Source organism: Undibacterium sp. Ji50W (assembly GCF_049340445.1).
Classification (GTDB): Bacteria; Pseudomonadota; Gammaproteobacteria; order Burkholderiales; family Burkholderiaceae_D; genus Undibacterium.
This window is the reverse complement of record NZ_JBMPOX010000001.1, coordinates 1,095,757-1,211,099: the sequence shown is the minus strand read 5'-3', so window position 1 is coordinate 1,211,099 and position 115,343 is coordinate 1,095,757. Positions and strand designations below refer to the sequence as shown.

At 51.3% G+C, this 115,343-nt stretch carries 111 protein-coding genes and 1 tRNA gene (2 of these 112 only partly in view); 62 read left to right on the top strand and 50 right to left on the bottom strand.

Annotation, left to right across the window (positions count from 1 at the left end; all coding sequences use genetic code 11):
* From hscA to ACO0K9_RS05170, 9 genes are all read right to left on the bottom strand, one after another.
* A protein-coding gene (gene hscA / locus ACO0K9_RS05210) for a Fe-S protein assembly chaperone HscA (protein ID WP_422982434.1) crosses the window boundary here: on the bottom strand, positions 1-478 show its beginning. The gene continues 1,388 nt to the left of window position 1, outside the view; only the first 478 of its 1,866 coding nucleotides appear in the window; the start codon lies at positions 476-478; its stop codon lies off the left edge, out of view.
* 73 nt (positions 479-551) lie between these two features.
* Positions 552-1,055 (bottom strand): Fe-S protein assembly co-chaperone HscB, encoded by a 504-nt coding sequence (gene hscB / locus ACO0K9_RS05205; RefSeq protein ID WP_422982432.1) that lies wholly within the window; start codon positions 1,053-1,055, stop codon positions 552-554.
* A gap of 12 nt (positions 1,056-1,067) precedes the next feature.
* Positions 1,068-1,391 carry an iron-sulfur cluster assembly protein IscA gene (gene iscA / locus ACO0K9_RS05200; protein WP_186945385.1) on the bottom strand — a complete coding sequence of 108 codons (324 nt, stop codon included), beginning with the start codon at positions 1,389-1,391 and terminating at the stop codon, positions 1,068-1,070.
* A gap of 74 nt (positions 1,392-1,465) precedes the next feature.
* Positions 1,466-1,861: a Fe-S cluster assembly scaffold IscU gene (iscU, locus tag ACO0K9_RS05195; protein ID WP_422982430.1), complete on the bottom strand. Its 396-nt coding sequence runs from the start codon at positions 1,859-1,861 to the stop codon at positions 1,466-1,468.
* A gap of 60 nt (positions 1,862-1,921) precedes the next feature.
* Positions 1,922-3,175 (bottom strand): IscS subfamily cysteine desulfurase, encoded by a 1,254-nt coding sequence (locus ACO0K9_RS05190; RefSeq protein WP_422982428.1) that lies wholly within the window; start codon positions 3,173-3,175, stop codon positions 1,922-1,924.
* A gap of 16 nt (positions 3,176-3,191) precedes the next feature.
* Complete coding sequence (iscR, locus tag ACO0K9_RS05185) at positions 3,192-3,674, bottom strand: Fe-S cluster assembly transcriptional regulator IscR (protein WP_422982426.1); 483 nt, start codon at positions 3,672-3,674, stop codon at positions 3,192-3,194.
* 258 nt (positions 3,675-3,932) lie between these two features.
* Positions 3,933-4,229, bottom strand: coding sequence for a helix-hairpin-helix domain-containing protein (locus tag ACO0K9_RS05180; RefSeq protein WP_422982424.1), 297 nt, complete (start codon positions 4,227-4,229; stop codon positions 3,933-3,935).
* Between the two features lie 124 nt (positions 4,230-4,353).
* Positions 4,354-5,865 carry an aldehyde dehydrogenase family protein gene (locus tag ACO0K9_RS05175; protein ID WP_422982422.1) on the bottom strand — a complete coding sequence of 504 codons (1,512 nt, stop codon included), beginning with the start codon at positions 5,863-5,865 and terminating at the stop codon, positions 4,354-4,356.
* Between the two features lie 158 nt (positions 5,866-6,023).
* Positions 6,024-7,124, bottom strand: a complete 1,101-nt coding sequence (locus tag ACO0K9_RS05170; RefSeq protein ID WP_422982420.1) for a saccharopine dehydrogenase C-terminal domain-containing protein — start codon at positions 7,122-7,124, stop codon at positions 6,024-6,026.
* Positions 7,125-7,306: 182 nt separating this feature from the next.
* Between ACO0K9_RS05170 and ACO0K9_RS05165 the strand changes: the two genes are divergently transcribed.
* On the top strand, positions 7,307-7,753 hold the full coding sequence (locus tag ACO0K9_RS05165) for an Lrp/AsnC family transcriptional regulator (protein WP_422982418.1): 447 nt from the start codon (positions 7,307-7,309) through the stop codon (positions 7,751-7,753).
* A gap of 107 nt (positions 7,754-7,860) precedes the next feature.
* On the opposite strand, the gene ACO0K9_RS05160 is transcribed toward ACO0K9_RS05165, so the two are convergent.
* Both ACO0K9_RS05160 and ACO0K9_RS05155 read right to left on the bottom strand, forming a co-directional pair.
* Positions 7,861-8,205, bottom strand: a complete 345-nt coding sequence (locus tag ACO0K9_RS05160; protein WP_422982416.1) for a hypothetical protein — start codon at positions 8,203-8,205, stop codon at positions 7,861-7,863.
* 78 nt (positions 8,206-8,283) lie between these two features.
* Positions 8,284-8,598: a hypothetical protein gene (locus tag ACO0K9_RS05155; RefSeq protein WP_422982414.1), complete on the bottom strand. Its 315-nt coding sequence runs from the start codon at positions 8,596-8,598 to the stop codon at positions 8,284-8,286.
* A gap of 277 nt (positions 8,599-8,875) precedes the next feature.
* On the opposite strand from ACO0K9_RS05155, the gene ACO0K9_RS05150 reads away from it, so the two are divergent.
* Entirely contained in the window at positions 8,876-10,984 is a 2,109-nt protein-coding gene (locus ACO0K9_RS05150; protein WP_422982412.1) for a hypothetical protein, read from the top strand.
* An 84-nt stretch (positions 10,985-11,068) separates the two neighbouring features.
* On the opposite strand, the gene ACO0K9_RS05145 is transcribed toward ACO0K9_RS05150, so the two are convergent.
* The 3 genes from ACO0K9_RS05145 to kbl all read right to left on the bottom strand — a co-directional run bounded on the left by ACO0K9_RS05145 (position 11,069) and on the right by kbl (position 14,796).
* Positions 11,069-12,451: an L-serine ammonia-lyase gene (locus ACO0K9_RS05145; RefSeq protein WP_422982410.1), complete on the bottom strand. Its 1,383-nt coding sequence runs from the start codon at positions 12,449-12,451 to the stop codon at positions 11,069-11,071.
* Between the two features lie 159 nt (positions 12,452-12,610).
* On the bottom strand, positions 12,611-13,582 hold the full coding sequence (locus tag ACO0K9_RS05140; protein WP_422982408.1) for an NAD-dependent epimerase/dehydratase family protein: 972 nt from the start codon (positions 13,580-13,582) through the stop codon (positions 12,611-12,613).
* 8 nt (positions 13,583-13,590) lie between these two features.
* Entirely contained in the window at positions 13,591-14,796 is a 1,206-nt protein-coding gene (kbl, locus tag ACO0K9_RS05135) for a glycine C-acetyltransferase (protein WP_422982406.1), read from the bottom strand.
* 170 nt (positions 14,797-14,966) lie between these two features.
* Here kbl and ACO0K9_RS05130 point away from each other — a divergent pair, with 170 nt between their 5' ends.
* From ACO0K9_RS05130 to thrC, 5 genes are all read left to right on the top strand, one after another.
* Positions 14,967-15,539: a helix-turn-helix domain-containing protein gene (locus ACO0K9_RS05130; RefSeq protein WP_422982404.1), complete on the top strand. Its 573-nt coding sequence runs from the start codon at positions 14,967-14,969 to the stop codon at positions 15,537-15,539.
* Between the two features lie 206 nt (positions 15,540-15,745).
* A complete protein-coding gene (locus ACO0K9_RS05125; protein ID WP_422982402.1) occupies positions 15,746-18,082 on the top strand; it encodes an FdhF/YdeP family oxidoreductase in 2,337 nt (778 codons plus the stop codon).
* A complete protein-coding gene (locus tag ACO0K9_RS05120) occupies positions 18,075-18,416 on the top strand; it encodes a hypothetical protein (RefSeq protein WP_422982400.1) in 342 nt (113 codons plus the stop codon). The genes ACO0K9_RS05125 and ACO0K9_RS05120 overlap by 8 nt, the downstream gene beginning before the upstream one ends.
* Complete coding sequence (gene fdhD / locus ACO0K9_RS05115) at positions 18,398-19,252, top strand: formate dehydrogenase accessory sulfurtransferase FdhD (RefSeq protein ID WP_422982398.1); 855 nt, start codon at positions 18,398-18,400, stop codon at positions 19,250-19,252. The genes ACO0K9_RS05120 and fdhD overlap by 19 nt, the downstream gene beginning before the upstream one ends.
* A gap of 109 nt (positions 19,253-19,361) precedes the next feature.
* Positions 19,362-20,822: a threonine synthase gene (gene thrC, locus ACO0K9_RS05110; RefSeq protein WP_422982396.1), complete on the top strand. Its 1,461-nt coding sequence runs from the start codon at positions 19,362-19,364 to the stop codon at positions 20,820-20,822.
* Positions 20,823-20,911: 89 nt separating this feature from the next.
* Here thrC and ACO0K9_RS05105 read toward each other — a convergent pair whose 3' ends face one another.
* The 5 genes from ACO0K9_RS05105 to ACO0K9_RS05085 all read right to left on the bottom strand — a co-directional run bounded on the left by ACO0K9_RS05105 (position 20,912) and on the right by ACO0K9_RS05085 (position 24,330).
* Positions 20,912-21,415 (bottom strand): DUF6265 family protein, encoded by a 504-nt coding sequence (locus tag ACO0K9_RS05105; protein WP_422982394.1) that lies wholly within the window; start codon positions 21,413-21,415, stop codon positions 20,912-20,914.
* A gap of 26 nt (positions 21,416-21,441) precedes the next feature.
* Positions 21,442-21,990, bottom strand: a complete 549-nt coding sequence (locus ACO0K9_RS05100) for a glutaredoxin family protein (RefSeq protein WP_422982392.1) — start codon at positions 21,988-21,990, stop codon at positions 21,442-21,444.
* Between the two features lie 157 nt (positions 21,991-22,147).
* Complete coding sequence (locus tag ACO0K9_RS05095; RefSeq protein ID WP_422982390.1) at positions 22,148-23,104, bottom strand: GlxA family transcriptional regulator; 957 nt, start codon at positions 23,102-23,104, stop codon at positions 22,148-22,150.
* A gap of 27 nt (positions 23,105-23,131) precedes the next feature.
* Positions 23,132-24,043 carry an EamA family transporter gene (locus tag ACO0K9_RS05090; protein WP_422982388.1) on the bottom strand — a complete coding sequence of 304 codons (912 nt, stop codon included), beginning with the start codon at positions 24,041-24,043 and terminating at the stop codon, positions 23,132-23,134.
* 59 nt (positions 24,044-24,102) lie between these two features.
* Complete coding sequence (locus tag ACO0K9_RS05085) at positions 24,103-24,330, bottom strand: DUF1272 domain-containing protein (protein WP_422982386.1); 228 nt, start codon at positions 24,328-24,330, stop codon at positions 24,103-24,105.
* A 159-nt stretch (positions 24,331-24,489) separates the two neighbouring features.
* On the opposite strand from ACO0K9_RS05085, the gene ACO0K9_RS05080 reads away from it, so the two are divergent.
* The 3 genes from ACO0K9_RS05080 to ACO0K9_RS05070 all read left to right on the top strand — a co-directional run bounded on the left by ACO0K9_RS05080 (position 24,490) and on the right by ACO0K9_RS05070 (position 26,609).
* Entirely contained in the window at positions 24,490-25,167 is a 678-nt protein-coding gene (locus ACO0K9_RS05080; protein WP_422982384.1) for a ribonuclease HI family protein, read from the top strand.
* Positions 25,168-25,242: 75 nt separating this feature from the next.
* Complete coding sequence (locus tag ACO0K9_RS05075) at positions 25,243-25,656, top strand: VOC family protein (protein WP_422982382.1); 414 nt, start codon at positions 25,243-25,245, stop codon at positions 25,654-25,656.
* Positions 25,653-26,609: a 2-hydroxyacid dehydrogenase gene (locus tag ACO0K9_RS05070; protein ID WP_422982380.1), complete on the top strand. Its 957-nt coding sequence runs from the start codon at positions 25,653-25,655 to the stop codon at positions 26,607-26,609. The genes ACO0K9_RS05075 and ACO0K9_RS05070 overlap by 4 nt, the downstream gene beginning before the upstream one ends.
* Positions 26,610-26,703: 94 nt before the next feature.
* On the opposite strand, the gene ACO0K9_RS05065 is transcribed toward ACO0K9_RS05070, so the two are convergent.
* The 3 genes from ACO0K9_RS05065 to ACO0K9_RS05055 all read right to left on the bottom strand — a co-directional run bounded on the left by ACO0K9_RS05065 (position 26,704) and on the right by ACO0K9_RS05055 (position 29,645).
* Complete coding sequence (locus ACO0K9_RS05065) at positions 26,704-28,104, bottom strand: hypothetical protein (RefSeq protein WP_422982378.1); 1,401 nt, start codon at positions 28,102-28,104, stop codon at positions 26,704-26,706.
* Positions 28,105-28,381: 277 nt separating this feature from the next.
* The gene (locus tag ACO0K9_RS05060) at positions 28,382-29,065 is read right to left on the bottom strand and encodes a hypothetical protein (RefSeq protein ID WP_422982376.1); all 684 of its coding nucleotides are present in this window, start codon (positions 29,063-29,065) and stop codon (positions 28,382-28,384) included.
* Positions 29,066-29,183: 118 nt separating this feature from the next.
* Positions 29,184-29,645, bottom strand: coding sequence for a cupin domain-containing protein (locus ACO0K9_RS05055; protein WP_422982374.1), 462 nt, complete (start codon positions 29,643-29,645; stop codon positions 29,184-29,186).
* Positions 29,646-29,824: 179 nt separating this feature from the next.
* On the opposite strand from ACO0K9_RS05055, the gene ACO0K9_RS05050 reads away from it, so the two are divergent.
* A complete protein-coding gene (locus tag ACO0K9_RS05050) occupies positions 29,825-30,526 on the top strand; it encodes a hypothetical protein (RefSeq protein WP_422982372.1) in 702 nt (233 codons plus the stop codon).
* A gap of 91 nt (positions 30,527-30,617) precedes the next feature.
* Here the strand turns inward: ACO0K9_RS05050 and ACO0K9_RS05045 are convergent, their stop codons facing one another.
* Entirely contained in the window at positions 30,618-30,863 is a 246-nt protein-coding gene (locus ACO0K9_RS05045) for a hypothetical protein (protein WP_422982370.1), read from the bottom strand.
* A 377-nt stretch (positions 30,864-31,240) separates the two neighbouring features.
* On the opposite strand from ACO0K9_RS05045, the gene ACO0K9_RS05040 reads away from it, so the two are divergent.
* Both ACO0K9_RS05040 and ACO0K9_RS05035 read left to right on the top strand, forming a co-directional pair.
* Positions 31,241-33,199 carry a TonB-dependent receptor plug domain-containing protein gene (locus ACO0K9_RS05040; protein ID WP_422982368.1) on the top strand — a complete coding sequence of 653 codons (1,959 nt, stop codon included), beginning with the start codon at positions 31,241-31,243 and terminating at the stop codon, positions 33,197-33,199.
* Complete coding sequence (locus ACO0K9_RS05035) at positions 33,187-33,792, top strand: YfiR family protein (protein ID WP_422982366.1); 606 nt, start codon at positions 33,187-33,189, stop codon at positions 33,790-33,792. Before ACO0K9_RS05040 ends, ACO0K9_RS05035 begins: the two co-directional genes overlap by 13 nt.
* Positions 33,793-33,813: 21 nt before the next feature.
* Here ACO0K9_RS05035 and ACO0K9_RS05030 read toward each other — a convergent pair whose 3' ends face one another.
* The 3 genes from ACO0K9_RS05030 to ACO0K9_RS05020 all read right to left on the bottom strand — a co-directional run bounded on the left by ACO0K9_RS05030 (position 33,814) and on the right by ACO0K9_RS05020 (position 40,140).
* Positions 33,814-36,459, bottom strand: coding sequence for an EAL domain-containing protein (locus ACO0K9_RS05030; protein WP_422982364.1), 2,646 nt, complete (start codon positions 36,457-36,459; stop codon positions 33,814-33,816).
* A 3-nt stretch (positions 36,460-36,462) separates the two neighbouring features.
* Positions 36,463-39,519 carry a response regulator gene (locus ACO0K9_RS05025; protein WP_422982362.1) on the bottom strand — a complete coding sequence of 1,019 codons (3,057 nt, stop codon included), beginning with the start codon at positions 39,517-39,519 and terminating at the stop codon, positions 36,463-36,465.
* A 544-nt stretch (positions 39,520-40,063) separates the two neighbouring features.
* Positions 40,064-40,140 (bottom strand) — tRNA-Pro (locus tag ACO0K9_RS05020).
* 212 nt (positions 40,141-40,352) lie between these two features.
* On the opposite strand from ACO0K9_RS05020, the gene ACO0K9_RS05015 reads away from it, so the two are divergent.
* From ACO0K9_RS05015 to ACO0K9_RS05000, 4 genes are read left to right on the top strand one after another with little or no spacing between them, the layout of a single operon-like run.
* Positions 40,353-41,477: a M14 family metallopeptidase gene (locus ACO0K9_RS05015; protein WP_422982360.1), complete on the top strand. Its 1,125-nt coding sequence runs from the start codon at positions 40,353-40,355 to the stop codon at positions 41,475-41,477.
* Between the two features lie 27 nt (positions 41,478-41,504).
* The gene (locus ACO0K9_RS05010; protein WP_422982358.1) at positions 41,505-41,981 is read left to right on the top strand and encodes a CYTH domain-containing protein; all 477 of its coding nucleotides are present in this window, start codon (positions 41,505-41,507) and stop codon (positions 41,979-41,981) included.
* Entirely contained in the window at positions 41,974-42,243 is a 270-nt protein-coding gene (locus ACO0K9_RS05005) for a MoaD/ThiS family protein (protein WP_422982356.1), read from the top strand. Before ACO0K9_RS05010 ends, ACO0K9_RS05005 begins: the two co-directional genes overlap by 8 nt.
* A gap of 2 nt (positions 42,244-42,245) precedes the next feature.
* Positions 42,246-43,328 carry an exo-alpha-sialidase gene (locus tag ACO0K9_RS05000; protein ID WP_422982354.1) on the top strand — a complete coding sequence of 361 codons (1,083 nt, stop codon included), beginning with the start codon at positions 42,246-42,248 and terminating at the stop codon, positions 43,326-43,328.
* A 34-nt stretch (positions 43,329-43,362) separates the two neighbouring features.
* Here ACO0K9_RS05000 and ACO0K9_RS04995 read toward each other — a convergent pair whose 3' ends face one another.
* The 9 genes from ACO0K9_RS04995 to ACO0K9_RS04955 all read right to left on the bottom strand — a co-directional run bounded on the left by ACO0K9_RS04995 (position 43,363) and on the right by ACO0K9_RS04955 (position 52,092).
* Positions 43,363-43,746, bottom strand: coding sequence for a nuclear transport factor 2 family protein (locus ACO0K9_RS04995; RefSeq protein WP_422982352.1), 384 nt, complete (start codon positions 43,744-43,746; stop codon positions 43,363-43,365).
* A gap of 43 nt (positions 43,747-43,789) precedes the next feature.
* Positions 43,790-44,242, bottom strand: a complete 453-nt coding sequence (locus tag ACO0K9_RS04990; RefSeq protein ID WP_422982350.1) for a MaoC family dehydratase — start codon at positions 44,240-44,242, stop codon at positions 43,790-43,792.
* Positions 44,243-44,294: 52 nt separating this feature from the next.
* Complete coding sequence (locus tag ACO0K9_RS04985) at positions 44,295-44,756, bottom strand: MaoC family dehydratase (protein WP_422982348.1); 462 nt, start codon at positions 44,754-44,756, stop codon at positions 44,295-44,297.
* Between the two features lie 65 nt (positions 44,757-44,821).
* Entirely contained in the window at positions 44,822-45,961 is a 1,140-nt protein-coding gene (locus ACO0K9_RS04980) for an acyl-CoA dehydrogenase family protein (protein WP_422982346.1), read from the bottom strand.
* 10 nt (positions 45,962-45,971) lie between these two features.
* Positions 45,972-47,162 (bottom strand): acyl-CoA dehydrogenase family protein, encoded by a 1,191-nt coding sequence (locus ACO0K9_RS04975; RefSeq protein WP_422982344.1) that lies wholly within the window; start codon positions 47,160-47,162, stop codon positions 45,972-45,974.
* A gap of 271 nt (positions 47,163-47,433) precedes the next feature.
* Entirely contained in the window at positions 47,434-49,287 is a 1,854-nt protein-coding gene (locus tag ACO0K9_RS04970; RefSeq protein ID WP_422982342.1) for a DUF3857 domain-containing transglutaminase family protein, read from the bottom strand.
* Positions 49,288-49,403: 116 nt separating this feature from the next.
* Entirely contained in the window at positions 49,404-49,916 is a 513-nt protein-coding gene (locus ACO0K9_RS04965; protein ID WP_422982340.1) for a GNAT family N-acetyltransferase, read from the bottom strand.
* 28 nt (positions 49,917-49,944) lie between these two features.
* Entirely contained in the window at positions 49,945-51,171 is a 1,227-nt protein-coding gene (locus ACO0K9_RS04960) for a DUF2863 family protein (protein WP_422982338.1), read from the bottom strand.
* Between the two features lie 228 nt (positions 51,172-51,399).
* Positions 51,400-52,092 carry a glutathione binding-like protein gene (locus ACO0K9_RS04955; protein ID WP_422982336.1) on the bottom strand — a complete coding sequence of 231 codons (693 nt, stop codon included), beginning with the start codon at positions 52,090-52,092 and terminating at the stop codon, positions 51,400-51,402.
* A 206-nt stretch (positions 52,093-52,298) separates the two neighbouring features.
* On the opposite strand from ACO0K9_RS04955, the gene ACO0K9_RS04950 reads away from it, so the two are divergent.
* The 4 genes from ACO0K9_RS04950 (at position 52,299) to ACO0K9_RS04935 (ending at position 55,834) form a co-directional block, all read left to right on the top strand.
* A complete protein-coding gene (locus ACO0K9_RS04950; RefSeq protein WP_422982334.1) occupies positions 52,299-53,174 on the top strand; it encodes a DMT family transporter in 876 nt (291 codons plus the stop codon).
* A gap of 155 nt (positions 53,175-53,329) precedes the next feature.
* Positions 53,330-53,710, top strand: a complete 381-nt coding sequence (locus ACO0K9_RS04945) for a BlaI/MecI/CopY family transcriptional regulator (RefSeq protein WP_422982332.1) — start codon at positions 53,330-53,332, stop codon at positions 53,708-53,710.
* Between the two features lie 146 nt (positions 53,711-53,856).
* Complete coding sequence (locus tag ACO0K9_RS04940; RefSeq protein ID WP_422982330.1) at positions 53,857-55,035, top strand: M56 family metallopeptidase; 1,179 nt, start codon at positions 53,857-53,859, stop codon at positions 55,033-55,035.
* Positions 55,036-55,111: 76 nt separating this feature from the next.
* The gene (locus ACO0K9_RS04935; RefSeq protein ID WP_422982328.1) at positions 55,112-55,834 is read left to right on the top strand and encodes an SIMPL domain-containing protein; all 723 of its coding nucleotides are present in this window, start codon (positions 55,112-55,114) and stop codon (positions 55,832-55,834) included.
* 75 nt (positions 55,835-55,909) lie between these two features.
* Here ACO0K9_RS04935 and ACO0K9_RS04930 read toward each other — a convergent pair whose 3' ends face one another.
* From ACO0K9_RS04930 to mfd, 4 genes are all read right to left on the bottom strand, one after another.
* On the bottom strand, positions 55,910-57,169 hold the full coding sequence (locus tag ACO0K9_RS04930) for an acyl-CoA dehydrogenase family protein (protein WP_422982326.1): 1,260 nt from the start codon (positions 57,167-57,169) through the stop codon (positions 55,910-55,912).
* Between the two features lie 178 nt (positions 57,170-57,347).
* On the bottom strand, positions 57,348-58,421 hold the full coding sequence (locus ACO0K9_RS04925; protein WP_422982324.1) for a phosphotransferase: 1,074 nt from the start codon (positions 58,419-58,421) through the stop codon (positions 57,348-57,350).
* 409 nt (positions 58,422-58,830) lie between these two features.
* Positions 58,831-59,679 (bottom strand): phosphoserine phosphatase SerB, encoded by an 849-nt coding sequence (gene serB, locus ACO0K9_RS04920; protein WP_422982322.1) that lies wholly within the window; start codon positions 59,677-59,679, stop codon positions 58,831-58,833.
* A gap of 24 nt (positions 59,680-59,703) precedes the next feature.
* Positions 59,704-63,135, bottom strand: coding sequence for a transcription-repair coupling factor (gene mfd / locus ACO0K9_RS04915; RefSeq protein WP_422982320.1), 3,432 nt, complete (start codon positions 63,133-63,135; stop codon positions 59,704-59,706).
* A 128-nt stretch (positions 63,136-63,263) separates the two neighbouring features.
* Between mfd and ispD the strand changes: the two genes are divergently transcribed.
* The 13 genes from ispD (at position 63,264) to ACO0K9_RS04850 (ending at position 72,556) form a co-directional block, all read left to right on the top strand.
* On the top strand, positions 63,264-64,001 hold the full coding sequence (gene ispD, locus ACO0K9_RS04910; RefSeq protein WP_422982318.1) for a 2-C-methyl-D-erythritol 4-phosphate cytidylyltransferase: 738 nt from the start codon (positions 63,264-63,266) through the stop codon (positions 63,999-64,001).
* Entirely contained in the window at positions 63,991-64,494 is a 504-nt protein-coding gene (ispF, locus tag ACO0K9_RS04905; RefSeq protein WP_422982316.1) for a 2-C-methyl-D-erythritol 2,4-cyclodiphosphate synthase, read from the top strand. The genes ispD and ispF overlap by 11 nt, the downstream gene beginning before the upstream one ends.
* 39 nt (positions 64,495-64,533) lie before the next feature.
* Complete coding sequence (locus ACO0K9_RS04900; RefSeq protein WP_422982314.1) at positions 64,534-64,803, top strand: DUF4404 family protein; 270 nt, start codon at positions 64,534-64,536, stop codon at positions 64,801-64,803.
* A gap of 201 nt (positions 64,804-65,004) precedes the next feature.
* The gene (locus ACO0K9_RS04895) at positions 65,005-65,607 is read left to right on the top strand and encodes a GbsR/MarR family transcriptional regulator (RefSeq protein WP_422982312.1); all 603 of its coding nucleotides are present in this window, start codon (positions 65,005-65,007) and stop codon (positions 65,605-65,607) included.
* Entirely contained in the window at positions 65,607-65,939 is a 333-nt protein-coding gene (gene cydP / locus ACO0K9_RS04890; protein ID WP_422982310.1) for a cytochrome oxidase putative small subunit CydP, read from the top strand. The genes ACO0K9_RS04895 and cydP overlap by 1 nt, the downstream gene beginning before the upstream one ends.
* Positions 65,926-67,512 carry a cytochrome ubiquinol oxidase subunit I gene (locus ACO0K9_RS04885; protein ID WP_422982308.1) on the top strand — a complete coding sequence of 529 codons (1,587 nt, stop codon included), beginning with the start codon at positions 65,926-65,928 and terminating at the stop codon, positions 67,510-67,512. The genes cydP and ACO0K9_RS04885 overlap by 14 nt, the downstream gene beginning before the upstream one ends.
* Before the next feature lie 9 nt (positions 67,513-67,521).
* Positions 67,522-68,661: a cytochrome d ubiquinol oxidase subunit II gene (gene cydB, locus ACO0K9_RS04880; protein ID WP_422982306.1), complete on the top strand. Its 1,140-nt coding sequence runs from the start codon at positions 67,522-67,524 to the stop codon at positions 68,659-68,661.
* A gap of 18 nt (positions 68,662-68,679) precedes the next feature.
* Positions 68,680-68,859 (top strand): cytochrome bd-I oxidase subunit CydX, encoded by a 180-nt coding sequence (gene cydX, locus ACO0K9_RS04875; RefSeq protein ID WP_422982536.1) that lies wholly within the window; start codon positions 68,680-68,682, stop codon positions 68,857-68,859.
* Between the two features lie 131 nt (positions 68,860-68,990).
* Positions 68,991-69,470, top strand: coding sequence for an FKBP-type peptidyl-prolyl cis-trans isomerase (locus tag ACO0K9_RS04870; RefSeq protein WP_422982304.1), 480 nt, complete (start codon positions 68,991-68,993; stop codon positions 69,468-69,470).
* A gap of 123 nt (positions 69,471-69,593) precedes the next feature.
* Positions 69,594-69,872, top strand: coding sequence for a DnaJ domain-containing protein (locus tag ACO0K9_RS04865; protein WP_422982302.1), 279 nt, complete (start codon positions 69,594-69,596; stop codon positions 69,870-69,872).
* Positions 69,869-70,468, top strand: a complete 600-nt coding sequence (locus ACO0K9_RS04860) for a hypothetical protein (RefSeq protein ID WP_422982300.1) — start codon at positions 69,869-69,871, stop codon at positions 70,466-70,468. The genes ACO0K9_RS04865 and ACO0K9_RS04860 overlap by 4 nt, the downstream gene beginning before the upstream one ends.
* Positions 70,469-70,477: 9 nt before the next feature.
* Entirely contained in the window at positions 70,478-71,242 is a 765-nt protein-coding gene (locus tag ACO0K9_RS04855; protein WP_422982298.1) for a hypothetical protein, read from the top strand.
* A 90-nt stretch (positions 71,243-71,332) separates the two neighbouring features.
* Positions 71,333-72,556, top strand: a complete 1,224-nt coding sequence (locus ACO0K9_RS04850; protein WP_422982296.1) for a hypothetical protein — start codon at positions 71,333-71,335, stop codon at positions 72,554-72,556.
* Positions 72,557-72,602: 46 nt separating this feature from the next.
* Here ACO0K9_RS04850 and ACO0K9_RS04845 read toward each other — a convergent pair whose 3' ends face one another.
* From ACO0K9_RS04845 to ACO0K9_RS04835, 3 genes are all read right to left on the bottom strand, one after another.
* Positions 72,603-73,763, bottom strand: coding sequence for an iron-containing alcohol dehydrogenase (locus ACO0K9_RS04845; protein WP_422982294.1), 1,161 nt, complete (start codon positions 73,761-73,763; stop codon positions 72,603-72,605).
* 64 nt (positions 73,764-73,827) lie between these two features.
* Positions 73,828-74,580: an SAM-dependent methyltransferase gene (locus ACO0K9_RS04840; protein WP_422982292.1), complete on the bottom strand. Its 753-nt coding sequence runs from the start codon at positions 74,578-74,580 to the stop codon at positions 73,828-73,830.
* 28 nt (positions 74,581-74,608) lie between these two features.
* On the bottom strand, positions 74,609-75,220 hold the full coding sequence (locus ACO0K9_RS04835) for a Maf family nucleotide pyrophosphatase (protein WP_422982290.1): 612 nt from the start codon (positions 75,218-75,220) through the stop codon (positions 74,609-74,611).
* A gap of 126 nt (positions 75,221-75,346) precedes the next feature.
* On the opposite strand from ACO0K9_RS04835, the gene ACO0K9_RS04830 reads away from it, so the two are divergent.
* The 16 genes from ACO0K9_RS04830 (at position 75,347) to ACO0K9_RS04755 (ending at position 88,275) form a co-directional block, all read left to right on the top strand.
* Entirely contained in the window at positions 75,347-75,871 is a 525-nt protein-coding gene (locus ACO0K9_RS04830; protein ID WP_422982288.1) for a YceD family protein, read from the top strand.
* A 125-nt stretch (positions 75,872-75,996) separates the two neighbouring features.
* Positions 75,997-76,179 carry a 50S ribosomal protein L32 gene (gene rpmF / locus ACO0K9_RS04825; protein WP_008449924.1) on the top strand — a complete coding sequence of 61 codons (183 nt, stop codon included), beginning with the start codon at positions 75,997-75,999 and terminating at the stop codon, positions 76,177-76,179.
* Between the two features lie 239 nt (positions 76,180-76,418).
* A complete protein-coding gene (gene plsX, locus ACO0K9_RS04820) occupies positions 76,419-77,501 on the top strand; it encodes a phosphate acyltransferase PlsX (RefSeq protein WP_422982285.1) in 1,083 nt (360 codons plus the stop codon).
* Positions 77,498-78,484, top strand: coding sequence for a beta-ketoacyl-ACP synthase III (locus ACO0K9_RS04815; RefSeq protein WP_422982283.1), 987 nt, complete (start codon positions 77,498-77,500; stop codon positions 78,482-78,484). Before plsX ends, ACO0K9_RS04815 begins: the two co-directional genes overlap by 4 nt.
* Before the next feature lie 81 nt (positions 78,485-78,565).
* Entirely contained in the window at positions 78,566-79,507 is a 942-nt protein-coding gene (gene fabD / locus ACO0K9_RS04810) for an ACP S-malonyltransferase (protein WP_422982281.1), read from the top strand.
* Positions 79,504-80,256, top strand: coding sequence for a 3-oxoacyl-ACP reductase FabG (gene fabG, locus ACO0K9_RS04805; RefSeq protein ID WP_422982279.1), 753 nt, complete (start codon positions 79,504-79,506; stop codon positions 80,254-80,256). Before fabD ends, fabG begins: the two co-directional genes overlap by 4 nt.
* A gap of 151 nt (positions 80,257-80,407) precedes the next feature.
* A complete protein-coding gene (gene acpP / locus ACO0K9_RS04800; RefSeq protein WP_110253556.1) occupies positions 80,408-80,647 on the top strand; it encodes an acyl carrier protein in 240 nt (79 codons plus the stop codon).
* Between the two features lie 32 nt (positions 80,648-80,679).
* The gene (gene fabF, locus ACO0K9_RS04795; RefSeq protein WP_422982277.1) at positions 80,680-81,921 is read left to right on the top strand and encodes a beta-ketoacyl-ACP synthase II; all 1,242 of its coding nucleotides are present in this window, start codon (positions 80,680-80,682) and stop codon (positions 81,919-81,921) included.
* A 66-nt stretch (positions 81,922-81,987) separates the two neighbouring features.
* The gene (locus ACO0K9_RS04790) at positions 81,988-82,443 is read left to right on the top strand and encodes a protein YgfX (protein ID WP_422982275.1); all 456 of its coding nucleotides are present in this window, start codon (positions 81,988-81,990) and stop codon (positions 82,441-82,443) included.
* Between the two features lie 131 nt (positions 82,444-82,574).
* Positions 82,575-83,177 (top strand): RNA polymerase sigma factor RpoE, encoded by a 603-nt coding sequence (rpoE, locus tag ACO0K9_RS04785; protein WP_422982273.1) that lies wholly within the window; start codon positions 82,575-82,577, stop codon positions 83,175-83,177.
* A 66-nt stretch (positions 83,178-83,243) separates the two neighbouring features.
* A complete protein-coding gene (locus ACO0K9_RS04780; protein ID WP_422982271.1) occupies positions 83,244-83,930 on the top strand; it encodes a sigma-E factor negative regulatory protein in 687 nt (228 codons plus the stop codon).
* 32 nt (positions 83,931-83,962) lie between these two features.
* Positions 83,963-84,952, top strand: a complete 990-nt coding sequence (locus ACO0K9_RS04775) for a MucB/RseB C-terminal domain-containing protein (RefSeq protein ID WP_422982269.1) — start codon at positions 83,963-83,965, stop codon at positions 84,950-84,952.
* Positions 84,953-84,964: 12 nt separating this feature from the next.
* Complete coding sequence (locus ACO0K9_RS04770) at positions 84,965-86,464, top strand: DegQ family serine endoprotease (protein WP_422982267.1); 1,500 nt, start codon at positions 84,965-84,967, stop codon at positions 86,462-86,464.
* A 155-nt stretch (positions 86,465-86,619) separates the two neighbouring features.
* Complete coding sequence (locus ACO0K9_RS04765) at positions 86,620-86,871, top strand: glutaredoxin family protein (RefSeq protein WP_422982265.1); 252 nt, start codon at positions 86,620-86,622, stop codon at positions 86,869-86,871.
* A complete protein-coding gene (rnhB, locus tag ACO0K9_RS04760; protein WP_422982263.1) occupies positions 86,864-87,469 on the top strand; it encodes a ribonuclease HII in 606 nt (201 codons plus the stop codon). The genes ACO0K9_RS04765 and rnhB overlap by 8 nt, the downstream gene beginning before the upstream one ends.
* 11 nt (positions 87,470-87,480) lie before the next feature.
* Positions 87,481-88,275, top strand: a complete 795-nt coding sequence (locus ACO0K9_RS04755; protein WP_422982261.1) for a TrmH family RNA methyltransferase — start codon at positions 87,481-87,483, stop codon at positions 88,273-88,275.
* A gap of 18 nt (positions 88,276-88,293) precedes the next feature.
* Here the strand turns inward: ACO0K9_RS04755 and ppsR are convergent, their stop codons facing one another.
* On the bottom strand, positions 88,294-89,142 hold the full coding sequence (ppsR, locus tag ACO0K9_RS04750) for a posphoenolpyruvate synthetase regulatory kinase/phosphorylase PpsR (protein ID WP_422982259.1): 849 nt from the start codon (positions 89,140-89,142) through the stop codon (positions 88,294-88,296).
* 470 nt (positions 89,143-89,612) lie between these two features.
* Here ppsR and ppsA point away from each other — a divergent pair, with 470 nt between their 5' ends.
* From ppsA to ACO0K9_RS04730, 4 genes are all read left to right on the top strand, one after another.
* Complete coding sequence (gene ppsA / locus ACO0K9_RS04745; protein ID WP_422982257.1) at positions 89,613-92,030, top strand: phosphoenolpyruvate synthase; 2,418 nt, start codon at positions 89,613-89,615, stop codon at positions 92,028-92,030.
* Between the two features lie 330 nt (positions 92,031-92,360).
* Positions 92,361-92,795 (top strand): NfeD family protein, encoded by a 435-nt coding sequence (locus tag ACO0K9_RS04740; RefSeq protein WP_422982255.1) that lies wholly within the window; start codon positions 92,361-92,363, stop codon positions 92,793-92,795.
* Positions 92,796-92,871: 76 nt separating this feature from the next.
* Positions 92,872-93,822, top strand: a complete 951-nt coding sequence (locus ACO0K9_RS04735; RefSeq protein ID WP_422982253.1) for an SPFH domain-containing protein — start codon at positions 92,872-92,874, stop codon at positions 93,820-93,822.
* A gap of 138 nt (positions 93,823-93,960) precedes the next feature.
* Complete coding sequence (locus tag ACO0K9_RS04730; protein WP_422982251.1) at positions 93,961-95,904, top strand: SPFH domain-containing protein; 1,944 nt, start codon at positions 93,961-93,963, stop codon at positions 95,902-95,904.
* 116 nt (positions 95,905-96,020) lie between these two features.
* On the opposite strand, the gene ACO0K9_RS04725 is transcribed toward ACO0K9_RS04730, so the two are convergent.
* Genes ACO0K9_RS04725 through ACO0K9_RS04715 form a run of 3 tightly spaced genes read right to left on the bottom strand, consistent with a single transcriptional unit; the run spans position 96,021 to position 99,941 of the window.
* Positions 96,021-96,914, bottom strand: a complete 894-nt coding sequence (locus tag ACO0K9_RS04725; protein WP_422982249.1) for a putative DNA-binding domain-containing protein — start codon at positions 96,912-96,914, stop codon at positions 96,021-96,023.
* Positions 96,915-96,922: 8 nt separating this feature from the next.
* A complete protein-coding gene (locus tag ACO0K9_RS04720; protein ID WP_422982247.1) occupies positions 96,923-97,879 on the bottom strand; it encodes a DUF692 domain-containing protein in 957 nt (318 codons plus the stop codon).
* Between the two features lie 7 nt (positions 97,880-97,886).
* Positions 97,887-99,941: a ferritin-like domain-containing protein gene (locus ACO0K9_RS04715; RefSeq protein ID WP_422982245.1), complete on the bottom strand. Its 2,055-nt coding sequence runs from the start codon at positions 99,939-99,941 to the stop codon at positions 97,887-97,889.
* Positions 99,942-100,286: 345 nt separating this feature from the next.
* Between ACO0K9_RS04715 and ACO0K9_RS04710 the strand changes: the two genes are divergently transcribed.
* From ACO0K9_RS04710 to ACO0K9_RS04700, 3 genes are all read left to right on the top strand, one after another.
* Positions 100,287-100,979, top strand: coding sequence for a DNA alkylation repair protein (locus ACO0K9_RS04710; protein WP_422982243.1), 693 nt, complete (start codon positions 100,287-100,289; stop codon positions 100,977-100,979).
* A gap of 113 nt (positions 100,980-101,092) precedes the next feature.
* The gene (locus ACO0K9_RS04705; protein ID WP_422982241.1) at positions 101,093-103,771 is read left to right on the top strand and encodes a polysaccharide deacetylase family protein; all 2,679 of its coding nucleotides are present in this window, start codon (positions 101,093-101,095) and stop codon (positions 103,769-103,771) included.
* Positions 103,772-103,823: 52 nt separating this feature from the next.
* Positions 103,824-104,303 (top strand): DUF1870 family protein, encoded by a 480-nt coding sequence (locus ACO0K9_RS04700; protein ID WP_422982239.1) that lies wholly within the window; start codon positions 103,824-103,826, stop codon positions 104,301-104,303.
* A gap of 38 nt (positions 104,304-104,341) precedes the next feature.
* Here ACO0K9_RS04700 and ACO0K9_RS04695 read toward each other — a convergent pair whose 3' ends face one another.
* Positions 104,342-105,457: an NADH:flavin oxidoreductase/NADH oxidase gene (locus ACO0K9_RS04695; protein ID WP_422982237.1), complete on the bottom strand. Its 1,116-nt coding sequence runs from the start codon at positions 105,455-105,457 to the stop codon at positions 104,342-104,344.
* Between the two features lie 116 nt (positions 105,458-105,573).
* Complete coding sequence (locus ACO0K9_RS04690) at positions 105,574-105,801, bottom strand: DUF6500 family protein (protein WP_186945294.1); 228 nt, start codon at positions 105,799-105,801, stop codon at positions 105,574-105,576.
* Positions 105,802-106,048: 247 nt separating this feature from the next.
* Between ACO0K9_RS04690 and ACO0K9_RS04685 the strand changes: the two genes are divergently transcribed.
* The 5 genes from ACO0K9_RS04685 (at position 106,049) to ACO0K9_RS04665 (ending at position 112,564) form a co-directional block, all read left to right on the top strand.
* Positions 106,049-106,621 carry an RNA polymerase sigma factor gene (locus ACO0K9_RS04685; RefSeq protein ID WP_422982235.1) on the top strand — a complete coding sequence of 191 codons (573 nt, stop codon included), beginning with the start codon at positions 106,049-106,051 and terminating at the stop codon, positions 106,619-106,621.
* The gene (locus ACO0K9_RS04680) at positions 106,618-107,592 is read left to right on the top strand and encodes a FecR family protein (RefSeq protein ID WP_422982233.1); all 975 of its coding nucleotides are present in this window, start codon (positions 106,618-106,620) and stop codon (positions 107,590-107,592) included. Before ACO0K9_RS04685 ends, ACO0K9_RS04680 begins: the two co-directional genes overlap by 4 nt.
* Positions 107,593-107,790: 198 nt before the next feature.
* Positions 107,791-110,241: a TonB-dependent receptor domain-containing protein gene (locus tag ACO0K9_RS04675; protein WP_422982231.1), complete on the top strand. Its 2,451-nt coding sequence runs from the start codon at positions 107,791-107,793 to the stop codon at positions 110,239-110,241.
* Positions 110,242-110,256: 15 nt separating this feature from the next.
* Entirely contained in the window at positions 110,257-111,567 is a 1,311-nt protein-coding gene (locus ACO0K9_RS04670; RefSeq protein ID WP_422982228.1) for an MBL fold metallo-hydrolase, read from the top strand.
* A gap of 190 nt (positions 111,568-111,757) precedes the next feature.
* Positions 111,758-112,564 (top strand): zinc-dependent peptidase, encoded by an 807-nt coding sequence (locus tag ACO0K9_RS04665; RefSeq protein WP_422982226.1) that lies wholly within the window; start codon positions 111,758-111,760, stop codon positions 112,562-112,564.
* Between the two features lie 64 nt (positions 112,565-112,628).
* On the opposite strand, the gene ACO0K9_RS04660 is transcribed toward ACO0K9_RS04665, so the two are convergent.
* Both ACO0K9_RS04660 and prmB read right to left on the bottom strand, forming a co-directional pair.
* Positions 112,629-114,614 carry an ATP-binding cassette domain-containing protein gene (locus ACO0K9_RS04660; RefSeq protein ID WP_422982224.1) on the bottom strand — a complete coding sequence of 662 codons (1,986 nt, stop codon included), beginning with the start codon at positions 114,612-114,614 and terminating at the stop codon, positions 112,629-112,631.
* A gap of 112 nt (positions 114,615-114,726) precedes the next feature.
* Positions 114,727-115,343, bottom strand: the 3' portion of a protein-coding gene (prmB, locus tag ACO0K9_RS04655; protein WP_422982222.1) for a 50S ribosomal protein L3 N(5)-glutamine methyltransferase. Its footprint extends 286 nt past the window's final position; 617 of the gene's 903 nt are visible here — the last part of the coding sequence; its start codon lies beyond the right edge, outside the window; its stop codon occupies positions 114,727-114,729.

The following is a 115,343-nucleotide window of genomic DNA, read 5'->3' as shown; positions in this document are numbered from 1 at the left end:
CGAAATAGGCTGGAACGGTAATGACGGCACCCACCAGATCATCACCCAAAGCATCTTCTGCGGTTTGCCGCAGAGTGGCCAGGATTTGTGCCGATACTTCTACCGGACTCTTGATGCCAGCCACGGTTTTTAGCTTCACCATGCCAGGTTCATCATGAAAATCATACGGCAGATTTTCAGCATAGGCGATGTCTTTCAAGCCACGCCCCATGAAGCGTTTGACTGAGGCGATGGTATTCCTGGGGTCATTGGTTTGCTCGGCCAGGGCCTTGAAACCGATATGCGCATGACCATTCGGCAGATAACGTACTACTGACGGCAGCAGAGGGCGGCCTTCTTCGTCATTCAATACTTCAGGTATGCTATTGCGTACGGTTGCAACCAGAGAATTGGTCGTGCCCAAATCTATGCCTACTGCCAGCCTGTGCTGGTGTGGGGCGGTGGACATGCCAGGTTCTGAAATCTGCAGTAATGCCATGATGAAATAAGGGATGGCGATGCATCCAAAAAGGGCAAACCAATGCGGGATGGATTTGCCGGGTTATTCGAAATTACTCGTCGAGAGCAGCGATATCGGCAATAAATTTTTCCAGAAACATGCAGGCGCGGATTTGTTGTGCGGCTTCTTGAAACTGACGCTGGTCCAGCGCATTGCCAACGGTTTGCAATTGCGTTCTTAGTGCACTGTTCAATTCACGTTCCAGGCGCAACAGGGCGGACTGATTATTCTCGCGTCGTGCATCATCAAAGGCTTCGCGCCATTCCATCTGCTGCATCAGGAAGGCACCAGGCATGGACGTATTGGATTCTGTCTGCAAATCCACGCCCTGTAATTCGCATAGATAGCGTGCACGTTTCAGCGGTTTTTTCAGTATCTGGTAAGCCTCATTGGCACGCGTTGCCCATTGCATGGCGACACGTTTTTCAGCTTCACCGGCCTGTACGAACTTGTCCGGATGCACCTGGCTCTGCACTTCACGGTAAGCTGCATCCAGTTGTCCCTGATCAAGCGCAAACCGCTGCGGCAACTGAAACAGCTCAAAATGATTCTGCATCTGCACCGGCCCTTAAATTCTGAAGCTTTCGCCACAACCGCATTCGTCCTTGACGTTGGGGTTGTAGAATTTAAAGCCTTCGTTCAAGCCTTCGCGGGCAAAGTCGAGTTCTGTGCCGTCGATATACGGCAGGCTTTTTGGATCAACAAAAACCTTGACGCCGTGCGATTCAAAAATTTGATCATCGTTGCCAATTTCATCCACATATTCCAGTTTGTACGCCATGCCTGAGCAACCGGTGGTACGTACACCAAAGCGCAGACCTATGCCTTTGCCGCGGCGTTCCATATAACGGGTGACGTGTTTTGCCGCTTTTTCTGTGAGTGTGATAGCCATGTTGATTCCAGTTCTCGCTGCCGATATTGCTTTTGTTATGCTTGTTAGGATGCTGCTTGCAATGCTGGTTAAGCTCAGGCGTTCTGTGCTGCACCGTGCTTGTTTTTGTAATCCAGCACCGCAGCCTTGATTGCATCTTCTGCCAGGATGGAGCAGTGAATCTTGACCGGTGGCAGTGCCAGTTCTTCAGCAATTGCCGTGTTCTTGATTTCCAGTGCCTGATCCAGCGTCTTGCCCTTGACCCATTCAGTCACCAGGGAAGAAGAGGCGATGGCAGAGCCGCAGCCATAGGTCTTGAATTTGGCATCCTGGATGACGCCATCAGCGCCGACCTTGATTTGCAGTTTCATGACGTCGCCGCAGGCAGGTGCGCCAACCATGCCGGTACCTACCGTGTCATCACCTTTTTCAAAGGCGCCGACATTGCGTGGATTTTCGTAGTGATCCAAAACTTTTTCAGAGTAAGCCATTTTGATGCTCCTTAATTTTCCTAAATGCGTTTTCTTAAATACGTTTTTTCAAACGTAAAATTAATGTGCTGCCCACTGGATGGTGGAGATATCAATGCCGTCTTTATACATATCCCACAGAGGCGACAATTCGCGCAGCTTGGCGACCTTGGTCTTGAGCAGGTCGATGGTAAAGTCGATGTCTTCTTCCGTCGTGAAACGGCCGATGGTAAAACGGATAGAGCTGTGCGCCAGTTCGTCGCTGCGGCCCAGTGCACGCAGGACATACGAGGGTTCCAGACTGGCAGAGGTACAGGCAGAGCCGGACGATACGGCAATATCCTTGATTGCCATGATCAGGGATTCACCTTCAACATAATTGAAGCTGACGTTCAGGTTGTGTGGCACACGATGTTCCATGTCACCATTAACATAGGTTTCTTCAATTTCTTTCAAGCCATTCGCCAGACGGTCGCGCATGGCACGTACATGGGCCAGTTCGCTATCCATTTCTTCCTTGGCGATACGGAAGGCTTCGCCCATGCCGGCAATCTGGTGCGGTGCCAGTGTACCTGAACGGAAGCCACGCTCATGGCCGCCACCGTGCATCTGGGCTTCCAGGCGTACCCGTGGTTTGCGACGGATGTACAGCGCGCCTATGCCTTTTGGACCATAGGTTTTATGGGCAGAGAAAGACACCAGATCAACCTTGGTGTTTTCCAGGTCGATATGGACCTTGCCGGTGGCCTGGGCGGCATCGGAATGGAACACGATGCCTTTTTCGCGGCACAGCTCGCCAATTTCAGCGATAGGCTGGATCACGCCGATTTCATTGTTGACCCACATCACCGATACCAGGATGGTGTCAGGGCGTATAGCTGCTTTCAGTTGCTCTACCGTGATCAGGCCATCATCGCCCGGTTGCAGATAGGTAGCTTCAAAGCCCTGGCGTTCCAGTTCACGCACGGTATCAAGTACAGCTTTATGCTCGGTTTTAACCGTGATGATGTGCTTGCCCTTGGATTTGTAAAAATTGGCTGCACCTTTGAGCGCCAGGTTATTGCTTTCTGTTGCGCCAGAAGTCCAGACGATTTCACGCGGATCTGCATTGACCAGATCGGCCACTTGCGCACGCGCATCTTCCACTGCTTTTTCAGCTTCCCAGCCATACATGTGGCTGCGGGAGGCGGGGTTGCCATACTGCGCACGCAGGAAAGGGATCATCTTGTCGGCCACACGTGGGTCGACTGGCGTCGTCGCCGAATAATCCATGTAGATAGGGAAATGCGGTGACTTCAGTGTGTCCAGCAGGCTTTTTTCCAAAGGGGCGTTCATTAAAAACTCCAAATATTCAAGAGGCAATGTGGCTGGCATGCGAGTGATGCATGACGACAACATGGTTTTCCGAGGCTTTCTGTCTTTGCTGATTGACCAGATCCTGGAGTGAAACGGAATCCAGGTAATCGACCATTTTGGCGTTCAGCGTCGCCCATAAGTCATGCGTCATGCAATGCAGGCCGTTTTCGCGGTCGCTGCCATGGCAATTGCCCTTGCCGCCGCACTGGGTGGCATCCAGAGGCTCGTCCACCGCGATGATGATGTCGGCAACAGTCACATTTTGTGCCTTGCGGGCAAGATTGTAACCGCCGCCAGGCCCGCGCACGGATTCAACGATCTCATGGCGACGCAATTTGCCAAACAATTGCTCAAGATAAGACAGGGAAATGTCCTGGCGCTGGCTGATGCCGGCCAGGGTCACAGGTCCCTTATCCTGGCGCAGGGCCAGGTCTATCATTGCAGTGACGGCGAAACGTCCTTTGGTGGTCAGGCGCATAAATTACTCCGGGGTACTCCATGCAAGAAAAAGTTGAATGCCCTGAGTTGTTGAGCATTTTAGTCAAGTATAGCAAACTTGAGTAATTTTGTCAGGAATAGGCCAAGAACGTGTTTGCGATCTGTAGCGAGCGAGCGTCAGCGGGGTGAAGAGCAGCGCAAAAAGCGGAATGTACTTAAGTACATGAGCATTTTGAGCAGCACATGAGCCCCGCGTGGACTCCGATCGCGCCCGCGCAGTAAGAGCGCAAACACGTTCTTACTGCGAGGAGGGGGATGCGAGGTAAGCTTTGCGCTCTGCGGTGTAATGCCACCAGGCCAGCGGTGGCTCACCATCCATGAATTTTACTATGGAAATGAAAACGTCGTAGACACAGGGGTCATGCCTGACTTTGGTGGCGGTACAAAGCGCATCATACATCTGGTAGGGATCACGCCCCTTTAACTGCTGTGGATCAGTGATGCCCAGCAGGTGCAAGTCAGCAACAGTTGCCTTGCCGACATTCGGCAATTGCTCCAATTGCATGATATCTTCACAAGTAAGTGCTTTTTTCATAAGTCTTTTTGCCGATCCGGCTGCGCAAGTTCCTGAATATGAAATTGTAAGGCGAATTCTTGATGCCATAAAGTCAAAGACCGCCAAACGGCGGTCTTTTTAAGCTGAATAAATTTGATCTGGATCAAATATCAAAGCTGATGCCCTGTGCCAGCGGCAGGGAATTGCTGTAATTGAAAGTGTTGGTGGTGCGGCGCATATAGGCTTTCCATGCGTCGGAACCGGATTCGCGACCGCCACCAGTTTCTTTTTCGCCCCCAAAAGCACCGCCGATTTCTGCGCCTGAAGGGCCGATGTTGACATTGGCGATGCCGCAGTCACTGCCGGCAGCCGATACAAAGGTCTCGGCTTCACGCATGTCTGTAGTGAATATCGAAGATGACAGACCTTGCGGCACTTCATTATTCAGGCGGATGGCTTGCTGCAAATCGCTGTAACGCACGATGTACATGATGGGTGCAAAAGTTTCATGGTGCATGGATGCGGTCTGGCCTGGCATTTCTACCAGGGCAGGGCTGACGTAATAGCCGTTTTCATTACCTGCAACGATAGTGCGTTCGCCACCAAACACCTTGCCTTGTTCAGACTTGGCAATCGCCAATGCACTTTGCATGGCATCGAAGGATGCAACATCAATCAACGGGCCGACCAGGGTGGTTTTGTCCAGCGGATTACCTACTGGCAGGCCAGCGTAGATTTTCTTCAGGCGTGGTACCAGCGTGTCATAGATACTGTCATGCACGAACAGGCGACGCAGGGTGGTGCAGCGTTGGCCAGCAGTGCCGACGGCAGAGAAAGTAATGGCACGAACAGCCATTTCCAGGTCTGCACTAGGGGCGACTATCATGGCATTATTGCCGCCCAGTTCCAATATGGTACGGGTCAGGCGTTTGGCGCAGGTTTCGGCAACCTGGCGGCCCATGCGGGTGCTGCCGGTGGCGCTGACCAGGGCCACGCGCTTGTCTTCCACCATCTGGGCGCCGGTATCGCGTGCGCCGATGATCAATTCAGCCAATCCGGCTGGGGCATCACTGCCAAACCGGGCAACGGCCTTCATGAACAGGGCATGGGTAGCGATCGCCGTCAGCGGGGTTTTTTCAGATGGTTTCCAGGTCACGCTATTGCCGCAGACAAAGGCCAGCGCTGCATTCCACGCCCACACTGCGACGGGGAAGTTGAAGGCAGAAATCACACCTACCACGCCGATAGGATGCCATTGTTCCATCATGCGATGGCCGGGGCGTTCGGAAGCGATGGTCAGGCCATATAACTGGCGAGACAGACCAACGGCGAAATCACAGATATCGATCATTTCCTGTACTTCACCCAGGCCTTCTTGCAAAATTTTGCCGGCTTCCAGTGTCACCAACTGGCCCAGCGCCTGTTTATGGGTGCGCAGTTCTTCGCCAAACAGACGTACCAGCTCGCCACGACGGGGGGCAGGGATATTACGCCACTGCAAAAATGCAGCATGGGCGCGGTCTATGCGCTGCTTGACTTCTGCTGCCGTGTCGGTGCGCAGTCCAGCGAGAACCTGACCATCGATGGGGGAAATACTGTGGATGTCGCTTCCCTGGTAATCACTCAACTGGATGTCGAGTTCGGTCAGTATGGTGTGCAGAGTAGTGTTATTCATCTTGTATGCCTCGATACTTTGCCAGGCGCATCAGGTTTGCTTGTGGAAAGCCCGATGTCCTTAATTGATATTGGATAGGCTTGACGCCAGAACCGACATTGTAGCGCCGGTGCTAGCCTTATGCCTTGATCTCTTGCATTGATAGCTGATTGTGATGCTTATGCTGACCCTGCCGCGTAATATTGACCAAAGCGATTGCCCAAAAACTCGGACAAATCTGTCTGTTCCTGACGCACCAGACCATGCTGCGGCAATTTGCCAGTGACTACCAGATCGACCATGGTGCAGATGCCAGAAGCGGTGGTCAGTTGTATCGCGGACAGTAACTGGCCATTGACTTGCTGGGCATAGATTTTCTTGGCATAGGATTCCTGCTCCAGGCGGCCATCACGCATGCCGACGACGCTGACGAAGACCAGTACTACGTCCTGTTTGGTCATGGGGATGGCGGTTTCCAGGACTTCTTTCAAAATCGGGCGGCGTTCCAGTTTGCCCAGTTGCAAGTCGCGTATCAATACTTTGACAATGTCGCGATGGCCGGGATAGCGCACGGTCTTGTAATTCAGGTTTTGTACCTTGCCTTCCAGGCTTTCGCACAAGGTGCCCAGGCCGCCAGAGGTGTTGAAGGCTTCATAATCAATGCCGTCCAGCGAGAAATGCTCGATTTCTTCGAGGGCTGCGGTTTCACGCAATTCGCCATCTACGATGGCTTCACATGGATTGCAATACTCATTGATCAGGCCGTCGGTACTCCAGGTTAGATTGTATTTGAGTGCATTGTTGGGGAAGGTGGGCAGGGCACCGACGCGCATGCTGACATCGCGCAGGGTTTCAAAACGTTTGGCGACATCATTGGCGACGATGGAGATAAAGCCTGGTGCCAGGCCGCATTGCGGGACAAAGGCGCAGTCTGCCCCTTCTGCCAGTTGCTTGACGATGCGTGTGCTTTCCACGTCTTCAGTCAGGTCAAAATAATGGGAGTTGGCTTCACGTGCGGCACCGGCGATGATGGGCGTCAAGAAGTAAGGACAGGCCGACATGGTTACCTTGTGCCCGCGAATCAGTTCGGTGACGGCGGCTTTGTCGCCCAGATCGGCCTGGACGATGCGGGTATTTGGGAAGCCTGCCTGTTCCACGTATTTCAGGCGTTCAGGGTCACGGTCGGCGACCGTGATTTGATAGTCGCTGGTATGGGACAACAGATTGAGAATTGCATCACCAATCTTGCCTGCGCCCAAAAGTATCAATTTCGTTGCCATGTCTGCCTCCAAAGCCTGATGTAAAAGTGTTGTTAATGTATTATTTGATTATTTTGTAATTATTTTTGAAACAGTTCACATTGAAGTCTAGGCCTTAGTTTTGTCAGATAATAGCGACTAAATTATCGTCAATATGCATGGTCATACGATAATATGTAGTGCATATAAAGCGAAATGACGAAATGAAACCTGATCTTGATGACATCGATCATAAAATCCTGGCTTTGCTGATGGACAATGCACGGCTACCGGTGACCAGTATCGCCAAGGCGGTTGGTATTGCCCGTACCACCGTCATCGCCAGGATTGCCGCACTGGAAAAGCGGGATGTGATAGCCGGTTATGGCTTGAAGCTCAACCACAAGCTGGCGCAACCTGCTGTCAGGGCCTATGTGGGCCTGTCAGTAGAGGCACGTTATGCACCGGCATTAATCAGGCATCTGCAGCAATTGCCAGAAACAGAAACCTTGTGCGCTGTCAGTGGGGCCATCGACTATATGCTGACCTTGCGTTGCCCGAGTACCGAAATCCTGGACAAGTTGCTGGATCAGATTGGCGCGCTTGACGGCGTCAGGCAAACCTCAACCTCGATTATTTTGAGCAAGCGTATAGACAGAGGAGCTTTGTAGCGCAAGAAGAGTGCACTGAAAACACAAATGCCGCATACAGGAATGCGGCATTTTATAGAGAGAATCATGCAGGCAGATGCATGGGCACCTGCGCGTAAAGATAGAGATCAGGTACTGCTGGCTGACTTTGCCTGTGCTTTTTTATCTTCGGCAACAGTTTTCTTGGGTTGTGGCGCAGGAGCAGGTTGCACATTGTCAGAAAAATGCATATTGGTCTGTTGCAGTATCTGCAGATGCACTGAAGCTCGGTCCACACCGCTTCTGTCCAGTTGCACCGGTGCCTGCGGCGTGACGACGCTTGGTGCTTCCTGCATGATTTCTGGGCTTGCAGACTTGTCTTGCGGATCGTATTGGCTTGGCACGGAAGCCATGGACATCAGTTCCTGGCTATAAGCAAGGCCACCCAGCAGGGCAGAAGTAAGCACGCAGAAGACGATGGATTTTTTTAACATGATTGCCTGCTAGAAAATAAGTGCTGCGACAAACCGGAGTAATTGCTTAAATAAAATATAATTATTTCATTATAGATATTAAACAAGCAATTGCGGTTTTTTATGCGTGCGCATCTTTGCTTGCTGAATTTGTCTGTCTTGCTGATCAAAGGCAAGTTTCTCGTCATTGCTCAGGCGTTTCGCCGCGATGAAGACGGTATGCACTTTGTTTCCAGCTTGTTCGAGATCAAAAGCGATTTTTTGTTGTTCAGTCAGTCTTGGCGCTGAGATTGTAACTGTTGCAACATGATTGCTTGCATTCAGTTTATTAATATATTTTGCTACTGGCACTATGGTAGCAGCAAATACAGCAATGGTTAACACAGTTAAATTGGTTTTCTTGACGATATTCATGCTATTTCTCCTTTTGACCTTCAGTGATCTTGCTATGCTTGCACTGTAATGGCCGGTGATGACGGCTTCCAGTCGTTTGCGACGAAATGCAGAAAGTCTGGGATGAAATTCAAGAAATGAAACATGAACGGTATGGCCGTCTTTGCAAGAAAAGATATTTTTTGCAATGCAAGGCACAGTAATTGGCCCACCACTATTCAAATTTGGAGCCGCTATGGCAGCAATGGCAGCAATGGCAGGAATGGCAGGAATGGCAGGAATGGCAGGAATGGCAGGAATGGTTGTAAAGCGAAAGACAAGACGACCTGCAATTTTATGGGGCTTGCTGGCGGCATTGCCATTGCTGGCACAGGCCCAGCTACAAGCCTGGGGTGACTATCCAGCTTTGCCCCGGCCACTTGCTGCCGCCAGGGGCCTAAGTAATGCAAATAATACAAATAATGCAAGCGAAAACGCTGATGCCTTGGGTTTTCTTGAATCCTTGAGCGATGCGCAGGTGCGGGCATGGATGAAGCGGCAAACCGATTTTAGCCAAACGCTGATCTCCCGCATCAACGGCAGGGATGCCTTGCTGGCCAGGCTCAGAAACCTGCAGGCGCAAGACTACAGCGCAGGCAATTTGACAGAAGTGCGTGGCAGGCAGTTTTTTGTCAAACCTGCGGGCGACGACAGGCCTGGTCTGTTCATGCGTAATGCCAGTACGGCTGGCGAAAAAATACTCATGCTGGCTGAAGCCGGGCGGAGCATCAGTTTTTTCAGCCCTTCACCCGACGGTAATCATGTCGCCATCGGCATACTGTCAACTGATGGCCGTCGCCAGCATAGCTTGCGCATCATCAAAAGCGCCGATGCCAGTGTGCTGAAAGATGATCTGGGAAATATCCCTGCCAATGCCAGAGAAGTAAGTTGGAAGGCGGATGGCAGTGCGCTGTTCTTCCCTAAAAGCGCAGGCAAGGCCGATGTTGAAAATGGCGCTGTGTGGCAGCATGTACTGGGAACCAAAGCAAGGGAAGACCAGGCCCTGATCGGTGCCGGTGTCGGCAAGAACCGGAAATTTTCTGCGACTGATGCCATCACACTCAAGACCGCCGCCAATTCCAGCTTTGTACTGGCCGAGGTGCGCCATGGAAATGCGCCGGATCGCAGCCTGTATTTAGTTAAGCAAGACCAGTTGAAAGGCGCAGCCACTACCTGGCAACGCCTGGGCAGTCCAACTGACAAGATCAAAAATGCCTGGCTATCTGGGGAAAACCTGTACCTGGTCTCGACTAAAAAGAAGGCTGCAGGTGCCATTCTTAAACTTGACCTGAAAACACCTCAGCTAAATACTGCCAAGGAATTATTTGTCGCCAACGATGAAGAGGTATTGGAATTGGCCCTCGCCAGGAATGCGCTGTATGCCCATGTAGCAGAGGCAGGCTTTAGTAAATTGATGAAAATCGATCTGGCCAGCAATAAAAAGGAAGAAATCAATTTGCCTTATCCCGGCAAGATCAGCCAATTGACTGCTGATGCAGAAAACGAAGGGGCACTCTTTGTACTGGAAGCAGCCAATGCTGCTCCCTTGTCTTACCGCGTGCTGCCAGCGGGTGAAGTAAAAAATGTCGAGGTTTTTCGTTCCCCGCAAATCGGCTTTCATCGCATTGCCACCAAACACCTGACGCTGACCAGGCCAGGCACTGACAAACAGTTGTCCATGACTTTACTGTATCCGCAAGGTATGGAGCTTGATGGTAGTCACGCCTGCCTGTTGAGCATCGAAACCGGCACCGGCCTGGCTGCCCTGGCGGGTTATGACGCAAAACGTCTGGCATGGCTGGAACAGGATGCGGTGATGGCCATCGTGTATGTGCCTGACAGTACCGATGTCAAAAGACGTTCTGCCAATGATGGCCTGGATGAATTCCTGTTTGCCGCAGACTATCTGGTCAATGAGGGGTATACCAGCGCCAAAAAACTGGTGGTGCAAGAGATGCGTGCCAGTCAGCGTTATCTGGCCATGGCGATCAGCCAGCGGCCGCAGTTGCTGGCTGCGGTGCACAGCTCGGCACTGTTGTCCGAGCCTTTGGTGACAGATAAAAACAAAAAAACGGCGCAACGCGGCAAGAATCCGGCGACTGGCACCTATCCTTATCAGCAATTGCGCGAAGCATCTTATCCCGCCATGTTGCTGACGGCACGCTTTGGTGTCGGTACTGCACCTGTGTGGATGACGGCTAAATTCGCAGCGCGCGTGCAAATGCTGAATGCGGATAAGTCACGCCCGACCCTGTTTCGTACGGATTTTGCAAATTCCTGGAAAACAGATGCCATGGCAGACCAGGCAGATGCATGGTCGTTTTTCTTTTGGCAAACAGGACGCAAGGGATTTTCGCTCAGACCTTAAAGCGATTTTCATGCATCTTGATAAAACAAACGGCCACATGATGGCCGTTTGTTTTTGATGCAGGCAGGATATGTCGGCAGGTGTTTAGCAGGCAGCGTAATTTACACTGACCACATGCACCGCCAGACCACCCAGTGAAGTTTCCTTGTATTTGGCTTGCATGTCGGCACCAGTCTGGCGCATGGTTTCAATCACGTCATCAAGGCTGACATGGTGGCTGCCATCACTGCGCAGGGATAGCGAGGCGGCAGTAATCGCCTTCACCGCACCCATGCCATTGCGTTCTATGCAGGGTATCTGTACCAGCCCACCGATAGGGTCGCAAGTCATACCCAGGTGATGTTCTATGCCGATTTCTGCCGCTGACTCTACCTGTTCATTGCTACCGCCCAGGGCTGCAGTCAGGCCGGCAGCAGCCATTGCGCAGGCCACACCGACTTCACCCTGGCAACCGATTTCTGCGCCGGAAATCGAGGCGTTTTTCTTGCACAGCATGCCTATCGCCGATGCCGCCAGCATGAAATTGCGTATGCCCTGTTCTGGGTCGCTGGGCTTGCAGTCTTCTGCATAATAGCGCAGCACGGCCGGTATGATGCCAGCTGCGCCATTGGTTGGCGCAGTCACGACCCGGCCACCGGCGGCATTTTCTTCATTCACGGCCATGGCATACAGACTGACCCTGTGCATGCCATCATGCGGCAAGACATCTGCTGTTTCATTGGCGGTGCGCCACAGTTTGGCAGCGCGGCGTTTGACATGCAGGCCGCCAGGTAATTCGCCTGATATTTGCAAGCCACGTGATATGCAGCCCTTCATCACGGCCCAGATTTTGTCTATGCCGGCATCCAGTTCCTGGTCGCTGCAATACACATTTTCATTTGCACGTAACATGCTGGCAATCGACAAGCCGCTGCGCTTGCCGTGGGCCAGTAATTCGGCCATGGTGGCAAACGGGTAGGGCAGGGGTTTCCTGTTGCCGCTTTCATCAGCGCCGGGATTGGCCAGTTCGTCAGCGGAATAGATAAAGCCGCCGCCAGTGGAATAATAGATTTTTTCAAAGCTGCTGCCATCATTGCGTGTCAGCATGAATTTCATGCCATTCGGATGACCGGGCAGCACTTCCTGTTTATGCCACAGCAGGTCTGTGGCGATGTCGAATTTGACAGGATATTCACCGAGTAAATTCATCCTGCCTGAACTGGCGATTGCTGCCAGTTTTTCATCCACACTTTCAGGAATGAGATCTTGCGGTGTTTCACCCATCAGGCCCAGCAGCACGGCCTTGTCAGTGGCGTGCCCCATGCCTGTCAGGGCCAGTGAACCATACAGGGCGACCTGTATCTTGCTGGTTTTATATAAATCACTGGCATCAAGCAAAAAACGACGGGCGGCCAACATCGGGCCCACCGTATGGGAACTGGACGGACCCACGCCTATCTTGAATAATTCGAATACACGCATGTCCATCATTTTGCCTCTTTGACTTGTCTCAATGGAACCTCTGATTAAGCTACTGCGCGACACTATTTTGGGCCTGCGATGCTCGCCGTACAGTCGTACGACTGCGCTTCTTAACCCAAACTAGCGCCGCTCGCTACACTTAATCAGAGGTTCCTTAGTTTTTATTTATGCAGCCTTGCTCAACTCCTTGTTATCGACATGGATATTTTTAAGCATGTCTTCCACCAGTTGTTGCAGGCTTACTTGTGCTTGCCAGCCCCAGTCCTTGTGCGCTACTGAGTCATCCAGGCTTTGTGGCCAAGAGGCAGCGATAGTCTGGCGGCTGTCAGGCGCGTAGTGTATGTCAAACGCGGGCAAATTTTGTTTGATTGAAAACGCCAATTCCCGTGGATTAAAGCTTAATCCGGCAACATTGTAAGAAGAACGTATAGAAAGTTTGGTCGCTGGTGCATCCATCAATGAAATGGTGGCGCGTATGGCGTCCGGCATGTAAATCATCGGCAGGGTGGTTTCTGCTTCCAGGAAACATTCATAGGTTTCGCCACGCAAGGCGGAATGGAAAATCGCAATCGCATAATCCGTCGTGCCGCCACCGGGAGGGGATTTGTAGCTGATGATGCCAGGGTAGCGGATGCTGCGTACGTCCACGCCGTATTTCTGGAAATAATATTCGCACAGCCGTTCGCCTGCCAGTTTGCTGATACCGTAAATCGTGCTTGGGTCCATGACCGTATATTGTGGCGTATTGATTGCTGGCGTGTTCGGACCGAAGGCGGCGATGGAAGAAGGCCAGAACACTTTCAGCGGCGTGCCAGCTTCGCCACGCAGGCGCGCCAGTTCCAGGATATTCAGCAAGCCATCCATGTTCAGGGTCCAGGCTTTCAAGGGTGCCTGTTCACCAGTCGCGGACAACATCGCCGCCAATTGGTACACCTGGGTGACCTGGTATTGCTCAACTACCTGTGCCAGTCTGTCGGTATTGAGGACATCAATGATTTCATAGATTTTTGCGCCATACAGGCTTTTTGGGCTGATGTCGGCGGCGATCACATTATCGGCACCATGCTGCATGGCCAGCGCTTCTACCAGTTCACTGCCGATCTGGCCGTTGGCGCCAATCACTAAAATACGTTCCATGACTTTCCTTATTGAATGATGTTTAATTCACGGCCGGCCTGGGCAAACGCAGCCAGTGCAGTATTGAGTTGATCGGTCGTATGCGCAGCCGACAACTGTACCCTGACCCGGGCTTGACCCATTGGTACCACCGGGTAAAAGAAGCCTGTCACCAGCACCCCCAGTTCATACAGGCGGGCAGCAAATTTCTGGGCAACCGGGGCATCAAACAACATGACGGGCACGACCGGATGGGTGCCAGGCTTGATGGTAAAGCCTAATGCGGCGATTTCACGCCGGAAATGCGCGGTATTTTCATGCAGGCGGTCACGCAGGCTTGTGGATGTGGACAGGCGTTGCAATACCGACAGCGAGGCACCGGCAATCGAAGGTGCCAGCGTATTGGAGAATAAATACGGACGTGATTTCTGGCGCAAGGTATCAATCACCTCCTTGCGTGCCGCAGTAAAGCCGCCCATGGCACCGCCCAATGCCTTGCCCAGTGTGCCGGTAATAATGTCGATGCGGCCAAGTACGCCATGATGCTCGTGGGTGCCGCGACCGGTCTTGCCCATGAAGCCGGAAGCATGGCATTCATCAATCATCACCAGGGCATCATATTTGTCGGCCAGGTCACAAATCTTGTCCAGTTGTGCAATGGTGCCATCCATGGAAAACACGCCATCCGTCACGATAATGCGGTGACGTTTGTCGGCGGCAGCAATCAATTGTGCTTCCAGGTCGGCCATGTCGTTATGGGCATAACGGAAGCGTGCGGCCTTGCACAGGCGGATGCCGTCAATGATGGAGGCATGATTCAGGGCATCTGAAATGATGGCGTCGTTTTCATCAAACAGGGGTTCAAATACGCCGCCATTGGCGTCGAATGCGGCTGCGTATAAGATACAGTCTTCGGTACCCAGAAATTCAGCCAGTGCTTTTTCCAGTTGCTTGTGCACGGTCTGCGTGCCGCAGATAAAGCGCACGGATGACAGGCCATAGCCATATTGTTCAGTTGCAGCAATCGAGGCTTGCACCATGGATTCGTCGCCAGACAAACCCAGGTAATTATTGGCGCACAGATTGATTAATTGCCTGCCATCATCGCAAGTCACTTGCGCGCCCTGGCGCGATGCAATCACACGCTCGGCTTTGTACAGGCCTTGTTCGCGCAAAGTGCCGAGATTACTTGCCAAACTGCTTAAGAAATGTTGTCTGGATGGGTTCTGGCTCATGGGCGTCTCCATTTGTTTGCCTGTTTTGCTTGCGAAAGTGTCACTGCTTGTGGCCGTGCACTGCTACACTATTGTAAGAATTCCCGAATTAATTGAATAATTCGATATCTAGAACTAAAGTTCGATATATCGAATATTAATCTAGCTTTTTTAGTGATGCAAGAGTCTCTATGAAAAAAGTTTTACCGAATACGCCGCCAGAAGTCGGCGCAACTTTGCAAAAAATGCGTCTTGAACGCGGTTTGACGCTGGAAGATTTGTCGCGGACGGCAGGGGTGTCCAAATCCATGCTGTCGCAGATAGAGCGGGAAAAGGCTAATCCGACGATTGCGGTTGCCTGGCGGCTGGCTAACGCCTTGGGTGTTGGCATAGCAGAACTATTGTCATCCGAATCACCAAAACTGGACCCGATCCGCCTGCTGGAAGCGCATGAAACCCCGACTTTGCCGGGTGAACATGCGGGTTATGTCCTGCGTATTCTGGGACCGATGGAACTGGCAGGCAAATATGAATGGTATGAACTGACACTTTCACCCGGTGGTGCACTGGTATCAAATTCACATGATCCTGGTGCATCCGAACACCTGACCCTGTTACATGGCAGCGTCGAAGTAGAGGTTGAAGGCAGTCGCAAGAAACTGAAGCTGGGGGCGACGGCAAGGTATGAAGCCGACAAGAATCACGCCATACGTAATATAGGCAAGACAGAAGCCAAGGCTTTGCTGGTGGTGATACATCGTTAAGGCTTTGTGCCAGTGCCTGAATTCTTTTCCGACAATAGATTCTGGTAATATCCTCATACTGAAACTGAACATGGTTTGCTTCGCAATAGGGAAGCGGATTGTGTGATTATTGAATATGATAGTACTTACGCAAAATTGTTCCAGAACCTAGGTTCAATGAGCGACGCTGCTGTTTTGCGTAAGTCCTATATGAATACAAGGTTGGTATGAGTAATAAAAAAGTAGTCCGGGTATACGACAGACCTGCTGGTGGCTGGGGTGCATTGAAAAGTGTGGCGCAACAGATCATTGAGCAGGGCATACCTAAAAAAGGTGCGCTGACACTCTTGTCAGCCAATCAGCCTGATGGCTTTGATTGCCCCGGTTGTGCCTGGCCGGATGCCGACCATACTTCTACCTTCGAGTTTTGCGAAAACGGTGCCAAGGCGGTGGCGGCTGAGTCGACTGCCCGCCGTGCCGTGCCGGAATTGATCTCTTCCCTGACCGTGCAGGAATTATCCGCCAAGTCCGATCACTGGCTGGAAGCTCAGGGCCGCCTGACCCACCCCATGCGTTATGACAGGGTAACGGACAGATACCAGGTCATAGACTGGGACCAGGCTTTTGAATTGATTGCGGCGCGACTGAATGCCTTGCCCAGTCCGAATGACGCCATTTTCTATACCTCAGGCCGCACCAGCAATGAAGCGGCTTTCCTGTATCAATTGTTTGTGCGTGAATTTGGTACGAATAACTTCCCTGATTGCTCGAACATGTGCCACGAGCCATCCGGCTTTGCCATGCGTGAAGCGATAGGGGTAGGCAAGGGTACTGTTTTGCTGTCTGATTTTCAACTGGCCGATGCCATCCTGATTTTTGGGCAAAACCCGGGTACCAACCATCCGCGCATGCTGGGTGAATTGCGCGCTGCATCCAAGCGGGGGGCTGCCATTGTGTCCTTCAATCCTTTGCGTGAGCGCGGGCTGGAAAAATTCCAGAATCCGCAAAATGCGCTGGACATGCTGGCAGACCAGTCTACCAATATTTCATCCGATTATTTTCAGTTGAAGATAGGTGGTGACCTGGCCAGCGTCAAAGGCATGATCAAATGTGTGCTGGAAGCAGATGTGCAGGCGCAGGCAGCGGGCAAGCCCCGGATTATTGATGTTGAATTCATTGCGCAGCACACGGCCAATTTTGAACAATTTGCGGCAGATGTCATGGCAGAGCAATGGGATGTCATCGTCCGGGAATCAGGTCTGGAGCGTGCACAGATACAACGCGCTGCCGATACCTATATGCAGGCCGGCAAGGTTATTGCCTGCTGGGGTATGGGCATTACCCAGCACAAACATTCGGTTGCCACCATACAGATGATCGTCAACCTGTTGCTTTTGCGCGGTAACATTGGCCGGCTTGGCGCGGGCCCCTGTCCGGTGCGTGGGCATAGCAATGTGCAGGGTGACCGCACCATGGGTATCGTGGAAAAACCAAGGGCAGCATTCCTCGATCGTCTGGGGCAGGTGTTTGATTTCACGCCACCACGCGAACCTGGCCATGACACCGTCGGTGCCATCGAGGCCATGTTGAATGAAAATGGTAAGGTGTTTTTTGGCATGGGTGGCAACTTTGCCACTGCCACGCCAGATACCGAAGTGACCCATCGTGCCCTGCGTAACTGTGCGCTGACCGTGCACGTCACCACCAAGCTAAACCGCAGTCACCTTATTTGTGGCCAGGAAGCCTTGATCCTGCCTTGCCTGGGGCGCACAGAAATAGATATGCAGGAAACCGGACCGCAGGCGGTAACGGTAGAAGATTCCATGAGCATGGTGCATCTGTCTTCCGGCATCAATCCACCTGCCGCACCAGGCTTATTGTCTGAAACCATGATCGTGACCCGGCTGGCGCAGGCGACACTGAAACAACGCAGCAAGACACCGTGGGCCTGGCTGGCGGCGGACTATAGCCGCATACGTGACAAGATTGCTGCGGTGTTTGATGATTTTGCAGACTTCAATACGCGCGTCAGCGTGCCGGGCGGTTTTCATTTGCGCAATACGGCGGCGGAACGGGTCTGGGTGACCGCTAGCGGCAAGGCGAACTTCAATGCTCATGCAGTGCCGGTTGATTTACCCATCCACCAGGCGCGCAAGAATCAACAGTCGCCCGTGTTCAACCTGGCGACCATGCGTTCGCATGACCAGTACAACACGACTATCTATGGCATGAACGATCGTTACCGTGGCGTGTTTGGTGAACGCCGCGTCTTGTTCATTAATAAGGAAGATATACAGGAACTGGGTATGCAGGCCGGTGACTGGGTAGACCTGGAAAGCTTGTGCGATGACAAGACAAGGCGGCAGGCAAAACGCTTCATGCTGGTGGAATACAATATCCCCCGCGCCTGCCTGGCCGCGTATTTCCCGGAAACCAATGGGCTGGTCCCCTTGTCGAGTTTTGCCGATCATGCAAGGACGCCGACTTCGAAATCCATACCTGTAATGATCACTGCACATAATACCCATACCAATAGCGCGCAAGCTGCACTGGCCAATGAATGAAGAAACATCACAGGTGGAAATCCAGGCTGAACTGCCGGCCGCAGATGTAATAGCAGTGCTGAAGCAGGATGAACATGCCTATGCATTGATGGCAGAAATGGCAAACCATGCTGGTGCCGTCTCGCTGGCACGCCTTAGCAAACGTTTGCAGATGCGGCAAAGCACGCTGTTGCGTTGCATCGCTTATCTGGGTGAACAGCAACTGGGCCAGCATCAGGGGGCTGGCTGGGTAAGCCTGCAACAGGATGGCGAGCGCAGCCTGCTGGTGCTGACTGAAGAGGGACGCAGGATTTGCGACACACTATGCAACACAACATGCGACGCGATAAAGTAAACGACAATCCGCTGGAGCGTGCTATCCGTCTGCGCCGGGTGCAAAAGCATACGTACGCCAGTCCGCAACCACAAGACATCAATGATCAACTGGCAGAAGAAATGCCTGTGGCACTGGTATTCAATGGCGTTTCGCATGCCGTCATGCTGGCAACACCGGTGGATCTGGAAGATTTTGCCATCGGCTTTAGCCTGTCCGAACAGATTATTGATAGCCTGAGCGATATCTACGATATCGAATGCAGGGAAACCCCGGGTACGCTGGGCGTGGAAGTACATCTGCATATAGCCGCCAGTTGCTTTGCGCGACTCAAGGAAAGGCGGCGCAATCTGATTGGCAATACTGGTTGCGGTTTATGCGGCATAGAGAGCCTGCAAGCCTTGCACAAAGACGTGCCACAGATATTTTATGGCGGCCATGCCGCACCCAGGTTGCATAAATCCAGCCTCTTGAAAGCCGTGCAGGCTCTTGGGCTGCAACAGCCACTCAATACCTTGACCGGGGCCATGCATGCCGCTGCCTGGGTCAGCATGGAAGGCGATATTCGCCTGCTGCGCGAAGATGTCGGGCGCCATAATGCACTGGACAAGCTGATCGGTGCCATGAGTGATGGCGAGCATGCGGGAAATGCGGGTTTTGTGCTGATGAGTAGCCGTATCAGCTACGAACTGGTGCAAAAAATGGCGCATGCCAATATGGCCATCCTGGCGGCTATTTCTGCGCCGACAGCGCTGGCGATTGACATCGCCGAGCGTAGTGGCATCTGCCTGATCGGCTTTGTGCGTGAGCACGGATTCGTGGTTTACTCGCATCCGGAAATGCTGGTGGCCGAATGAAGCACACATGAAAATGGATTTTCACCAAATTTACAGAGGTTTAAAGGGCGTAAGAAAGCTATAATAGGAAGAATATTTGCTCAATTTCCTTCCTCTCTTCTGACGACTTATGCAATACGCTTCAACACGCGGGTATGCCGCAGCTCAAAATTTCTCTGAAATCCTGTTAGGTGGTCTGGCTCCCGATGGTGGCTTGTATCTGCCCACGGCTTACCCACAAATCACCAGTGCCGAACTCGATGCATGGCGCAAGTTGCCTTATGCCGGACTGGCATTCGAGGTATTGAAAAAATTTGCCACCGACATTCCTGAAGCAGATCTGAAGGCGCTGACAGACAAAACCTATACTGCCGACGTGTATAAAAATGCACGTGCAGGTGAATCTGCTGCGCAAATAACCCCTTTGCGTGTATTGCAGGACAAAGCTGGCCGCACGCTGATTTTGCAGGCATTGTCAAATGGCCCAACGCTGGCATTCAAGGATATGGCCATGCAGTTGCTGGGCAATTTGTTTGAATACACATTGGCAAAAAACCATGCTGAATTGAATATATTTGGTGCAACTTCTGGTGATACCGGCAGTGCTGCCGAATACGCAATGCGCGGCAAGAAGGGCATACGGGTGTTCATGTTGTCGCCACATAAGAAAATGAGTGCCTTCCAGACTGCGCAAATGTTCAGCCTGCAAGACCCGAATATTTTCAATATCGCGGTAGAAGGCGTGTTTGATGACTGCCAGGACATGGTCAAGGCAGTATCGAATGATCTGGAATACAAGAATCGCCAGAAAATTGGTACTGTCAATTCCATCAACTGGGCGCGCGTGGTTGCCCAGGTGGTGTATTACTTCCGTGGCTACCTGAGTGCTACCAGCAGTAATGATCAAAAGGTGTCATTCACTGTGCCATCCGGTAATTTTGGCAATATCTGCGCTGGCCATATCGCCCGTATGATGGGTTTGCCGATTGACAAGCTGGTCGTGGCTACCAATGAAAATGATGTGCTGGATGAATTTTTCCGCACCGGTATATACCGTGTACGCAAATCGGCAGAAACCTGGCATACCACCAGCCCATCCATGGATATTTCCAAGGCATCCAATTTTGAACGTTTTGTGTTTGACTTGCTGGGTGGTGACGCCAAACGCTTAGCTGCATTGTTCAAAAAGGTTGAAACCGAAGGCGGTTTTGATCTGTCGGGCAAGCCAGGCAGCGATGGAGATGAATTCAAAAAAATCGCTGCATTCGGGTTTGAATCTGGCAAATCTGTTCATGCAGATCGCTTGCAGACCATACGTCAGGTAGAGAAAGAATTTGGCATCACCATCGATACCCATACCGCAGATGGCGTCAAGGTCGCGCGCGAACATATCGCAGAAGGTGTGCCCATGATTGTGCTGGAAACCGCATTGCCAGCCAAGTTCAATGAAACCATACGCGAAGCATTGGACCGCGATGCTGAGCGCCCAGCCGGGTTCGAGAATATCGAATCCCTGCCGCAGCGTTTTGAAGTCATGACTGCCGATGTGCAGGCGATGAAGGCTTTTATCGCCAAACACACGGGGCTGTAATTCAGTACCAGTCAGGCAAAATAGGAAAGGGGGCGTATGCCCCTTTTTTCATGTTTTCCGAAAGACCGGTGAATCATGTCCCGCGCTATCTATTTCGTGCAGGCTATTTTTTTCATGGGAAAATCGATGCCTTTCAACTGGTCGTTGATCATACCCTCGATACGGCCCAATAAACTGCCATCGGCATTGAGCTGGTAAATAACCCGTTGCGGAAATTCAGGACGCGGATTTTCAAAAACGACTTTTTGTTTTTCCAGTGTCTGCAGTTGAAAACTCGCTTCCGGTTTGCCAGATGGCATGGCGGTGAAGACCAGGTTGTCTGCATTTTCTTGTATGCGCATGAATTCCCAGGCGACCATCTTGCCTTTGCGTACTGTCCTGCCCATGCCCAGCATGCCGCCGCCAGCGGGCGCCAGCCAGTGTTCTTCCGACCCTGTTTCTACCACGCCACTGGCTTGCCAGCATCCGCTGAGCCATTGCAGGTCTTGTATGCTGTTGCCGGCCTGACTGGCTTGTGTGTGCAGCAGGCCCAGCGCCACAGCCACGGCTGGAATCAATCCACGTATTGAGGGCATTGCAGGCATTGCTTTCATATAGCCTCCGTCAGGGAATTTATGTTTCAGCTTTTACGCAACCAGGGTTCCAGTTGCTTGCGTACTCTCTTTTCATCAAAACCTTCTATCAATTCACTGCCTATGACGATAGCCGGGATACCTTGCACGCCCAGGGTTTTATAGGCTTGATAACCTTCATTGGATTTTTCTACATCCAGGTCTTTGTAGACAATGCCATTAGCATTGAAAAATTCGCGGGCAGCGGAACAATAGCCGCACCAGGTGGTGCCGTACAGGACAATCACCGGTTGTGATGTCGCTGCCTGTCGGCTCATCTCGGCCCTATGGGCCCGGGTTTTCTTCCAGCTAGAATAACTTTGCAAGCTGGCACCGGCCAGGATAAGGGCAAGCAATAGCCATTTCCACGCACTGGAGGAAGAGTTGGCAGACGTATTAGCCGGACGGCGCGTATTGTTACCTGCCGCAGCGTGATAGCTACCAAGCCCCTGCAAATCTGCCGCTTTGTTATAGGCAACCTGGCAGGACGGACATTGCCATTCAGGGCAGTCGTCGGTTTCTTTGCGAATATAGTTACATTTAGGGCAGGTACGCATAAAGGCAGGACTAGTTGAATGTTGCTTGTGAATGTTACCTATATTAGCGCATTTGCCGTGGGGTCGATACTGTCCGTTGTACCAGTGCTTTGTAAATAAAATTGGGCTGAAGTCGACCTGAAGCCGAACTGAATAGGGACAGATTAATAACAAATATTCATCTTTGCTGGAATGCCGAGGGTGGCGACGCAAAGTGCTGATGCCAGACCCGCCTGAATTGTCGTGCAGAGCCAAACCCAGATGCCTCTGCGATTCTTTCTATGGACCAGTCGGTATCACTCAGGAATTTGCCCGCCAGCGACAGGCGCAATGAAGTCAGGTAGGTTTGTACCGATATATCCGTGTGCAGCTTGAACAGGCGTGTGACATGACGTGTGCTGGTACAGGCGACGCTGGCCAGTTCTTGTAAGGTCCATGCATGGGATGGGTCTTTGGTGATGGCGTCTTGCACCTTGTGGACGGCTGGGTGCAGGTGGTTACGGTATTTCAGCCAGGGCGACAACTGAGGGTCATTGCCGGAACGGCGCATATACACCACCAGATTACGTGCCACGGCACTGGCTGCCAGCGGACCTGCCAGTTCACTGATGGTATGCAAGGCCAGGTCGATGCCAGCCGTGACACCGGCACTGGTGCTGACAGGGCCATCTTCGACAAAAATACGGTTTTCTTCAACCCGGATAGAACTGTCGATGCTTGCCAGGTCTTGGTAGTGACTGTGATGCGTGGTGACTTTGCGTCCGTTTAGCAGGCCCGCATAGGCTGCCAGCAGGGCACCAGAACAGATGCATATCAGTTTGTGGCTGGCATCTACATGCTGACGCAACCATAGTATCGCGGCCTTTGCCTCACCCTTGGTGTGTTGCACCTTATCGCCACTGATGCCGGGCAAGACCAGGATGGCATCATCTTCCAGCACATCTGGTAAAGGCCGCAAGGAACTTAATTGCAGGCCGATGGAACAGTTGATGCTGTCAGCGGGGCTGATAAATATCAGTTCAAAATGCATATCCTGCTGGTAGCGATTGGCAAACAGAAAAGCATCTGCTGGTCCTGCCAGATCCAGCAAGAGCATATCAGGCAACAGTAAAAAATAAACAGGCTGGCGGCGCATCATCGTTGAATAACAATACAGGGAAGGTCAGGAAAATGCCAGACGCAGGCGATCAGTCAGCTTTTGGCCGAACACATTGATCAGCAAGCCGGCCATGACAATGGCTGCACCAGCGATCTGTTTCTCGCTTAGTGCCTCATCCAGCAAGAGCCAGGCAGCAGTCAGGCCAACTACCGGCACCATCAGCGTCAGCGGTGCCACCAGATGCGTCGGCAGGCTGGACAGCAATTTGCCCCACAGGGTATAGCCTATCAGTGTCGCTGCCACAGCCAGATAGACAATCGTAAGTCCGGATGCCAAGCTCATATTTGTAAGGCTGTGCAACATGATATCGCCACCTTCAAACAGGTAAGACAGTAACAGGAAGGGCAGGATGGGGACCAGTGCGCTCCAGGACACCAGGCTCAGCACATTGGTCACGCCGATTTTTTTATTGATGACGTTGCCACTGGCCCAGGACAGCGCTGCACACAAGGTCAGCACAAAGCCGGCGACACTGACCTGGCTGGTCGTATTGCCAAGGCTGGCACTACCCAGCAATACCAGGCCCATGCTGGCCACCAGCATGCCTGTCAGGTTACTGGTACGCAGCTTGTCACCAAATACCATGGCAGACAAACCTACTGTAAAAAAGGCCTGGGCTTGCAGGACCAACGAGGCCAGACCCGCCGGCATACCAACTGCCATGGCAGAAAACAAAAAGGCAAATTGCCCCAGGCTGATCAACATGGCATAGGCAAACAATAACCTGAACGGCACCTTCGGTCGTGGCAAAAACAATATCGCCGGAAAGGCAACCAGCGCAAAACGCAAAGCCCCCAGCAGAAATGGCGGTATACCCTTGAGTCCGATCTTGATCACCACAAAATTCATACCCCATAGCAGAATGACGGTGGCGGCAATCAGGATGTGGCGCGGGCTGAGGACGGATTTGTTCATGGTATAGGGATAGGGAGTATTCAGTGTTGCATGAAATTTGTATTAAGCTGTGCCGATCTTTATTTTGCCCTTACACGCACTGTAGATGCAGGATTTTTCTCCAGCTTGTTGGCTGGCCGTATAGGCCGGGGAACAAAATTGCCGCCGCAATTGGGACAGACACCCAGCAAATGATGGTCTACACAATCAGCACAGAATGTACACTCAAATGTGCAAATGCGTGCATCAGGTGATGCTGGTGGTAAATCGCAGTCGCAACGTTCACAATTGGGCCTGAGCTCTAGCATGGCATATCTCCTGTAAGGTGGAATGATTCAGGATAACAGTTTGCTCCACATTTTCCAGTCGCCAAAGCGACCAAAGGCGGACAGATCAGGACATTGCAAGATGGCCCAGGACAGTCCGGTTCATCAATGGCATACTATTTTTATTTCGCAGAATTTTGCATGACTGATACCGCTTTCACCTATGCGCAGTTGGTTGCCATTGCCACCCGTGCCGAGCGCAAGCTTGGTCTGCAGCAGGCCAGGCAACAAGATACGTCTGTCTTACAGGCACTGGAAGGCTTATTGCTGCTGGCGGCGACGAAAGCGGGCGTTGGCAATATAGTGCAACTGGCAGAGCTGCGCCTGCAACAACTGGCAAACCAGCAGACCTTGCAAGCAGCCAGGCGCATAGCAAAAGTTGCCGACAGAAAGAACGGACGTATCAAGACAGTCTCTGGCGTCAGTGAACAGGTCTGGCAGGCCTGGTTTGACGGCTCGGCTGTACCCAATCCGGGCAAATGCCGTTTTGCCTGTGTGTTGCAGGCACCAGATGGACAGGTGTTTGAATATGCAGGCCACCTCGAATATGGCGACAGTTGCGATGCCGAATTCAGTGGCCTGATACTGACGCTGAAGCAGGCGCACAAGCACGGGTTAAGCCAACTGCTGGTACATGGTGATAGCCAGGTCGTGATTGATGAAGTCAATCAGCGTACCAAGAGCAGTTTGCCGCGCATGATCGAATACCGCCAACAGCTGGAGGTGTTGTGCCAGTTGTTTGAGACTATTCAGATAAAATGGATACCACGTCATAAAAATAGCCGCGCCGATGCACTGGCGCAGCACGCGACGAACTAGCACTTATTTCATTCGTGAATATCGTGAATGTCGTGAATATCGTGAATATATAGGGCTGCAACACAAAGGATGACGATGAAAACCTTTTTTCACATGGCTTACCATGTGCACGACCTGGAACAGGCAAGGCAATTCTATACTGGCGTGCTGGGGTGCAGGGAAGGGCGTAGCACCGAAACCTGGGTGGATTTTGATTTTTTCGGCCACCAGATTTCCCTGCATCTGGGCCAGCCGTTTGCCACCACCCATACCGGCAAGGTCGGTAAAGACCTGGTGCCCATGCCCCATCTTGGCCTGATCATGGCGATGCCGGACTGGCAAGCCCTGGCAGACCGTTTGATCGCACAGAAAGTGGATTTTGTACTGCCACCCAGCCTGCGTTTTGCGGGGGAACCTGGCGAACAGGCCATCATGTTTTTTGTAGACCCATCTGGCAACCCCATAGAAATCAAGGGTTTTCGTGACCTGGACAGTGTGTACGATAAATGAAGCCAACCAGCAATACTCCCATCCCATTCATTGCCGCTGCCAATTATGCACAGGCCTGGGCCTGGGTCGACGCCTTGCAGGCCGCCATGCCAGCAGAGCGCATCATCGCCTTTGATGCCATGAATGATGAAGACAAGGCGGCCTGCCAGGTCGCCATTGTCGCCAACCCCAATCCGGCTGATCTGCAACAACTGCCGCAACTGCAATGGATACATAGCGTCTGGGCCGGGGTTGAACGCCTGGTGGCAGATCTGGGGGATACCCATTTAAAAATCGTGCGCCTGGTAGACCCGCAACTCGCCAATACCATGGCAGAAGCGGTGCTGGCCTGGACGCTGTACCTGCACCGCGATATGCCTGCCTATGCAAAGCAGCAAGCCAAGCAAATCTGGCAAGCGCTTGAGTATGTACGCCCGCAGCAAAGACGCATAGGCTTGCTGGGCCTGGGGGCCTTGGGTGAAGCTGCTGCCGTTAGCCTGTTGCGCGCAGGTTTCCAGGTAGCTGGCTGGAGCCGTCATCGCAAAGCGATAGCCGGTGTCAACTGCTTTGCCGGTGCTGATGAATTGCCAGCCATGCTGGCGCAGACCGACATACTGGTATGCCTGTTGCCACTGACCCCGGATACCAGGGGCCTGTTGAACACCGCTATGCTGGCAGCTTTGCCCCAAGGTGCATCGTTGATCAATTTTGCCCGTGGTGCCATCGTCAATGATACTGATTTGCATGCAGCACTGGATAGCGGCCATCTGGCCCACGCTGTGCTGGATGTATTTGAAGTGGAACCCTTGCCGGTGTCGCAATGGCAGTGGCAGCACCCTGGCGTCACATTGCTGCCGCATTGTTCTGCACCTACCGACAGGCAGACGGCATCACAAATCGTGGCTGGCAATATATTGCGTTACCGGCAAAGCGGTGTCTTGCCCGTGACTATTGATGTGCAAAGAGGGTATTGAGATACCCTGATGCATTTATGTTGCAGGCATAAAAAAGCGGGCACATCCTGTGTCCGCCCCTGGTGATTCTGATTTTAATTCTGATCAGTATTTTCTAAAAGCCCAGCAAGCCTTTCAATACATCTGTCGGCTTGATTTTAGGTTCTTCTTTTTGCTCTGGTTTTTGCTGTTGCGGTGATTGCGAAGATGATGACGATTGTTGGGAGCGTCTGCCACCCATATCACCCATGCCACCCAAAATCGAACTGAAAGTGGATTTCACTCTTAGCTTGGTTTGCCAGTCTGGTTCCCATGCAACTTTAGGATCAGCAGGGCGGGGCGGGTAAGCAAAAAATGCATCCGAACCATAGGCAATCATACGCAGCATGCCTGCACCCTGTTCCCCGAAGATACCTTTGGGTACATCACATTTTGTCGTGGTGGAAGGCAAAATCACTTTTTCATTGATCCACTTGTCGATGTCGGCATTCGCCTGGTAATCCACCAGGCCAAAACCGAAATCCGGCAGTTCGCTGGATGTCCAGACAATGACTTCAGCGCTGTCGCTGTTGCCAGACTGTTGTCCACCCATGACGCTGATGAAATAACCACGCGCATTGGCGATCGATTTCCATTCCAGGTTAACGCCACCATCCCTCTTGGTTTGTAGCAATTCTATCGGTGCCATCAAGTCTTGTGGTGCACCCAGGTTGAGCTTGAAGCTGTCTGGTATGCCATTGCCGACAAACTGATGTTGGCCAATCAGCGATGCTGTATCTGGCACCTTGCGGTCATCCATCTTGCTGGGCCAGGACGGGTTGCCTGGTTGCGAACGTGCGCCCTTGGTCACCTTGCCGCGCATGACAAAAAACTTGGCATAATCTTCTGGTGAAGATTTGGCGACATCCAGGGTTCTTGGCTGGCCAGGGCGCACGGTTTCACCGCAGCCCCAGTAAATCGAAATCTTGCCCTTGGGTTTCTCATAGTTGGGTTCGGAAGGCGTTTCTTCACTCGGTGTGTAAGCCACAGGTTTGTCCGGTACCGGCGCGATCAACTTCAAGCTCTCACCCAAATTCATTCCTGCAGGTATTGTCTGTGTGGCCTCACCAAGTGAAGGATTTTTGCTGGTATACACCGACACATCCACATACTTGCCGCTGGCAAAACCCATGGAATGCGTATTGCCAAACACATTGCCCCTGTCATTGCCACCTGTTGCACCACGTGCCATGCCGCCCAGTGCACCAAAGAAACCACCAGACTGCGCACCTTGCGCAGCACCACTCATCATGCTGGGCATATCGCTGGCACTGGTCGCCACATCAATAAACGCCAGCGCAACCGGCGCCTTGACCACCTGCGCGCCACCCTTGGCGGGTGCCGCAGCCTTACCCTGCGCACTAGCCGCCGGCTTGGTCTGCGCCGTCGTCAACAACGGCACCGCCAACAAGCCACAAGTAATCAGCGCGCCTTGCATCAAAGGTGTAATGCGTCTGCGTGCAACAAAAGTTTTCATGAGAGAAATTCCTTGTATTAATTAACAACATAACAGCACGGAAATAAACAAACTTGAATTGTTGGAGGATAGGTGCGGGGCCGAGGGGCAGAGTGGTGTCAACTATCCCGAACGGACTTTATCTTAGCGCAAAATAGTGGAAAAGATTAAAGAGATGGTGAATGTTGCTTTTCAGTATTTACAATCCTATTGCCGTATAAGAAGCGATTGATAGAGATATGGAGATGTTTGCGGATATGCTTATCCGACCCCTTCAATACAAACATCATGCTCAGGCTTATTGACTACCAACCGCATCTTCCAGCAGAGTGGTGCTCTTGGCGACTTTGCTTTTCTTGGAGCTAAGTATGACTTTGCGGTCGCGGTTTTGGTCATATTGATAGGTTTCGCTGATTTTTTGGCCGGTTAGCAGATTGGTGCTGACGGTGGAACCCCTGCCTACCATGCCATCGGCATCTTCTTCATCGATGCCTATCATTTGCAGACGCTGGCTGCCTGCATCCAGACGGAAGCGCCAGGTATAAATTGAATATTCACGCGAACCGCTGTACTGGCTGACGACCAGCACACCGTTCTTGATGGTGACGTTGACACCGTCCTTGACGCCACCGCAACCCAGGCATTGCAAGAGCTTATCGTTGCTGCCCAATAAACTGTAAGCCTTGCTCGCGCTTGCCAGTAACACGATCAGGGCGCGCTGCCTGTCATTGATGGTTCCACTGGCATCGGCTGTAGCTTTGTTTTCCACCACCACCGCGGCAATATCGGTCAGGCCGTCACCGTTGAGGTCGCCGCTGACCTGGCTTTCGACTGTCCAGCCACGTGGTACAAAATCAGGCAATGCTGGTGCCGTGGCTGGCAGTTTTTTGCCGAAGGGTGGGGTTTGTTGCGCCTGGCTGCTGTTGTGTAGAACTATTGTCAGGAGCAGGGCGACGAGTTGGATAGATTTGGTAGGCTTCATGAGTTTAGAGTCTTTCTGATTAATCTTCATTCATCAAACAACGCTGCTGGGCTCCTGCCTGCGCAGGAGCGACGATTTTTGCGATAGCAGTAAGATCGGAGCGCGCGTGTTTTGCAGATCAATCCACAAACACAGTGTCCGTCTTGCCCTGCGGTGGGATCTTGATGGCGATGGCCTTGACTGGGCCATTGCTGACGATGCTGCCGGCATGGGCTGTGCCTTTCGGGATGATGATCAGGCTGCCTGGTTTGAAGTCTTTGCGTTCGTTGCCTAGCCACATGCTGCCGCTGCCTTCTATGATGTATTGGATTTCATCCGTCTGTGGATGCATGTGTTTGGCGATATTGCCAGACTGTATGCCTACGGTGGCATGATCGGTAATGACCAGGGGACGGGCATTGAGTTCGGGATTGGCGGTCTTGGGCAGGTCATCATGTTTGATCGCTAGCAAATCAATCACGGTGGCAGACAGGGCGGGTGCGTCGGCGCGGGCATCGCTGACACCATATTGTATCAGGGGCGATGCAAGCAGACCGGCACAAAAAGTCATTGCAAAGGCAAAAGTTTTATTGATGCGCATGATGTCTCCAGTTCTACAGTTTTGTTGTGGCGGGTTGGATGTAAAGTGTGCAATACAAAACGATGTCCGGCAAGGTATTTCAATACTGGTCGTGGCATCGTTGAATCTCATGCAGGGTATTGCGCCATGACGGATGGCCATGCTTTAATCCGGTGGATAGAAATTAGCTCACTGATCCCATGTCATCTGCCTTTATCAATAGCCGCCGTGCGTTGCTGCTTTATCCTGCCTTGCTATTGCTGGCCCAGTCGCCACTCTACGCCGCCAACACTTACCAGAAAATGCAAGTCGATGGCTGGACCCTGATGCTTGACCAGGGCTTGCAAGCGGCTGATGCCGCATCCAGGTCTGCCTTCATTGCTGTTTTAACGGATCAGTTAAACAAACTCAAGAAGTTGCCTGCCCATGCGCGGAGCAGTTTGCGTGGCGTCAGCATTTACGTTTCCAGTGGCACTTACCGCGCCTTTGGTGCGCAACATCATCCTTCGGCACAATGGCTGCAGGAACATGCGTACCCGGTCGAATTTGCCGGCAACATAGAAATCTGTAACTGGAAAGAATTCATGTCCATGGTGCGCAGCCAGCCTTATGCGCTGCTGCATGAAATGGCGCATGCCTATCATTTTCAGCATCCGGAACTGGATGCGCCTATCATGCGCGCCTACGAAAACGCAAAAGCTGCCGGACTATATCGCCAGGTTACGCGTGATCACAAGGCAGAGCTACAAGAGGCTTATGCCATCAGCAATCATCGCGAATATTTTGCTGAACTCAGCGAAGCCTACTTTGGTGAAAATGATTTTTACCCCTATCAAAATGCAGAACTAAAACAATATGATGCACGTGGCTATGCGATGCTGGAAAGTGTGTGGAAAATCTAGGTTTTTCGTTCATGCAGGCAAGGTAAAAGCACTGCCGTATTCTCCTGGCCTATAGCCAAGGGCTGGATCAGGGCGTAGCGCTTATTTTGCATCAGCGATTGAAATAAATGACGGCAGCAATAGCGCCACCTATCCAGAACAGGACGCCAATCAGGCTGGTGAGGTTTGTACTCAGGACTATGCCTTTTTCATCACGCCATACACTGGATTTGCCTGTTGGCGCTTCACCCTTGAAGCCCTCGCCACGCATGCTGCCTAAAGTCAGAACGGGAATGAGAAGCCGGCCCGTACCATAGGCGATGATTTGAAAAAGAATTTCAAAGACGAAATCCAGCATGATATGCGCTCGATATAGGGTGAAGGAGGGTGAAGACGAGTGAAGGCGAGTAAAGTTCAGGGACCGTCAACTATACTGCCTTGTAGCAGTTATTGCGATGAGTATGCAGATTAACTTATTGTTAATGCGAATAGTGGAAAATAGTGGATGAATTTAAGGAGTGAAGCTACGAATTGCAATAGCTCGCTGAGCTGACACAGATATTTTTATCTTACTGGAAAATAGCTGTATTTTTACAAATGCATCTTATTTTCGTAGCAATTTTTTTAAAAAAAGCCTATCTTTAATTGCGTATGCATTGTGCAATTAAATGGATAGAGGCTTAGCCTCTGAAATCTCTGAGATCTCTAAAACCTGGCGATCTCAAAAGGGGCGAAATGAAATCATCCTGCGTACTTCGCAAATGGCATTCAGCTTCCCCTGTCATGGGCAAGGCTTTGAGTGCGCTACTTGTCACGGCAATGACGACGCCATGTTATGCGACCCTGGGCTCGTCAGATAACTTCCTTGATCTTTCCTTTGATGAACTGGCGAATATCCGTATTACTTCAGTTTCCAAAAAAGCTGAAAATATTGCCCAGGCACCCGCCTCGATCTTTGTTATCACGAATGAAGACATTCGTCGCTCTGGTGCTGCAAGCCTGCCTGAAGCACTGCGCCTGGCCCCCAATCTGCAAATGGCGCGGGTGGATGCCAGGAATTATGCGGTGACCGCACGGGGTTTCAATAGTCCCTTTGAAAATAAGCTGTTGGTCCTGATCGATGGGCGTACCGTTTATTCCCCTCTGTTTTCAGGCGTGTTCTGGGATGCGCAGGACGTGGTGCTGGAAGATATTGAGCGTATAGAGGTCATCAGCGGTGCCGGCGCCACACTTTGGGGTGCAAATGCTGTCAATGGGGTGATTAATATCATTACCCGTTCGGCCAAAGATACTTTGGGCGGTCTGGTCAGCGCGGGCATGAGTCCGCACGAACGCAACATGGCAGTCAGGTATGGTGGCAGTTTTGCTAATGACACCAGCTACAGGGTTTATGCCAAACATGCGGACAATGACGATAGTCGCAACGAAAACGGAAATTTGTTGCTGGAAGGCTGGCGTCGTGATCAATTCGGATTCCGTACCGATTGGGAACAGTCGGGGCTGGGCCAGGCATTTATCGGCAATGCCTATCATGCCAGCCTGCGTCAGGGCCTCACCACGAATATTGAGCTTGCAGGGGCCAATTTACTGAGTCGCACAAGCTGGAAGGGGGCTGACAATGCGGACAGTAGCCTTCAAATGTATTGGGATCATACTGAGCGCAATCAGCCTAACGCCTATAACGATCATCTCGATACGCTGGACCTGGAGTTTCAACATGCGCAGACAGTCGCCAACATTCACAATCTGGTGTGGGGTTTGGGCTATCGTTACGCAATAGATAAAGTACAAAACGGGAATAATTTCGGATTTTTGCCTGGAAGCCTGAACATGCATTGGGCGAATATTTTTATCCAGGATGAGATCCGCCTGATGGAAAATTTACGTCTGACCCTGGGATTGAAATTTGAAAAAAACAGTTATACAGGCCTGGAAAATTTGCCCAATTTACGCCTTGCCTGGGAACCTGCGGATAAACACTTGCTGTGGGCTGCATTGTCGCGCTCTGTGCGAACGCCGTCACGTATAGACAAAGATCTGTTTTCTCCAACCAAGCCCTTCCTGTTCGGTGGGAAGCTCACGTATATCTATGCTGGTGGTCAGGATTTCGAATCTGAAATTGCCAAAACTACAGAATTGGGGTATCGCGGTCAGTTAAATAAAAACATTTCTTATTCCGCGACCGTTTTCTATACTGAATATGACAAATTGCGAACCCTGGAACCAGGTATTGCCGGCTTGGATGCGGTTTTTCGCAATCAGGCTAAAGGCAAGACCAAGGGGATAGAAATGTGGGCGACCTGGCAGGCCAATCCCGCTTGGCGCCTGACTGCGGGGGGAGTCTGGCAAAATATCACTACTCAATTGCTACCAGGCAGCAAGGATACTTCCAGCAATAATGGTTTGACCATGGTGAATGATGCTGACAACTACTGGATGATACGAAGCAGTTTTGATTTGGCGAAAGATAAAGAATTTGACATTCATCTGCGACGTGTAGCAAGCCTGCCAAAACCTGCGGTGCCGGCATATACCTCTTTGGATATGCGGTTTGGCTGGAAAATCAGGCCGGATATTGAACTGTCGCTGATAGGGCAAAATCTTTTGCAGAAATCGCATGTTGAATATGGTGCCAGTCCGAATCGCGCCGAATTCGAACGCAGCCTGATGGTCAGGGTGATATGGAAGCTTTAAAACCGGAAAATTTATTTCCCGTTCCGGAATTGAACGGGAAACTATTTTCCTGCCTGTTACTTTCATTGCTGCTGATATTGCTGCCTGCCTTGCATGCGCAAGGTAGTGAGCAGAATGAAAATCTGGAGCAACGTGTCAAGGCCGCTTATCTGTTTAAATTCTGCAGTTATGTAGAATGGCCCGAAAAATCATTTCCCACATCCGACAGTGTTTTGAATATTGCGGTGCTCGGTTCGGATGGTGTGGCGAATGAGCTGCTACATATGGCTCAGGAGCGAAATATCAATGGCCGTAGTTTTCTTGTGAAAAGACTCAAGGGGGACGAAGGGGCTAATGGCTTGAACGGAGTACATGTGCTCTTTGTGGCACGTTCCAGCAACAAAATGACAGATATTGTGACTGCAGCAAAAGGACGGGCGATCCTGATCGTCACAGAAACGGAAGGTGCCCTGTCAATCGGCAGCATGATCAATTTTGTCATCGTGGATGGCAAAGTCAGATTTGAAGTCGCTCCCAAGACGGCAACGCAGGATTTAGTGCTGATCAGTTCCCGTCTGATCTCGGTCGCTTATAAGGTCGCTGGCGGGCAGTAGCAGGCCGATTCGAATAAGTTTTTATTGATTTACTGATGGCCGATAGCGCCGGAATGCTTCACTGATATTTTGTCTGAGCAGTTCGTCGTCCCAGGGCTTGGTCAGGAAACGATAAATCTCACCCCGATTGATGACGTCAAGAACCGACTGTAGCTCTGTGTAGCCGCTGAGCACTATGCGCATCGTATCAGGGTAGAGCTTGGCTGCTACCGTCAGAAAATCAGAGCCGGTCATTTTAGACAGTCGTTGCTCACATAAAATGACCTGCACCGGATTGATTGCCAGCAATTCCAGGGCTTTCTGGCTGTCAGGCGCAGTCAGTATACGATATCCCTGACCACGCAGGGAACGCCGTAAAGCTGCCAGTATGGCTTCCTCACCGTCAACAAGCAGCAAGGTTTGCTGTTCCATATCGACTTCAGGGGCTAGCTGCTTATCATCGAGCAGCATGGTGGCGAAATCGATTGCCGGTACAGGGGGGCTGAAGAAGTAACCTTGTATCTGGTCGCAATTGCGCGCCCGCAGGAATTTTAACTGTGCCTCAGTCTCCACGCCTTCGGCAATGACACTCATGTGTAAGCTATGTGCCATCCCTATAATGGCGGTGGCGATCGCTGCATCTTCAGGATTTTGGGTGATATCGGTGACAAAAGCCTTGTCAATTTTTACGGTATTGAAGGGAAAGCGCTTCAGGTAGGCGAGCGACGAATATCCCGTACCAAAATCATCAAGTGATAGCGATAAACCGTGTGCGCGGAAAGCATGCATGATGACTTCGGCGTCTTCCGGCTTTTGCATGACGGTGGATTCGGTCAACTCCAGTTCTATCGATTCAGGCCCCAAATTGTTTTTTGAAAGAGCCTCGCCCACAATTTCGAGTACATTGCCTTCCTTGAATTGTAAGGCAGAGAGATTGACGGCGACCGGTACTATATGCAATCCGTCCCGCAGCCAGGCAGATTGTTGGGCGCAAACAGCATGTATTACCCAAGTACCGATAGGGACGATAAGACCGGTTTCTTCTGCCAGAGCAATGAAGGCAGCGGGTGGCAACAATCCTCGTTCAGGATGTTGCCAGCGTATAAGCGCTTCGCAGCCTATGATTTGGCCGGTTCGCAAGTCTATCTTGGGCTGGAAATGCAATACAAACTGGTTTTGATCCAATCCAGTTTTCAGCATGTTTTCCATCTCTATCATGTCGGAAATTCTGGCGTTGATTTCCCAGGAAAAGAATTGAAAACGTTTTTTTTGCAACTTGCATTGTTTCAATGCGGCTTCTGCATTTTTGAACAGGGATTCGGCACTGTTGGCATCGTTTGGGTAAATGGCAACCCCCATTCTTGCCAGTACCTGAGTGCGGGCAGCATCGATCAGCATCGGTTCCTGCAATAGGCTGATGACTTGTTCGCACGTGGCGCTGACATCGGCATTGCTTGCTAGTTCACCCAGTATGGCAAAATTGTCCGCGCCTATTCGGGCGACGCTGTAATGGCCGGGGAGGCCATCGACAAGACGTTTTGCAACTAGCTTCAATATGTGATCGCCAATATGTCTCCCCAGGGTATCGTTGAGATGTTTGAAACGATCCAGATTAATTGCAATGACAAATACACCGTAATTTTCTCTATAAGCGGCTTGTATCAACTGGTCGGTGCGGTCAAGAAAAAGGCTGGTGTTGGGCAGTGCAGTGAGTGCGTCGAAATAGGAAAGGAAGTTGGCGCGCTTTTCATTATTGATCGCCAGCAGTGCAAATGACATATCTCCCGCCAGTTCGCTAAGCAATTTCATTTCTTCATCATCGAAATAATTGCTTTCCCTGGCATACAAGACCATGACGCCGACCAGCTTGTCATTTGCGATCAAAGGCAGGCCGACGATGGACAGGTAGCCCCTGTCAAGAGCATCACGACAACTGTGGTCAACATGGGCTTTGATGCGTACGTCGTTGCAGTATGTTGCCTGGCCGGTCTTGAGTACTTGCTCAGGTATATCCGGTTCCGTGGCAATACCGCCTGCTTCTGGAATTAAAGATGCACTCATCTGTTCCAGGTTGACTCCTTGGCTTGCGGTCAATTTAAAGGAGTTGTCCAGGTCGTTAACGATACCTATCCAGGCTATACCAAAACCACCTTGTTCGACGGCGATATGGCAGGCTTCCTCCAGCAGTGCTTGTGGTTCCCTGATACGGACGATGGCAGAATTGGTGCCGCTTAATACCGCATGTATGCGGCTCAGGCGGGCGGTTTTCGCCTGTTCGATCTCAAGTTGTTTGACATAGCGTTCAAGTATGGTTGTTCTTACCAGTGACACATGGGTGCGTACGCGCGCGCGCACCAGTGCTGATGAAACCGGTTTGATAATATAGTCAACCCCACCGCAGTCAAAACCTGCAGTCTCGTCCCCGATTTCACTTAATGAGGAAACAAAAATGACGGGTATGCTTTCGGTTTCCGTATCGGCTTTTAATGTTTTGCAAACGGTATATCCATCCATATCTGGCATCTGAATATCGAGCAATATCAGCGCTGGTTTATGTTTTTTTGTGGCGTTCAGGCATTCCTGGCCGGTACGTGCAAATACCAGTTCATAATCGTTTCCCAAAATCTGCTTTAGTGTGGCCAGATTGCCAGGTTCATCGTCGACGATGAGGATAGGGGAATTGGGCATGAATTATTCCTTCAGTTCTATGTCGAGATCGTTGGCCAAATTCTGGGTCAAGATTTCTGCGCCACGAAAATCAAAATCGTCGACACGTGCGAGCAGGCTGTCAAGCCTGTCACTTGGCAGTAAAGGCTTGAGTGCCTCGAATAACTGCGTGGTACGATCAGGATGGTCCGCATCCAGGGCATGCAACAATGCACGCAATAGCGGGCCAATTTTTTTCTTATCAATAAAGTCAGGTTCCGTTATCCGTCCTTCTGCAGTTTTTTCTTCATTTGCACATAGCAGCGTGATCGAAGTAAAAGTCTTATCCATAGCCATCTGCAGTTTGTCTATGACGAATTGACCTTCTTCCGATGTCCCGGCGGTTTCGATTTCGGTCGCAACGTGTGCAATGTCAATCAACCCCAAATTGCCTGCACATCCTTTCAATTTATGTGCCAAAGTTTTGATACCCTGAACATCGTTTGTTGCATAGCAGTCCTTGAACTGGCTGGTACAACCAGCATAATCAATTTTAAATTTCAGCAAAAATTTCCGGTAAACCTTGAAATCATTCCATGTGGCCATGGCTTTTTTTACCGCGATACCCGGTAGACTATCTTTATATTTTTCTGTCGTGACTGCATACGGTTCACCGGGATTTTCGTCTTCAGGCATTGGTGACTGGAGTGATTGGGGTGACTGGTAGTGGGTCAATTTCTGTATGACTGTTATCAATTCTTCGACATTGAAGGGCTTGGCAACAAATGCATCCATCCCTGCCTCGTGTGCAGCTTCTTGCTGCATCTTGAATGCACCGGCAGTGAGCGCGACGACGGGTAATTTATCTGCGTTGGGCAAGGCACGTAACTGTCGCGTGGCTTCATAGCCATCCATGATAGGCATCTGCACATCCATCAAGACAATGTCTACTGCTTTGGGGTGACTACGTAACCATTCTACGGCTGCGTATCCATCATTTGCCAGGTAGACCGTAGCACCGTCGCCGGCAAGAATTCTCTGGGCCACTTCACGATTGATTTCGCTATCGTCAACCACCAGCACGCGCACGCCAGGCAGGCGCTTCTCTTTCGAAATCCTGGCTTGCCGCCTTCTTTGCAACTGGCTGCTCCCGCGACGGCTAAGTACTTCGGCGACGCAGTTATACAGCGTTGAGCAGGTAACCGGTTTGCTGAGTATGCCGTCGATCAAGCCGATGTCAGCCTGTTTTAGCAGTTCGTCACGCGAAAAAGCGGTGACCATGAGCACGATGGGGGAGGTATCATTTTTCAGCGCATGACGGATTTGGCTGGCGGCTTGCAGGCCATCTATTCCTGGCATTTTCCAGTCAAACAACAAGACATCATAGGCGCTGTTACTGTCAAGCCTGGCCTGAACTTTTTGAATTGCCGCTTCACCCGAATCCACTTTGGTAGGATTCCAACCTACAGAGCGGGCGGTGAGTGCCAGGTTTTCACGCGCATTTTCGCTGTCATCGGCGATCAATATATCCAGCGCTGTCATCTCGGACGGTGCGTAGGCACTGGCAGGTGTCCAGTCAAAAGGTACTGTGAACCAGAATTCGCTACCTTTGCCGGGTTCGCTGATGACACCGATTTCCCCCCCCATTTTATGCACCAGATGCCGGCAGATAGTCAAGCCCAGGCCAGTGCCGCCGAATCGTCTTGTGGTGGAAATGTCTGCCTGGGAAAATGCGGCAAAGATTTGCGATTGTTTTTCCAGAGGAACGCCAATGCCAGTGTCAGTTACGGAAAAACGCAATGTAATCGTGTCGTTGTCTCTGGCCAGTTGGCGGATGTCCAGGGTGACCGATCCATGTTCCGTAAATTTGATCGCATTTCCGGTAAGGTTGATCAAGACCTGCTCTACACGCAGTGCATCGCCAAGCAATTGACCACTGAATGCAGGAGGAGGGGAAATCGTCAGCTCAACGTCTTTGTCACCTACAGTGGCCGCCATGATGCCAGCCAAATTGTCTAGTAAATCGACGATACGGAAAGGTGCATGTTCGACCTCAAGTTGCCCGGCTTCGATCTTTGAAAAATCCAGGATGTCATTGATGATGCCTTGCAATGAATGGCCGGCATTACGAATCTTCTTGATCAAGTCTCTTGCATCGTCATTCAGTTGATTCTTTTCAAGCAGGTAGGCGAATCCCAGTATGGCGTTCATGGGAGTGCGGATTTCATGGCTCATATTGGCGAGAAAATCAGCTTTTGCACGGTTGGCACTTTCAGCTTCATCGGTACGCGTGATCAAAGTCTGGTTGGCAATCTGTAGTTCATTGGTGCGGTCAGTGACTCTGCGCTCCAGATCAGCGTTCAATGTGCGTACGGTTTGTTCTACCTGGCTTTTTTCACTGATTTCACGTTCGAGAGTTTGTAGCATGTCGTTAAAGGATTGGGCTAATTGACCAATCTCATCTTCAGTACTTTTACTGGCCCGCAAATGATAATTGTGTTGCTCCATGACTTGTCGCGCGACCGTGCTGATTGCGTGAATGGGAACAGATATCCAGCGCTGCAATTGTGAAGAAATAAGGACGCCTAAAGCAAGGCTGGCAAATAAAACCAAACCCAGGATGACGAGATAATCAAGCAGCCATTTGCCCAGGTCATACTGTTGTTTCAAATAGATGGTGCCCAGGACTTCACTATCAGAAATGATGTGTTTGGAAACGGTAAGTTTGCCACCTTCGAAATGCGAAGCCTCAACCCCAGGGCTGGCAGGTAACTCATCTTTGCGTGCTTTTTCACGCAGGTAATGCGCAAATAATTTGCCTTGAGAGGTATATATTGCCGCCGCGACGATATTTGAATTGGCCCGTAATTGCGCCAGGTTTTCGTTGGCCACCTTGGTGTCGTCAAATTCCAGTGCAGTGGCACTTCCCTGTGCCAGAATATTTGTCAGTATTGATAACTCGGCTAATGCCTTGGCGCGATTTTCCGTTAATTCGTGATAGAGCAAGGCACCGCCTGCTGATATCAAGGTGGCTAGGTTGGCAATTAACACCATGAGTAGCAATTTATGACGGACGGTGCGCAAGCGTAGTGACTGCATCATCATGAGCACCCGACTTTCCAGGGGATAGGCAAGTGGGGCAAATCTGGATACGAGTCAACATATCCACGTAAGCCAGGAGGCTGCTTAAATAGAGAATCGCTGGAAGGGGATAAGGACGGTGCTATCAATGCCTGTTTGCATGATGCGTTGACAAGGCGCTTAACTGGGACGGTACAGGCAATGGCTAAACAGTGAACCTGGTATTGTCTGAGCCCGGGAAATAGCAGCTTGTCGCTCTGTTTAGCGTAAGGACGCATATTGATGTAACAAAGCATTTGTTTCATCTCACCCACGCTTAAGTATTATTGCATTACCCAAACCTTGCTACTGTATTTTAGTCAGTTCTGTTGATTAAGTGTGATAGTTATAGAAATGTTTCAATTTTCAATAGAAAATTTCACTTTGGTAATTTTTTGTGGGCGAAATGACGAATGCCTGCATGCTCAGGCGATGAAGCTGAAATACCGCAGAAATCGATTGTTGTAAATTCAGAAAAAAATAAAAAGGCTTACAGACCGAAATCTGTAAGCCTTTTATTTATTTTTGGTCGGGGCGAGAGGATTCGAACCTCCGACCCCGTGCACCCCATGCACGTACGCTACCAGGCTGCGCTACGCCCCGACACTGAGCGAAAGATTATAGTCGATGATGGCGATTTTTGCCATTATTTGCTGAAAACTTCCTTAATGATTGCCTTGGTGAAAATATTTGTACGATTTTGAAGGTAAATTTGACTAAAATATTTTCATATTTTGTGAAAAGCTGTGAAAATAACACTCCTAAGGACACCGTATGGGATGCGGTGCTTGAAAACATTTCTGAACATATAAAATATGACAATTAAAATCAGTCAGAACTTCGACGCGGGAGCGATTGAAGTAGTCAACGCGGAGCAGGTGGGGGCCATAGAGTTGAAGTTGCGTAAGGATTCGCATGCGGATATCTGGCAATGGTTTCACTTTCGCCTGCAGGGTGCCCGTGGGCAAGATGCAGTCATGCAGATACTTAACGCTGGTGAAGCCACCTACCCAAAGGGATGGGAAAACTATCGTGCGGTTGCCAGTTATGACCGTGCCAACTGGTTCCGTGTGGATACCGAATTTGATGGCAAGGTGATGACGATACGCCATACCCCGGAGCGTGACAGTGTGTATTACGCTTACTTTGAACCGTATACCTGGGAACGTCACCTGGCTTTGCTGGGCGGCGTAGAAAATTCAGCCGTCGCACGGGTGCAAGATTTGGGTAACACGGTGGATGGTCGTGACTTGAACATGATCGTGGTTGGTAACCCGGCAGCAGAGAAAAAAGTCTGGATTATTGCCCGTCAGCATCCTGGCGAAACCATGGCAGAATGGCTGGTGGAAGGCAGCCTGAATGCCTTGCTGGATCCATCAAACCCGACCGCGCGTCGGATTCTGGAAAAAGCCGTTGTATACATCGTGCCGAATATGAACCCGGATGGTTCTGTGCGTGGCAACTTGCGCACCAATGCTGCCGGTGCCAATCTGAATCGTGAATGGATGACACCTTCGCTGGAAACCAGTCCGGAAGTGTATTACGTCAAAAACAAGATCCAGGAAACCGGTTGCGATTTGTTCCTGGATATTCATGGTGACGAAGCTCTGCCCTACATATTTGTGGCCGGTAGTGAGATGCTGGCGGGCTTTACTGAAAAGCAGATGCAGGAACAACAGGCTTTTGTCGATAGCTTCTGCCTGGCCAGCCCTGATTTCCAGACCAGGTTTGGGTATGAGGCATCGAAGTACAATGAAGATGTGTTGAAGCTGGCGTCCAAGTACATTGGTCACACCTACAAATGTGTATCGCTGACGCTGGAATTGCCTTTCAAGGACAATGCCAATCTGCCGGATGTGGAGGTGGGCTGGGACGGTGCACGCAGTATCAAGCTAGGCGAAGCAATGTTGCAACCGATTTTGGCTTCGTTAGGTGCATAATTCCGGTATTTAATCATCGGAGTCGTAATGGGCGTGGAAATTGAACGCAAATTCCTTGTTGTCAGTCAGGATTTTAAACAACAGGGGCAGGGCACATTTCTGCGCCAGGGCTATATTTGCTCTGACCCTGGTCGCATCGTGCGGGTACGCATAGAAGCAGAACGCGCGATGCTGACCATCAAGGGCATGTCAACTGGTATCAGTTGTGGTGAATGGGAATATCCCATTCCATTGGCTGATGCACAAATCTTGCTGGACACAGTCTGCCAGCAACCTCTCATAGAAAAAACACGTTATCGCATTGCTTTCGCCGGCCTGGTCTGGGAAGTGGATGAATTTATTGGTGACAATCTTGGCCTGATCGTGGCTGAGGTGGAACTGGAATCCGAACAGCAGCAGTTTGAGCGTCCTGCCTGGCTGGGCGAAGAGGTCAGCCATGACCGGCGCTATGCGAATGCGAATCTGCTCAAGCATCCTTATTCTGCCTGGGGGCAACGTGGCTAAGCTGACTTTTACCCAGCAACTCAGTCGCTTTACTGAGGTACCTGAGGTAGAAACCACAGCCGACAATTTGCGTGACGCACTGGAAGCCGCCTTTCAGTTGAACCCGACCCTGCGAGGCTATATTCTGGATGAGCAGGGTGATTTACGTTTTCATGTAGTGGTTTTTATCGATGGCAGGCGTGTCATGCAGCGCAGTGGCCTGCGCGATGCTTTGGGTGTGAATAGCCAGGTATATGTCTTGCAGGCACTTTCAGGAGGGTGATGATGAAAGCTTTGGTAGCGACCCGCAAGGGACTGTTTGAATTGATTCATGCTGACAATCGCTGGCAACTCGACCAGGTCAGTTTCCTGGGTGAGCCGGTCAGTATGTGCCTGCATGACAAGCGTGACGGTGCGGTGTATGCAGCACTGAACCTGGGGCATTTTGGGGTCAAACTGCATCGCCGCGATGAAGAACGCTGCGACTGGACCGAGGTAGCCGCACCAGCTTACCCCGAACATGCCAAGACAGACGATGACGTAGAATGGAAGCTGAAGGCCATCTGGTCCATGGAAACTGGTGGCAGCGAAGAACCCAATGTACTGTGGGCGGGCACCTTGCCTGGTGGTTTGTTCCGTTCATCAGATCGTGGTAATAGCTGGGAATTGGTACGGTCATTATGGGGCAGGGAAGAGCGCAAGCAATGGATGGGTGGCGGTTATGATGTGCCGGGCATACATTCGATATGCGTCAACCCGCGCAACCCGCAGCATATCTTGTTGGGTATATCCTGTGGTGGTGCCTGGAAAACTGAAGATGGCGGACAGAACTGGGCATTGGCTGCAGCGGGCATGCGTGCTACGTACATGCCACCCGATATGGCAGACAATCAAAATATCCAGGACCCGCACCTGATCGCCCGCAGCAAGTTTGCCAGCCACGTCTTGTGGTGCCAGCATCACAATGGCATCTGGCGCAGTGAAGACGAGGCAGCAAGCTGGCAACAACTGCGTTTACCGGAAGGTATTCCAGACTTTGGTTTTACCGTCGCCGCTCATCCGCGTGACCCGGATACTGCCTGGTTTGTACCCGCCATCGCCGATCAAAAACGCATACCTTTGAACGGCGCAATGAGCGTCACACGCACACGTGACGGTGGCAAGACGTTTGAATCATTAAGAAATGGCCTGCCCCAACAAGATTGCTATGACCTGGTGTACCGTCATGGCCTTGCTGTTTCTGAAAATGGCAAAAACCTCTTGATGGCATCCACCACCGGCCATTTGTGGGCGAGCGAAAATTCAGGGGATGACTGGTATCAGGTCGCCACCAATTTGCCACCGGTTTATGCGGTCAGGTTTTATTGATGTGAATGTATTGAAACCGGCATTGGTCATACTCTCATTTAGTCGCCAGCTTTTGCGGAATGCGTTGCGCAGGATCATAGAAGAAGGTTTCTTCTGCAATGCATTCTCCTTCCCAACGCTGATAGGCCAGTTCTTCCATCTGCGTGACGCTGCCATCCAGCCATTCGAACCTGAAAATCCAGCGTATGACGACATGGTCACCGTTGACCAATACCGGGTGTACGCAGGTGGATGATACGGATTTGGCGCGTGACATAACAGCATGTTCTGCAGCCACATGCGTTGCACGGCCTATCCTTGGCTTGGCCTGGTTTTCTTGCATGCTGGAATTCTCGGTATAGAATTCTTCACATGCGGCAGCGTGGGCATTGGCTTCTACCTTGGCGATAAAGCGTTGGAGTGTGTCAGGAGTTGGCATGGATTTGTTACCAGATTGATACAGCGTTTTAGTGTTTAAGGGTTCAATAGCAGCGCGAAATAGATTCAGCCACGCATACGGGTTTGTCCTGGCCTTCGCGTTCTATGCTGACTTCCCAGGTCAATTGGGCACCGTCCTTGATGTCTTCGATTTCCAGTAATTTCATTCTGGCACGCAGGCGGCTGCCGACTGGAACCGGGGAGGGGAAGCGCACCTTGTTGAGCCCATAGTTCACACCCATCTTGACGTAGCTGAGATGAATGGCATTGGCGACCAGCATGGGTAGCAGCGACAGGGTCAGAAAGCCATGGGCGATCGGGCCACCAAAGGGGGATTCACGTTTGGCTCTTTCGACGTCGATGTGTATCCACTGGTGATCACCGGTCGCATCGGCAAAGGTGTTCACACGTTCTTGCGTAATTTCTACCCATTCTGACTGGGCAACTTCCTGGCCTATCAAGTCTTTCAGTTCATTGATGCTGCGGAATTCTCTCATCATGTCTCCGTGGTCTTATTTTTAAATGGATATGAATGGATATAAGTGGGGCTTATACCGGGCGGCAGCCAAACATGCCCATGCCGGCAATCGTACATACCAGTTTGCCATCCTGGTTATGGGCTTTCCATAAAGTATTGACGACACCACGGCCTGGCTTGGATGTTGATATTTTGCTGGTCAGGGTTTCTGCAGTGACAGTCAGGGTGTCGCCTGGACGCACCGGCAATATCCAGCGTATTTCATCGACACCGGGCGAGCCCATGCTGCTTGAATTAGCCAGAAAACCATCCACCACCATGCGCATGATCATGCTGCAGGTATGCCAGCCACTGGCAATGACGCCGCCAAAGATGGAGTGACTGGCAGCTTCTTTATTGACGTGGAAGGATTGTGGGTCAAATTGCGTGGCAAAGTTGATGATTTCTTCTTCGGTCACTGCGCGCTGCCCCAGTTCAATGACTTTGCCGGGAATGAAATCTTCGAAATACCAGCGATCTGTTTTGATGCTCATGACGTGTCCTTGTTTTTTAAAGAGTAAAAAAAATCCCGAACACAGTCGGGATTTTTCTACAGCAATCAGGCTGCGTTTTTAAAGCCGGGCTGTGCCACGAATCTGGCCAGGTGATGATCCGTATCACCCAATGACAACTCGATGGTGGTCAGGCGTTTGAACATGTGGGCTACTGGCAGTTCATTGGTGACCCCCATGCCACCATGCAATTGCACGGCTTGCTGGCCTATGTATTTGGCGGCCTGGCCTATCCTGGCCTTGGCGGCAGATACAGTGCGACGACGTTCTTCGACATTATCAGCGCTGATCTTGACGGCAGCCAGTGTGGCCATGGAACGGGCCTGTTCCATTTCCATGAACATTTCTGCCATGCGATGTTGCAAGACCTGGAATTTGCCGATAGGGACGCCAAATTGCTGACGGGTTTTCAGATAATCCAGGGTGGCTGCCGTAATGGCTTCCATGATGCCTATGGACTCGGCGCACAACAGGGTAACGCCATAATCGGCCACCGCATCCAGCAGTTCCCAGCCGGCATCTACTGTCGTCAGCAGGGCGTCCTGGCTGACTTTTACCTGGTTTAACGTGATGTCGGCGGCACGATAACCATCGATGGTGCGATAGTCGCGGCGGCTGATGCCTGCGGCCTTGGCATCAACGATAAACAGGCTGATGCCATTGGTATCGCGCTGCGCACCGCTGCTGCGGGCAGATATGATCAGTTTATCTGCCTGGGCACCATGCAACACCACGGTCTTGCTGCCGTTGAGTACGTAGCCATCGGCAGTTTTGCCAGCGGTGGTGGCAATGTCAAACAGGTCATGGCGTGACTGTCTTTCGCCCAGGGCATTCGCCAGCTTGACTTCGCCGCCAGCGACCTGTTCCAGCACATCCGCATGCTTGCCGGATTTCTTCAGGAACTCTGCACCCATGACAGTGGCAAAGTAGGGCTCGATAACGATGCCGCGCCCCAGTTCCTGCATGATGACCAGCATGTCAATGGCGGAGCCATCAAAGCCACCCTGTTCTTCAGGAACAGGCAGGGCCAGCGCACCCAGTTCTGCCAGGTCAGCCCAGGCTTTGGCGGATACACCTTCAGCCGATTCGATGACGTGTTTGCGCTGTTCAAAGGTATAGTCTTTTTCTACCCAGCGACGTAAGGCGTCAGCAAACTGTTTTTGTTCTTGCGTTAAGTTGAAATCCATAATGCTCTCCTCACAGACCCAGGATCATCTGGGTGATGATATTTTTTTGAATTTCGTTGGAGCCACCATAGATGGAGGTCTTGCGGAAATTGAAGTAATACGGTGCCAGCGGCGCAGCATCATCGTCGCCCACCACGCTGTGTTCGGTTTCACCTTCGAGGAAAGCCGGGTCAAACGGCAGGCCGTAGGGGCCGACTGCTTCTACCATCAATTCCGTCAATCTTTGCTGGATTTCCGTGCCCTTGATTTTGAGCAGGGATGCTTCCGGACCAGGGCGACCACTATCCTGAGAGATCACGCGCAGGACCGTAATTTCCAGCGCCATCAATTCCACTTCCAGGCTGGCGACCTTGCTGGCATAGACGGCATCATTGATCAGCGGCTGGCCATTTTTTTGATGTTTGGCAGCAATGCGCTTGAGGAATTGCAATTCGCGCTTGGCACGGCCCACTGCGGCGATATTCGTGCGCTCATGGCCCAACAGGTATTTGGCATACGTCCAGCCCTTGTTTTCTTCGCCTATCAGGTTTTGTACCGGTACTTTGACATTGTCGAAGAAAACTTCATTCACTTCATGTTCTTCATCCAGCATGATGATGGGGCGTACGGTAATGCCCGGCGTCTTCATGTCAATCAGCAGGAAAGAAATGCCTTCCTGTTTGCGTACACCGGTGTCGGTGCGCACCAGGCAGAAAATCATGTCGGCATGCTGGGCCAGGGTGGTCCAGGTCTTTTGGCCATTGACGATGTAATGGTCGCCATCGCGTTCCGCACGGGTTTTCAGGGAAGCCAAGTCAGAGCCTGAGCCCGGTTCCGAATACCCCTGGCACCACCAATCTTCACAACTGAGTATGCGTGGCAGGTAATAGTCTTTTTGTGCCTGATTACCAAACGCCATGATGACAGGTGCGACCATATTCACGCCAAAGGGCAGGATGGCAGGTGTGCCTGCACGTGCGCATTCTTCTTCAAAGATGTGGCGCTGGGTCGGTGTCCAGCCCGTGCCACCGTATTCTGCTGGCCAGCCTGTGGCTACCCAGCCTTGCTTTGCCAGTATCTTATGCCAGCGAACAAAGTCTTCTCTGGACAGGCGCTTATGGTTCAATACTTTTTGCTGCAGGTCGGGTGGAAGATTGGCTTCCAGATAGGCGCGCACCTTATCCCGGAAGGCCAGGTCTTCAGCCGTATAGTTCAAATCCATGTTGTCTCCTGTTTTATGATGGCCGCAGCAAGCAATTAACAAAAAAAAAGCAGAAAAAAGCACGACCGTTCAAAACTAATTGTACAACGGATTTTGAAAATGGTGATAGTCGTGTTTTGTCGACAAATAATGGGCTGTTTTTTAAGCCTGTTTCGTTGTGTAAACAATATCAGGTCAAATCAAAGGATGCAAAAAAAGCCAATGCGCAGGCACATTGGCTTTTTGACCTGCACAGGATTAATCAGGCGGGTCAGAACTCACCAGGAAAATTCTATTGCACCTGCACGATGAACTGGCTACGCAAGTCTTGCACCATTTTCTTGATAGTGGCTTGCATGGCCTGATGGTCGTTGGGGGTGCATACACGACTGCCTTCCTTACCGCTTTTAAATGTGCGTTTGATGACGACCTGTTTGTCATTGTGCGTATATTTTGCCTGATACTCAAAAAACGCAGTGCGCATATCGACATCCTTGGGGATATACAGTATTTTTGCTTGCGCGGGAAATTGATATACGGCTTCTTCGACGAAATTGTTTTCGGGGCAAATGAAATCCTGTGTGCGTTCCACTTCAGCCGTTAAACCATAAATGCTATTGGCCATACCTGCATACAGGCTGCTATTGGCAGCTATACCCACTGTGCCTGGAAGGTAAGTCCAGTTGTCGACTTTGCCTTTGAGTTTGAATGCGTAGTTGTCCCCGGTTTCCTTTAGTTTCCCCAGTTCGACGGTACCTTTGCCGGTCATGCCATAGCCTTTCAGTATGTTTTCCACCGCAAGTTCCTGATCGTTGATGCGCCAGTTGCTTTGTTCATAGCGCGTCGGTTCGGCCGACTGGCCCGTATCTTCGCGTGCAAATTCAAACTGGGCTGCACCTTCGGTCGAAATATTGACCTTGTAGTTGCTGCTGGTTTTGAAGAATTCTTTTGTCGGTGTCCTGCCAATTTCACCGGTCCTGGTCAGGATGGCAGGTTTATCCCAAACTGAAAAAGGTAAATAGCCGTGATTGACATCGATGGCGGTTGAGTCAAGATAAAGGTTCAGGCTGGGAATAAAGGTAATGGCATGGTTGAGTTGACCCAGGTTGGCAACAGGTGACAGTTTAAAAGAGTCACCAGAATTGATCAGTACCGGGGTGCTGTCTATTCCTGCGGCGGCCAACATGGCTTCCATCAGGCTGGTGTGGTCTTTGCAGTCGCCATACAGGTTGTCCAGAATTTCATCTGCGTTATGTGGCACCAGCCCGCCATTACCGATGTACACGGCAACATAGCGAATATTTTTTCTTACCCAGTCGTAAATGGCATAGGCCTTATCACGTGGATTGTTGATGCCTTGAGTAATTTCTGCAGTCTTTGCCTTGATCTTGGCATTTGCCTTTGTCGTCAGGGCCGCTGTCTGGTAATAGGCCTTACCCAGGCTCGCATAATCCGTGAAAGTGGAAACCACCAGTTGCTTTCCATAGTCTGCATAACTGACTGAAGAGGATTCTATGCGCGGATTGTCAGAGGGCAGATAATCCCAGCGATATACCGTGCGGTCATTTTGGGTGACAGCAGGCGTGGCGACAAAACCATCTGCCTGGTTAAGCAAAGGCATGTCGGCAGGCATATCGTAAATCATGGTCAGCTGTTTGGTGGGAACATAACGGCTAGGTGTGTAATCACTGAATTGCCCCGGGAACATCGCTGTCTTACGTGTTTTGCTGTGTCTTGAATAAATTTTATCGCCGACTGCAACTTCGGGATAAATCACTACCCTGACTTGCATGTCCTGAAACATGGGCGCACCGCTGTATGCAGGCTCTTGCTGCAATTTTATTTGCTCTGGTTTGACGTGGGCTTTTCGGCCGTCAGGTTTTTCTACATAGGCTTCCAGTAATTCCAGGGTCTCCAGACTTTGGTTGAAAGACCATTGTCGTTGTGACTGAGAGACTACTGCGCGCTCTTCGTTGATTTGTACGTAACTCTCTACGGTGACTGCATAGCTGCCGTCCCTATTGACGACAAAGGATTGTATTTCTTTCAGAATAGTGATGGATTTGTCTGTGCCATCATCTTTAGCGATGCTTGAGGCGCTGATGAAGTTGAGAATACAGAAAGCAGCGAGCAGGTATTTTTTCATGTATGTGTGTGCTTGTGAGTCTTTGTCAGAGCACATCCCTATTATATTAATGAATTGAGTTTTAGTGGCGCGTGTAGTGTATCGTAGATTGCTACTACTTTTGACAACTTGTTCGCTCAATTGTTCAATTGAAATTGCATCGGTAAAAAGGCGATGCCATGCATTTCAACGACCTTGCTGGTGGCCTTGAAGCCGAAGCGTTCATAGACGGGGATGGCATTCAGGGAAGAATTAACGGTGATGCCAGTGCCATGCCCTTGGGAGGCAGCGTATTGACGGGCACGTTGCCATAAGACTGTCGCCAGCCCTTGCCCCTGAAATGCCGGGGCGACAAACAGATGAAACAAATGGCTATGGTCGCGTAGGGCAATGAAGCCAGCCAGCGTATCATCCCGCATGGCAAGGATGAAGTGGTAGCGGCTATCTGCAAGATAGGCCCGCTCGGCAGTCTCTGACACCGATTGATGAAATAAATCAGCACCACTACCGTCGGGATTGATGCTGAAGTCTTTGGCAAACAGCATGACCAGATCGCTGATGATCTTTGCGTCTGTAGTCAGACCAACCCGGAAATGTAAATCATTGCCGGGTTGTTCGTTTTTACGTGATGACGTATCTGTGACTGTCATGCCGCACCATCAAATCATGCCGATTGCATCAGTGAAAATGCGTGGCACCTGGGGTCGGTGTGTCATCCGGCATTTCTGTATGGACCAAGTCACTTTCGCGGTCGGCAAACAGGGGGGTGCCGCAATCATCGCAAAATTCCATCGCAAAGATTTCTTCCAACTGGATGATGTCGGTGACGCCGCATTCTTGCAGGATGCCGGGAATCTCGCCAGCCAGTTGTTCATTGTCATCCAGATTGACCGCGATGATCTGGTCTTCAGCCTGGTACAAGGGCCAGACCACGCCATACACGACTTCCGGTTCATCACGCAGGCAAAAGCTGACACGATATTCATCGATTTGCCCAGGGTTTTCCTGTTCACCAAACGAGGCAATGATAACGCTGAACTGGTCAGCCTCTTTACCCAGGGTCTGGGTCAGGTAGAACATGGCTGAACGTATGGTGGCAGGCCGTATCTTGATATCCGCTTCGCGACAGGCGGTGTAATAGGATTCGGGCAGCAAGACTTCGATGCCACATCCTGGCAACAGGCGCTTGAATGTGGTTTCAGTCTCTTGTTGCCATTGTAGCAGGGCATCACTCTTGGCCTGCACGCAATCAAACGGCGCGTCGATGGTTTGCCATTGGAACAAAGGCTTGCCAACAGGTACGGCCAACACCCCCAGCACATAGCGTATATCTGCCAGAAAGGGGACGGTCTTTGCGCGTTCTGCTTCTACCGGGACAGTCGCTTGCTTGAGCATTGCCACACCCTGACGTTCCAGCAGGGCGAAGGTTTCCACGTGATTGCGTGGCAACTGGTCAATGGAATACAAACTGGGTAGTAGTCGCAATTGGGTATGCCCGGCCAGCAAGTTGGCAGACAATTGTGCACTGAGCAGGCTTAATGCCTCTACCGGTATGCTGCCAGAGGTGATTTCAAAACGTGTCCAGGCCAATACCGGTGCGGCAATCAGCAGGCAGGTATAGGGCTGACCCTCATACTCAAAAGTGCTGCAGGTGCTGGTGGATTCCAGTGTCTCGGTCAAGACTTCATAGCCATTCGGGTGCGACTGAAACAAATGTTCAGTCGCGGCGTCCAGCATGTCCTGATGGTGTTGCCTGAGATTTTTGGTGACCAGTGCATCCAGCCTGGCTTGCCAATCCAGGTCTTCGACCCGGCTGGCTGATTGCGCTACGGCCAGCGCAAGATTGACAACGCGTTGACTTTCAGCGGCTAGTTTGAAACGATTTCTTTTTATCGGACGACGCATACTGAAATAGAGTAGAGAGGAGTAAGCCCATTGTAACGGCAATCGGCTAGTGTCGTGTTGCACGCAGATTGATGCTTATAAAATCGCGAATTTTTCGTTGAGACAAGAAAAAAACCGCAGCAATACAGAGGTATTGCGAGGATTTTTGACGCGGTATCGGCGGAAAAGGCGCATTTTATAAGTGGCAAGAAGAGTGCAGCACTACACCAGCCCCTCAGGTGAATGAAATTATTTCTTAGCGTATTGTGTTTTTCCGAACAGTACTTCTTTTGCCTTGTCGTTATCCAGTGGCTTGCGTAAATCGGCCAATACCTGCACGCCACGTTGTACAGCAGGGCGTTTGCTGATGGTATCGAACCAGCGTTTGGCATGCGGGAACTCTGTCCAGTCTATACCCTGATTGGCGAAAGAGCGCGTCCAGGGGAAAGAGGCAATGTCGGCAATCGTATAGTCATCGCCAGCCAGGTAGGCAGTTTTTTCCAGTTGTTTATCAATCACGCCATAAATGCGTTTGGTTTCATTGGTATAGCGATTGACGGCATAGTCGATCTGCGTCGGCGCATACATGCGGAAATGATGCGCCTGGCCCAGCATGGGGCCGACACTACCCATCTGGAACATCAGCCACTGCAGGGTGTCATATTTTTCCCTGTCGGTTTTACCCAGGAACTGACCGGTTTTTCCTGCCAGATACAATAAGATGGCACCGGATTCAAACAGGGAAATCGGTTTGCCATCAGGACCATCTGCATCAACGATGGCGGGGATCTTGTTATTGGGGGAAATCGCCAGGAAATCTGCCTTGAACTGGTCGCCATCGCCGATATCTACCGGGATAGCACGGTAGGGCAAGCCGCATTCTTCCAGCATGATGTGTACTTTGTGTCCGTTGGGAGTCGGCCAGGAATAAACGTCTATCATTGCTTTCCTCTTTGCATGGTTGATGAAAACAGCATGCATCCATTATGCATAGATTCGGACATTTGTGCTTCAGTTGCTGGTAAATACTATTTTTACCTCATCACGCTACGGCTGGGCTTCAGTGCCGGTGACAGAGATAGCCTGGTCCAAGCCTATGATGCTATTGTTTAACTTTGTCTCTTGTTGAGCAATTCCCGCCGTACTTTATGAAAAATAACACGCTTTCCTCTTTGTTGGCCCTGCATGTAGCGGTATTCCTTTTCGGTGCGGCGGGGGTAGTGGGCAAGCTGTTGGCAACGGGGGCGCTGTTGCTGGTGTTTGGTCGTACCTTGTTTGCTGCGCTGAGTTTGTTGCCACTGCTGGCCTTGCAGGGACAATTGAATTTTCGTGATATTCCCAAGACTGTGATTCTGTGCGGGGTATTGCTGGCCATGCACTGGCTGACTTTTTTCGCCTCTTTGAATTTTGCGCCGGTTGCTTTTGGTCTCATGGGCTTTGCCAGTTTCCCTCTATTTGTCGCCTTGCTTGAACCCTGGTTTTTTAAAGAAACCAGGCGCGCATCAGACGCCTGGGCTGCGGTACTGGTGGTGACAGGCATGGTGGTGATGGTCAGTGATGCATCCTGGAATGGAGGCGCGGTCATAGCGCTGGCGCTGGGCATTTTGTCGGGCCTTAGTTTTGCATTTCTGGCGATGGCGAATCGCTGGCAGGGAGGGCAGATTCCTGCATTCAAACTGGCATTCCTGCAAAACGGTGTGGCTGCACTGGTGCTTTTGCCGTGGGTACTGGGTTCAGGTGTAATGTCTGACGTTGCACCACAGACCTGGTATGGACTGGTGTTGCTGGGTGTTGTTTTTACTGCCTTGTCACATGGATTGTTCATGTTCAGCCTGCGCCGCTTGTCTACCAGTTTCGCCAGTCTCATGACTTCGCTGGAGCCTGTTTACGGAATGTTGCTGGCTTACTTTTTTCTCAATGAAACGCCGGGCATACGTGAATTGATTGGTGCCCTCATCGTGCTTGTTGCGACTGGGTATGCCAGTTATCAACATGGGCAGCATGGGCAACGCTCAACAGACTGACCTCTGCCTGTCTTCGTCAGTGCATATTATTTCCTGGTTTTGCGGCGATTTTTTATTGCTTCCGGTATTGTTGGAGAAAATAGATAAAATGATCTAGACAAATTAATCTAGACCATATATTCTACATTCACATCAACAGCCGCCGCCAGCACGCCATGAGCAAAAATACCTCACGCAAACCTACCGCCGCAGAACTCGACTTACTGCGCCTGATCTGGCAAACCGGGCCGGCGACGGTCAAGGAAGTGCATCAGGCTGCCATCAAGGACCGGCCAGAATTAAGCTATGCAACGGTTTTGCGCCTGATGCAGGTCATGCATACCAAAGGCTTGCTCAACAGGGATGAAGAGCAGCGCTCACACATCTATGCGGCAGCCCAGGCCCAGGATTCCTTGCAGACCAATCTCTTGAAGGATTTGATATACAAGGCGTTTTCCGGTTCGGCAAAAGACCTGGTCATGGCCGCTTTGCGCGGACACGTCAGCAAGGAAGAACGGGCCGAGATACAGAAATTGCTGAATGAGGAAAAGAAATGAGCCAATTTCTTCCATCCTTCATCAACGCTCTGGGTTGGGCTTTGCTGCACTTTGTGCGGCAAGGCCTGTTGATTGCCTTGTTCCTGGCTTTGCTGTTGAAGTGCATCGGCCCTGCTCAGACAAGGGCTCGCTATGTCGCCAGTTATATGGCATTGCTGACCTGTATGGTGCTTCCAGTCAGAGAGTTTTGCTCGCGCCTGGGCGTCAGCTATTCCAGTATGGAAGCAGGGGGAATGAGCGATTTGCCGATTCGTCTTGGTTTGAATCAGTCAAGTTGGATGAATGTATCAGCCTGGCTGGAAATGCATCTGAGTGACATTGTAATAGCCTGGCTGATATGCGTTGCCTTACTGGCTGTGCGCATGGGTGCCGGTCTGCTATGGATAGGCAGGTATGCCAGTTCCCGGCGCAGCAAGCCAGACCTGTGGTGGCAGGCACGCATCGATCAACTGAGCCAACAATTCCAGATCCATGGCAAGGTAGTGCTGCGTGTCGTGGATGATCTGAATACACCTTTGGCCGTGGGTATTTTTCGCCCGATGATCTTGCTGCCGGGCGCCATGCTGAGCGGCATGCCGGTCGAGCTACTGGAAATGCTGGTGGCACATGAAATGGCCCATATAAAGCGTCATGATTATTTACTGAACCTGGTTCAGTCCACGATAGAGATGCTGCTGTTTTACCACCCGGCAGTATGGTGGATATCTAGGCAGATCCGTCATGACAGAGAAGAAATTGCGGACGATCTTGCCGCAAGAGTCACAGGCGAACCGCGGCGTCTTGCTCTTGCACTTTCTGAATTGGCCAACTTCCAATTCACAAGCCCTCAACTAGCCCAGGCGGCACATGGAGGAAATCTTATGTCTCGTATTAAACGTCTTGTCAAACCTGAAGTAAGCACCATCAACTGGAAGGCCGCGGTTGCCATTCTGGGAATTACCACCAGCTGCCTGGCCATGTATGCGCAGGTAAATACACCAGTGGCAGCAACTGCTGTAAAGAAGCAGGTGATTGAAAGCACTGGAGTTGCAAATGAAAAAAACGGAGATAAAAGTCCAATTGTCGATTTCAATCAATGCAAGCCTGAATATCCTAAATCTTCTCTGCAACGTGAAGAAGTCGGTGTCACCTATGTATCTGCATTGGTTGCTACCAGTGGACAGATAATAAAGGCCAAAGTTGACCGGTCGACGGGATTTCCAGATTTGGATAATGCTGTCATTGACGCGCTTGAAAATTGCCATGTCAAGGCGGTTCCGGGGCAGGTGAATGGGAAAAAATCCAATCTTTGGGTGAAAGTAAAGTATGTCTGGAAATTGCAGTAAGTATCAGGTTTTGCTGGTGGCAACGAGTTTGTCACCAGCTTTTCGTTCAAGGCTGCAAAAACAATAATCAATAAATATGAAGCTTCGCCATTTCAGATTTTTTCTCCTCGCATTGATTTCCATCGGTGCAGAAGCAGGCACATTACCTGCCTATCCCTTTATCCACGTCAACGGCAGCGCCACGATCACTTTGCCAGCCGATGTTGCCGAGATGGATTTTGAACTGACTTCTTTTGAAGCCAGTGCCGATGAAACGCTGGCACAGTTAAATACTCAATCCAATGAAGTACTCGAATTTTTGTTGAGCAATCACATTGCTTCAACTGATATTGAGGCGCATGACACCAGGAAATTGGTCAGCGCGAATGAAATGCAGGCAAATGAGCCGCGTCTGCAACGTCACCGCCTGATCAGGACCTTCCATATCTATGTCAAAAATCTGGAGCCATGGAATGCAATCACGCAATACCTGTGGTCCAGACCTTATTTGGGTAATTTTTCAGTTCGGTTTGGACGTACGGACTACGTGCAGATTGAACATCAACTGACAGCCAAAGCGGCAGAAAATGCGCGGGACAGGGCGAAGGAACTGGCTGCCGGTTTCTCTGTCAAACTGGTGGGGCCAACGGCGGTTTCAGAACAGGCTTTGAGCCGGATAGACAGTGAGCTTGGGCTGGATGGGGCCAGACTGGTACAAACGAATTCCAGTGCGGGTGACAAACCTACCATGACTGATCTGTCTTTGCCCGGCGCATTGATGTACAAAAAATCCGTCAATGTGATTTTCCGTACCCGGTGATGCCAGGTTGAGGTAGTTGTGCGCAATTCGTGAGGCTATAGAATTGCGCACAGGTTTCTAGCAAGTTTTGATTGCCTAAGAACGGGTAATCGGCAAACCCAGGTCTTCATTCAAACTGATGTGCTTTGCCAGCTCCAGTTTGGCAATCGCATTTCTGTGTACTTCATCTGGACCGTCTGCCAAGCGTAAAGTACGGTTGCCAGCCCATTGTGCAGCCAGCGGAAAATCGCCGGAAACGCCACCCGCACCGTGGGCCTGTATGGCCCAGTCCAGCACCTGCTGGGTGACATTCGGTGCCAAGACCTTGATCATGGCAATTTCTGCCTGTGCATGCTTGTTGCCGACGGTATCCATCATATAGGCAGCCTTCAGGGTCAGCAGGCGCGCTGTATCGATTTGTATGCGTGATTCGGCAATGCGTTCACGCCAGATGCTTTGTTCAGAAATTTTCTTGCCAAAGGCAGTGCGGCTGTTCAGGCGCTTGCACATCAATTCCAACGCACGTTCAGCCACGCCTATGGCGCGCATGCAGTGATGGATGCGGCCTGGGCCAAGGCGACCTTGTGCAATTTCAAAACCACGGCCTTCACCCAGAAGGATATTCGATGCCGGCACGCGCACGTTTTCAAACAGGATTTCGCAATGGCCATGTGGCGCATCATCGTAACCAAAGACGGGAAGAGGGCGGACCACGTTGATGCCCGGGGTTTTTGCATCGACCAGTATCATCGATTGTTGTGAATGGCGGGCAGCATTGAAGTCAGTCTTGCCCATCAGGATGTACACGGCACAACGCGGGTCACCAGCACCAGATATCCACCATTTGTGGCCATTGATGACATAGTCATCGCCATCGCGGTCGATACGGGTTTCGATATTGGTGGCGTCTGATGATGCAACACCAGGTTCAGTCATGGCAAAGGCAGAACGGATTTCACCACGCAACAGTGGTTCCAGCCATTGTTTTTTGTGTTCTTCGCTGCCATAGCGTTCTATGGTTTCCATATTGCCGGTGTCGGGGGCGGAACAGTTGAATACCTCTGGTGCCCAGCCAACACGGCCCATGATTTCGCACAATGGGGCGTAATCCAGGTTTGACAGGCCTTCTGGGGCACGTACCGATTTTGGCAGGAATAAATTCCACAAACCTTGCGCACGTGCTTTCGGTTTTAAACCTTCTATGATCTGGGTGGCGATCCAGCGATTACCTTTTTCCAGGCCATTGCGGTCTATTTCTTCCTTGTAGGCTTTTTCATTCGGATAGATATGTTCATTCATGAAGCGCAAGAGTCGGCCTTGCAAGTCTTTACAGCGATCTGAGTATTCGAATTCCATGTTGTCTCCAATGATATTGTTCGTTTTGCGCTACTGTGGACCTGAAAGAATTTACCGTCTGAATTTATTAGGACTTACGCAAAACTGCCCCAGCTGTGTTGCAGCTCCTCTCCTAGGAGCCGCGTACTAAAGTACTGTCTTCGTCGCTACGCCTTGCTGGGACAATTTTTCGTAAGTCCTATAATTGTTTTTTAGCGTAACTCCAGCCCAGTTCCGCCATGGGGCGTGCTGCTTCGCCAGATTTTTTTGCCTGGGCACTGGATGCCGTGCCATCGACATAGCGCTTCATGATGCCTTGCAAAATCCCCGCCATGCGGAACAGGTTATAGGCCAGATAGAAATTGAAATCTTCCTCGCGTATGGTCTTGCCAGTGCGTTCGCAATATTTGGCGATGTATTCCTGCTCATTAGGGATGCCCATGCCCTTGTGATCAAGACCGGCAATGCCGCGGAACTGGCCAGGTGTCACATGCCAGCTCATGCAGTGATAAGAAAAATCAGCCAGTGGATGACCTAGTGTCGACAGTTCCCAATCCAGTATTGCCATGATGCGTGGTTCGGTCGGGTGGAACATCATATTGTCGAGGCGGTAATCACCATGCACGATACTGGTGTCGTCACCAGGCGGAATATTATGCGGCAGCCATTCTATGAGTTTGTCCATGGCTTCGATTTTTTCAGTCTCGGAAGCGCGATACTGCTTGGTCCAGCGGTCTATCTGGCGAGCAAAATAATTGCCAGGCTTGCCGTAATCGGCCAAACCTATGGCCGCATAGTCTATGGTATGCAATTGGGCGATAACGCGGTTCATTTCATCGTAGATATCTGCCCGTTGCGCAGGCGTCATGCCGGGCAGGGATTGATCCCACAGCACACGGCCATCAACAAATTCCATGATGTAAAACGCGCGACCTATGACATCTTCATCGGTGCACAGCGCATATTGGCGTGCAGCCGGAAAGCCTGTCTTGTTCAAGGCATTCATGACCTTGAATTCACGTTCTATGGCATGGGCAGAAGGCAGCAGTTTGGCGACAGGTCCAGGTTTGGCACGCATCACATAGCGCTGGTCGCCAGCACTGAGTTTGAAAGTGGGGTTGGACTGGCCACCCTTGAATTGCTCAACCACCAGCTTGTCTGCCAGCGAGGCATCGAAACCCTCAACATGCTGGCGCATATAGTCTGCCAGCGCTGCCACATCAAATTTCTGACGCTCGGCCACCGGCATGGTGCCCATGAATTCTTCAAACATCGGTGTCTCCCAATTGTTTCAGTTTTAGTATGATCTTACGCCTGGCGCAGGTGAATGTGCTGGATGGGCTAAAACTATTCTAACTCAAATAATAGAACGTTCGTACTATTTATTGTGAGGTTATGGTATTTGGTCATTTTTTCAATGACTGTATTGATGATGGTTAGTGGACTGTGGCAGTTGAAAGCAAGGAGTTTGTCATTGAGAATTGCTATCTGGAATAATTATCTCGACTAGCTCTTAGTGGAAGTTGGGACAGTTGCGTAGCGATTGGCCTGTTTCAGAGATTTAATTTTTCAAGTAAGTACTTGCGTTAAGAAGAGGCGTTTCAATACTCCCTCCCCTTGAAAGGGAGGGGATTTTTCAATGTAATTCCTGCCAGACTAAGCCATAAAACAAACTATATTGTTCAAAGCAGATTCAACACCCCATCCAGCCCCACAAAATTCAAGGCGATATCTGCCTGTGCCCGCACTACGGGTTTAGCCCTGAATGCGACTGACAGGCCGGAAATTTTCATCATCTTCAAATCATTTGCACCATCACCCATGACGATGGCCTGGCTGGTGGAAATACCCAGGTCAGCACAGACGCGTTCGACGGTTCTTTGTTTTTCATCCGCATCAACGATGGTACCGACGACTTTGCCGGTCAGTTTGTCATCCTGGATTTCAAGTACATTGGAGTGGGTGTAGTCGAGGTTCAGGCGTGATTTCATGCGGTCGGTAAAGAAGGTGAAGCCGCCGGATACCAGCAAAGTCTTGAGGCCGGCTTGCTGTATGGTCTTCAGCATCTGGTCTGCACCCAGGGACAGTTGCAGGCGTTCGTCATACACGCGTTGCAGGGCAGCGGCATCGAGGCCTTTGAGCAAGGCGACGCGACGGGTCAGGCTTTCCTGGAATTCCAGTTCACCGCGCATGGCGGCTTCGGTGATTTCGGCAACTTGCGGTTTCAGGCCCTGCATGTCGGCTATTTCATCAATGCATTCTATGGTGATCAGGGTCGAATCCATATCCATGGCGACCAGTTTGAAATCAGCCAGAGCAAGTTGCCTGTCCAGAGCCGTGACATCCAGTTGGGCGGCGAAGCAGCGTTCGCGTATTGTAGTCAAGGTCTGTGCATCACATTCTGCATTATCCAGACGCACTGCCTGAGCATTCAGTTGGTCCAGTTTTGCTTTGGTCTGGCTGGCGATGTCCTGAATGAGTGCAGTGTTATTGCTGAGCGTGTTGTTCAAGCCTTGTATGGTCAAATGCATGGTCGTCTCTTATATTCAGTAAATTTAATGCAGCGCTTTGATGGTGGCCTTGATCTGGGCTACGCGGCTGGCCAGGTCGGGCATGGCGGCTGTGATGCGCAACTTGTCTTGCCCATTGAGCTTGATGTGCTTGTTTTTTTGTACCAGTTCTATGATGCGCATGCCATCTATCGGTGGCTTGGGTTCAAACTGCAGGGTCGCGGCTTCGCTATGGGCGTCGATCTTGATGATGCCCAGCGGTTTGGCGGCGACGCGCAGTCTATGCGTTTCCAGCAGGGACTTCACGGGTTCGGGCAGCTTGCCAAAGCGGTCTATCATTTCTTCCTGCATGTCATCAATGCCGTTGGCGCTGTTGCAATTGGCCAGGCGTTTGTAGATGGACAGGCGTTCATGCACATCGCCACAGAATTCATTTGGCAGCAGGGCAGGTATGTGCAGGTTGATTTCTGTCGTGCTTGACAATGGTGCGGCCAGATCAGGTTCCTTGCCATTCTTCAGTGAGCGTACTGCTTCACTCAGCATGTCGGAATACATCTGGAAACCAATTTCATGCATTTCGCCAGACTGGTTATCACCCAGCACTTCACCGGCACCACGAATTTCCAGATCGTGCATGGCCAGGTAAAAACCGCTGCCCAGTTCTTCCATTTGCTGGATGGCTTCAAGCCGACGATTCGCCTGTTTGGTCAGGCTTTGCACATCATGTACCAGCAAATAGGCATAGGCCTGGTGGTGGGAGCGACCTACGCGGCCACGCAATTGATGCAACTGCGCCAGGCCGAATTTGTCGGCCCTGTGCATGATGATGGTATTAGCGGTTGGTACGTCGATACCGGTTTCAATAATCGTGGTACACAGCAAGATATTATGGCGCTGGGCCACAAAGTCACGCATGACTTTTTCCAGGTCGCGCTCATGCATCTGACCATGTGCCACGATCACGCGCGCTTCTGGCAGCAGGGCTTCCAGCATGGCCTTGCGGTTTTCTATGGTCTCAACTTCATTGTGCAGGAAATACACCTGGCCGCCGCGTTTCAGTTCACGCAGACAGGCTTCGCGGATGACTGAATCATCTTCACCGCGTACAAAGGTTTTGATCGCCAGTCGTTTTTGCGGCGCAGTGGCGATGATGGAAAAGTCACGCAAACCTTCCAGCGCCATACCCAGGGTACGTGGTATCGGTGTTGCTGTCAGCGTCAACACATCGACTTCGGCACGCAGGGCCTTCAGGGCTTCTTTCTGGCGCACGCCAAAACGATGTTCTTCGTCGATGATGACCAAGCCAAGGCGAGAGAATTTGACATCAGCGGACAGCAATTTATGCGTGCCAATGACGATGTCGATGGTGCCGTCGCCCATGCCTTTCATCGCCAGGCTGATTTCTTTGCCGGAGCGGAAGCGCGATAGTTCAGCAATCTTCACCGGCCAGTTGGCAAAGCGGTCGGCAAAGGTTTGGGCATGCTGTTCGGCCAGCAAGGTGGTGGGTGCCAGGATGGCGACTTGCTTACCACCCATGACGGCAACAAAGGCAGCACGCAAGGCCACTTCCGTCTTGCCAAAACCGACATCGCCGCAGATCAGCCTGTCCATGGGCTTGCCGGACGTCATGTCGCCAATCACGGCGGTGATGGCGGCTGCCTGGTCTGGTGTTTCATCAAAGCCAAAGCTGTCGGCAAAGGCTTCATAATCGCGTGCAGAATATTCAAAGGCGTGGCCCTGGCGCGCGGCACGGCGGGCATACAGGTTCAGCAATTCGGCGGCGGTATCGCGGATTTGCTGTGCGGCTTTTTTCTTGGCCTTTTCCCACTGGCCTGAACCCAGGCTGTGCAAGGGTGCGTCATCTGGCGAAGCGCCGGAATAGCGCGAAATCACATGCAGTTGCGATACCGGCACATACAGCTTGGTGTCTTTTGCGTATTCCAGATGCAGGAATTCGGTCTCGCCTTCGCCCAGATCCATGCTGATCAGGCCCATATAGCGGCCTATGCCATGGTTGCTGTGGACCACAGGGTCACCGATTTTCAACTCTGACAGGTCGCGCACCATGTGCTCGACCTGGGTAACGGCTTCCTGTTTTTTGCGGCCTATGCGTTTGCCATTGCCGGCATACAACTCGGCTTCGGTAATGAAGCCCAGGCCATCTGCCAGCACAAAACCGGCGTGCAGCGGGGCCACACCCAGCATCAGTTTGGCGTCTGCCGTGGCAAAGTCGGTATAGCCTTCGCACAGGCTCAGGCGGATATCGTATTCAGTGAAATACTGTTGCAAGGTTTCACGCCGGCCCAGGGTTTCGGCGCAAATCATCACGCGTTTATCTGTTTGCAGCAGGAAAGAACGCAAGTTCACCAATGGATCGTCAGCACGGCGATTGACGGCGATATCCGGTAAAAAGCTGGATACTTCCGAGGCGGCAGCTGCCTTGTCTGTTTCGGCGATGGTCCAGCGTGCCAGCGGTTTCAGGGCGGCAAAGAAGTCTTCGTCGCGCAAAAATACGGTTTCTGGTACCAGTACCGGACGTTCGCGGTCAGACTTTAAAAACTGGTAGCGCGAGCGGGTATCGTTCCAGAAGCGTTTGATGGCATCGTCAATATCGCCGATCAGTGCAAAATGCGGGGCTTCGGGCAGGTAGTCAAACAGGGTGGCGGTTTGTTCGAAAAACAGCGGCAGATAATATTCTATACCGGCTGAAGGTATGCCATTGCCTATGTCCTTGTAGATGGACGAACGCGAAGGGTCGCCTTCAAAGGTTTCACGCCAGCGGCTGCGGAAGGCTGCCCGCGCCGGTTCATCCATGGGGAATTCACGTCCCGGCAACAGGCGTACTTCCGGTACCGGGTACAGCGAACGCTGGGTGTCGGCATCAAAAGTGCGTATGGTTTCTATGGTGTCGCCAAACAGGTCGAGACGGTAGGGCAGGGGCGAACCCATGGGGAACAGGTCGATCAGGCCGCCGCGCACTGAATATTCACCCGGCGACATGACCTGGTTGACATGGCTGTAACCGGCCAGCGTCAATTGTGTTTTCAGCCTGGCTTCATCAAGGCGGTCCCCTTTTTTGAAAAAGAAGGTGTAGGCTGCCAGGAAAGACGGTGGTGCCATGCGCAGCAGGGCTGTAGTCGCCGGTGCCAGCAAGACATCACAATTGCCATTCTGGATTTCATGCAGGCTGGCCAGGCGTTCTGATACCAGGTCCTGATGCGGTGAAAACGCATCATAGGGCAGGGTTTCCCAGTCTGGTAGCAAATGGCAACGCAGTTCTGCATTAAACCAGGGGATTTCATCCAGCAGGCGCTGGGCATCTCCCGGATTGGCAACAAAAATGGTCAGCATGCGCTTTTCCAGCTTGAGCGCGGTGGCGGCTTGCGCCAATGCATACGCATCGGAAGAGCCGTGCAGATAAGGAAGTGCCAGCCTGTGGCCGGGTTTGGCTAAAGATTTGCTGAAATCAAATGACATTGCGGCTATATGCGGCTATACGAAAGGATGCCGTAAAACGTATTACGGAACAGGATACGCGGTTAAAATGAGCGCCTCATTATAAACGAAGGGGCTCTTTGATATCAGAGAGCACAAATCTGGATTGTATGGTCGCGGAAATTACATCACAGGATGAACCACGCTATTTTGCACTGATTCCGGCTGCAGGAGTAGGATCTCGCATGGGGGCGGCTACTCCCAAGCAGTATTTGCAACTGGGTGCTAAGACTATTTTGCAACATACGGTCGACGCTTTTTTAAATTTTGTGCCAGTACAGCATACTTTTGTCGTGGTCAGCGCTGGTGACAGTTATGTCGATACGCATCTGCAAACCGCAGAGAAACTGAGCGTACTGCGCTGTGGTGGCGATACACGCAGGGATACGGTACGTAATGGCCTGCGCCAGATGGCATTGCAACTGGCTGGTCAATTGACGGCGGGTGACTGGGTGCTGGTGCATGATGCCGCCAGGCCGGGCTTGAATCAGCACTTGCTGCACCATTTGCTGGACAGCCTGGATCGGCACCCCGTTGGCGGCTTGCTGGCCTTGCCGGTGGTGGACACGGTTAAACAGGTGCTTGATGGCAGGGTGAAGACCGTGTCGCGCGACGGCATGTGGCTGGCGCAGACGCCGCAAATGTTTCGCTATCAACTGCTGTGCGATGCCCTGGATCAGGCTGAACAGGTGACGGATGAAGCCAGCGCCATCGAGGCCGCAGGCCATGTGCCGGCACTGGTAGAGGGGCATCCCTGCAATGCGAAACTGACGCGGCCGGGCGATCTGGCCCTGATTGCCAGATTGATGGGTATTCCATTTGAAGAGGGAAAGATTGATGCAAAATAAGATGCTGCCCTTCAGAATCGGGCAAGGTTATGACTGTCATGCGTTGGTCCCGGGGCGCAAACTGATCATCGGTGGCGTGGAGATTGCGCACCATACCGGCTTGCTGGGGCATTCTGATGCCGATGTGTTGCTGCACGCGATTACTGATGCCTTGTTTGGGGCAGTGGCACTCGGTGATATAGGCAGGCATTTTCCAGATACGGATACGCGCTTTGCCGGTGCCAATTCACGGGTGTTATTGCGTGAAGCCGTTAGCCGGATTCATGCGGCTGGCTATCAGGTCGGTAATCTGGATGCCACCATCATTGCCCAGGCACCGAAAATGGCGCCGCATATTGCGGCCATGGTGGCGAATATTGCCGGGGATTTGCAGGTGGATGTGAATCAGGTCAACATCAAGGCCAAGACCAATGAGCGGCTCGGTTATCTGGGGCGCGAAGAGGGGATCGCTGCCGAAGCGGTAGTGCTGGTTTTTCCCATGGCAAGCGCCTAAACTGGATGTAGTATTTAAAAACAATGGAGGAGATGCAGTATGAAAAGCGAACACCTGAAGGACTTGTTGACCCAGTTACATCAAGAATTGGCGGGTGCCGGGCCGGTTGATGAAGAGTTGAAATCTTTGCTGGAAACACTGAGTACTGATATCCAGCAGGTATTGACGACATCGAAACATGACGATCCTGTTTTTGCAGCACTCAGCGAACGCTCACAAGCCTTGTCGGCAAAATTTGCGGCCCAGCACCCCAAACTGGAACCTGCTTTGCGTGAGCTGGGTACCATGCTGGAGAAAATCGGTGTGTAGAAAGACTTTGTAGCAAGCCTCGTTTCAGCTATTCCACACAAAACCGCCGTCATGGCGGTTTTGCATTTTCTGTGCCCGATAAGCTGGTCTCCAGTTTCGGTTTTCCATTTTTTGACGTGCTCAGCAAGAATTTCATGAACATCCTATAATTTCAGTAACTTGTGAAAATTCAGAAAATTCAGAAAATTGGAAAGCTTGAATATGGAAACGCTAAGTCCGCTGACGCAAAGATTTATCCTGCACTTTGGGGAAATGGGGAGCCGTTGGGGTATTAATCGCACTGTGGGGCAGATATATGCCTTGCTTTATGTGCAAGGCCAGCCGCTGAATGCAGATGATATCGCCGAAGCGTTGAGTTTTTCTCGCTCGAATGTGAGTATGGGCTTAAAAGAATTGCAAGCCTGGCGTCTGGTGAAGTTATTGCACAAGCCGGGTGACAGACGCGAGTATTTTGAACCGCCAAAAGATATCTGGGACATTTTCAAGGCTTTGCTGGAAGAGCGCCGGCGACGTGAGATAGAGCCAACCCTGTCCATGCTGCGCGATGCCCTGCTGGAAAACCCTGCCAGTGAAGCCGACAAGCTGGCACAGGAACGCATGCGCGAAATGTATCAACTGATTGAATTGTCGACTTCCTGGTTTGATGACGTGCAGCGGCTTTCACCCGAAACCCTGGCTTCACTGATGAAAATGGGCTCCAAAGTGAAGACCATACTGGATATTCGCGATAAATTTCGCTTCGGTGGCAGTGCCACAGGCGAAGCGGATGAAGATGCCGCTCCGGCATCAGAAAAGAGGGCATGATGAATGACTCCTCCCCCTTCTTCTTCTTCTTCTTCCTCAGGCGGCCCGGCCGCGTGAACATCCTGCAACTCGGGACATTGCCCTTGTGGGCGGAAATTTTGCTGGCTATCCTGATCAAGCTGATTGTATTGAGTGCCTTGTGGTATGCCTTTTTCTCTCATCCGCAAACCAGCCATATGCGTTTGCCGACACAAAAGATGGAGCAACACCTGCTGGCGTCAGCAGACCGTGCGTTTGCTGACCATCTGGCCGGATCAGCACCGGCAAAGGCAGAAGCTGTAGCGAATGACAAAACTCCACCTGCATTGAAAGACCGCCATGGCACCGATTGAAGAAGTCGTTAACCTGTCGCGCCTGCAATTTGCGGCGACGGCAATGTATCACTTTCTGTTTGTACCCCTGACCTTGGGTTTGTCGTGGATCCTGGTCATCATGGAATCGGTGTATGTGATGACAGGGCGCGAAATCTATAAGGATATGACGCGCTTCTGGGGCAAGCTGTTTGCCATCAATTTTGCCATGGGCGTCACCACCGGCATCACCCTGGAATTTCAGTTCGGTACCAACTGGTCTTATTATTCGCATTATGTCGGCGATATCTTTGGTACACCGTTGGCGATTGAGGGCATGATGGCGTTTTTCCTGGAATCCAGCTTTGTCGGGCTGATGTTTTTTGGCTGGAACCGCTTGTCCAGACCCGCCCATCTGGGGGTGACTTTCCTGGTGGCGCTGGGCTCGAATCTGTCGGCCTTGTGGATCTTGATTGCCAATGGCTGGATGAATAATCCAGTCGGCGCTGACTTCAATTTTGAAACCATGCGTATGGAGCTGCTCAGTCTGAAGGAAGTATTTTTCAACCCTGTTGCCCAGGTCAAGTTTGTACATACCGTGGCCGCCGGGTATGTGGCGGCATCGATGTTTGTGCTGGGGGTTTCGGCCTATTATCTGTTGAAGGCTAGGGATACGGCATTTGCCATCCGCTCTTTCGCGATTGCCTCGGCCTTTGGCCTGGCGTCTACCTTGTCTGTGATTGTATTGGGGGATGAATCAGGTTACACCGCAGGTGAGGTCAACAAGGTCAAACTGGCGACCATAGAAGCCGAATGGGATACTGTACCGGCACCAGCGCCATTCACCGTGATAGGTTTGCCCAACGACAAGGAAGAACGCACCGACTACGCCATCAAGATTCCTTACCTGATGGGGTTGATTGCCACCCGTTCTACCGATACCCAGGTGACGGGCATCAAGGACCTGAAGCAGGAAAACCGTGTCCGCATCGTCAATGGCATGAAGGCCTATGCAGCGCTCATGCGTTTGAAATCGGGCGATAAATCGCCAGCCGCAAGGGCAGAATTTGAAAGCCTGAAGAAAGACCTGGGCTATGGACTGTTGCTGAAAAAATATACGGCCAATGTCGTCGATGCCACGCCTGCGCAAATCGACAAGGCCAGCCATGATTCGATTCCCAAGGTGGCACCCATGTTCCTTGGTTTCCGGTTGATGGTGGGTTTGGGGGTACTGTTTTTGTTCACCTTTGCCACTTCATTTTATTTTTTGATACGCCGTCGCCTGTCGAAACACAGATGGTTACTGAAGCTGGCTCTGTACAGCATCCCCTTGCCCTGGGTGGCGATAGAAACTGGCTGGATCGTTGCGGAATATGGTCGCCAACCCTGGACTATCTCTGGCGTGCTGCCGACGCATCTATCGGCATCGACCTTGCAGGTGAATGACTTGTATTTCAGTCTGGCCGGTTTCATGGGTTTTTATACCATACTGCTGGTGCTGGAATTATTCCTGATGTTCAAATACGCGCGATTGGGGCCGAGTGCCCTGCATACCGGCAAATACCATTTTGAGGCAGGCACTGAGCCGGTGCTCAATCAAACTGCAAAGGCATAGGGGCGCATCATGTTTGACTATGAAACATTAAAGCTGATCTGGTGGGCCTTTGTCGGTGTGCTGATCATTGGTTTTGCATTGACGGACGGTTTTGATTTTGGTGTCGGCATGCTGCTGCCGTTTGTCGCCAGGACCGATATGGAAAGACGCATCGTCATCAATTCCATAGGACCCACCTGGGAAGGTAACCAGACCTGGTTTATTGCCGCCGGCGGGGCCCTGTTTGCTGCCTGGCCGCTGGCTTATGCGGCGGCTTTTTCCGGGTTTTATGTGGCCTTGATGCTGCTGTTGTTCTCACTGTTTTTCCGGCCTGTAGGTTTTGATTATCGCAGCAAGGTGCAGGATACGCGCTGGCGTAACGCCTGGGACTGGGCGCTGTTTGTCGGTGGCTTTGTTCCACCCCTGATATTTGGGGTGGCTTTTGGCAACCTGCTGCTGGGTGTACCTTTTCATTATGACGACAGCATGCGGCTGGAATATCTGGGTGGCATCATCGGCTTGCTGAACCCCTTTGGCTTGCTGGCAGGGGCGATCAGTGTTTGCATGCTGCTCATGCATGGCGCGGCTTTTTTGCGCACCAAGGCTGAGGGGATAGTCCGGGAAAGAGCCAGGAAAGCCTTGCTGATCGCCGCCATCCTGACTTTTACCCTGTTCGCGCTGGCTGGGGTGTGGGTGGCGACCGGCATGGATGGCTATCGCATCGTTAGTATGCCGGACGTGAATACCTCTTTCATGCCAACCATGAAGGTGGCCGAGAAAGCCGCGGGTGCCTGGCTGGACAATTTCCGCCATGCGCCGGTGTTGTGGTGCTTGCCACTGGCAGGTTTGCTGGCCAGCATTGCCAGTCCGCTGTTTGCCTGGAGGAACAGGGATGTGGCTGCTTTCATCAGTAGCGGGCTGGCGGTGGCCATGATTATTTTGACGGCTGGGGTATCCATGTTCCCGTTTGTCATGCCTTCATCACTGGACCCATCCAGCAGCCTGACTGCCTGGGATGTCGTGGCCAGCCACAAGAGCCTGGGAGTCATGTTTTGGGTGGTAGTGATTTTCCTGCCGATTATCGTGATGTATACGGCCTGGATATACAGGGTATTGCGTGGTCGGGTGGATGAAGCGCATATCAAGGCGAATGAACATTCTGCATACTGATGCATGAAAGGATGAATGATGTGGTATTTCAACTGGATATTGGGAATAGGCTTGGCGCTGGCATTTGGTATCATTAATGTCATGTGGCTGGAAGCGAACTATGCTTTTGGCGACCGCGACGAAGCACAGACCAAAGAACGCTTCGAACAGGCGCGACAAACGTATAAAGAAGGCAGGGAGGGCAAACGTGATGCTTGAGGCTGGCTCTGTTAGAATAACGGGTTAGCCTGAAGGGGTGGTGCAGGTGGTTCATATGCCTGTTTTTTGTCCTTACCCCCAGTCTCTTTCATTTTTGTCGCATAGAATGCGCAATTACTCCTATTACAGCCATGCAAATTTCAAAAAATACTATTGTCAGCCTGAATTACGCCATGTTTAACGCCGAAGGCGCACTCATAGACCAGAACCAGCAACCCATTCTTTACCTGCATGGTGGATATGACAGTATCCTGCCTGCGGTGGAGGCTGCGCTGGAAGGTAAGGCTGCAGGCGACAAGGTGTCCGTGACCCTGGCGCCGGAAGACGGTTTTGGTGAAATTGATCCCGGTTTTGTGCGTGAAGAAGACATCAGCGCATTTCCACCGGATATCGAAGTTGGCATGATGTTTGAAACACGTGACCCTGAAACTGAAGAAACCATGCAGTTTCGCGTGACGGTCATCGACGCGGGTATCGTGACGGTGGATGGTAATCACCCCCTGGCTGGCATGACCATCCGTTTTGAAGCAGAAGTTATCGAAGTACGTGAAGCCAGCGATGAAGAAATCGTGCATGGCCATGCGCACGGCGAACACGGCCACCATCACTGATCTGTATTGGTGGGGCTTCGGGTGCAGACCCGCTGAGGAGGGAAGGTTTTCTCTCCTTGTTCCTCTTTAATGACGGCAGGTCTGCTGTAGCAATGTCAGTCCAAATGCAAGCCAAGAGTGTGTATGAAAGACTATTATTTTGTTCTCGGCATCGCCAGTAATGCGAATCTGGCCGACGTTAAAAAAGCCTTTCGTCAAAAGGCTGCAGAGTTCCATCCGGATCGAAACGATTCGGAACTGGCACCAGAAAAATTCCATGCCGTAAAAGAAGCTTACGATGTCTTGTCGGATGAGGCAGCCCGTGCCGCCTACGATGAAAACAGGCGACGTAACTTGCTGGATTCGCCACTGGAAACGGCGGGCGAAATCTGGAAAAATTATTTATCAGGAGTATTGCAGTGAAATTGTCGCGTTTTTTTGAAGACCTGATGTCGGTATACAAGGCCGAGTTGGAAGACCTGAAATCCGATTCCGAGGGTAAAAATGTACTCAAGGCCAGGTTGCGCGAAAAGGCAGAACAACTGCCCATGTTATTGCCGATGATGGCCAGCAACCCTGAAATGCTGGCAGTGGCTTTTCATGAGGGTTTCATTTTCATGAACCCACTGGCGCTGGAAGCCTTGTCTGCCAAGGAAGAAAATAAATTGCCTTCATGGAAGAGCCTGTCGGCGGCAGTCAAGCTGGAACCCTGGGCTGAACCCCTGAGTCGTATTGTCTTGAAAGACCCGGCTGGTGAGGCGTTCCTGGTGATTGCGGCAGGGCTGGAATACCTGAATCGCAGCCAGCAGACACGTAAGTTGGGCGCCAGTGAAGCGCAGGACGATGAGGATGAAGACAAGGAAGCCAACGAGGCCAATGAAGAATTGAAGGAAAGTGGCGACCTGGATGGCCAGTATGGCCGTCATGGCAGGGATGATGGCGACGACGGTGATGACTACGACTTGGGTGAAGCCGGTGCCGACTGGCTGGCGGAACAAGGCTTTGATCGTAAAGAATAAGGAGTATTGATGAATTATCCCGCATTAATCGAAGCACAGAGCCTGGTCAAGGCTGGCGACATCGCCGGCGCTGAACACGCATTGGCAAACCTGGCCGAAACCGAGGGCGACAAAGCGCTAGTGGCGGCACTGGATGAATTTCCGGCCAAGGATTTGCTGGCCATCATCCGTGAATATGATGCATCCAAGGAATCGTTGGTGAATTTGCTGGTCACGCCGGAACAGTTTGCCCAGGCGGTGGTGTTGGAACGTCGCTATGGCGACCAGACGCATGAACAATTGCGCGGCATGATCAATTCCGTCATTTTCCGTGAAGGTGCTGATCCGGCAGAATTCTTGTATGAAATCGCTGAAGTCGATGGTGGTTATGATGCCCTGGTTGATTATCTGCTGGACCGCACGCAGATGGTCGAACATTTCTATCGCTATGCCACGTTTGATCTGTATGAGTATGGCGACGAATCCAAAACCCGTGCGCTGGATGATGATTTGCTGAATCTGACCCGCGATACCGAAAGCCTGGCGTCACCATTGGATATGGCCAACCTGGAAGATCGTGACTGGATGCAGGTTACCTATATCCTGCGCTATGAATTGCCGGAGATTTTCCGGGAAGTGCTGATGAAGTTGCGTGCCCGATATAAAGCCTATCAAGCCAGCCTGGCACAGGAGGAGCTGGAAGCCATTGAGGGTGTGGAAGAAGAGCAGGAAGAGCGTCCCAAAAATAATGATGACGGCGATGACAAGGATGATGACGAAGAGTCTGCCCTGTAATCACTGATTCTGTATCTCATTCAGATGCCGGGCGTGCGTGGCTGTGCCCGGCGGTCGTTTTGCCTTCATCCTGGAATCATCTGAATACCCATGTCTGAAAACACTTTCGAAATTGCGCTGCTGGATAATCGCCCGTTCTTTGAATCGGCATTGCGTTATGGCGTGCAAAAAGCCATTATCAGCTCTACAAAAATTGCGGCAATAGAAGCAGAAGCACCCAAGGGTATGGTGCAGATTGCCGAGGCTTTTGGCAGCAAATACCTGCGCCCTGAAATTGAAGCAGCCCGCAAGCGCATCGTCAATCTGGCCAGTTTGTACCTGATAGAAACCAGCAAGGGTGACCTGGAACTGGCGGCGAAGATGATACGTGACAACACCTTTTTGACGCTGTCGCGCGGTGGTTCCGGTTTGCTGAAGAGCTTGTTCGCCTTACCTGAATATGCCTTGCTGGGGCGCGAAGCCAAGGGCAAGGTTGAGGATTTTCTGGAAGCCTGGTCGCTCAAAGAAAAGCCGCTGGAATACAGGAATACGCTAGAACACCGGCAAATGAATGCACTGGAAATCGAGGCGGGTTACTGGTTTGGTGAAATACTGGGCCTGTCCGCCAGTTATTTGAAGGCAGAAGATGTGGAGGCGGTATCGGTAATCCGTACCGCCTTGTTGCTGCAGATGTTTGGCAAGCCGGATGCGAGCTTGCAGAATCAGGTGGAATTTGCAGGCCTGGTTGATTCCATCCGTAGCTACACAGCAGCCAAACTGAAAAAAGCCTGGTCTGCAGTTGATCTGGCGGATGTGCCTGAAAAATTTCACGCTATTGTTGAGCGTGTGCAGGCTGAGATCAAATCCCACGACCTGCCACGCCTGCAAGATAAAACGGCCTCACTGGACAAGCTGGTGTTTGAACTCAAGGATCGCTATTACCTGCGCGATCATGAAGTGGAAGACACATCAGAATACGATGCCCTGGTATCCAAGGAATGGACCAGGCTGACCAAGGGTAAAACCGATATCGATTCGCTGTTTACCCTGTTTATTTGCATTGTGGGTGGCATCACACCCAAAACAACATTGCCTGAAAAGACGGCAAAAAGCCTGGTGAAAAAATTCCGCGACGAGGGGTTTCAGCCAGAACTGGCGACGGACTGGATTAAGACTGCTGCCCCCCATGAAAAACAGGAAGGTTTGCTGGAAGACTGGAATAATTTCGTGGAAGAAGCGGGCAATTATTTGCTGGATGACTGGGATACCAATTACACCGGGGCAATGCGCTTCCTGGATGCGAATTGCCATATTGCGAAGCCGGCAAAGAAATAAACTTGCAGCCATTCAGAGTTGAATGGCTGCACACGTCTCAAACCAATTACAAACTGAGCTCCAATACCTGACGGCTGACATCCAGCGTCACGTCGCGCTTCTCACCCAGGCTGACCATGCGATGGGTTTCCAGTGCGGACAGGATCGGTGCAATGTCATTGCTGCCTAGCTGGTAGTCGCTGAGACGGGTTTTGACACCCATTTGTTCGAAAAAATCTTGCATGCGGCTGATGGCCGTTTCTATGCGGCTGTCTTCATCGCCATCATGCAGGCCCCAGATGCGTTCGCCAAATTGCAGTAACTTTGCCCGTTTGCCTTCCTTGCGCACGCGCAGCATGCTAGGCAGGACGATGGCCAGGGTTTGTGCATGGTCGATGTTATGCAGGGCCGTCAGTTCATGGCCTATCATGTGGGTCGCCCAGTCTTGCGGTACGCCAGTGGAAATCAGACCATTCAGGGCCATGGTGGCACACCACATGAGATTGGCGCGCACATCATAATCTTGCGGATTGGCCAGGGCTTTCGGGCCTTCCTCGATCAGGGTTAGCAGCAGGCCTTCGGCAAATCTGTCCTGCACCGGTGAGTTGACTGGATAGGTCAGATACTGTTCCATGATATGGACAAAGGCATCGACCGCACCATTGCCGATCTGGCGTACAGGCAGGGTATAAGTGGTGGCCGGGTCCAGTACAGAAAACTGCGGGAAGCAGTGGCGGCTGGAGAAGGCCATTTTTGCCTTGATGGATTTGCGGGTAACAACACCGCCATTATTCATTTCCGAGCCTGTTGCCGGCAGGGTCAATACGCTGCCAAATGGCATCGCCCTGGTGATATTATTGCCGCGCTTTTCCAGGATGGCCCAGGGCTCGCCACCTTCAAACAGGGCTGCCGCCGCAATGAATTTGGTGCCATCAATGACGGAACCGCCGCCTACCGCCAGCAGGAAATCTATCTTGTTTTGCTTGATGACTTCGACTGCCTTCATCAGGGTTTCATAGCTGGGGTTGGGCTCTATGCCGGTAAATTCGGTGACTGCGCGCGTGCCCAGCGCTGTCATGACTTCATCGTACACACCATTTTGCTTGATACTGCCACCACCGTACAGCATCAGTACATGGGCTTCGGCAGGGATGACTTTATTCAGGTCGGCAATGCGGCCTTTGCCAAATAAAATCTGTGTCGGGTTGTAGAAATCAAAGTTCAGCATGTTCATTTCCTCCAGAAAGAAGACATCTTAGCGCAAATATAAAAAATAAACCGGTCGTTCTTTTTCATTGCGATAAAAACAGGAAAACGGTCGGTTTTTTATGAAAATCAGGTGCTTGCTGTTTGGCCAGGCGGGTTTTCCACTCGGTAGCGGTTCTGGTCTGCAGGGATTCTGTCTCCAGGCTAAGGTCGGTGGCGACGCAAATCAGGGTGGATGGCTGGCACTGGCTACTGAGTGCTTCCAGCATGGCCATATTGCGATACGGGGTTTCTATCAGTAACTGTGTCTGCTTTTCTTTTCGTGAACGGTCTTCCAGTTCCTTGATACGTTTTGCCCTGAGAGTGGCATCGGTGGGCAGATACCCGTGAAAAGCAAAGCTTTGGCCATTCAAACCGCTACCCATCAGGGCCAGCAACAACGATGAAGGGCCAACCAGCGGGCGCACGGTGATCTGGCGCTTATGGGCCAGCCTGACCAGATTGGCACCTGGGTCGGCCACCGCGGGCACCCCAGCTTCCGAGATCAGGCCCACATCATGCCCTTGCAGTAGCGGCTGCAACAGGCCTTCGAGTGCCTGTTCGGGGGTGTTGACGTTCAATTCTGAAATATGCATGTCCTGGATGCTGTGTCGTAAGGGGTGTTGCTGACCGAGGAACTTCAGATAGGCGCGGGTAGTTTTGGCATTTTCAGCCACAAAGTATTGCAACTGCGCACTGAATGCCTGCACGCTATCGGGAATGATGCTTGCCAGTAAATTGCCCTGTTGATTCTCATTGATGCCCAGGGTATTGGGGATAAGGTAGAGCGTGCCTGTCATGGTGTCTTAGTGGTTGTTGTTTTAAGTTTTACAGATTGAAGAAACGCACGCCAGCGTTTCTTAGCATGGTGGTCAATGCAATCAGGGGCAAACCGGTCAGGGCGGTCGGGTCTGCGCTTTGTATGCTTTCCAGGATGCTGATGCCCAGGGCTTCGTTTTTTGCGCTGCCGGCGCAATCATACGGTTGCTCTATGCGCAAATAGGCATCCAGCTCAGCATCGCTCAGATCGCGGAATCGTACGGTAGTGGCAATGTCTTCGAGCTGCAGACGAACTGCAGCATCCTGGCGTGTGTCAAGTACACACAGCGCGGTATGAAAGATCACTTCACGGCCACGCATCAACTGCAATTGTCGTAAGGCATTTTCATGGTTGCCAGGTTTGCCAATTTGCAAATCATCCAGGGTGGCGACCTGGTCCGAGCCTATGATGATGGCTTCGCCGTGGTTGGCGGCGATGGCTTCGGCTTTCTGGCGTGCCAGGCGCAGGGCGGTCTGTACCGGGCTTTCGCCATCGAACGGTGTTTCATCCAGGTCTGGTGCTATACTTTCGAACTTGAGTTGCAGCCTGCCTAATAATTCACGGCGATAGGCTGAGCTGGAGGCCAGAATGAGCCGGGCTGTTTGCTGGGTTATTTGCATTTTTGGACATATCTGCCAGGTTTTGCGCATGAAAATCATGAAAAATTAGCGCAAATTATGGCAATGCTTTGACTAAGAAGGTGTAATCCTGTTATTATCGCAGGTTTTCTGGGTTCAAATAATCCTATGCAAGCATTTGTGATCGACGCTTTCACGTTTTCTCGGCTTGAAGAGCAGCGTTCGGGAAGGTTTTTGGTTACAGATTTGCACCGTCTGTCAGAAGAGAGTGCAAACGCCGAAGGCGGCTTGGACTGGACTCTGCAAGGTGGCAAGGACCAGCTGGGGCATGCGCAGTTGCAATTGACTGTGAGTGGCTCGGTGCAGTTGTTGTGTCAGCGTTGCCTGACGCCGCTGGCATTTGAAATTGACTCTGAATCCGTATTGATACTCGCCAAAAACGAAGAAAATGCCGATGAAATAGACGCATTGCTTGATGATGACGAGGTCGATGTTGTAGTAGGTAGCAAGACGTTCGATATCAAGGATTTGATAGAGGATGAGGCGCTACTGGCAATACCCCAATCGCCCAAACATGCAGTATGCCCGGATCAACCGTTGGCTTCAGCAAGTACTACTGCAGCGATTGAAGCAGAAGTCGGTAAAAAAGCATCACCTTTTGCTGTGCTGAAGAAAATTAATGGGCGTACCTAGTGGCATTATTCTGAAAAAACACTCAGGTCGAAGTATTGTTAGGGATTCTTGGCTGGTGATGTTTGCACTCTCCAGTTAAGTGTGTTAAATTTTTAGAAACATTTTTTGAAGTATTAGGAGTTATCATGGCAGTTCAGCAAAACAAAAAGTCCCCATCCAAGCGTGGCATGCACCGTTCCCACGATTTCCTGGTTGCACCGCAACTGGGTATCGAGCCAACGACTGGTGAAACACATCTGCGTCACCACATCAGCCCTAACGGCTTTTATCGTGGTCGTAAAGTATTGAAAACCAAGAACGACGAGTAATACCTGTTCTTGGTAAAAAAAGCGGCGTGACGAGTCCTGGACTTGGCGCCGCTTTTTTTCGTTAACCTGGATTTTGCCTGTACCGTGCCGAAATAATTTTTGCGCAAGTTCTATGATGGAATGGTGCGGGTGATTTCTTGAAATGTTGAGATAATTCCGCATTTGAAAAATTAATTCGGGATGATTTCAGTCTCGGTTTGATACACTAGCTGTTTCGGATTGAAGTTTCGTATCACTACATGACAATTAAAATTTCCATAGACTGCATGGGCGGAGATCATGGCCCGGCAGTTACCGTGGCAGCGGCAGTGGCGTTTGCCAACCGCGAGCCCGATGTTGAATTTCTTCTGGTAGGGACTGAGGCTGTCATTCAGGCTGAACTGAAGAAGTGTCACGCCAGCAATCATGCGCGGCTGAAAATCATCAATGCCACCGAAGTGGTAGAGATGGATGACCCGATTGAAGTTGCCTTGCGTCGCAAGAAAGATTCTTCCATGCGCGTGGCCATCAACCAGGTGAAGGAAGGTCATGCGCAGGCCTGCGTGTCCGCCGGCAATACCGGCGCCTTGATGGCAGTGTCGCGCTATGTGCTGAAAACCATGCCGGGCGTTGATCGTCCTGCCATCTGCAGTATTTTGCCGAATCAGAAAAATTTACCCACCTACATGCTCGACCTAGGCGCGAATGTGGATTGCGAGCCCTTGCATTTGCATCAGTTCGCCATCATGGGTTCTGCCCTGGTGTCAGCACTGGAAGGCAAGGACAAGCCCAGCATAGGTTTGCTGAATGTTGGCGAAGAAGACATGAAGGGCAATGACATGGTCAAGAAAACGGCGCAATTGCTGCGTGCCGATCATGAGCGTGGCATCTTGAATTTCTACGGCAATGTCGAAGGCAATGACATCTTCGAAGGCACCACCGATATCGTCGTCTGTGATGGTTTTGTCGGCAATGTGACGCTGAAGGCTGCCGAGGGCATGGGGCGCTTTGTCAAAACCACCCTGACGTCGTCGTTCAAGAGCAATCCCCTGAATATGCTGGGTGCCTTGCTGGCACGTGGGGCACTGAAATCCATTTCGCGCACCATGAATCCATCCAATTATAATGGCGGCAGTCTGCTGGGCCTGCGTGGCCTGGTCTTCAAAAGCCATGGCAGTGCAGACAAATATAGTTATGAATGGGCAATACAGCGCGCATTTGATGCCGCAAAAAATGATGTATTGTCCCGAATCGCGACCACAATGGCAAAATTGATGCCCATTGCAGATGTTGATGCAGTCGCTCCGGACAACAACGAACTCTTGGTGCAAAAAACCGCATGACTTTTTTTAGCAAAATTATCGGTACCGGCAGCTATCTGCCGCCCAAAAAAGTAAGTAATCAGGAATTGACCGACCAACTGGCGGCAAAGGGTATAGAAACCTCGGATGAATGGATATTCTCGCGCAGCGGTATTTCATTCCGTCACTATGCCGAGCCGACGGTAACTTCCAGTGACCTGGCGGTAGAAGCCGCAAAGAATGCACTGGAGGCTGCGAAAATGCAGCCGAATGATATCGACCTGATCATACTGGCGACATCGACGCCGGATTTTCTGGGTGGCTTTCCCAGTACCGCTTGCGTAGTACAGAACAAGCTGGGCATTAACAATGGCGCAGCTGCCATGGATGTGCAGGCGGTTTGTAGCGGCTTCATCTATGCGATGTCGGTGGCTGACAGCATGATCAAGTCTGGCAGCCATAAAAATGTGCTGGTTATCGGCGCTGAAGTATTTTCCAAGATACTGAATTTTGAAGACCGCACTACCTGCGTGCTATTTGGTGATGGTGCTGGCGCGATCATCATGTCGCGTTCTGATGAACCAGGTGTGCTGGCAACCAAGCTGCATGCAGATGGCAGCCATGCCAATATTTTGTGTGTGCCTGGTAATGTACAAAGCGGGATAGTGGCTGGCAGTGCCTTCCTGTACATGGATGGCCCGGCGGTATTCAAGCTGGCTGTGTCCGTACTGGAAAAAGTGGCGAATGAAGCCCTGGAAATTGCTGGCCTGAAAACGGATCAGATCGACTGGCTGATACCGCACCAGGCGAATATACGCATCATGCAGAGTACTGCAAAAAAAATGCGTATGCCTATGGATAAAATGGTGGTGACTGTCGATCAACATGGCAATACCTCGGCAGCATCCATACCGCTGGCGTTGGACCTGGCGGTGTGTGATGGTCGGGTGCAGCCTGGACATACCGTGTTGCTTGAAGGTGTGGGTGGTGGCTTTACCTGGGGTGCGGCCATCGTCAGGATGTAATCAGTAGTAATGCAGCAGTGGCGCAATAGTAGTGCAGTGGTAGCGCGCAAATAATAAACAAACAGAGATATATAGATAGATATGACGCAATTTGCATTTGTCTTTCCCGGTCAGGGCTCACAGGCCATCGGCATGTTGAACGGCTTTGCCGACAATGCCGTTGTCCAGCAAACCGTTGCTGAGGCATCTGATGCCCTGCAGCTTGACCTGGGCAAAATGATCAATGAAGGCCCCAAAGAGGCGCTGGACCTGACTACCAATACCCAGCCAGTCATGCTGACTGCTGCCGTTGCCTGTTACCGTGCATGGATAGCTGCTGGTGGCCCGATACCAAAAATGGTCGCTGGCCATAGCCTGGGTGAATATTCTGCCCTGGTGGCTGCAGGCGTTATCACTTTTGCTGATGCCGTGCCCATGGTGCGTTTCCGTGCGCAATCCATGCAGGACGCGGTTCCTGTCGGGCAGGGCGGTATGGCTGCCATCCTTGGTTTGTCGGATGAAGATGTCAAGCTGGCCTGCGCTGAAGCAGTGTCTGGCACGCCAGGTGAAGTGGTTGAAGCCGTCAATTTCAATGCGCCTGCGCAAGTAGTGATTGCCGGCAGCAAGGCAGCCGTTGAGCGTGCCTGTGAAATTGCCAAGGCCAAAGGTGCCAAGCGCGCCTTGTCTTTGCCGGTATCTGCCCCTTTCCATTCATCCCTGCTGAAGCCGGCATCGGATAAATTGCGCGATTACCTGGCAGGTATCAACTTTTCTGCGCCGGCCATTCCACTGATTAACAACGTGGACGTGACCGTACTAAGCGCGCCAGAGTCTATCCGTGATGCACTGGTAAGGCAGGCGGCCAGCCCGGTACGCTGGGTGGAAACCATTAATAAAATGCATGCTGATGGTATCAGCCATGTCATAGAATGCGGTCCCGGCAAGGTATTGACCGGCCTGACCAAGCGCATTCAGGCAGAGTTGATCGGCGATGCGGTATTTGATCAGTCAAGTTTGGATAAAGTATTGGAAATCTTGAAATGACACAACAATTGGAAAATCAGATTGCCCTGGTGACCGGGGCTTCACGCGGCATAGGCCGTGCCATTGCAGTCGGTTTGGCAAAGGCAGGTGCGAAAGTCATCGGTACCGCAACATCGGAAGCCGGTGCTGCTGCCATTACCGCTTATCTGGAAGAAGTTGCTCCAGGAGCAGGCAGGGGCGTGGTATTCAATGTCAATGAGGTGGAGCGCAGCGCCAGCCTGGTAGAAGAAATCCAGAAAGAATTTGGTGGCCTGTCCATTTTGGTGAATAACGCCGGTATTACCCAGGATCAACTGGCCATGCGCATGAAAGAGGAAGAGTGGGATAATGTCATTTCCACCAACCTGAGCTCGGTTGCCCGTCTTTCGCGTGCCGTACTGCGTGGCATGATGAAGGCCAAGGGCGGCCGCATCATTAATATTACTTCCGTCGTAGGTTCTTCTGGTAACCCCGGGCAAATGAACTATGCTGCTGCCAAGGCTGGTGTGGCTGGCATGAGTCGTGCATTGGCCAGGGAAATTGGCAGCCGTAATATTACTGTTAATTGTATTGCACCCGGTTTTATTGATACAGATATGACCCGGGCCCTGACTGATGAACAAAAAGCCGCGATTTTGCAGCAAATTCCGCTTGCAAAACTGGGGCGTCCGGAAGATATTGCAGCTGCGACGGTGTTTTTGGCATCCCCAGATGCTGGATATATTACCGGTACAACACTGCATGTGAATGGTGGGATGTACTTGGCGTAATCATTTTGTTGATTTTTATCAGTGACTTCGACGAAAATAACAGGAGTTATTGCTGAAAATCAGGGGCTTGCTTTTTTTGCTCACAAACCTGCTAAAATGCGCGCACTTTCTGTAGGCCCTTATTTTTTTGAATTTTTCACTGGAGACACACATGTCCGATATCGAACAACGCGTTAAGAAAATCGTCGCTGAACAACTGGGCGTCGCTGAAGCTGACATCAAAATCGAATCCTCTTTCGTGGACGATTTGGGTGCAGATTCTTTGGACACAGTTGAATTGGTGATGGCACTCGAAGACGAATTCGAAATGGAAATCCCTGACGAACAAGCTGAGAAAATCACTACTGTTCAACAAGCGATTGACTACGCTAAAGCCCATCTCAAGGCCTAATAGTCGAATTTTTTCAAATCCAGGAGAAGCGCTTGAGTCGTTCGCTTAAACGTCGAGTCGTCGTTACCGGGCTCGGTTGTATTTCGCCAGTCGGCAATACTATTGCAGATGCTTGGGGTGCCATTACTGCGGGGCAGTCTGGAATCGCCACGATTACCAAGTTTGATGCAACTCCCTTCACCACGCATTTTGCCGGTGAAGTGAAAGGCTTCAATGTCGAAGACTACATGCCGGCAAAAGAAGCGCGCAACATGGATACGTTCATCCACTACGGCATCGCCGCAGGGGCGCAGGCTTTTATGGATAGCGGTCTGACCGTTACCGAAGAAAATGCAGAACGTATCGGCGTGATTGTCGGTTCTGGTATTGGTGGTCTGCCTTTGATTGAGGCAACCAAAGAAACCTTGATAGAGCGTGGACCACGCCGTATCAGCCCGTTCTTTGTGCCTGCTTCCATCATCAACATGATTTCCGGCCATCTTTCCATCAAATATGGTTTGAAGGGCCCGAATCTGGCAATCGTCACGGCATGTACGACAGGCTTGCACTGCATCGGTTCTGCTGCGCGCATGATCGTCTACGGTGATGCGGATGTCATGATCGCAGGTGGTGCGGAATCAACGATTTCGCCGCTGGGTTTGGGCGGCTTTGCTTCGGCACGTGCGCTCTCGACCAGAAACGATGATCCAGCTACCTCTTCCCGACCATGGGATAAGGACCGTGACGGTTTTGTCCTCGGTGAAGGTGCTGGCGTCATGGTGCTGGAAGAGTATGAGCATGCCAAGGCACGTGGCGCGAAAATCTATGCTGAAGTCATAGGTTTTGGCATGAGCGGTGATGCTTACCACATCACTTCGCCGACCATGGATGGCCCACGCCGCAGCATGATCAATGCGATGAAAGATGCTGGCATCAATCCTGAGCAAATCGCTTACCTGAACGCGCATGGTACATCGACGCAGATAGGTGATCAAAACGAAACCGACGCGATCAAGGCAACCTTTGCTGATCACGCCTACAAAATCACCGTGAATTCGACCAAGTCGATGACTGGTCATTTGCTGGGTGGCGCCGGTGGGCTGGAGTCCGTGTTTACGGTGCTGGCCCTGCACAATCAGCTATCACCACCGACGATCAACATCGTCAATCAAGACCCTGAGTGCGATCTCGATTACTGTGCCAATACGGCACGTGATATGAAGATCGACTATGCAATGAAAAATTCGTTCGGCTTCGGTGGAACGAATGGTACTTTGATATTTGCAAAAGCCTGATTCGGAAAAGAATCAATCCTGGCACTTCGTTTCTGTTTGAAATGAAGTGCCATTTTTTTTGCCCCTATGTCTATCGCACTGTTTGCTGAAATCCGGCCTTCACGCATCCTGCTTGCTGCATTATCGGGCATGGCAGGCCTGGCGCTGGCCAGCCTGAGTCTGGTGATCTGGCAGTCGGATATGCCCGTGGCTGCGAAAGCCTTGCTGTGGATGATTGCTGCGGGCCTGATCGTGCTTCAGTTGTACCGCGGCTGGCGCAGGGAAAGACGGTTCTGCAGGCTGAGTATTGCAGACAGCGGTTCCATGATCTTGCGTGATCATGCCGGCGCTGGTCCTGATGCTGACCTGATGGTGACCTTGAGTCCCAAAAGCCGCCTGCTGCCGCAATTGCTGTCGATTTTTCTGATTGATGAGCAGGGGCGGGAACACAAATTGCTGATTTTGCCTGATTCTGTGGACCCTGTTGTTTTTCGTGCATTGAAAGTAAGCCTGATGTGGATTAGCCGGCACTATGTGAAATGAAATGTTACCTCTGTGAAGGAACTTTTAGCAATAATGAGTACTCTGACCGGGTATAAATCGCGTATGTTGACGTTAATAAAATGCATTTGCCGCTTTTGTACGCCGCATTTTGCGCATATAGGAATGAATGAGTGACGACAGAACGCGAAATTGATCAGCTATTGGTTGAGCGCGTCCAGCGTGGTGACAAAAAAGCATTCGAGCTTCTGGTTTCCAAATACCAAAGGAAATTAATGCGGCTCGTGTCCCGGCTCGTCTATGACCATGCCGAAGCGGAAGATGTAGTGCAGGAAGCGTTTATCAAGGCATACCGTGCCTTACCGAATTTTCGTGGCGAGTCCGCGTTTTACACCTGGCTGTACAGGATAGGTGTCAATACCGCGAAAAACCACCTGGTAACGCAGGGACGCCGGGCACCGACTTCTACGGATGCAGATGTCGATGAAGCAGAAGGTTTTGTGGATGCCGAAGGTTTGAGAGATATTAATACGCCCGAATCCATGCTTGCCAGCAAGCAGATCGCAGAAACGGTGAATAGCGCCATGCTGACCTTGCCGGAAGAATTGCGAAATGCCATCACCCTGCGTGAGATAGAAGGCTTGAGCTATGACGAAATCGCCGAGGTCATGCTGTGTCCGATAGGAACGGTACGCAGCAGGATATTCAGGGCAAGAGAGGCCATTGCAGAAAAATTGCGGCCCCTGTTAGGTACAACGCTGGAGCAGCGCTGGTAGACCAGGCTGGCACAGCACAAGGCAGTAAAAAACGAATTCAAAATAAGTGGTAAAAAGGTGAAAATTATGGACAAAAGCACAAATCAACATGAGAGCATTTCCGCCATGGCAGATGGCGAACTGAGTGATGCTCAACTGGATTCCTTGCTGGCGAGTTTGAATCAGGCTGAAAGCAAGGATGCCTGGGGAATTTATCATCAGATTGGTGATGTGTTGCGTTCTGAAGAGTTGGCTGTGAACTTTAGTGCCGATTTTTCCGAACGTCTGTCGGCAAGACTGGATGCAGAACCTGTCATCCTGGCCCCAAAGGCGCTGATAAAAAATGATAGTCCTGCAGATCGGAAGGAACAGAAGGGGCAGAAATTCCTGGGCTCTTATGTGGCTGTCGCCAGCGCTGCCGCAGCAGCGGTTTTTGCCTTTATTATGGTTCCGCAACTGTCGTTCATGCACAGCGGCCAGAACGCCGCTACCCAGGTCAGCAGCAAGTCTGCACCGGCTGGCAATGTGCAACTGGCTTCCCATGGCGACAGTGCGCCCATGTCTGCGCTGGCCGTGAACAGCAGCCAGAATTCGTCAGCCATGGAAAAAAATGCCCAGGCCAATGACAAGCTGGCAGCCGACATGCCGGACATGCTGCGTGACCCGCGTATCGATAGTTATTTGCAGGCACATCAGCGTTTTTCACCCTCATTGAATAACGCTACCCAATACGTCACCCGTGCCAACGCAGTCTCAGCTGCTTCGGAAAAATAAGCATGATGTGCGTATGGCGTTTTAAGATCGTGATGGCGGGATCCGCCTGCCTGCTGGGCGCATTGATGGTACCGGCGGCAGCGCAAGACTCGACGGAAGACAGGCGTGAAGTGCATAGCGTTTTGCGAAAGATGCAGGCCTCTGCGCAGAAGCTGAATTACTCGGGCACCTTTGTCTACCAGCAAGCCAATCAGATTCGTACTTCCAGAATCACCCATGTGCTTGACGCCCGCAATGAACTGGAAAAGCTGGAAATCCTGGATGGCCAACCGCGCGAATATGTGCGGAAAAATGATGAAGTCATGTGTTACTTGCCAGAAAGTAAGACGTTGCAGGTAGAAAAAAATGTCACGCAAGAAGTCTTTCCTGCCTTGCTGACCTCCAATGCGCATGCGCTCCCCGATTCTTACTCGATCAAAAAAGCCGAGCTCAGTCGCGTTGCCGGCATTGACTGCCAGACGTATTCACTGGAGCCGCGTGATGCTTCCCGTTATGGCTATCGCCTGTGCGTAGAGCGTGATTCTGGCTTGTTGTTGCGTGCACAAACACTGAATCCAAAGAATGAAGTGATAGAGCAGATTGCCTTCACCCAATTGACGATAGGCGATATCGATAAACAGAGGGTCAAGCCGACTTTTCAAAATACTGCACAATGGCAGGTTGAAAATCTGACGGTGCAGTCCAATATTAATTCTGGCTGGGTAGTGAAATCCTTGCCAGCGGGATTCAGGAAGATTCGTGAAATGAAACGTCTGATACCTGCATCTGCCACTGCCAAAAGCAGTGATGCAAATGCAGCAAAAGCACATCAGGTCATACAAATGATTTTTTCAGACGGGCTGGCGGCAATTTCCGTTTTTATTGAACCAGATAGTGATAATCGCACGGAAGGCAGTCTGCAGCAGGGCGCCATGACCATCATGGGCAAGCGTCATGCTGAATACTGGCTGACCGTGGTGGGTGAGGTACCTGCAAGCGCAATCCGGCAAGTAATGAACTCGATTGAATTTAAACCTAGATAAGCGAATGACACCATGAGAGTGAACAAACTTTTTCCAATAGAAAAAATTGCTTCCACACTGGTACTGAGTGCCTGCGTGGGTTTGGTCGTACCAACAGCAATCAATGCCAATCCGGTTGCATTGGCAGCCCCGGTAGTGGGCTTGCCTGACTTTACTGAACTGGTGGAAAAATCCGGCCCGGCCGTGGTGAACATCAGGACAACAGAAAAAGTCCCTACCGGCCAGAATGCAAACGGTCTGGATGATGACCAGATGCAGGAATTTTTCCGCCGCTTCTTTGGCGTGCCTGTACCTACACCGGCACCTGCACCGAAAGCGCAGCCAACCCCAAAAAATCGCAAGCAGACACCACAGGCGCAGGAAGAAGAAGTACCGCGCGGCGTCGGGTCCGGCTTCATCATCTCGCAGGATGGTTTCGTATTGACGAATGCCCATGTGGTTGAGGGCGCTTCCGAAGTGTATGTGAAGCTGACCGATAAACGTGAATTCAAGGCCAAGGTGATTGGTGCCGATCGTCGCACGGATGTTGCAGTCTTGAAAATTGATGGCAGCAAACTGCCGCGCGTTACCATCGGTGATTCCGACAAGATCAAGGCTGGTGAATGGGTGATTGCCATCGGTTCACCATTTGACCTCGACAATACCGTCACTGCCGGCATTATTTCTGCCAAAGCACGTGATACTGGCGATTACCTGCCGCTAATACAGACTGACGTGGCGGTCAATCCTGGTAATTCTGGTGGCCCGCTGATCAATATGCGCGGTGAAGTCATCGGTGTGAATTCCCAGATTTATAGCCGTTCCGGCGGCTACATGGGTATCTCGTTTGCGATCCCGATTGACGAAGCCATGCGCGTGGTCGAGCAACTGAAATCTGCCGGTAAAGTAGTGCGCGGCTACCTTGGCGTAGAACGTATCGATGTACCGAAAGAAGTGGCAGAAGGCCTTGGCCTGGCAAAAGCGCAAGGTGCACTGATACAGCGTGTTATGCCTGGTTCGCCCGCCGAGAAGGCTGGTGTTGAAGTCGGTGACGTGATCCAGAAGGTAAATGGTACTGTTATCGAAAAAGCCGTTGATTTGAACCGTGTGGTCGGTGATATCAAACCTGGTGGCAAGGCGACAGTGACAGTCTGGCGCAAAGGTGGTGCAAAAGATATCGTGATCACGGTAGCTGAAGCCGATGCCGAAAAAGCACCTGCAGCCAAAACCGGCAAGCAAAAAACCGAACCTGCTGCCAATGTATTTGGCCTGACTGTGGCTGACCTGAGTGACGCGCAAAAACGTGAATCCCAAGTCAGTGGTGGCGTCATCCTGGAAAATGTGGATGGCGGCGCTGCCCGGGCCGGTTTGCAGGCGGGTGACATCATTACCCGCGTGAATAATTCCGACGTCAAGGATCTGAAGGAATTTACCGCGGTGATGGCTAAAGTTGACGCCAAGAAAGCCGTACTGTTGCTGGTGAAGCGTGGCGAAGTATCCAAGTTTGTCGCCGTACGTCCCACCGCGCAATAAACCAGTCTGATAGTCTAGTAGGCTGATAGCAAGAAAGGCCACCTGAGCAGGTGGCCTTTTTTATTTGGTAGCGATTTGGTAGCACTGATCGCAGCGACTTATAATACAGGTGTAGTGACGCAAATGTGATTGCGGATAACCTGATCGGCAAGATGATGATTCAATTTACCTTATATTCCCGCAGCTATTGCCATCTGTGTGACGACATGCTGGAACAGTTGCAGGCTTACAGCCCGGAATACGGTTTCACCGTCAAAGTCGTCGATGTTGATCAGGACGACGAGTTGCTGGCCATGTACGATGAGCTGGTACCCGTCCTGGTAGGGCAAAAGCAAGGCTTGGAACAGCAGCGCATTTGCCATTATTTCTTGGACCCCGCAGCACTGAAAGCTTTTTTCTATGCATGACCTGACACCTGGTTTGTCCCTGTTTGATTACGAAGCTGAAGTGATTTGTGGTGTGGATGAAGCCGGACGTGGCCCGCTGGCGGGGCCGGTGATGGCTGCTGCCGTGATTCTTGACCCGCAACGCCCAATCCCGGGCTTGCGCGATTCCAAAAAACTCAGTGAAGCAAAGCGCGAGCTACTGGCAGTGGAAATCAAGCAGCATGCGCTGGCCTGGTGTATTGCCGAATGTTCGGAACAGGAAATTGATGAACTCAATATCCTGCAAGCCACCATGCTGGCCATGCGGCGTGCGGTTGAAGGATTGTCTGTCACACCGACGCTGGCCCTGATAGATGGCAATCGCTGCCCGGTCATGGCGATTCCTTCCGAAGCCATCGTCAAGGGCGATGACAAGGTCGCCGCCATATCGGCCGCATCCATACTCGCCAAAACCGCACGTGACCATGTTTTGATGCAATTGCATGAAACCTATCCCCAGTATGCACTGGACCAGCACAAGGGCTATCCGACAGCCTTGCATCTGGAACGCCTGCGCGAACATGGCGTATCACCGATACACAGAAAATCGTATGCGCCCGTGAAGGCATTGCTCAAATAAAAGCAGAATAAATGAAATCGATTACCTCCCGCGACAATCCTCTCTACAAGGAATACAAACATCTGGCCACCAGCGCGCAGGCCTTGCGCAAGGCGGGCCGTAGCCTGCTGGATGGTGTGCATTTGTGCCAGGCCTATTTCCAGCATCATGGTGTACCGCAGTGCTGCATCGTTGCCGAAGGCAGCCTGCATCATCCTGAAGTGGCCGCCATTCTGGCCAGCATAGAACAACGGGCGGTCCAGTGCATTTGCCTGCCAGACGTGCTGTACAAGGCTTTAAGCCAGGTTGAGCATGGTGTGGGCCTGATGTTTGTGATCGCTACACCGGCACCACAATTGCCGCCAGCATTGGCCGCATCTTCTGTCGTGCTGGATAACCTGCAAGACCCGGGCAACCTGGGTTCCATCCTGCGCAGCGCAGCCGGTGCCGGCATACGTAATGTGTTTTGCAGCCCGGGGACGGCATCTGCCTGGTCACCCAAGGTTATGCGGGCTGGCATGGGAGCCCATTTCCTGCTGAACATTTTTGAAAACGTGGATCTGGCTGAATTGCTGGGGAGTGCCAGCATTCCCGTATTGGCAACCAGCTCGCATACCAGCCTGAGCATTTACCAGACTGACCTTAGCAAGGATGTGGTCTGGCTGTTTGGTCATGAAGGGCAGGGGGTATCCCCTGATTTGATGGCTATGGCCAGCAAAACCGTCACCATTCCCCAGCAGGCGGCTATAGAGTCGCTGAACGTAGCAGCCAGTGCTGCCATCTGTTTTTTTGAGCAGGTCAGGCAGCAGCTTGGCAAGGCCGGTTAAGAATGTTGACTACTGACATCAATAAACCCGTATGTCAGACTTGATTTCCTGCAGTATCGTGGTGGATATTTCTTCAATAGACTTGGTTGTCGATGACAGCCAGCGTATGCCTTCGCGTTTCATCATCAATTCTGCTTCATTGACTTCATAGCGGCAATTTTCCAGTGATGCGTATTTGCTGCCGGGGCGGCGTTCGTTGCGGATTTCGGACAGTCTTTCAGGCGCAATGCTCAGTCCGAATATCTTGCCCTTGAATTCAGGTAGGGCAGAAGGCAGTCTGCCACGTTCAAAATCATCCGGTATCAGCGGGTAATTGGCTGCCTTGATGCCATATTGCATCGCCAGGTAAAGGCTGGTCGGTGTCTTGCCTGAACGCGAAACCCCGACCAGTATCACATCTGCCGTCGATAAATTCTTGTTTGACTGACCATCATCATGGGCCAGGGAAAAATTGATCGCCTCAATGCGGTTCTTATATTCTTCAGAATCGGCAATATTATGACTACGCCCTATGGTATGGGTGGATTTGATACCCAGTTCCTGCTCCAGCGGCGATACAAAAGTCTGTATCAGGTCCATATGCAGTCCCTTGGACTTGAATACCACGCCCGCCAGGTCGGTTTTTACCAGGGTGGAAAAAACGATGGGGCGGTTGCCATCGGCATTGAACGCGTCATTGATGCGACGTACTGCATCATGTGCTTTGTCCAGGGTATCAATAAAAGGCAGGCGGACCTGCTTGAATTTCTGGTCAAATTGCGTCAGCACGGAATGCCCGAAGGTTTCTGCCGTAATACCAGTACCGTCGGATACAAAGAAGACGGTACGGTTGGTGGCTGGCCTTGCTGGTTGGGGGGAGTCTGGCATGGTGATTTTGATATGGTTAATTAAATATATTTATAAAAGATGTTTGTACGGTTTTTGTAAGATTTTTTATATAAGTACAAACAAAAAACACAGCAAATTCTCATTTGCTTGAGAAATTCATGCAAGACACAATGTAAAATGCTGCAACAGCAGGTTCCAGGACGTGTTGAGATGTGTTTTTGGCATAGCTGGCGCGTCAACAGAAAGCACATCTCAATACGCCCCAAGAAGGTGTTTACGATCTGTAGCGAGCGTCAGCGGGGTCAGGGTAACAAAAACGCAGCGCAAAAAGCGGAATGTACTTAAGTACATGAGCATTTTGAGCAGCGCATGAGCCCCGCGTGGACTCCAATTGCGCCCGCGCTTAAGATCGTAAACAGGTTCTTAGCAGCTCGCCTCAAGAATAACAAAAAAACAGTGATAGACGAAGCTGCAGGGCAAAGATTTCTTACCATCAAAAAGAGGTTGTTATGTCCAACGCAGCAAATACCGAGGCAACTTATGTTGCCTCGTTTGAGCATTTACGCATGACGGATGTTGAATCCGTCGGCGGAAAAAATGCATCATTAGGCGAAATGATCAGTCAACTGGCTACCGCCGGGGTACGGGTTCCTGGCGGTTTTGCCACCACGGCACAGGCTTTTCGTGATTTTCTGGCGCATAGCATCGACGGCGGTCTGCCTTTGGCCCAGCGTATTGCTGATCGCCTTGAACACCTGAACATTGATGACGTCAAGGAACTGGCAAAAGCCGGTGCCGAGATTCGTCAGTGGATTATCGATACACCTTTCCAGCCACGTCTGCAAAAGGAAATTGAAGAGTTCTATAATAAACTGGTTGCCGATTCCACCGCAGAAATGTCGTTTGCCGTGCGTTCCTCCGCCACTGCTGAAGATTTGCCAGATGCTTCTTTCGCCGGCCAGCAAGAAACTTTCCTCAACGTGGTCGGTATCGACAATGTATTGGAAGCGATGAAGCATGTGTTTGCCTCGCTGTACAACGACAGGGCGATTTCTTACCGCGTCCATAAAGGTTTTACCCATGCCGAAGTCGCCCTGTCTGCCGGTGTGCAGCGCATGGTGCGTTCGGACCTAGGTGCCGCTGGCGTCATGTTCACGATAGATACCGAATCTGGCTTCAAGGATGTGGTGTTTATCACTTCCAGCTATGGCCTGGGTGAAACCGTGGTCCAGGGTGCGGTGAATCCGGATGAATTCTATGTACACAAACCCATGCTGGAACAGGGTAAATTGCCGGTGATACGCCGCAATATCGGTTCCAAGCTGATCAAGATGGAATTTACCGGTGAAGCCAAGGCCGGTCGTTCCGTCAAGACCGTTGACGTGCCGGTGGAATTGCGCAACCGTTATTCCCTGAATGACACCGAAGTGGTGGAGCTGGCCAAATACGCGACCATCATCGAAAAGCATTATGGTCGCCCTATGGACATAGAATGGGGCAAGGATGGTCGTGACGGCAAGCTGTACATCCTGCAGGCGCGTCCCGAAACCGTTAAATCCCAGCAAAAGGCGACTGATGCACAACAGCGCTTCAAACTGAAAGGCAGCGGCACGGTACTGGTGTCTGGTCGTGCGATTGGTCAGAAGATTGGTGCAGGTCGCGTGCGTGTCATTCATGATCCATCCGAAATGGAAAGAGTGCAGCCAGGCGACGTATTGGTGGCTGACATGACCGACCCGAATTGGGAACCTGTCATGAAGCGCGCTGCCGCCATCGTCACCAATCGTGGTGGCCGTACCTGCCATGCAGCGATTATCGCCCGTGAGCTGGGCGTACCTGCCGTGGTAGGTTGTGAAGATGCGACCGATGTACTGAAAGACGGCACCCTGGTCACCGTATCTTGCGCCGAAGGCGATGAAGGCAAGATTTACGACGGCTTGCTGGAAACTGAAGTCACAGAAGAGTTGCGTGGCGAATTGCCCAAGCTGCCATTGAAGATCATGCTCAATGTCGGCAATCCGCAACTGGCGTTTGACTTCCAGTCCGTGCCGAATGAAGGTGTGGGCCTGGCGCGTCTGGAATTCATCATCAACAATAATATCGGCGTACATCCAAAAGCGATTCTGGAATACCCCAATATTGATGCCGACCTGAAAAAAGCGGTGGAATCCGTCGCCCGTGGCCACGCTTCCCCAAGAGCCTTCTATGTCGACAAACTGGCAGAAGGCATCGCCACCATTGCCGCTGCATTCTGGCCGAAGAAAGTCATTGTGCGCCTGTCTGACTTCAAATCCAACGAATACAAAAAACTCATAGGCGGTTCACGCTATGAACCGGATGAAGAAAATCCTATGCTGGGTTTCCGTGGCGCTGCGCGCTACCTGGCACCGGACTTTGCCGAATGTTTTGAGATGGAATGCCAGGCAATGAAACGCGTGCGCAATGACATGGGCCTGACCAATGTGGAAATCATGGTGCCTTTCGTCCGTACATTGGGCCAGGCAGAAAAAGTCGTGAATCTGTTGGCGAAAAATGGCTTGCGCCGTGGTGAAAATGGCCTGCGCCTGATCATGATGTGTGAAGTGCCATCGAACGCGATACTGGCTGAAGAATTCCTGCAATTCTTTGATGGTTTCTCCATCGGCTCGAACGATCTGACGCAGTTGACTCTGGGCCTGGATCGTGATTCCGGCATGGAATTGCTGGCTGCCGACTTTGACGAACGCGACCCTGCCGTGCGCGCCTTGTTGTCACGCGCCATTGCTGCCTGCCGCAAGCTGGACAAATATGTCGGCATCTGTGGTCAGGGGCCGTCCGATCATCCTGATTTTGCCGAATGGCTGATGAAAGAGGGGATCGAATCCATTTCTCTGAATCCTGATTCCGTGATCGATACCTGGCAGAAACTGGCTGCAGTTCCTAAATAAGCCAGGCATAGCGTTCGTTTCTACCCGGAAAAACGGGAATGCCTGATACGGCATTCCCGTTTTTTCTTGTTGGTGCGCCGCAACATAAATAATCCTGGACCCTTGTATTTTCTAAAATTAGGACTAGACTACCGGTGTCGAAACTTAAGAAAAAGAAAATCAATACTTCAGCAAAATTCGTGGGAAAGCCCTCGCTACCGAATAGGTAACGAGGGCTTTTTTGTGAGTAAATTCCTACGACGATTACCGATGAAAAATATAAGTCTGTCGTACAGAATGTAAAAGTAGCAGAGTCACGATGATATAAAAACTGATAAGGAGAATAAGAAAATGAATGGATGGATGATGTGGCTGGTGTTGGCGGGCGTGGTCGTGATACTGGAATTGTTCACGGGCACATTTTATTTGTTGATGATATCCCTGGGTCTGGCCGCTGGCGCGATAGCAGCTGTATTTCAATTGAGTGCTGCCAGCCAGATGATCGTGGTGGCAATTGTCGGCTCGCTTGCCACAGTAGCTTTGCATAAAAGCAAATATGGCTGGAAAGGAAATGGCAACGCATCACGTGACCCCAATGTGAATATGGATATAGGGCAAAGCCTGCAGGTCAATGAATGGAAAGACCAGGGCAACGGCAAGTTTGTGGCGCGTGCCATGTATCGCGGTGCCATGTGGGATGTGGAATTGCAGCACTCGGCTGGCTATCCCGGTGCTTACACGATTGAAGAAATACAAGGTAGCCGCTTGCTTGTGAAGCCGTCCTGACAAGAAATAAAAAGCAGTTGCATCAGTTTTTCTAGCGTAAATAAAAAATCATCTACATAACAATAAAGGTAAGAAAATGGAAAATATAGGTACAGTCGCTCTGGTTTTGCTGGTGTTGGGTATCGTGTTTATCTTCAAGACCATCAATGTCGTGCCGCAACAGCACGCCTGGGTGGTCGAGCGTTTGGGTAAATACCATGCCACGCTGGGGCCAGGTTTGAATATCGTGGTGCCCTTTGTTGATCGCATCGCCTACAAGCACATCCTGAAAGAAATCCCGCTGGATGTGCCGCCGCAAGTGTGTATTACCAGGGACAATACGCAATTGCAGGTAGATGGGATATTGTATTTCCAGATCACCGATGCCATGCGCGCTTCCTACGGTTCTTCTAACTATATTGCGGCGATTACACAACTGGCACAAACCACCTTGCGTTCGGTCATCGGCAAAATGGAATTGGATAAAACCTTCGAAGAACGCGATCACATCAATACCACCATCGTCAATGCGATTGACGAATCTGCTGCCAACTGGGGCGTCAAGGTCTTGCGTTATGAGATCAAGGACTTGACACCACCAAAAGAAATCCTGCATGCGATGCAGGCGCAGATTACTGCTGAACGTGAAAAGCGTGCCCTGATTGCCGCATCCGAAGGCCGCAAGCAAGAGCAGATCAACATCGCTACTGGTGAACGTGAAGCATCAATTGCCAAATCCGAAGGTGAAAAACAGGCTTCCATCAATCGTGCACAAGGTCAGGCCGCTGCCATTCTATCGATTGCAGAAGCCAGTGCCGAAGCCATACGCAAGACTGCCGCCGCGATACAATCGCCTGGTGGTGCTGATGCGGTCAACCTGAAAGTGGCTGAGCAATATGTCGCAGCGTTTGCCAATCTGGCTAAAACCAATAACTCGATTATCGTCCCGGCCAATCTGGGTGATATGAGTGGCCTGATCGCCACTGCCATGCAAGTTGTCAAATCGCAAAAACCTGCGGTCATCGAGCCGCCGCGACGACCTGTCTAAATTGAAATGGCGGCGTGACAGGCCTTCCTTGAACCCCTGATTTAACTCCCCCATAGCTGTACTGCTGGCACCTCCCAGGTGCCAGTAGCGCCGCTGCATTTCCGAATCTATCGGAACTTATTGAAGAAGAGGCTATTCATGTTTGAATTTATTATTTTGGCAGGCAGTGTTATCGCGCTGATTCTGCTGCTGTATACCAGTAATATTCTGGTTTATATCTCGAATGAGAAAATCGGTATCGTTGAAAAAAAATGGTCCGCCAGTGGCTCTGTCCAGCACGGCTTTATTGCATTGAATGGCGAAGCCGGTTTCCAGCCTGAAGTCTTGCGCGGTGGTTTTCACGTGTTCTTCCCGTTTCAATATGCTATCCACAGACATGACCTGGTGACGATACAGCAGGGTACCCTGGCCTATGTGTTTGCCCGTGATGGCCAGGCCATGGCACCTACCCAAAACCTGGCCTGTAACAAGGCAGCGAATGACTTTACCAATGTGCGCAGTTTTTTGACCAGCGATGGTCAAAAAGGTCTGCAGCGCAAGATCTTGCGCGAAGGTACTTATGCCATCAACCTGGCGCAATTTGTCGTACTGACTGCTGACCGCGTGTATGCCTTGCCGTTGCCGGGTGACGGCAATGTCAGCTCGGAAGGCATGGTGGTTGGTCAACTGGCAGAAATGCTGGAAGAACTGCGCCTGCGCAATGGCTTCCTGCCGCTGGTGATACGCGACGACAAACTGGCCGTCATTACCACCCACGAAGGCCGCTCACTGCCAGAGGGCACGATAGTGGCCCCCGTGGTTGGGGCTGATCCGCATGAAGACCGCAGTTATCATCACGACTTCCAGAACCCCGAGGTCTTCATCGAAGGCGGTGGTTATAAAGGTCGTCAGTTACAGGTTCTGGTCGAGGGTACCTACTACCTGAATGCCCGCTTTGCCACCTATGAGATCGTCGAGAAACGCGTCGTACCGGTGGGTTATGTGGGCGTGGTCGTGTCTTACACCGGCAAGGCTGGCAATGACGTGACAGGTGAATCTTACCGTCATGGTGAACTGGTCAGCAGCGATGAAAAAGGTGTGCAGGTGACGCCGCTGTTGCCGGGTAAATACGCCCTGAATCCCTATGCCAAACGGGTGATCGATGTACCGACCACCAACTTTATCCTGAAATGGCAATCTGGTCAGGTCGGCTCACATGAGCTGGATAAACACCTGAGCGAAGTGTCACTGATTACCAAAGATGCGTTCGAGCCTGACCTGCCTTTGTCCGTGGTCGTCAACATCGACTACAAAATGGCACCGCTGGTGATACAACGATTTGGTGATATCCAGAAACTGGTGGAACAGACCCTGGACCCGATGGTGGCTGCCTATTTCAAAAACATAGGACAGGGCAAGACCCTGATTGAATTGCTGCAGGAACGTTCGGATATCCAGGAGCGTGCAAAAGCCGAGATGCGCAAGAACTTTGAAGGTTATAACCTGACCCTGAATGAAGTCTTGATCGGTACCCCACGGGCCAAGACCGGTGATACGCAAATTGAAGTGATCCTGAAACAATTGCGTGAACGCCAGGTATCCAGGGAACAACTGGAAACCTACAAAACCAAAGAAACCGCTGCCGTGCAAGAGCGCATCCTGCGTGAAGCAGAAGCCAGGGCCAAACAGCAGACTGCCATTACCGAATCTGAGCTGGCAGTAAAAATTGCTGAAAACCAGGGTAGTGCGGCAGTACAAAAAGCCATCAAGGCAGCGGAAGAAGCACGCCAGGTGGCATCCGGTGCGGCCGATGCCAAACGTACCCTGGCCAATGCAGAGGCTTATCAGATCCAGCAAATTGGTGAAGCACAGGCGAAAGCGACTGAGCTGAATGTAGAAGCCTATGGCGGACCTGAACTGCAGTTCCAGCAAACGGTCTTACTGCGCTTTGCCGAAGCCATAGAGAAAGGTCATATTGCCATGGTACCGAGCATACAGACTGGTGGCAGCGGCAGCAGCTCTGCTGTGGACGCCTTCCTGGCACTGGCAGCAAAAGACTTGCTCAACAAAAGCGATAAAACAGTGATTGCGCCGGTCAATTAATTGATTGCGTAGGACAATAGACCTCTTCAATTCTTCTGAGTTGAAGAGGTTTTTTTATGCGTGACGCGAAATGATAAGGCAGGCCGAAGTGATGAAGAAAACCGGTCCTCAGTCCACTAATGATGAAATGGGTCTTGCCTGCTGTTGATAGTAAGCAAGCCCTGCAGTTCTGCCCGTAATTGCCAAAGACCGATATCCGCCAATAGATCTTGTACGGGTAGATGGACATGCTGTGCCGCATATTCTGCACACTGATGAAGATCGTGGTGCTGTTGTGTGGATTTCAGAAAATGAAATTGCCAGGGCAGGAGGGTGATGAGATGTACCCGGTAATTCATGCGTGCGACAGCAAGATAGGCAGGTGCTGCCATTGGTGGTGCCGGTAGTTCTGCATCTTGATCAGCGGCCTTGACTTGTTCCCAATACCCTTGCAGGGGGAAATGCGTTTCCAGCAGGCGTACACTGGCGGGTAGATGAAGGGTGCAGGATTGTCCGCTTAGCCAGGCAAAACTATTGTCATGCAGTGTGGCCTTATTTTTCTCCAGTCCCGGAGCGCGAATGACTTCAGTGAAGGCGCGTTCCAGTTTTGCTATCTCTATGGGAAATTGCAGCAGGCTCAGGCTTTCGGTTTGTGCTGCATCGCCGCCTGCTTGTTGCCTGGGCTGACTTTGTTGCAAAAAATCGGCGAAACCTGTCCCCAGATCATACAGCGATGGGGCGCGTGAAGGCTGGCGCCAGATGTAATTACGGGCGAAGAAGTTGAACAGGTCTTCACCCATCAGTCGCAACAAAATCGGGAAATCTGCCTGCAGGCATTCCTGCAGGCGCAGGATATAGCCATGGGCATAGATATGCATTCTCGATTGTTTTTCTGGCGTTGTTTTCAGCATGTCTGCTTCTGGTACACCCAGTCGTTGTTGTGCAAGGGCCAGCCCCTGGTCAACGCCGCCAGGATGTATCATCGCTGTCAGAAACCAGTTCTGTAACTGACTTAATGAAAGGTCTGGCATCATGGAATTCATATCGGGCATCCAGATTGCTCATTTTGCTCAGCCAGCTGGAATTGCACGGGTGTGGAAAGACCTTCACTATCACTGCGGGATATCGCCATTTGCGGGATAGTACCAGCCATGACTTGCCTGGCTTTATCCAGTTCTGCCAGCAGTTCAGGGTAAGAGGGGATGTTGGCATCCCATTCCAGCAAAGTCGACACACCACCGGTTAATTCCTGCGCCAGGGCATACAGATGCCAGACCGGTGTAGGAACCGGCTGGTCATGCGTGTCTATCATATAGCTACCACATTGGGTCGGGCCAGCCAGGTGGATTTGCACGATATGTTCTGCCGGTAATTGTCGTATGTAATCGGCGGCATCAAAGCCATGGTTGTAGGCTGACACATGCACATTGTTAACGTCCAGCAGCAAGCCACAACCAGTCTGTCTTGCGAGAGCACTTAAAAAAGCGTGTTCAGGCATGGTGGACAGTTCAAATTCGACATAGGTGCTGGGGTTTTCCAGTATCAGCGGTCTTTCCAGAAAGTCTTGCACGATGCGCACCCGCTCCACCACGTGTTTGAGTGTGGCTTCATTCAGCGGTAGCGGCAATAAGTCGTGGGTGTTAACCGAGGCAACACCGGTCCAGCACAGATGATCAGACACCCATGCCGGTTGCAGCTCTTTTGCCAGTTGCTTGATTTTCCTGAGGTAATCGAAATCGAGAGCATCGCTACTGCCTATCGATAACGATACACCGTGCATGACGATAGTACAGATCTCGGCAATTTTATCCAGCACATGGCGTGCATAGCCGTGATGGTCAATGAAGTTTTCACTGATGATCTCAAACCATCCTACCTGCGCACCGTGTTGCAAAATATCCTGGAAGTGGGTATTCCGCAGGCCCAGGCCCAAACCCAGATTGGGCAGGCCCAGGCGCTGCTGTATATGTGGATGTTGGTACGAATATTCAGGCATAAGCAGGTCAGGTCGATGGTGGCAATGCCAGTCGCAGGTCGGTTGGCTGCGGCTGTGTGCCTGGGTCTTGCTGGCGCACCTCCATGACCTTGACATAAGCCGCCCATGCGATATCGAATACATTGTCACCTAGTTGGAAGCCGATGTTGTCTGCGTCGGGCAACCGGGTTTCAGTATAATCCGGCGCGCCGGCAAAATTGTACAAGACCATGCTGCCACGGGCGGGGAAAAGCTGTGATGCTGAAATCGGTACGGCACAGCCACCAAAGCTTTTACACTTATTGTCGCTAGGGGCGCTGAACAGTTCTTTCGTGCCGCACAAAACCTGGTTGGCATTGTCTGCTGTAGGGGCATGGGCATGCACGGACTTGTGATAACTGGCTCTGCAAGATGCGCCACCGCCACTATCCAGTTGTGCAAAACCGCAGCCACCCTGTGACTTGCAGCCGTTAGAGCCGCGGCAGGTGTGATAGACCGCAATGGCAGCGCATTGAAGGTCGGCGTCACTGGTCTTGTTAAGATCCAAGCCCTGGCAGGCGTGATACAGGCTGGTTTTGTCAGGCAGGGGAACCTTGACTGACAACTGCGGCGAACAGCCGGTAATCGCCCAGCAAATCGACATGCGGTCACCGGAGCCGACCATGGATGGATAGGGGAAGGCGAGTTTGCTGTTTGTCCAGTAATCATCCAGTACCGATGTAATGCCATAGATGGCACCGGCAGATACCTGGCTCAAGGTTTTCAAGGTGTCTGCACAACCATCCTTGAGGCTGTTGATGGCATTGGCTACCGCTTCCGGGCTGGGGATGTTTTTTGGTGCAGTGCTTGGATCATAGTCTTTATTGAGCAGCATGTCGCTGGTCCAGCGATTGCCGGCGGCATGCCATTCTTCCCAGGTGCTCAGGCGTTTGGACGCGATCTCACTCTTTGATTCCAGGAATTCTTTGACTTGATGGAAACGTTCATAATGATCAAAAGCGGCGCTGTTAAAACGTGCAGCCGTATCTTTGGAATCGGCTTCTTCGCCATCCCCATCATAAGAAGGGTAATCGGCTTTTAAAGCATCTTTTGATTCACGATAGTCAGGCTGCACTGCTTTCAGCAAATGCGTACGACGATACTGGGCGATGCCGGTGGAATTACCTTCACCCTGGTCGGTGATTGCGCACATCATGTCGATGGCCTTGTTTTGTGAAACGATGCCGCCACCATCTTTTTCAGCAGGTTCAAACAGGGTGGAAAAACACGGGAATTCTTTTTCGGGATGACTTTCGTTCTTTTCAGTCGGCGTGCTGTGGACATTGAACATGTCTTGCTGCACCGAGCCATTGTCGAACAGTTTTTGCCACAATGTTTTACCATCTTCATATTCCATGCTGATGTACTTGGCATAGCACTCGTACATATAGCCTATGGTGCCGAACAGTGGCAGGTCAGCAAATCCTTTTTGGGGTGTCCAGTCAGCCAGTGGCACATCGGGGAAATACTTGTGGGCGTTGTCACGCAATTCTTCGCGTGCTACGTTTTCAGGCTGTTCTATGGCCAGGAACAACTGTATCTGGTTGTGGTTCAGTGCTTCCAGGTTGACTTTGACATCGCTGTAGCTTTTGGTATCCGTGAGCTTGACTATGCAGGGAATTTTGGTTTCTGCCGGACCATAGCAGATCCAGCCATTGTCACTGTCTTGCAGACCGGAACCGGTGGTAAAACTGGGTTTGACGCCAATCGCTGTTGCCAGGTTGGCGGCCATCTGCAAATGCAGCATTTCCTGGATGAAGACACTGAAAATGATATTGAAGGCATGTTCATTGGCTGTTTGCGGATTGGCGCTGGTCGACATGCCTGGCCATTGCCGCCCCTTGTAGTAATTATGATCCCGCGAATTGATCTGATGCGTGCCATAGATTGAATACATGGAATTCATGTACAGGGGAATCGTAAACAATTCGACGCTGATAGCAGCCTGCGCAATCGCCCTCACGGCAGCGGCATCGGTGTTGAATTCTGTGAGTGGACGATTTTTGATGGCGTGCTGCGGTGTTTCAGGTATGGCTGAGAACATGAGGCGACTCCTGAGCTGGCTTGGTATGATTAGGAAATATGCAGGCGGGGTGATGCATTAAAGCATGAACAAAAGCATAATGACTTTAACATAAAAGAATGTGTGTTTGAAAATATTTGAGCATACTGGATTCTTTTGGAATCGCCAGGCCCGCCTAGTGTAGTGCTGCACTCTTCTTGCCACTTATAAAATGCGCCTTTTCCGCCGATACTGCGTCGAAAATCCTCGCAATACCTCGGCATTGCTGCGGTTTTTTCCTTGTCTCAACGAAAAATCCGCGATTTTATAAGCGGCAATCTGCGTGCAACACTACACTAGCACCATCGCAATTTTGGGACTGGCAATATGGAAGAAATCATCAGGCAATGCAGGATCAGCTTATCGCCACTTGCTGATCCTGCGCGGGCGCAGGGAATGCGTGCGTATATGAAAAACCGATTTGAATTTCTGGGTATTCCCGCACCTGACAGGCGCAAGGCATCTGTTGATATCATCCGGCAATTGAAAACAGCCGATGCTGATCAACTCCTGGCGGTGGCGACTGGCCTGTGGGGCTGCAAGGAACGCGAATACCAATATCTGGCAGTGGATATTCTGGCCAAACATTACCGGCGTTTAGGCCAGAAAGATGTACCAGCCTTACTTGTTTTGGTACAGCAAAAATCCTGGTGGGACAGTGTGGATGGCCTGGCCGGTGTATTTGGCGACCTGTTGCGCCTGCATCTTACTGAAGACAGGAAAATACAGAAAACCATGGACGCGGCTTTGCTGCATGAAGATTTTTGGGTCAGGCGTATCGCCTTGTTGCATCAACTGGGCTGGCGTGAAAAGACGGATGTGGACAGATTGTGCCGGTATGCACTGGCATTGACCACAGAAGATGAATTCTTCATCCGTAAAGCCATAGGCTGGGCTTTGCGCGATTACGCCTGGCATGATCCGGCGATGATCCGCGCTTTTCTTGATCAGCATAAGGGGCAATTTTCGGCATTGACACAACGTGAAGCTGCCAAAAATCTGGAAAAACTGGGCTTTTAGTGAAGAAAATCCCATTCTCGTCCGCATACAAGCCCTTATTTGCAATATGATACCGAACTAACTTAGTTTCTTGCTGCTTGTCCGCCTATTGTATTGTTGTATCGATTTTTTCAATGAAACCTATCAAGATTATTGTGTCTGCCGTAGTGGCAGTCTGCCTGGCTATTGCCACCTATTTTGTCATTCATAAAAATACCCAGACGGCGGGGGGCGGTGCCAGTGCTGAATCTGCATTGGTTGACCCCAAGGATGGCTTTGATGCCGGCAAAATACCGGATGACTTGAATGGTTTGCTGGTCGCCTACCGCAAGATCATCGTCTTGCTGGCGGATGAAAAAAAGCAGGGGCCCAAAGAACGCAACGAAGCCAATCGCATCGGGCAAGCCCTGTTTCATGAAAACTTGGTCAGGTTAAATAATCTCGATACCTATTTTGATAAGCTCAAGACCCGCCATGCGGTTCAGCGGGAAGCCAGCTTCGACACTATCCTGACGTATATAGAATCTGGTGAAGACCTGTATGACGCTGATCGTCTGGCATTCAGGGAAGTATTGGTCAGGATGCAAAAGCTGATCGCTACCGAGCAAACTCTGCCTTCCATCAAATTGCACAAGCGCGTCAGCGATGACCTGAGTGCCTTGAACGAGATTGAAAAGGAATACGACAAGGAACTCAAAGAGATATTTTCTCGCTTTGAGTCACGCTCGATAGAGTTGAAGCGCGAACGCTGGGATGATTACATCGCCAAACTGCGCAAATTATATAACCGTGAACAAATCCTCAAAGACTACGGCATTATCTTGCCGTATCCGGAAAAACCGGAGCCAGTAAGCGAAAAAGAAAAAGACATTTTCGGCCAGGGCCTGCCAGCCAAAACCGTGGTGCTGACGTTTGATGATGGCCCACATGCCACCTATACCGATGAAATTGCAGCGATATTGAAGCAATACAATGTGCCCGGCGTATTCTTCCAGGTGGGTAAAAACGTTGGCAGCATCGATGCCAAAGGCAAAGAGCTGCTGAACAAAAATGCCGAAACCAGCAGAAGATTGCTGAGCGCAGGCCATGTGCTGGCCAATCACAGCTTCAGCCATGCCTTGCTGTCCAAACAAAGTGGTGACAGCCTGAATGCTGAAATTGAGCAAACCGATAAATTGCTGAAGGCGATAGATCCGGCGCGCTCTGCCTTGTTCCGCTTTCCGTACGGCGCAAAGAGCAAGGAAGGCATGCAAATCCTCGGCAGATTGGGCTTGCACTCTGTCATGTGGAATATTGATTCACTGGATTGGGCTGATCCGGTGCCGAACTCTATTGCTGGTCGTGTCCTGGGTACGCTGGAAAAAGAACAGCGTGGCATCATTCTCTTCCATGATATCCATGAGCGCACGATCAAGGCCTTGCCTCTGGTGCTGGATAAACTGATTGCTGATGGCTACAGCTTTGCATCCTGGGACGGTACTGATTTCAAGGTCGTCAAGGGCGGCAAGGCGACACCGGAAAAAGTCAGCATCAGTACCGATTATCAAAATAGCTGGGCCATCGTGATCGGCATTAATGATTATGCCAAATGGCCCAAGCTGCAATATGCCGTGCAGGATGCGAATGCCATTCGCGATATGCTGGTCAGCAAACTGGGCTTCCCGGGTGACAAGGTATTGACACTGACGAATGGCGATGCAACCAGGAATAATATTCTTGCCCTGTTCCATGAAAAACTGGGCCACGGGCAATTGAAGAAAGATGACCGGGTGTTTGTGTTTTTTGCCGGACATGGTGCTACCAGAAAGCTGAGTTCTGGCCGCAACCTGGGGTATATCATCCCGGTAGATTCCGATCCTGAACAGTTGTCGGTCGATGCCATTCCCATGACGGATTTGCAAAACATTGCCGAAAGCCTGAATGCCAAACATATCCTGTTTGTGATGGATGCCTGTTATAGCGGCCTGGGCCTGACGCGTGGCGGAGGCAGCGGTGCCTTCCTGCGTGAAAATGCACGTCGCATGGGCCGGCAAATGCTGACTGCAGGTGGTGCCGACCAACTGGTGGCCGATGGCGGGCCAAATGGACATTCTGTATTTACCTGGACTTTGCTGCAGGCCTTAAGTGGCAAGGCTGACCTGAACGGTGACGGCATGATTACCGCGACTGAACTGGCGGCCTATATCGCCCCGGCGGTATCCAGCATGTCGCAGCAGACCCCGGCGTTTGGTAGCCTGCCAGGTTCTGAAGGTGGCGAGTTTGTATTTGAAATGCATAGCGAAGGCGAGTTCTTGAGTGCAAAAACCAATCAGCTATCTGCTGATGCGATTGCCCTCAACAACAAAATTGATGGGGTAACCGTCAAAGCTGGCAGTGAAGCGCCCATCGTCATTAAAAACCTGAATGGTGGCGAACAGAAAATCGCGGCACCCAAAATGGTGGATGCGCCATCGCGTCAATTAGCACAAAGAGCAAACGACAATGGCTTGCAACTGTACAGGGAAAAACAGTATGCCCAGGCCGAAGCTGCGTTCACCGAAGCCTTGAAATACCGCCCTGATTTTGGCCTGGCCGCAAACAATCTGGGCTTTGTCTATTTCAAGCAGCAAAAATATGCAGAGGCAGCGCGCTGGTTTGAAAATACCTTGCAGATTGATCCATCCCGTGCGATTGCCTACCTGAACCTGGGGGATGCCAGAGCCATGCTGAATGAAAACGAAAAAGCTAAAAAAGCGTATACCAGTTTCCTGGAACTGTCGCCGAATAGTCCCAATGCCAATTACGTCAAAGAAGCCCTGAAAAAATTGGACTGATGCTGCCTTGAATGCATTCAGGGGCAACACGACTTTGGGTAAAGGATAAAAAATGAATGGTGTAACATTAAAGGCAATCCGCAGTTTGCTGCATTTCAGTCAGCACGAAGCAGCAGAATTAATCGGCGGTGTCACACAACGCAACTGGAGCAACTGGGAAGCGGGCGCGCAAAAGATACCGCAAGACGTGATATCGATGATTAATTACCTGATGGCTTGCCGTAAGAAGGCAATTGCAGAGACGCAAGCAGCAATAAAAACCTATTACCAGCAAATGCCCGCAGATGTCAGCAAAAAACCAATAGCGCTGGTGTGGTATGACAATTTTGAAGACTGGTGTACCTTGCCATACCGTGAATCCATTATGTGGCGGCCACAACAGTCGGTGCTTGCCCATCTGATCTCGGTAGAAAACTGCAACATCGTGCAGTTTGATGCCGCCGCTTATGAAAACTGGCTGGGCCGACGTACAGACAGCGATTCCATGCGCAATCAATGGGCGGCCGAGCAGGTACACCCGCCGCAAAATTAAAATGGAAATCAAGGCTGAGGTGACGCAGCCTTGTCTAGTTATCTTTGCCCTATGCGGGTGTCACCAAACAAGTTTTTCTGATCACGTGGTTGCGAGCGCCAGTATTGCTTTGGCGCGTCCACTGTGGCATTCAATTGCGCAGCTGCATGCCAGGGCCAATGCGGGTCATATAAAATCCCGCGGGCGATGGCGATCGCATCCGCCTTACCTGCCTTGATAATATCCTCTGCCTGTTGCGCGTCCGTGATCAGGCCTACGGCAATCACAGGCAGGCTGCAATGTTGCTTGATTTCTTCCGCTAAATGAACCTGATAGCCTGGTCCCAGAGGAATCTTTTGTTCCGGCGAAACACCACCACTGGAAACATGGATAAAGTCACAGCCGCGCTCTTGCAATGCCTGCACGAAGCGCTTGCTTTGCGCGACATCCAGTCCACCGTCAACCCAGTCTGTTGCCGAAAGACGCACGCCAACTGTCATGCTATCTTTGGGTACGGCGGCACGTACGGCCTCAAACACTTCCAGCGGAAAGCGCAAACGGTTTTCCACTGAACCACCATACTGGTCAGTACGCTGATTGGCAATCGGTGACAGGAACTGGTGCAACAGATAGCCATGTGCAGCATGTATTTCTATGGCATTGATGCCCAGTCTGTGGGCCCGCACGGCGGCATCAACAAAGGCATTTTTGACTCGCTGTAAACCTGCTTCATCCAGCGCCAGGGGCGGGCGTTCGCCTTTGCCATGGGCTAAGGCTGAAGGGGCGGCCATTTGCCAGCCCCCATCTTCTATCGCGATAAGCTGGCCACCATGCCAGGGTACCTGGCTGGACGCCTTGCGGCCCGCATGACCAAGCTGTATGGCAACCGGCATGTTTGAATGCCTGCGTATGGATTTCAAAACCTCACCAAGTGCGGCCTCGGTTTCATCTGACCACAAACCCAGATCACCAGGAGAAATGCGGCCTATGTCTTCGACTGCGGTTGCTTCCAGTATCAATAAGCCGGCACCCGACAGAGCCAGGCCACCCAGATGGATAAGATGCCAGTCGGTTGCCTTGCCGTTGTCGGCAGAGTACTGGCACATGGGTGCAATAATGATGCGGTTTGTCAGATTCAGTGATCCGAGACGGAGAGGGGAAAAGAGGGCGCTCATAGTTTTGCAAACCTGCTGTAGAGAACAATAGATGGGGAAGGGAAGACTAGCATCTGTACATTATGCCCGCAGTTTCCATTTGTTGCCCGCAGGCTGCCGGTGCCTGCCCGGTGGTGTCAATCCTTCATATCCATGGCCGTGACCAATTGCCTGATTTTGACTGCTTTTTCAAAATGGTCGAATTTGTTTTCCATGATCCACCAGGTAGCTGCTTCCATCAATAATTCCGGGTCATCATTTTTATTGGCGAAGAAGGCGTAAAAGGATAAACCTACATCCGTACCCTTTTGCTTGATTTTGTTGTCGCATACGGCAATGATTTTTTTTCTTAATACATCTTGCATAGGGAAATAGTTTTATTTACTGAGGTGAAGGAAGGTCTGAGCAAGGTTCAATTGCCAATAAACCTGGCATGTCGCCCGATGACAAATCCTGCGCAGTACGCTAAGCATGTCGTTGGAGGCGACAATAATAACGTGATTAATTGCTTCAATATATATCGCTTCAAGATATGGCGGATTTCTTTTTCGTCTTCGTCTAAGTTAGAGTAAGGGTGTATTTTCGTTCAATCTGGTTAAGAAAGTGTGATTCATGGAATCCAATAAGCTGGATGAATGGTTTGAATTCGAGGTGTTGCCGCTGGAAGCCGCGCTGATCCGCTTTTTGCGCCGTAATCGCAGGCAAGAGGACGATGTTGCCGATTTATTGCAAGAAGTGTACGTGCGTCTGTATGAGTCTGCTGCGAAACGCATGCCAGAAATGGTCAAGCCATTTGTCTTCGCAACGGCGCGTAACCTGCTGATCGATCTGGCACGCCGCGCGCAAGTGGTGTCAATTGAAGCCTACGCTGATCTGGATATCCTGGATGTATCCAGCGATGAGCTCACGCCCGAGCGGCACGCAACCGGGCACCAGGAACTACGTTTGCTGCAACAGGCGATGGACATGTTGCCGGCGCGCTGCCGTGAAGTCGTGCAATTAAGAAAAATTGACGATATGTCGCAGCGAGATGTCGCGCTATACATGGGTATTACCGAAGACACGGTAGAAAAACAGATATCCAAGGGAATGCGTGTCCTGGCCAGCTCTCTCCTTGTCAAAGGAGTAACCGTGGGAGTAACTAAATTATCATTAAAAATTCGCAAAAAGGACGACTCGGTATGAAAAGCGCGTCTGAAATTGAAGAGCAGGCAGCCAATTGGTTAGCACGCCGCGACAGTGGCAACTGGTCTGATGAGCAGGAAACGGCAATGCAGGCCTGGATTAATGAAGCAACGGCACACCGGATTGCTTATTTAAGGCTGAAGAGTGTGTGGCAGCGGGCCAATCGTCTCAGCTCATTGAAAATGCCTCAACAATATTCCGTACCTAAACCAAGGGCTGCATTTTCACTGCTGGCCGGGTGGAGAATCGCGGCAGGCGTACTGGTCATCGTGGGTGCCGGCGCACTAGTGGTTTCGTCTGACACTCTCACCCCGGCAACAAGGTATGGCACCGTGCTTGGTGAAAGCAAGACGCTGGCCTTGCCTGATGGTTCCAGATTGGCACTCAATACCAACACCCATATCCGGACACAGATATCTTCCGAAAAGCGTCTGGTTTGGCTGGATAGTGGGGAAGCTTATTTTGAGGTCGCGCATGATACAAAGCGCCCCTTTGTCATTGAGGCAGGCAAAAGTCGGGTCACTGTCCTTGGCACCAAATTTTCAGTACGCAGGGATGGTGATCAAATTAAAGTAAATGTTGTCGACGGACGGGTGCAGGTCAGCAATAGTGATGCGAAATCCCCCAGCCAGCCGCTACCAGAAAACGCCGTGGTGATGACCAAAAACGAAACGCTGGAAACCGGCAATGGCCAACTTGTTGTCAATCATAAAACCAGCGAACAGATGATGAAACAGCTTGACTGGCGTCAGGGTAAGCTGGTACTCGATGACATGACACTGGCCCAGGCGGTATCAGAATTCAATCGCTATAACCAAAAAAAGTTGGTAATTCTGGACGCTTCTGCTGGCCAGATTAAAATCGCTGGCAGTTTTAATGTCGATAACGTTGATGGTTTTGCCCGCCTGTTGCATCAGGGTTTTGGTCTGAAAATTGAGATTGGAAAGGATGAGATAAAAATCCTTCGCTGAGACATGCCGGATTTTCGAGATGGGCTCGTCTAAGTAAGTGGGTAGCAAAAAAACTTCACTTATTTCAAAGGAATCAAAATGGTTCGTCATCAACTTGTCGGTGCACTATGCATAATGACAACCTGCATATCAGCTCAAGTACAGGCGCAATCCCAAGCTCGGGCCCAGGCAAGCGAGATCAATATACCGGGCGGCGATTTGAAGACCGCGCTCGACGCCTATGCCACCCAATATGGCATTCAGTTACTGTACAAGCCGGGTGACATTAGTGGAATTTCCACCAAAGGAATCAAAGGTCAGGTGTCACAGGAACAGGCACTGACATCATTGCTGGGTAATAGTGGCTTGTTGGTTAAGCGTGATGGAGCGAATGCGATTGTCATTTTTCGCGGCACGGTGCTCGATCTGCCTGCGCAAGATATGACTGAGGCGCTGGCCGCATTGTCAGCTAAAACCGGCTTGCACATAGTTGTACCTGCCGAGGCAAAGGGTCTGCGCAGCAACCCCCTGAAAGGTGCATTCGAGGCAAGAGACGCTTTGCGCCAGCTCATTCTCGACAGTGGGCTGGAACTGGCGAGCGATGATGGTACTACCATCTTTCTTAGGCGTCAGGCGGAAATCTCGCTCAGCACGGTAACCGTCACTGCACAAAAGCGCCCGCAATTGGCCCAGGCCGTACCTATTTCCATGACGACATTTTCGGCCAAGGCACTGGAAGTCAATCGCATACAAAGCTTGCAGGACGTAGCGCGTCTGACTCCCGGATTGCTGGTGTCTGCTTTCAGCCAGAACAATCCCACGATTGCGATTCGTGGCATCAGCAATACTTTCTCGCAAATTGGTGTGAGCAAACCGGTTGCAGTCGTGCTTGATGATGTATTCATACCGCGCAACAGTGCCGCCAATTTTGAATTGTTTGATCTTGATTCGCTGACCGTTTTGAAAGGCCCGCAAGGAACACTGTTTGGACGTAATGTGACGGGTGGTGCGATCGTACTCACCACGCGTCCTCCATCTCTGGATGAGCGGGTATTGGAAACGCAGTTCACCTTGGGTAATTTGAATGCCCGTCAGTTCAATGGTCTGATCAGCACGCCACTAAATGATAGTACTGCATTCAAGCTTTCTGCTTCTGTGCGAGGCCGTGACGGCTACGGTGTTGATCGTCTTACAGGCAAGCAGCAAGACGATATCAATAGCCGTAATTCGCGTGCGCAATTATTTTTTAAGCCTGGTAGTGGTGTCGAAACCATGTTCAGTGCAGACTATAGTGAAGACTGGAATGGTGGCCGTACACTATCCTCCGATACGCTGGGAAATGATGGCGATGTACGTACATCAGAATTGGGTGTGATTCAAGGATTCAAGCGAACCATTGCCGGTACATCGGCGAAAATCAACTGGAAATCTGATGCAGGTGAAGTCACCTCAGTCACTGCTTACCGGAAGTCGCAATCCGGCGAAGACTATTCCGGCGTCGGTGCGAATTATAGTTTTCTGAGTACAGGTAGCCAGAGTCTGGTCCGGGATGCTGATCAGATAGGTACATTTTCACAAGAGCTGCGTTACGCCAGTCCGAAATGGGCTTATGGTGATTTCGTCGCCGGTCTGTATTACATGAGTGAAAATGGTTCCAGACAGTTGGATACGCGCGGCCTGGCGGCAAAGACAGGAATCCTTGCCAGCGCGACTTTGGCCAATCAGCATGTAGATACAACAAGCTATGCAGTATTCGCAGACGGTGTCGTACATATGGCTTCAGCGTTTGATCTGACGGCAGGTATCCGCTACACACAAGACGAAAAGACCGCCAGCCTGATACGGTCTGACTTCATACGTCCAATAAACAACTTTAGCAGTGGTGATGTCAAGGCCAGTTGGAGCGAGGTAACACCTCGCCTGGTGCTGAGCTGGCAGCCAGAACGCAATCTGATGGCCTATGCCAGCGTCACTCGTGGCTTCACTGCCGGTGGCTTTAATGGCGACGCATCATCCTTCAGTGTTTTTAAAACATCTTTCAATCCTGAAAAAGTCACTAACTATGAAGCGGGTCTTAAAACACAATGGTTACAGAATCGCTTGCGGGTGAATGCCTCACTCTACAAGCTGGAATATAAAGACAAGCAAGAACTGGTGAATAACTCATTGACAGGCATTTTGACTATTGTCAACGCCAGCAAGGCAACGGTCAAAGGTGGTGAAGTCGAAATCACCTACAAGCCAGTGAACTGGCTGGACTTATCGACCAGCTATAGCAGGATTGACGGTACTTACGATAGTTTTGTGGTGGGCACCGTCAATAATAGTGGCAACCCGATTGCATCTGCACCGCACAATCAATTTTCTGCTGCTGCAAATGTCATTATTCCTCTTGAGTCGACAGGCTATCTGGTGGGGTCGGCCAATTATTCCTGGCGTGACGGCTATAACACAGGGGCGGCAAACGACCCAAACTTACAGATTCCAGGGTATGGCTTAAGCAATCTGAGTCTCGGTTACGAATCTGCCGATCGCGGCTGGCGTATCATTGCGTGGATAAAAAATGCGAACAACACTACGTATCTGTTGACGCGTTCCACACAAGTTGTGCGGGCCGAATATGTGGGCGAACCACGTACCTTCGGACTGACGCTGACAGCAAAATTCTGATGGTTGAGAATGATGATGGATACGACAATTAATCGGCGTCAATTTATTCTTGGCATGCTGGCAGCACCCTTGTCCACGATGGCTGTGGCCAGGGATGTGGTTGGGGAAGCGGTGCAAAGTGCGGGCTTGGATGCAGTCGGTAGCAGCATGTTCGCCTGGGCACCAGGCTTCCTCGACATACATCATATTGCCACGGGGCGAGGTAATTCGACTTTCGTCATCATGCCAGACGGAACCAGTTTACTGATAGACGCAGGTGCCACGGCAGATGGGCTTGATACGTCTGCTGCACCAAGACCGAGTGCCCAGCGCCGGCCTGGTGAATGGATAGGTCATTACGTACAACGTCACTTACGTGCCACCAAACGAGCCGGACTTGACTACGTGCTGGTGACGCACTTGCACCCCGATCATACCGGTGATGTCGATGAGTTGTCCCCTCGATCTGCCAAGGGGGCATACCAATTGTCAGGCATTACTGACGTTGCTGAAATTGTGCCGGTTGCTACCCTGATTGACCGCGCTTACCCTGGCTACGATTACCCCGTCGCTCCCAATGGGCGATTTGCTTCCAACTATCTCGCCTTTGTTCAGTCACGCATACAAACCGGGCAAAAGGTGGAGCGTTTCATGGTAGGGAGAAACGATCAATTCACTTCCTGCAATAAGGCTGCTGAAAATGGTTCCGGGCACCAGGCAGGTTTTGATATTCGCAATCTTGCAGCGAATGGACAGGTCTGGACCGGAAAGGGGGAGCAAACCAGGATGTTGTTCCCGGCCCTGAATACCCTGACGCTCAAGGATTATCCGAATGAGAACGTCTGTTCCACAGCCATCCGTATTGGGTATGGAAATTTCGCTTATTTTACTGCCGGTGATTTGACCAGTTATACCTTTGATGGTGATGCTCCCTGGCGTGATGTACTGACTGCTGCTGCCCGTGCATCGGGGCCTGTTGATGTATCAACAGCCGACCATCATGGCATGTTTGACGGTATCAGCGCAGATTCCGTTCGCATCCTGAGGCCAAAAGCCTGGATTATTCCCAGTTGGCATATTTCCCATCCTGATCAGCTTCAACTGGAACGCATGTTTAGTGAGCGTCTCTATCCTGGGCGGCGTGAGGTATTTGCAACCTCTATCATGCATGAAAACTTCCTCGCCAACCGGCGTTTGATCAGCAGGCTCAGCAGCCGCGATGGGCATGTGATTGTTCGTGTTGATCCAGGTGGTAAAACCTTTACTATTCTGGTCACCGATAATGCCGATGAAGAAGATCGTATCAAGCTGAAATTTGGGCCGTATCTGTCTGGTTCTGCAAGCTAGCGAGAAAATGGGAATCCTGCTTTTTTGCGGACGGTAATACTGTTGATATTCTGTCTTGCTATACCAGCATGTATCTTGTAAATCCGGATTTTTTGCCTTTGCTATTGATTTTGCCTTTGTTGCGCCCATTTGCTTTACGTAAATGGATGCTGTCTTTGTTATGGCATCGGCAACCTTGATGGGCATTAACATGGAATGGCTACTTGCTGTATTGATCTTGTCGGGACTGGGGGTGTTTGTGGTGCCCCGGGCGCGTTTGCGCTATGTGCTGTCGCAGGCTTTCCCCTTGAATTATTCAAAAATCCTGAGGAAAAACTTGCCAGGCTATTCACGCATGCCCACTGATTTGCAAATGCAATTGAAGCGGCGCATACGTCAGTTTTTATATCAAAAGACCTTTGTCGGTTGCGGTGGCCTGCATATCACGGATGAAATCAGGGTAACGATAGCCGGCAAGGCTTGTCTCTTGCTATTGAACCGGGAATCGGATGTATATCCGCAGCTAACCCACGTGCTGGTGTATCCCTCGGCATTTGTGGCACCCAGAACGCAGATGAATACGGATGGCGTCGTCACCCATACCAACCAGGGCTTGAGTGGTGAATCCTGGAGTGATGGCCGGGTGATCCTGGCCTGGGATCAGGTTGCGCATAATCCTGACACCGAAGCACGCGGGCAGGATGTGGTTGTGCATGAATTTGCGCATCAACTCGATAGTGAAACAGGAACTACCAACGGTGCTCCGGCTTTGAAGTCTGCAGCGGCGTATAAGGCCTGGTCTGAACTGATGGAAAGAGAATATGCGCAATTACATGAGGCAATTGCCAATGATACTCCGACCATCATTGACCCCTATGGTGCAACCAATCCGGCAGAATTCTTTGCTGTCGTGACCGAAGCATTTTTCAAGAAAAGCCGCGATCTTGCGCATTATCATCCCGCACTCTATGCGCAGTTGCAGGGTTATTATCGGGTTGACCCCTGTGACTGGGTGTAAGATCGCAACCACGTTCTTAGTGCCATACATAAAAACAAGGGGCGCATTTTGCGCCCCTTTGCTATTACTCTGCTGCTTCCAGATATTCCTGCTGCTCCAGCCAATCGGCTTCGATCTGCCCCAGTTCCTTGACGACGTAAGCCTGGTCGAGTAACAGGGTCTTCAGTTTTTCCTTGTTGGCATCGTTGTAGATATCGCTGTCTTCCAACTGCACATCGATGTCTTTCTTTTTCAGGTTCAGCTTTGCCATCTGTTCTTCAAGACGCTTGATGCGTGTTTCTATCGGTTTGCGCAGATTGGCGAGGCGCAGGCGTTCATCGGCATCGCGTTTGCGCTGTTCCTTGTCGTCGGCTTTGGCAACGGGGATGGTCTTGGCTTGCGGCAAAGCCGCTTCCAGCGCCTTGGTTTTTTCTGGCAGGGCAGGGTTGGTTTTTTCCAGTTTGTTTTTGAACAGCCAGTCTTTGTAGTCGTCCAAATCGCCGTCAAACGGTTGCAGCTTGCCATCGGCCACGATGATGAACTGATCGGTGGTGGCGCGCAGCAAATGCCTGTCATGGGAGACCACGACCAGGGTGCCTTCAAACTGCGCCAGGGCATCGGTCAGGGCTTCGCGGGTTTCCAGATCCAGATGGTTGGTTGGTTCATCCAGCAGCAAGAGGTTGGGGCGCTGCCAGACGATCATTGCCAGTGCCAAACGGGCTTTTTCGCCGCCAGAAAATGGTTTAATCGGACTGCTCACCATGGTGCCGGGGAAGTTGAAGCCACCGAGGAAATTGCGCAATTCCTGCTCACGTACATCGGGTGCAATATGCGCCAGATGCCATAGCGGTGATTCATCATGACGCAGCATTTCGACCTGGTGCTGGGCAAAATAACCGATGGACAGGCCCTTGCCGGTTTGCATGACGCCATTCAAAGGCGCGATGTCGCCGACGATGGTTTTGATCAGTGTGGATTTACCCGCACCATTCACGCCCAAGAGGCCGATGCGCTGGCCGATTTGCAGCGTGAACTTGACATCACCAACGATTTTTTTCTCGGTGAAGCTGTGATCAATTTCCGATTCGGTGCGATAACCGCAATCAACATCTTCCATCACCAGCATGGGGTTGGGGGCGCTGAGCGGCTCGCGGAACTCAAAAGAGAATTCGGCAGCAGCGCGCAAAGGTGCCATTTCTTCCATACGTGCCAAAGCCTTGATACGGCTCTGCGCCTGCTTGGCTTTGGATGCCTTGGCCTTGAAGCGGTCGATAAAGGATTGCAGATGGGCGCGCTTGCGGGTCTGTTTCTCCAGCATGCCTTGCGCCAGTTCCAGTTGGGCGGCACGCTGGCGTTCAAAACCGGAATAATTACCACCGTAACGCTTGAGCTTGCGCTCATCAATGTGGACGATGACATTCACCACGCCGTCAAGAAAATCGCGGTCATGGGAAATGATGATCAGCGTGCCTTCATAACGTTTCAGCCAGTCTTCCAGCCAGATGATGGCGTCCAGATCCAGATGGTTGGTCGGTTCATCCAGCAGCAGCAAATCGGATTTGCACATCAGCGCTTGCGCCAGGTTCAGGCGCATGCGCCAACCACCAGAAAAACTGGCGACCGGTTGTTCCAGTTCATTGATCTTGAAGCCCAGGCCCAGCAGCAATTGCTCTGCACGCGGGCGCACGGTATAGGCGTCGGCATCGGCCAGTGCGCCGTACATATTGCCGATGGCAATGCCGTTGTCATGGCTCTCTGGCTGGGCTTCCAGTTCGGCCAGTTGCGCTTCCAGTTTGCGCAAAGCGACGTCGCCATCTATCGCGTAATCGATGGCACTGCGTTCGAGTGGTGGGGTTTCCTGTGCCACGTGGGCAAGCTGCCATTTGGCCGGGAAATCAATGCTGCCCTGGTCGGGATGCAATTCACCGCGCAACATGGCAAACAGGCTGGATTTGCCTGCACCGTTAGAGCCGATCAAGCCTATCTTGTCGCCGGGATTGAGCGTCACATCGACGCTGTCAAATAAAGGTTTGATGCCGCGCGCCAGGACGACTTGTTGAAGACGTATCATATAAACTTAAAGTAATGGGGTAATACTGTTTTGTTGATGCAAAAAAATGGAAAAACGGGCAAAACTGAATTTGCCCGTCTTCATGATGTTTATGACACTGCGCTACACTGATTTATGCAGTGAAATTGGTCAGTTGGCTGGCTTCCACCAAAAATACCATGTCGTCACCGGCACTGGTACTTAACCAGGTCAGGTTCAGTTCGGGGAAGGCGGCTTCGGCAAAGGCACGTTCATTGCCAATTTCCACCATCAACAAACCATCTTCGGTCAGGCGCTGTGCAGCACCGGCGACGATCTTGCGCACCAGGTCCATGCCATCATCACCGCCAGCCAGGGCAATTTGCGGCTCATGCATATATTCCTTGGGCAGCTTGGCCATGGAACCGGAATTCACATATGGTGGATTGGTGATGATGAGATCGTATTTCTTGTCCGGCACATTGCTGTACAGGTCAGACTCGATCAGCGTAATGCGGTCTTGCAACTCATAGGTTGCCACATTGCGTTTTGCCACTTCCAGCGCATCTTTGGAAATATCGACAGCATCCACATGGGCTTCAGAAAACATGTCGGCCAGCATGATGGGCAGGCAGCCTGAGCCGGTGCACAGCTCAAGGATATTGCTGATCGCTTCAGGATCAGTTACCCATGGTGAAAAATGTTCGGGAATCAGTTCTGCAATGAAGGAGCGCGGCACGATGACACGTTCATCCACATAGAAATTGTAAG

Coding starts and splice junctions, on each gene's coding strand:
- ACO0K9_RS04685 (WP_422982235.1), top strand. CDS start 106,049: ATGGAATCCAATAAGCTGGATGAATGGTTTGAATTCGAGGTGTTGCCG.
- ACO0K9_RS05070 (WP_422982380.1), top strand. CDS start 25,653: ATGAAGCCAACCAGCAATACTCCCATCCCATTCATTGCCGCTGCCAAT.
- ACO0K9_RS05010 (WP_422982358.1), top strand. CDS start 41,505: ATGGGCGTGGAAATTGAACGCAAATTCCTTGTTGTCAGTCAGGATTTT.
- ACO0K9_RS05035 (WP_422982366.1), top strand. CDS start 33,187: ATGGAAGCTTTAAAACCGGAAAATTTATTTCCCGTTCCGGAATTGAAC.
- ACO0K9_RS05040 (WP_422982368.1), top strand. CDS start 31,241: ATGAAATCATCCTGCGTACTTCGCAAATGGCATTCAGCTTCCCCTGTC.
- ACO0K9_RS05165 (WP_422982418.1), top strand. CDS start 7,307: ATGAAACCTGATCTTGATGACATCGATCATAAAATCCTGGCTTTGCTG.
- ACO0K9_RS04995 (WP_422982352.1), bottom strand. CDS start 43,746: ATGCCAACTCCTGACACACTCCAACGCTTTATCGCCAAGGTAGAAGCC.
- cydX (WP_422982536.1), top strand. CDS start 68,680: ATGTGGTATTTCAACTGGATATTGGGAATAGGCTTGGCGCTGGCATTT.
- ACO0K9_RS04680 (WP_422982233.1), top strand. CDS start 106,618: ATGAAAAGCGCGTCTGAAATTGAAGAGCAGGCAGCCAATTGGTTAGCA.
- ACO0K9_RS04700 (WP_422982239.1), top strand. CDS start 103,824: ATGAATGGTGTAACATTAAAGGCAATCCGCAGTTTGCTGCATTTCAGT.
- ACO0K9_RS04990 (WP_422982350.1), bottom strand. CDS start 44,242: ATGAGAGAATTCCGCAGCATCAATGAACTGAAAGACTTGATAGGCCAG.
- ACO0K9_RS05155 (WP_422982414.1), bottom strand. CDS start 8,598: ATGAATATCGTCAAGAAAACCAATTTAACTGTGTTAACCATTGCTGTA.
- ACO0K9_RS04710 (WP_422982243.1), top strand. CDS start 100,287: ATGGAAGAAATCATCAGGCAATGCAGGATCAGCTTATCGCCACTTGCT.
- ACO0K9_RS04735 (WP_422982253.1), top strand. CDS start 92,872: ATGGAAAATATAGGTACAGTCGCTCTGGTTTTGCTGGTGTTGGGTATC.
- ACO0K9_RS04935 (WP_422982328.1), top strand. CDS start 55,112: ATGAAGCTTCGCCATTTCAGATTTTTTCTCCTCGCATTGATTTCCATC.
- ACO0K9_RS05100 (WP_422982392.1), bottom strand. CDS start 21,990: ATGCGTACCTGCCCTAAATGTAACTATATTCGCAAAGAAACCGACGAC.
- iscR (WP_422982426.1), bottom strand. CDS start 3,674: ATGCGCCTGACCACCAAAGGACGTTTCGCCGTCACTGCAATGATAGAC.
- ACO0K9_RS04850 (WP_422982296.1), top strand. CDS start 71,333: ATGTCTGAAAACACTTTCGAAATTGCGCTGCTGGATAATCGCCCGTTC.
- mfd (WP_422982320.1), bottom strand. CDS start 63,135: ATGTCATTTGATTTCAGCAAATCTTTAGCCAAACCCGGCCACAGGCTG.
- ACO0K9_RS05090 (WP_422982388.1), bottom strand. CDS start 24,043: ATGAACAAATCCGTCCTCAGCCCGCGCCACATCCTGATTGCCGCCACC.
- ACO0K9_RS04835 (WP_422982290.1), bottom strand. CDS start 75,220: ATGCAAATAACCCAGCAAACAGCCCGGCTCATTCTGGCCTCCAGCTCA.
- ACO0K9_RS04770 (WP_422982267.1), top strand. CDS start 84,965: ATGAGAGTGAACAAACTTTTTCCAATAGAAAAAATTGCTTCCACACTG.
- ACO0K9_RS05125 (WP_422982402.1), top strand. CDS start 15,746: ATGAGTAATAAAAAAGTAGTCCGGGTATACGACAGACCTGCTGGTGGC.
- iscU (WP_422982430.1), bottom strand. CDS start 1,861: ATGGCTTACTCTGAAAAAGTTTTGGATCACTACGAAAATCCACGCAAT.
- ACO0K9_RS05055 (WP_422982374.1), bottom strand. CDS start 29,645: ATGCGCATCAATAAAACTTTTGCCTTTGCAATGACTTTTTGTGCCGGT.
- ACO0K9_RS05075 (WP_422982382.1), top strand. CDS start 25,243: ATGAAAACCTTTTTTCACATGGCTTACCATGTGCACGACCTGGAACAG.
- ACO0K9_RS05140 (WP_422982408.1), bottom strand. CDS start 13,582: ATGGAACGTATTTTAGTGATTGGCGCCAACGGCCAGATCGGCAGTGAA.
- ACO0K9_RS04730 (WP_422982251.1), top strand. CDS start 93,961: ATGTTTGAATTTATTATTTTGGCAGGCAGTGTTATCGCGCTGATTCTG.
- ACO0K9_RS04970 (WP_422982342.1), bottom strand. CDS start 49,287: ATGAAAAAATACCTGCTCGCTGCTTTCTGTATTCTCAACTTCATCAGC.
- ACO0K9_RS04955 (WP_422982336.1), bottom strand. CDS start 52,092: ATGATAGACGTTTATTCCTGGCCGACTCCCAACGGACACAAAGTACAC.
- rnhB (WP_422982263.1), top strand. CDS start 86,864: ATGCATGACCTGACACCTGGTTTGTCCCTGTTTGATTACGAAGCTGAA.
- plsX (WP_422982285.1), top strand. CDS start 76,419: ATGACAATTAAAATTTCCATAGACTGCATGGGCGGAGATCATGGCCCG.
- ACO0K9_RS04765 (WP_422982265.1), top strand. CDS start 86,620: ATGATTCAATTTACCTTATATTCCCGCAGCTATTGCCATCTGTGTGAC.
- ACO0K9_RS04720 (WP_422982247.1), bottom strand. CDS start 97,879: ATGCCTGAATATTCGTACCAACATCCACATATACAGCAGCGCCTGGGC.
- ACO0K9_RS05000 (WP_422982354.1), top strand. CDS start 42,246: ATGAAAGCTTTGGTAGCGACCCGCAAGGGACTGTTTGAATTGATTCAT.
- ACO0K9_RS05095 (WP_422982390.1), bottom strand. CDS start 23,104: ATGCGCCGCCAGCCTGTTTATTTTTTACTGTTGCCTGATATGCTCTTG.
- fabD (WP_422982281.1), top strand. CDS start 78,566: ATGACGCAATTTGCATTTGTCTTTCCCGGTCAGGGCTCACAGGCCATC.
- ACO0K9_RS05190 (WP_422982428.1), bottom strand. CDS start 3,175: ATGAACGCCCCTTTGGAAAAAAGCCTGCTGGACACACTGAAGTCACCG.
- rpmF (WP_008449924.1), top strand. CDS start 75,997: ATGGCAGTTCAGCAAAACAAAAAGTCCCCATCCAAGCGTGGCATGCAC.
- ACO0K9_RS05105 (WP_422982394.1), bottom strand. CDS start 21,415: ATGAAAGCAATGCCTGCAATGCCCTCAATACGTGGATTGATTCCAGCC.
- ACO0K9_RS04740 (WP_422982255.1), top strand. CDS start 92,361: ATGAATGGATGGATGATGTGGCTGGTGTTGGCGGGCGTGGTCGTGATA.
- ACO0K9_RS04925 (WP_422982324.1), bottom strand. CDS start 58,421: ATGTTTGAAGAATTCATGGGCACCATGCCGGTGGCCGAGCGTCAGAAA.
- ACO0K9_RS04815 (WP_422982283.1), top strand. CDS start 77,498: ATGACTTTTTTTAGCAAAATTATCGGTACCGGCAGCTATCTGCCGCCC.
- ACO0K9_RS04975 (WP_422982344.1), bottom strand. CDS start 47,162: ATGGATTTGAACTATACGGCTGAAGACCTGGCCTTCCGGGATAAGGTG.
- acpP (WP_110253556.1), top strand. CDS start 80,408: ATGTCCGATATCGAACAACGCGTTAAGAAAATCGTCGCTGAACAACTG.
- ACO0K9_RS05130 (WP_422982404.1), top strand. CDS start 14,967: ATGAAAAAAGTTTTACCGAATACGCCGCCAGAAGTCGGCGCAACTTTG.
- ACO0K9_RS04705 (WP_422982241.1), top strand. CDS start 101,093: ATGAAACCTATCAAGATTATTGTGTCTGCCGTAGTGGCAGTCTGCCTG.
- ACO0K9_RS04725 (WP_422982249.1), bottom strand. CDS start 96,914: ATGCCAGACCTTTCATTAAGTCAGTTACAGAACTGGTTTCTGACAGCG.
- ACO0K9_RS05175 (WP_422982422.1), bottom strand. CDS start 5,865: ATGAATAACACTACTCTGCACACCATACTGACCGAACTCGACATCCAG.
- ACO0K9_RS04870 (WP_422982304.1), top strand. CDS start 68,991: ATGCAAATTTCAAAAAATACTATTGTCAGCCTGAATTACGCCATGTTT.
- ACO0K9_RS04980 (WP_422982346.1), bottom strand. CDS start 45,961: ATGGATTTCAACTTAACGCAAGAACAAAAACAGTTTGCTGACGCCTTA.
- ACO0K9_RS04855 (WP_422982298.1), top strand. CDS start 70,478: ATGAATTATCCCGCATTAATCGAAGCACAGAGCCTGGTCAAGGCTGGC.
- ACO0K9_RS04945 (WP_422982332.1), top strand. CDS start 53,330: ATGAGCAAAAATACCTCACGCAAACCTACCGCCGCAGAACTCGACTTA.
- ACO0K9_RS04780 (WP_422982271.1), top strand. CDS start 83,244: ATGGACAAAAGCACAAATCAACATGAGAGCATTTCCGCCATGGCAGAT.
- ACO0K9_RS04960 (WP_422982338.1), bottom strand. CDS start 51,171: ATGCGTCGTCCGATAAAAAGAAATCGTTTCAAACTAGCCGCTGAAAGT.
- ACO0K9_RS04865 (WP_422982302.1), top strand. CDS start 69,594: ATGAAAGACTATTATTTTGTTCTCGGCATCGCCAGTAATGCGAATCTG.
- ACO0K9_RS05030 (WP_422982364.1), bottom strand. CDS start 36,459: ATGCCCAATTCCCCTATCCTCATCGTCGACGATGAACCTGGCAATCTG.
- ispF (WP_422982316.1), top strand. CDS start 63,991: ATGCAAAATAAGATGCTGCCCTTCAGAATCGGGCAAGGTTATGACTGT.
- ACO0K9_RS04690 (WP_186945294.1), bottom strand. CDS start 105,801: ATGCAAGATGTATTAAGAAAAAAAATCATTGCCGTATGCGACAACAAA.
- ACO0K9_RS04950 (WP_422982334.1), top strand. CDS start 52,299: ATGAAAAATAACACGCTTTCCTCTTTGTTGGCCCTGCATGTAGCGGTA.
- ACO0K9_RS04755 (WP_422982261.1), top strand. CDS start 87,481: ATGAAATCGATTACCTCCCGCGACAATCCTCTCTACAAGGAATACAAA.
- ACO0K9_RS05120 (WP_422982400.1), top strand. CDS start 18,075: ATGAATGAAGAAACATCACAGGTGGAAATCCAGGCTGAACTGCCGGCC.
- ACO0K9_RS04660 (WP_422982224.1), bottom strand. CDS start 114,614: ATGATACGTCTTCAACAAGTCGTCCTGGCGCGCGGCATCAAACCTTTA.
- ACO0K9_RS04665 (WP_422982226.1), top strand. CDS start 111,758: ATGGAATGGCTACTTGCTGTATTGATCTTGTCGGGACTGGGGGTGTTT.
- fdhD (WP_422982398.1), top strand. CDS start 18,398: ATGCGACGCGATAAAGTAAACGACAATCCGCTGGAGCGTGCTATCCGT.
- ACO0K9_RS05160 (WP_422982416.1), bottom strand. CDS start 8,205: ATGTTAAAAAAATCCATCGTCTTCTGCGTGCTTACTTCTGCCCTGCTG.
- ACO0K9_RS04695 (WP_422982237.1), bottom strand. CDS start 105,457: ATGAGCGCCCTCTTTTCCCCTCTCCGTCTCGGATCACTGAATCTGACA.
- ACO0K9_RS04940 (WP_422982330.1), top strand. CDS start 53,857: ATGGCATTGCTGACCTGTATGGTGCTTCCAGTCAGAGAGTTTTGCTCG.
- ACO0K9_RS04900 (WP_422982314.1), top strand. CDS start 64,534: ATGAAAAGCGAACACCTGAAGGACTTGTTGACCCAGTTACATCAAGAA.
- ACO0K9_RS04895 (WP_422982312.1), top strand. CDS start 65,005: ATGGAAACGCTAAGTCCGCTGACGCAAAGATTTATCCTGCACTTTGGG.
- ACO0K9_RS04715 (WP_422982245.1), bottom strand. CDS start 99,941: ATGTTCTCAGCCATACCTGAAACACCGCAGCACGCCATCAAAAATCGT.
- ACO0K9_RS04930 (WP_422982326.1), bottom strand. CDS start 57,169: ATGGAATTCGAATACTCAGATCGCTGTAAAGACTTGCAAGGCCGACTC.
- ACO0K9_RS05065 (WP_422982378.1), bottom strand. CDS start 28,104: ATGAAAACTTTTGTTGCACGCAGACGCATTACACCTTTGATGCAAGGC.
- ACO0K9_RS05050 (WP_422982372.1), top strand. CDS start 29,825: ATGTCATCTGCCTTTATCAATAGCCGCCGTGCGTTGCTGCTTTATCCT.
- ACO0K9_RS05145 (WP_422982410.1), bottom strand. CDS start 12,451: ATGGACATGCGTGTATTCGAATTATTCAAGATAGGCGTGGGTCCGTCC.
- ACO0K9_RS04670 (WP_422982228.1), top strand. CDS start 110,257: ATGGATACGACAATTAATCGGCGTCAATTTATTCTTGGCATGCTGGCA.
- kbl (WP_422982406.1), bottom strand. CDS start 14,796: ATGAGCCAGAACCCATCCAGACAACATTTCTTAAGCAGTTTGGCAAGT.
- ACO0K9_RS04845 (WP_422982294.1), bottom strand. CDS start 73,763: ATGCTGAACTTTGATTTCTACAACCCGACACAGATTTTATTTGGCAAA.
- ACO0K9_RS05045 (WP_422982370.1), bottom strand. CDS start 30,863: ATGCTGGATTTCGTCTTTGAAATTCTTTTTCAAATCATCGCCTATGGT.
- serB (WP_422982322.1), bottom strand. CDS start 59,679: ATGCATTTGACCATACAAGGCTTGAACAACACGCTCAGCAATAACACT.
- ppsR (WP_422982259.1), bottom strand. CDS start 89,142: ATGCCAGACTCCCCCCAACCAGCAAGGCCAGCCACCAACCGTACCGTC.
- ACO0K9_RS04985 (WP_422982348.1), bottom strand. CDS start 44,756: ATGAGCATCAAAACAGATCGCTGGTATTTCGAAGATTTCATTCCCGGC.
- ACO0K9_RS05060 (WP_422982376.1), bottom strand. CDS start 29,065: ATGAAGCCTACCAAATCTATCCAACTCGTCGCCCTGCTCCTGACAATA.
- ACO0K9_RS05080 (WP_422982384.1), top strand. CDS start 24,490: ATGACTGATACCGCTTTCACCTATGCGCAGTTGGTTGCCATTGCCACC.
- ACO0K9_RS05180 (WP_422982424.1), bottom strand. CDS start 4,229: ATGAAAAAAGCACTTACTTGTGAAGATATCATGCAATTGGAGCAATTG.
- ACO0K9_RS05085 (WP_422982386.1), bottom strand. CDS start 24,330: ATGCTAGAGCTCAGGCCCAATTGTGAACGTTGCGACTGCGATTTACCA.
- ACO0K9_RS05150 (WP_422982412.1), top strand. CDS start 8,876: ATGGTTGTAAAGCGAAAGACAAGACGACCTGCAATTTTATGGGGCTTG.
- thrC (WP_422982396.1), top strand. CDS start 19,362: ATGCAATACGCTTCAACACGCGGGTATGCCGCAGCTCAAAATTTCTCT.
- cydB (WP_422982306.1), top strand. CDS start 67,522: ATGTTTGACTATGAAACATTAAAGCTGATCTGGTGGGCCTTTGTCGGT.
- ACO0K9_RS04775 (WP_422982269.1), top strand. CDS start 83,963: ATGGCGGGATCCGCCTGCCTGCTGGGCGCATTGATGGTACCGGCGGCA.
- fabG (WP_422982279.1), top strand. CDS start 79,504: ATGACACAACAATTGGAAAATCAGATTGCCCTGGTGACCGGGGCTTCA.
- ACO0K9_RS05015 (WP_422982360.1), top strand. CDS start 40,353: ATGACAATTAAAATCAGTCAGAACTTCGACGCGGGAGCGATTGAAGTA.
- iscA (WP_186945385.1), bottom strand. CDS start 1,391: ATGGCTATCACACTCACAGAAAAAGCGGCAAAACACGTCACCCGTTAT.
- ACO0K9_RS04790 (WP_422982275.1), top strand. CDS start 81,988: ATGTCTATCGCACTGTTTGCTGAAATCCGGCCTTCACGCATCCTGCTT.
- cydP (WP_422982310.1), top strand. CDS start 65,607: ATGAATGACTCCTCCCCCTTCTTCTTCTTCTTCTTCCTCAGGCGGCCC.
- ppsA (WP_422982257.1), top strand. CDS start 89,613: ATGTCCAACGCAGCAAATACCGAGGCAACTTATGTTGCCTCGTTTGAG.
- hscB (WP_422982432.1), bottom strand. CDS start 1,055: ATGCAGAATCATTTTGAGCTGTTTCAGTTGCCGCAGCGGTTTGCGCTT.
- ACO0K9_RS04965 (WP_422982340.1), bottom strand. CDS start 49,916: ATGACAGTCACAGATACGTCATCACGTAAAAACGAACAACCCGGCAAT.
- ACO0K9_RS05170 (WP_422982420.1), bottom strand. CDS start 7,124: ATGGCAACGAAATTGATACTTTTGGGCGCAGGCAAGATTGGTGATGCA.
- ACO0K9_RS04840 (WP_422982292.1), bottom strand. CDS start 74,580: ATGACAGGCACGCTCTACCTTATCCCCAATACCCTGGGCATCAATGAG.
- ACO0K9_RS05025 (WP_422982362.1), bottom strand. CDS start 39,519: ATGATGCAGTCACTACGCTTGCGCACCGTCCGTCATAAATTGCTACTC.
- ispD (WP_422982318.1), top strand. CDS start 63,264: ATGGTCGCGGAAATTACATCACAGGATGAACCACGCTATTTTGCACTG.
- ACO0K9_RS04885 (WP_422982308.1), top strand. CDS start 65,926: ATGGCACCGATTGAAGAAGTCGTTAACCTGTCGCGCCTGCAATTTGCG.
- ACO0K9_RS04830 (WP_422982288.1), top strand. CDS start 75,347: ATGCAAGCATTTGTGATCGACGCTTTCACGTTTTCTCGGCTTGAAGAG.